The sequence below is a fragment of the Tenggerimyces flavus genome, from assembly GCF_016907715.1.
Classification (GTDB): Bacteria; Actinomycetota; Actinomycetes; order Propionibacteriales; family Actinopolymorphaceae; genus Tenggerimyces; species Tenggerimyces flavus.
Genome location: NZ_JAFBCM010000001.1, coordinates 1128096 through 1243438, shown reverse-complemented (window position 1 = coordinate 1243438; position 115343 = coordinate 1128096). Strand labels below are relative to the sequence as shown.

Here is a 115343-nt window from a genome sequence, read left to right as displayed (position 1 = left end):
ACTCGAGGCCCTCGCGCTGCTTCTCCGCCGCGGACCGTACGCGCCGGCGCAGCTGGGAGAGGTAGCGCATGTAGTCGCGCCGACTCGCGTCGACCTCCTGCTTGCGCTCGTCGCCGCGCCCGCCCATCTGGCTGAAGTACATGCCGAACATGGACAGCGCCATCATGCCGCCGGCGACCAGCCGCATGGTGTCGCGGCCGGAGGTGAACAGGAACGCCATCGACGCGCCGCCGGCGAGCATCGGAAGGATGCCGATCATCTTCTGCATCGACGAGCCGGTGGTGACCTCGGGCAGCTCAGGAGGCGACTCGAAGAGCACCTCGCCCTTCGGCATCGGCGGTGGCGGCCGGCGAGGTGGTCGCCGGTAGAGCGTCGTGCTCACGTCGGACCCCTTTCCCCGTCGGCGTGAGTCTGAGTCGGTCTGGGGTGAACTTTAGTCGGGTAGCTCGACAGACGGTCGCCGGCCGAGGCGTGGACGTCCAGATCTGGGGATAAGTCGGCGATGGGGTCGGCTTGTGGACGAGAACCGGGCCAGTGCCCGGCACGGGCCACGCCCAAACGGCCGGCGTGCGGTGGTGGGTTTGGCCGGGGGCGAGACGTGGACGGTAGTCTCCGGGGTCGGCGGGGGCTTGGCCAGGGTGACAAGAAGGAGCCGTACGTGGTCGACGCGACTAGTGGAGTCGAGCTCTGCCGCGTCACAGTGGTCGCACCCCGGACGCGGATGGACCTCGCGCTGCCCGCCGAGGCGCCGCTCGCGGACCTGCTGCCGACCCTCCTCCGGCACGCCGGCGAGAACCCCGACGACCCCGCGTTCCTGCGCACCGGCTGGGTCCTCCAGCGGCTGGGCGAGACCGCCTTCGACCCGTCGCAGCGCCTGTCCGTCCTCGGCGTACGAGACGGCGACGTCCTCTACCTCAGGCACCGCGAGTCCGCGCTCCCCGAGTTCTCCTTCGACGACGTCGCCGACGCGATCTCCACCGCCACGAGAAGCCACCGCCCCGCCTGGCAGCCGTCCGACACCCGCCGCGTCGGCCTCGTCGCCTCCGGCCTGTTCTTCGTCGTGGGCGCCCTCGTCGCGCTCGGCAGCGGCCCGTCGTGGACCGTCCCGACCGTCGTGATGCTGGTCGCCGGCGTCGGGCTCGTGCTCGGCGGCGTGGCGATGTCCCGCGCGTTCTCCCAGGCCGGCGTCGGCGCGTACCTCGGCGCCTGCGGCGTGGCGTACGGCGCGCTCGGCGGCCTGCTCGCGCTCGGCGGCGACAAGCCGCTCCTCGCGTTCGGCCCACCCCATCTGCTGATGGGCTGCGCCCTCGCGCTCGTTCTCGCGACGCTCGCGGCGTTCGGCATCGTGGCCGGCTGGGACGGGTTCTTCGGCGCCGGCGCGGCCGCGACGATCGGCGCGATCGCGTGTGTCATCAGGCTCGCGTTCAACACCGACGCTGCGGCGGCCGCGGCGATCGCGGTCGCGATCACGTTGGCGATCGCACCGTTCGTGCCCACGTTCGCCGCCCGCCTGGCCAGGCTGCCGATCCCGCAGCTACCCGCCGGCGCGGACGACCTCCGCCGGCAGACCGACGTCCTGCCCGGACCGACCGTGCTGCAGCAGGCGATCACCGCTGACCGGCTCGTCGCCGCGTTGATGGCGGCGACGACCGGGGTCGCGGTCATCGGCAGCATCTTCCTGATCCGCGACGACAGCTGGTTCGGGCCTGCGCTGACCGGCGTCGTCGCCCTCGGGCTGCTGCTCCGAGCGCGGCACTACCTCGGCAGAACCCAACGCCTGTGGCTGATCTGGGGCGGCGTCGCGTGCGCGTTCCTGCTCGTGTTCCGCCTCGTGACCGACCAGCACAACGCGACCGTGCTGCTCATCGTCGGCCTGCCCTGCCTCGTCGTCGCCGCCGCGCTCGGCGCGTGGGCGGTCACGATGCCGGGCCGCCGGGTGTCGCCGTACTGGGCACGCGCGACCGACCTGTTCGAGGTCGTCGTGCTGCTGGCGGTCGTCCCACTGACGCTCGGCGTGGTCGGCGTCTACCAGATGATCCTGGAGTGGCTCGGCTAACAGCTCAGTCGATCGTGTGCCCACCGTTGACGGTGAGCCGCGTCCCGGTGACGAACGAAGCCGCCTCACTCGCGAGATAGACGACTGCCGCCGCGATGTCGTCCGGCACGCCCTGCCGGCTCATCGGCGTCTCCGCGATGTACCCCGCCGTCGACGCGCCCTCGTGCCGTTCGACCGGGATCCAGCCCGGCGCGACGTAGTTGACCGTGATGCCGTGCGGCCCGAGCTCACGCGCCCACGAGCGGGTCAGCCCGAGCTGCGCGCCCTTCGCCGCGACGTACGCCGACGAACGTGGCAGCGCCCGCTCGAACATGTCCGAGCCGATCTGGATCACCCGCCCGCGCCCGCGTTCCTTCATCGCCGGCAGCACCTCGCGCAACAACAGCGTCGGCGACTTCACGAAGAACCGCAGCTGGTCGAGGTGGTCCTCCCACGTCAAATCCTCAACGGGGACAGCAGGTTGGGGACCGGTCGCATTGCACACCAGCACGTCCACCGGCCCGAGCGACGCGGTGACGCGAGCCACCAAGTCGGTCACCGCGGCCTCGTCGGTCACGTCCGCCCCGAACGCCTCGGCCACTCCGCCAGCGGACCGGATCGACGCGACGACCTCGTCAGCGAGCGCGGCACCCGCGTGATAGTTCACCGCGACGGCATGCCCAGCACGAGCGAGGTGAACGGCCATCACCGCACCCAGCCCGCGCGAGGCGCCGGTGACGAGCGCGCTCACGAGCCCAGCAGCCGCTGCTCGGCGTTGCTCACGGTCATCTGCCCGAAGGCCAGCTGACCAGGCGCCGCCACGGCCAGCACCCCGGCCGGCATCTGCGTCAGCCAGGTCGCGCGGTCAGGGGCCAGGCCGAACGCTCGCCGCGCGATCTCCGCGGCCGTCGGCTGCAGCCGCTGGGTGACCAGCAGGTCGTACGTCCGCAAGACGTGCAGGTCGGACGGCGTGATCTCGCGATCCACCGAGGCGAACGTCTGCCACTGCCCCTGCTCCCACCGAGGCAGCGCGCGGTTGTCGCTCGTCGCGTCGATCACCAGCGACGGCCGCGTGATCGTTCCCGTCGCCGTCACCCGCGAGCCCGCCGGCAGCACGGTGAACCACGCCGGACCGCGCGGAACGGACTGCACCAGCCGGCTCCACGCCGACACGGTGTCGGTCACCACGGTCACGTGCGCGCCGAGCGCCATCGCCCGGTACGCGATCAGCTGCGCGAGCTGACCGGCCGAGTGGATGCACAGGCGGACGGGCTGCGCGCGGAAGAGCCGTACGACGAGCACGCCGTCCTGGCCGGAGCCGAGCACGACCCCGCCGGGCGGGAGGCGAACGGCGGCGCCGGTCAGCTCCTCGGCGTGCGTCGCGTGTCCGGGCACGGCAGGCGCCATCCTCATGCCGGTCCACCTCCGAGCGGGATCGTGGCCAGCAGGCCGGGGACCTGTTCGCCGTCGAGCTTGGTCAGCCCGAAGCCGCTGCGGGACAGGCCGCGGTACAGGTGGTCGATGCCGGTCCGGGCGTTCCTCGGACCGTCGGAGGTGATGCGGACGAACGCCGAGCAGCGCACCTCGTTCTCCGGCGGCCACGACAGCGACAGCGACGCGGTCGCCGACAGCGCTGGGAGCCCGGCCATCGCGTTCAGCAGCTGCGCCATCGACGGCAGCCCACGGGTCGGCCACTTGCGTACCCACGCCGTCGCGTGCGCGGACCCGTCGCAGGTCCAGGACAGCCAGGTCTCCTTGCTGCGGCGGACCCGGGCGGCGGGCGGCACCTGCCGGGGGTCGGACGCCGTGGTGAGCTGGAGAACGTCGCGGAGCTCGGCCTCGTCGAGGGACTTGCAGGGCAGCCCGGACGACGACAGCACGCGGGTCGCCGCGGCGGCGGCACGACGCAGGCCGCGCCGGATGCCGTCCTCGTCGTCGCTCTCCAGCGCGAACGACGTCCCCGACCACGACGGCTCCAGCCGCAGCGCGATCCACCACGACACCTGAGCCGGCGCGGCCGCCGCCTGGTTGACCTCGTGGTACGACTCGGCGAGCTGGGCGCCGTACGGGCCGAGCGTCGGCGCGGGCGCCGGAACGGTGCGGACCACGAGCTGCGCGGACGCCAGCCGTACGCCCTCCGCCTGGCCGATGTCGGCGAGCGCGCGCAACGGCACGTTGACGGGCTCGGCGGACGAGATCAGGTCCTCGCCGTCCGGGCCGAGGACGACGACGTACGCCGATCCGTCGTAACAGACGCCGATCTGCGGCCCGCCGCGCTTGCCCACGATCGAGGTGAGCTCGAGGTCCGGCAGCCACTCGCGCAGCGGCGCCAGCTCCGGATCGTGCGGCGGCGCGATCTGGGCGCGGGACGACCGGGAGTTGAACCTCAGCCACACACCGATCGCGCGCCACAGCGGCCGCGCGTTGACCGGCACGAGCGTGAAGACCGCGACCACGATGACGGCCAGGGCGCCGAGCAGGATCAGCAGGCCGCCGCGGCCGAAGCCGACCGCGAGCAGCCCGAGCGCGAGCTGCCAGCAGATCAGCGGGCCGAGCGGGACCGGGCCGAGGTGGCGGCCGAGGTACGAGCGGGCCAGCCGGTGCCGCGAGTTCGCCGGCCTCCGGGTGCCCTTGCGCTGCGCTCGGCGCTGCGCGGGGCGAGGCCGGGCAGGAGCGGACCTGGGTTGCTGTCGTACGGCAGACACCCTCCGCGCCCTTCCCTTCCGTCACTGGTCGAGACCGGGGCCTATCCTAGGCCCCGACATGCAGACGCGACGCGACCAACTACAGGCCTACCGGTTCCTCATCAAGCGGATCCTGGCATCCCTGCTCGGCAACCACCCCGAGTCGCCCGAGCAGCCGATGCGTCGCGTGATGGTGTCCACGTTCTCCGGGATCATGGTCGGCATCCTCGCCTGCGCGGGCGTCGGGCTGTACGGCTGGCTCACCGGCAACAGCGCCCGCGCGTGGCAGAACGGCGGCGCGCTGATCGTCGAGAAGGAGACCGGGACCAGGTACATCTATCGCGCGGACGAGAAGATCCTGAACCCGATCGTCAACTTCACCTCCGCGCGGCTGCTGCTCGGCGACGAGGTGAAGATCCAGCGGGTGTCGCGGGAGTCGCTCGCGGACACCCCGCGCGGACCTGCTCTCGGCATCCTCGGCGCGCCGGATTCCCTTCCTGACAAGGACAACATCGTCTCCAAGCCGTGGACGATCTGCAGCAAGGAAGTCGCCGCGGACCAGGGGACGAAGCCCGAGGTCGACGTGCTCGTCGGCCGTACGGACCTCGGCACGACCGACGTCGGCGACCAGGCGCTGGTGGTCTCCTCGGGCGGCAACACGCTCTGGTACGTCGGACGGGGAACGCGCCACGAGACCGACAAGCCGTCGATGCGCAGCCTGCTGCTCCCCGACCTCGCGAACACCACGGTCGGCCTCGCCTGGCTGAACGCCGTCGCCCCCGGCGAGGCGCTCAAGCCGCTGGTGATCAGCGCGCGGGGTAATCCAGGGCTCGAGGTGGCCGGCAACCCGACGACGATCGGCCAGGTGTTCACGACGCGGGCGATCAACAACGAGGTCGCCTGGTACGTGATGCAGGCGGACGGGTTGTCCCAGATCACCGAGACCCAGGCAGCGTTGCTGTACGGGGCCGAGGTGAACTTCCAGCCCGCGGGCTCCACCGGCGCGACCGAGGTCTCGATCAGCGCGATCAACCAGGCACCGCAGTCTTCCAAGCAGCTCGACACTCAAGGCCTGCCGCGCGAGATCCCGAAGAGCTTGGGCCTGGTGAGCGGGGCGGGCGCGACCGTCTGCGCGTGGCTCGACGAGCCCGGCAAGCCGCTGCGGATCACGACGGGCGGCGAGCTGCCCGAGGCGGCGGCCGGCACCGAGTCGGACGCGGGCGTGGGGACGGGGCTCACCGCCGACCACGTGACCGTTCCCTCCGGCCAGGCGGCGATCGTGGCGGCTCGGCCGTCGGCCGACTCGCCGCCGAGCGCGTTCTACCTGGTGACGGACGCGGGGGTGAAGTTCCCGGTGCCGAACGAGGACACGCTCGCCAAGCTGGGCTACGGCGGCGTGAAGCCGGTCGAGGTCCCGTCCGCGATCCTGCGCCTCGTACCCCAGGGTCCGGCGCTGAACGTGGAGGACGCCGGCCGCCCCGCGCCTGTCGCTCCGCCTGTCGCCGCACCGGCCAAATAGAAGATTCTCGGCGAGTTATCCACAGCTTGACGTAGCCGACTTGTCGCCGACCGGGCGTTTCGGGCTAGCGTTGTGCTCGCGTTGGAGTGCCAAGCAGGTTCTCGACCTTCGTATCGTCGCCGAAGCAGACGGGGGACGAGGTCAACGGAACCGGCACGCACCCCTACTACGTCAGGTATGGCGCGAGACATGACGCCGGGGAACAACGGCACCGGGAGACGCCCGGACCGACCGAGGAGGTAAGTGTGGGAAACGTCAGCCAAGACCGAGCTGCGATGGGTCAGGCTGCCGACCGGTGCGAGCAGGCGCTCAACACCATCGACAGCATCCGCGACCGCATCATCCAGAGCAAGGACGAGCTGCGGGCGACGTGGCAGGGCAACACCTCGCTCACGTTCGAGAGGGTCATCGGCACCTACGAGGAGAAGCTGAAGAGCATCCTGGACACGCTCAACGGCCTGATCGAGAAGCTCGGCAAGACCAAGATCAACTACGAGGCGATCGAGCAGGGCAGCCAGGAGTCGATCAGCAAGTTCGACGCTCTTCTCAACAACAAGACCTGACCCGCGACGTACTTGCTTGACGGACTAGACGGAGGATCTGATCGACTATGAGCGACGGCAGCTTCACTCAATGGAACGCCGGCGCGATGACGCAGGCGGTCGCCGACCTGCGTAGCGCCTACCGGATGACCAAGGACGAGCTGGACGACCTGGAGACAGTCGTCGAGTCTCGCCTCGCCGAGTGGACCGGTGACGCCCGCGGCGCGTACACCACGGCGAAGAAGCAGTGGGACAAGGACGCGAACGAGCTGAACGACGTGCTCGAGCGGCTCGGTGCGGGCGTCGAGGACGTCCACGGCAACTACAACCAGGCCGAGCGCGACGGCGTCGGCATCTTCGAGGGCTGAGCGGCTCTCGGGCACCAGACGTGAGATCTCGGCCATCGCTTCGGCGGTGGCCGGGATCTTGTCGTCTCGGCCGTCACGAGTGATTCTGGAGAGGGCCGAAGGGAGGGACACCATGGAGCCGTTCATCGCCCGCCAGGGTGACGTTCTCATCGTCCGCGTACCCACGATGCCGACCGGCACCCGCCCGGTCCCGCGCGACGACGCCGGCCGCGTCGTGCTCGCGCTCGGCGAGGTCACCGGGCACGCCCACGCGATCCGGGACCCGGACGCCACGTTGTACGAGCTCGCCGACGTGGACCAGCGGTTCCTCGAGATCACCCGCGAGGTGACGCTCACGCACGAGGAGCACGGCGCGATCACGCTCGCGCCGGGGACGTACGAGGTACGCCGGCAGCGCGAGTACGTCTCGCCCAAGCGCCCGCCGCGACTCATCGCGGACTGATGGCGCAGCCCCCCGAGCGGCTCACCAAGCAGCAGCTCGGGCAGGCGGCCGCGACAACGGCGCGCTGGAGCCGCGTCGCGATCTGCACCGACGAGGCCGACTTCCCGGAGTTCGAACGCGGCGCCCAGGCTCTCTACGCGGCGAACGACCTGCCCTGGCCGGACCGAGTCGTCCGCGTCTCCTCACCGATCGTCGGCGCGCTCGCCGCGCCGATCGCCGACTGGCTGCTCACCCGCCGCCGCGGCGCCCTCCGGCGACGCGGCGCTCCCCTGGTCGACCGGCTGGTCCGCCGTACGCTGCGCCGGTCGCGCGTCGACGACAACGCACGGCAGGCGGTCACCGACGCCGTCATGCGCGCCGTCGGGCTGCCCGTTCCGTCGCGCGAGCCCAAGGCCGCGCCGGTCCGGGTCGACCCGGTCGTCAACGAGTTCCAGGACGCGCTGTCGTTGGCCGCCGGGACCTCGCTCGGGATCGGCGCGCTGGTCGGCTGCGTGGGCGCGTTCGTCCTGGCCCGGTTCCAGTTCGACCTGTCGACAGGCTGGGCGGTCGTCCTCGGGCTGGTCGCCGGCACGGTGATCGGCGGGCTCGCGGCCCTGGTCCTGTCCGGGTTGGTGAACGGCATCATCGCCGCGTACCGGGGCGAGCCCACGTTCGAGACCTCGACCCTGCGCGGGGCGCGTCCGTGGACGGCCGGCGATCAGGTGGACGCGACGATCGTCCGTCCCCTCGAGGCGCTCGGGGAGGCGATCAACGGCGCGGTGTCAGAGGCGGTCGACGCAGCGGTCGCGGGCGCCGTCCGGTTCGGGTGGATCGATCGGGCGTTCCCCGCTCCCCGTCCGATGGTCGGCCAGTGGGACGTCGCCCAGCTGGCGAGGGCGGAGTTCGTCGGCACGCTCGGCGCCGCGGAGGCCTTGACGAGCACGGTCGGCTGGTGGTGGCCGCACCGCTCGTTCGTCCTGGTCACCGACCGCCCGGGGCTGCTCCACCTCGACCCCGACGACAGCCTCCGCCCGCACTGCGAGGACGACCCCGCGATCGTCTGGCGGGACGGCTGGTCGCTGTGGTTCGTACACGGCGTCCGCGTGACCCAGCAGATCGTCGAGGCGCCCGGGACGCTCCGGGTCGACCGGATCACGTACGAGGAGAACGCCGAGGTCAGGCGCGTGATGATCGACCGGTACGGCACCGAGAAGTACCTGCGCGCGGCCGAGGGGAAGCTCGTTCAGCAGGACGACTTCGGCGAGCTCTGGCAGCTGCGGCACGGCGCGGAGCCGCTGCAGTTCGTCAAGGTCGTGAACTCGACTCCGGAGCCGGACGGCACGTTCCGGGACTACTGGCTGCGCGTGCCGCCCGAGGTGACGACCGCGCACGAGGCGGTCGCGTGGACGTTCGGCTTCACGCCGGAGGAGTACCGCCCGCAGCGTCAGACCTGAGGTCCAGCTTCCAGGTCTGCTCGACCAGGTCGGCGCCCCAGCTGTGGTGCTTGCCCTCCTCGACCAGCTGGAAGCCGGCGCGCTGGTAGATGCGGCGGGCGTCGTGGAGAACGTCGTTCGTCCACAGCACCAGCTGCTCGTACCTGGCGCGCCGCGCGAACCGGACGCACTCCTCGACCAGGCGCTTACCGATGCCCATGCCGCGCGCGCCGGGCTCGACGAGCAGTAGCCGGAGCCGCGCGGTCCTGTCGTCGTCGCGTACGCAGAACACGCAGCCCATCGGCTCGCCGTCGACCTCGGCGATCCAGGCGGACTCGCGCCTCGGGTCGTGGTCGTCCACGTAGTCGGCGACGATGCGCGCGACCAACGCCTCGAACGTGGTGTCCCAGCCGTACGTCTGGCCGTAGATCGCGCCGTGCCGGTGCACGACCCAGCCGAAGTCGCCGGCGCCGAGCGGGCGGAGCACGAACGCGGGCGGGCGTGGCGCGTCCTCGAGGATGCCCTGGATCGTCGCCATCGAGCCGACGAGCTTGCGCTGGTCCTCCTCGGGGAGGCGTTCGAGCAGGTCGGCGACCTCCTGGGTCTGCCGCTTGTCGAGCTCGCCGAACGTGCTCCAGCCCTTGTCGGTGAGCACGATGACCTGCTTGCGGGCGTCGACCTCCGAGCGGGCCTTGAGCACGAGGCCGTCGGACTCGAACCGGGTGAGGATCCGGCTGAGGTAGCTCGCGTCCAGGCCGAGCGCGCGGCGCAGCTCGACGGCGTCGGTGGCGCCGCGGTTGGCGAGCTCGTACATGACGCGGACCTCGGTAAGCGAGTACGGCGACTTGAGCAGGCCTTCGCTGAGCGCGCCGATGATCGCGGTGTAGAAGCGGGTGAACGCGCGGAAGACGCGCACTCGTTCGGCGGGAACCTCTGGCACCGTGCGCCTCCGGTTTGTTGGACTCGGTCCAACAAATACTATCTCGGAGTCACAGGTCCTCTCGGATTGAACGGGGGCAGGATCGGCGGACCGATCGGGATCCGTTCCTGTTCCTTGGTCTTGCCGGCGCGTACGGCGAGGGCCATGCCCCAGATCGCGGCGGCGGCGACCGCGAGGGCGCCCGCGCCGAGGATGAGGTAGCCGACCGCGATCGTGGCGGGCGCCGGGCTGGTGTGGACGGCGAGCGCGGCGACGATCACGACGATCCCGCCGCCGGCGACGGCCCACCAGCCGATCGGGAGCGGGCTGCGGCGCAGGATCCTGGTCGCCCGCACCATCCAGATCACGAGCAGCGTGGCGGCGACGACGAGGACCAGGCCGGCGACGAGGAACAGGACGAGGTTGAACTGGTCGCTGCTCTCCGCGTCCTGCGACGTGACCGCGGCGGGGTTGGTGGCGAGCTCGACGAAGATGGCCCGGCGGGCGAACATGGCGAACCCGGCGTACGCGAGCGCCACCACGGCGAGGACGGCGAGGGCGCCGATCAGGCTCTTGGTGAGTCCGCCGCTGATCTTGCCGGGCGGCGGGGGAGGCGCGGGCGGTTCCTGTCCGGGCTGACTGGGTGCGCTCGGCCAGACGCTGGGGCGGGTCACCTGCGGCGGCGTCTGCCAGGGCGCGGCGTCCTGGGCACCAGACCACGGCGGCGACGCGACCGGCTGCTGGTTGGTCCACGCGGGCGGGACCTGGCGGGACTGCTGGGGGAGCGCGAACCCGCAGCGCGAGCAGGTCTGCGCACCATCGGGTGCGTCGAAACCGCAGCGGGGACAGCGCATGGAGGCGAGCTTATCCAGTCAGTCGCAGAGCTCGGCGGCGGCGCGGAGGCAACGTTCGGCCTCGGTGGCGAGCACGTCGACGATCTCCTTTGCGGACTGCTGTCTTGTGACGAAGGCGGCGGCTTGCCCGGCGTAGACGACCGCGCGGTCGTAGTCCTCGTTCTGCTGGGCTTCCCGTACCCGCTGCCTGATCTCGTCGTCGAGGTCGTCCTCGCGGCCGTGCCACTGGTCGGAGGTGTCGTTGGCGAGGGCTCTTCCGGGGTATCGGTGCGGCCAGTCGAGGCCGAGGGCGCGGTCGAAGACGCGGGTGAGAACGGTGTCCTGCCCAGTGGCGTCGAGGACGCGCTTCCTCGCGGCGGGCGTGTTGGCGGCCTCGATCGCGCCGAGGAACCTGGTGCCGATCCACGCGGCCTGCGCCCCCGCGGCGAGCACCGCCGCTACGCCCTTGCCCGTACCGATGCCACCAGCGGCGACGACGGGTTTGGTGGTGTGCTCGAGAACGGCCTGGAGGAGCGGGAGCGTGCCTTGGTACCCAGTGTGCCCACCGGCATCCGTGCCCTGCGCGACGATGATGTCGACGCCCTCGTCCTCGGCCTGCTTGACGTCCTCGATCGTGTTGACCTGCTTGGCGATCGTCGTGCTGTGGAAGATCTCTCGGTACTTGGCGGCGCTGCCGAACGAGAGCGAGACAACGTGCGGCTTTGCCTCCGCGACCGCCTCGACCACGCCGGGCTGGTTGTCGACGGCCCAGAGCTGCAGCCCGATCCCGAACGCGCGGTTGCCGTGATCGGAGGCGATCGCGGCCTCGCGCCGTACGAACGCCTCGTCCGCCTTGTTGCCGACCCCGACCAAACCGAGCCCACCCGCGCGAGAGATGGCCCCCGCCAACTCCCCATGCATAGCCCCCGCCATCGGCGCCCCAAAGATCGGCACCGTCATCCCCAACCTGCGACTCAGCTCCGTGGTCAGCATGCAGCCGACACTAGCCTCGCCCCATGGCCGTCACCCAGCAGCTGGCGCGCTGCTCACCCGAGCTGCTGGCCACCTGCCAGTCGAACGTCGCGACGCCTACCTGACCGAGCACTGGTCCGCCCTCACCACCGTCTACTCCGCCGCCTCGGTCGCAGGTCGATGCGTCGTCCTCTGGTGGGACTGGCTCACGTTCGTTGCGACCGCAAGAAGTCGCCGAAGTGGGGGACGGTGAAGGCGACTGTTCCTCGCTCGGCGGAGAAGACCAGGCCCTTCTTGATCAACCCGTCCCGCGCCGGCGAGAGGCTCTGCGGCTTGCGGCCGAGGCTCAGGGCCACGTCGGCTGTTGGCACCTGGTGGTCGCCCAGGTCGGCGCCGAGGTCGGCCATGGCGCGCATGTACTCGCGCTCGGCGGGCGTTGCTCGTTCGTATCGGGACCCGAAGAAGCCCACGGCCAGCTCGCTCTCCGCCTCCGGGGCCGCAACGCGCACGTCGTCCGCCGAGATGGGCGAGCCCGGTGCCACGTCCCAGGTCGCCTTTCCAAAGGCCTGCACGAAGTACGGGTACCCGTCCGTCACCTCGTGCAGCGCCTCCAGAGCCGACGGCGAGTACGTCACCGCCTCCGTCTCAGCCGGCACCGTCAACGCCCGGTCCGCCGCCTCCCGGGACAGCCGGTCCACAGAGACGTACCGAAACAAACGCTCGGCGTACGACTTGCTCGCCGACAACAACGTCGGCAAATGCGGCAACCCCGCTCCCACGACGACGAACGGCACCGCCTGCTGGCTGATCTCATGGCACGCCCCACACAGCGCCGCCAGCTCGGGCGGCGCGATGTCCTGCATCTCGTCGATGAAGATCGCCACGCCCACGTTCAGGTCCCGCGCCAGCTCCGCAGCGTCCATGAACAGCTCGGCCAGGTCCAGCTCGAGGTCTCCCGAGTCGGCCCGCCCCCGCGCGGCCGGGGTGTCGTACGGCGGCCGCCATCGCAGCCCCTTCCGTTCCTCCACCGTCGTACGCAGCGCGAACGCCTTCAGCACGCCGAGGAACTCCTCGACCCGCTCCTCGTCGCGATGCCGCGAAGCCAGCTCTCGCGTAGCCGCGTGCAGGGCCTGCGCCACCGGCAGCCGGATCGGCCGCTCGGGCCGCGCCTCCACCTTGCCCGTGCCCCACAGCCGCGCCAACGCCAGCGACCGCAGCGCGTTCAGCAACACGGTCTTGCCCACGCCACGCAGCCCGGACAACACCAGCGACCGCTCCGGCCGCCCAGCCGCGACACGTTCGAGAACGACCTCGAACTGCCGCACCTCTCGATCCCGGCCGGCCAACTCGGGCGGCCGCTGCCCAGCGCCAGGCGCATACGGGTTCCGAACGGGGTCCACGATCGGACTGTATGCGGTTGTCTAGCGTCAACCGTAGATTTACGTAGACAGCGCTAGGGCGTGTCGCGGACAGCCACCCGCTCGGGCTCGGCGGATATTCCGGACACCACCGGCTTCTCGCCCAACCAAGGAAGAGCGCCGCCGGCCAGCAGCAGCACCAGCGCGCTCGCGGTCAACGTGACCGTGAACAGGTTGTTCGCCATGCCCTGCAGCAGGAACGCGACCAACGCGACAGCGATCCCCAACGGCTCCGCCCGCTTCTCGCCATCCGCCCGAGCGCGCCACACCACCGCGATCGCGATCGCCGCCATCGCGAGGTTGAGCAGCAGCGCGCCCAACAGCCCGAGCACCCCGTTCTCCGCCGCGGCCAACAGCACCGTGTTGTGCGCGTTGTTGCCGGCCACGCCGTGCGACGTCGCCCGGTACCGCTCCGGATCCGCCGCGGTGAACGTCGCCTGCTCCCCAGGCCCCACGCCGGCGAGCGGATGGTCGCGGAACACCGTCCAAGCCGACGAGTACAGAGCCATCCGGTCGGTCTGGTCGTGCAGGATCCGTTGGAACGCGGGCGTCAGCGCCACCAACCCGATCACGACCACCACGCCCGCGATCAGCCACCGCAGCCGCGCACGCAGAGCCAGCACCACGGCACAGGCGAGCGCAGCCACCGCCAAAGAGCTCCGCGTGTACGTCAGGACCAACGCCAACAGCTGCACCACGACAGCGAGCGCCCAGACCGCACCGAGCCGGCGAGATCGACGAGCCGCGTCCAGCGCGATCCCCAACGTCAGCGGAATCGACAACACCAGCAGGGCGCCGAGGAAGTTCGGCGAGAGCGCCAACGTCCCGTTGACACGACCCGGGATCTCACCCAGCAGCGACGTGTTGCCACGCGTCTCCTCGAGACCGAAGCCGCCCGGGAACCCAATGAAATAAGCCCAAACAGACACGACCGACTCGAAGATGCCCACGCCGGCGAGCGCCCGCGACACCACCCAGCGCGTCTCGACAAGAGGCCGCTGAACGATGACCGCGAGCACGACCAGCACGTACAGCAGCACCCGACCCGGCCCACGGATCAGCAGCGCCAACGTTCCCATGAACGATTCCGCGTTGACGAACGCGGACACGGTCATGCCCGCGACCAGGATCGCGGCGCCGAGCAGCAGCCACTTCCCGATCGGGACCGAGCCCAGCCGCCAACCGTTCCGGAACGCCGACGGCAGCAGCAGCGCGAGCCCGACCACCAACAGCAGGTCGTCCGCGCCGACGCCCAGCGCGATGGTCTCGTGCGGCGGCACCACGGTGAACACGGCGACAAGCAGGCCCAACGAAGGCGGCCACGCCCGCAACCGGGGCACGAACCACCACAGCGCGACGGCAACGGCAATCGCGGCGACAGCGAACGCGATCGAGATCACTCGACGCTCTCCACACCCATGTCCTCGTCCAACACGTTCTGCCGATGGATGTGCCGCACCTGGATGTCGACGGCACCCGGCTCGACCCGGATCGCGTGGACGGCGCCGGCGAACATCAGGTCCTGGATCCGCACGTGCCGCGACTCGCCCGTCAGGCAGAGACCGTCGCCGTCCTTCACGTACACGGGGTGCTTGTTCGGATCGACGTTCTCTATCCGTACGTACAGCTTGTTGCCCGCCCACCACGCGGCGCGGCCCACGGACTCGGGCGGCTCCTTCGCGTAGCCGGTCAGCGAAACCACGCCCAGCTTGACGAAACCGGCGTCAGGGTCGGTCGACAGGCGGATCGGGCTCGGCCAGTTCGCCGCCCACACCTGCTGCGAGCCCTCCGTCGACACGACCGTCCACTTGCGCCATTTCACCAGCCGCGTCGAGGTGATCTTGGCCGGATACAACGTGTTCGTGTAGATGTTCCGGCGGATCGTGATCGGCTTGTCGGCCGTCCCTTTCAGCGTGACGCACTTCGTTCCGGTCCCGTCGTACGACAGGCGCGAGCCGTAGCCGGTCAGCACGATGTCGGCGCCGGGGCGCGCGAGCTTCAGCGCGGCGGCGAACGAGAACAGGGCGTTCTCCGGCGTCAACCCGTCGTTGCGGTCGGCGCCGATGCGGCGGTCGACGTACAACGTCAGCGGCGAGCTCGCGGTCGCGGGCGGCACAAGGACGTCGGCCAGCAGCGCGATGCCGAGCACACCGGCGACGGCTACGGCGCCGATGAGCAGCCGACGCTTCAACGGCGTCACGAGGCCTCCACCAGCCGCCGGAACGCGGTCAAGGTGCGCGCGGTCACCGCGTCCACGTCGTGCGGCCGCGCCTCGGCGTCCGCCGCGACGTGCAACGCCGCCCGCTGCGCCGGATCGCGTACGGCGGCCCGCGCCCGCAACAACGCGACGGCGAGGTCAGCCGGATCCTCCGGCCGGCACGAGAAGCCCTGAACGCCATCCTTCACCGACTCGGCCAGCCCGCCGATCGCCGACACCACCGGGACACAGCCGGCGGCCATCGCCTCGAGCGCCGCGAGGCCGAGTGCCTCCTCGCGGGACGGAACGGCGACCACCTCGGCGGCGGCCATCTCGCGAACAACGCCCTCCTGCGGCAGCGCGCCGAGGAAGTCGACCTCGACGGCAGCCGAACGCGCCTGAGCGACCAGCCGTTCGCGCTCCTCACCGTCGCCGACGACCCGGAGCCGAGGAACGTCCGCACCCTGCCGCTTCAGCTCGGCGAGCGCGTCGATGAGCACATCGAGGCCCTTGCGGCGGATGAGGTTGGCGACGAACAACAGCTCGTTCCGCGGCTGGCCGGAGCCGTCGGCATCCCGGCGCGCCGCGGAGAAGTCGCCGTACCGGATGCCCGGGGGAACGAGCGCGATCCGTTCCTCGTCGACGTTCAGCCGGCTGCGGACCTCGCCGGCGAGGTAGCTCGAGTTCGCGACGACCAGGCCGGCACGGTCGAACACCGCGCGGCACAGCGTCTGGTCGACGGGCGTCCGGTCGGGCAGCCGCAGCACGTCGCTGCCGTGCGCGAACAGCACCAGCGGAGCCCTGAGGACGCGGGCGAGCGGGAGCGCGAAGACGCCGGTCGGGTACGCGATGTGCGCCTCGACGACCGTACGCGGGCGCCGCCCACCGGTCGCGGCCTGCGCGACGCGGCCGAGCAGGCTGGCGTACCTGGCCACACCTGACGGGTGGTCGTGCACGGCGACGACGCGGACGTCCTGCCCGAGCCGGCGGAGCGCGTCGACCCGGTTGGCCACGAACGATCCCCAGGCCGGCCGCCGTGCGCTCGGCCACAGGTTGGTCACGACGACGATGCGAAGCGGCTCGACGCTTTCTTCGGACACGGTCGGCGGTGACCTTCTCTTCCGCTGCGGCATGATGACGGGCGGTGCCGAACGATACCCCGCCAACCCGACAGCCCTCGGAACAGCCACCGAGCATGGCCAGCCGCGTCCTCACTGGCACGCTCTGGTCGATGCTCGGCATCGCCGCGCTCGGGCTGACCCGCCTCGTCTACACGGCGGTGATCGGGCAGACCGGCCCGCCAGCACGGCTGGCGGACGTGAACTCGGCGATCTCGCTGGCGTTCGTGGCGACGTTCGTGAGCGCGGCGGCGACCGGTGCGGCCGCGTCGAAGTTCCTGCCGCTGACGACCGCTCGGCATGGCGCTGGGGCAGCCGCGGCTGTTCAGCGCGTCCTGACCCGATGGACGATCGTGGCGACGGTCTCGGTGGTCGCCGCGCTCGCGATCGCCGGGCGGTGGTTGCTGCCGGACGCCTCAGCCGCGCAGGTCGCGTGGGTGTGCGCGCTGGCGGCGGCGTACTCGGCGTACACGTTCTCCAAGTCCGTGCTGTACGGGCACCAGCTGCCCGGCCGGTACGCGGTGCTCGAGGTGGCCGCGGACGTGGCGATCCTCGTTCTCACCGTCGTGGCGGTGCTCTGGCTGCCCGGGATGCTGCTGGCTCCGCTGGTCGTGGGGTACGCGGCGTTCGCGGTCGGCGCGGCGCTGTCCACACCGCGCGTCCCCGTGGGGGAGCGGCCCGACCTGGGCCGTGAGCTGTCCGGCTTCGTCGCGTTCACCGCGCTGGGGATCGCGGCGAGCCAGGGCTTCTTCCAGATCTCGATGGTGGTCGCGCAGCACCTGACGAACGACACCGAGGCGGGGCGGTACGCGGCCGCGATGAGCCTGGTCAGCCCCGCGTTCTTCGCGCCGCGGGCGATGGCGCTGGCGTTCTTCCCCGCCGCCGCGGAGTCGGTCGGGCGTGGGGACGACGCGGAGCTGGCGCGGCAGACCGAGAGCCTGACCAAGCTGCTCGCGGTCACGATGGTGCCCGCGTTCGCGCTCGCCGCCATGCTCGGCGGGCCGGCCCTCGGCCTGGTGTACGGGCCGGAATACCGCGGCGGCGGTGCGGTGTTCGCCCTGCTCGTGCTCGCCGTGCTGTTCTACGTGGTCGCGGTGCCGTCGGTGAACGTGCTGTCGGCGTACGACCTGCGCCTCGCCCGGATCCCGCCGCTCGCCTCGGCCGCAGGCGTGGTGGTCGGTACGGGGGCGTGGCTGCTGATCGGCGATCGGTTCGGCGCAACGGGCGTCGCGGCCGGCTATATGTGGGGCATGGTCGTCCAGGCGGGGGTCCCGCTGGTGCTCGCGCTGCAACGCCTGGGCATCTCGCCGATCCGGTTGCTGGGGCGCCTCGGGATCACCACGGCCGTCGGGATCGCGCTCGCCGCGGTCGCCGTTTCGATGCCCCGCGTTCTGGTCGTCACTGCTTGCATGGTTGGATTCGCCCTGATGTTTTCCGTCTCGCACCGCCGCGATTTGATGGACATCTGGGGTCGGGTACGCCGAATTCGGGGCGGTAGGCGCGTTCCATGACGAAATGGATATCCACAAACGCGGCACACCTGGTCGACTCGATGGGGGCGGGACTGGCATGCTGGGGCGTCAACTTAGGGGCGGCAGCGGAGGGATTGGGTGAGGACACCGGAGCGCATCCGTGCCGACCTCAGTGACGACGCCGTGAACGGCCCGTCGGTGCGGCGGATGCGGATTTGCGACATTCCCGTCGACATCTTGACGATGGAAGAGTCGATCGAGGTCGCGCACCAGCTGATTCGTACGCGGCGGCCGCACCAACACGTCGCGATCAACGCGGCCAAGGTCGTCGCCGCACGCCGCGATCCAGCACTCCGAGAGATCATCGAGTCCTGCGCGATCGCGAACGCTGATGGCCAGTCGATCGTCTGGGCCAGCCGGCTGCTGGGCACGGCGCTGCCGGAGCGGGTGACCGGCATCGACTTCATGCTCCGCATGTGGGAAGCCGCGGGCAAGCAGGGCTACAAGGTCTACCTGCTCGGCTCGAAGCCGGAGACCGTACGCCGCGCCGCCGAGGTCGCCGAGAAGCAGGGCGTCAAGATCGTCGGCTCGCGCAGCGGGTACTGGTCGGAGGAAGAAGAGCCCGACGTCGTCGCCGAGATCGCGGCGACGAACGCCGATCTGCTGTTCGTCGGCCTGCCCACCCCGCGCAAGGAGGAGTTCCTGCACCGGCACCTGGACAAGCTGCAGGTGCCGCTCGCGGTGGGCGTCGGCGGCTCGTTCGACGTGGTGGCCGGCGAGGTCACGCGGGCGCCGTTGTGGATGCAGAAGTACGGCCTGGAGTGGCTGCACCGCATGCGCCAGGAGCCGTCGCGGATGCTGCGCCGGTACTTCCTCGGCAACGTCGAGTTCGTCGGCCTGGTCATCCGGGAGTACCTCACCTCGCGGAGACGGGCCAAGCCTTCGCCTTCTGAATGACCACTACGGCGTCGGTCACTTCTTCCCAGGCGCGGCCGAGCTCGTCCTCGTTCCAGCCGTGGATCGCCTGGAGCCGGATCCTGGCGATCGTCGCGGTGGTCGCCATCCACGTCTTCTCCCACTTCGCGCTCTCCTGGGGCGAGGTGGCGCCGCGGCTATGGCATGCGGGCAACCTCGTGTACGCGGTCACGCGCTTCTGCGTTCCGCTGTTCGTCCTCGTCTCGGGCGCGGTCCTGTTGGGCCGGACCGAACCCGTGCGCACGTTCTACGCGCGTCGCGCCGCTCGGATCGCGATCCCGCTCGTCGTGTGGACGGTGTTCTTCCTCTGGTTCGACGCGTGGAGCCACGGTCGACCGGTCACGGGCTACACGTTCGTCCAGGGCTTCCTGTGGGGGACGCCGTACTACCACCTCTACTTCCTGTACGTGATCGCTGGCCTCTATCTGGTCACACCGTTCCTGCGTCGCTTCGTGGCCGCCTCGTCCCGCCGGTTGGTCGTGGCGGCCGCCGTGGTGTGCATTGTGCTGGCGACCGCCGACAAGTTGCAGCACCAGCTGATGGGCGGGGGCGGGTTCAACGCGTTCTCGTACTTCGTCCCCTGGCTCGGCTACTACCTGCTCGGGTACGTGGTCGCGACGACGACGTTCCGCCCGTCGCGCCTGCTCCTCGCCGGCGTCTTCGGCGCCTGCGTGCTGCTGACGGCGGGCGGCAGTTGGTGGCTGTTCGGGCTGGTCGGCCCGCAGGACGGGCGGGTGCTGTACGACTACTTCTCGCCGCAGAACGTCGTCGCCACGCTGACTCTGGCGCTGCTGCTCCGATCACTGACGCGGTCGCCGGGGCGGTTCGACCGGCCGCTGGGGTGGCTGGCGGGGCTGACGTTCGGCGTCTACCTGATCCATCCGATCCCGCTCGAGCTGGTCCGCCGGCTGGACCTGACGTTCGCGAACCCGAACGTGGACTTCGCGTTCCACGTCAGCCTGGTCGTGGCGTTGCTGGTGGTTTGTGGGTTGGTGGTGGCTGGCGTGCGGAAGATCCCCCTGCTACGTCGGTTGATTTAGCCAGATAGCGAACATTTCACTTGTCCACAGGTCCTGAACGACGGGTTTCAGTGGCAGCAGATCGTCGCGTACGGTAGTCGCGACAACACCACCTCGGGGGTCGACGATGGACAACCGGAACGTACGACTCACCGCAGTGCTCGCCGCTGTGGTCGCCGTGCTTGCCGTCGTCGCGCTGGTGGTCACCACGTATCTCAACAGCACGAACAGCGCCAACGTCAGCGCCGGCGTCGAGACGCCCACGGCGGAGGCTGTGGACGGCGAGCCCGCGCCCGCCGGACCGGTCGAGCCGTCGGTCTCGCCGACCGAGGAGCTCGAGGGCGACGACGACCACGCGGACTTCAAGCCCGACCCGGGCACGGTCCGGGCGATCAACGATGTGACCGTACGGTTCCTGAAGGCCTGGTCGACGCCGGGCAAGGCCGCCGCGCGGCGCGCGCTGATCGCGCCGTACGCGGCGCCCGGACTCACCGAGCAGCTGACCTTGAGCGACGACCAGGTCGTGATCACCGGGAAGCCCGTGGGTGCGCCCACGATCGTGGCGGCGACCCCGTACTCCGCCGGCAACCACACCAAGTGGAGCGACGGGCAGTTGCTGCGCTGCAACCTCCTGCTCGACACCGACGGCTGGAAGGTGACGGAGATCTTCCCGGTCGAGCCGACGACCGCCTCGCCGACGCCGTTGCCGGGGGCGACCGGCAGCCGGAGCCCGACGCCGATCGCCGGGGCGCCCTGATGGCGGCGCCCGTCGTCGGGGTAGCGATCAAGACCCTCGGGAAGAGGTTCCTCAAAGGATTCGCGAAGCAGCAGGTCAGACGGCGGATTCAGGGCAGCGGCGGAGGGTCGAAGCGGACCTGGCTGATCGTGCTGGTCGCGGCGGTGACCGCGTTCCTGCCGATCGCGCTCGTGGTCGGCATCGGCGCGACCACGATGGCGCTGTTCGCCCCGTTCGGTGGCGGCGAGGACGACCAGGCGCTCGCGTCGGACTGCTTCGGGCAGCCGCAGCAGGTGCTGCAGGCGGCGAACGGTCCGAGCGCGGTCGGCATGAGCAGCCTGGACGAGGACCAGAAGAAGAACGCGCAGACGATCATCGCGACCGGTAAAGAGCTGAAAGTTCCGGCGTACGGCTGGGTGGTCGCGATCGCGACGGCGCTGCAGGAGTCGGTGCTGCGCAACATCGGGTACGGCGACCGCGACTCGGTCGGGCTGTTCCAGCAGCGCGCGCCGTGGGGGACGTTCGACGAGCGGATGGACCCGATCATCAGCTCGACGAAGTTCTACACGGGGAGCGGGCACGGCCACCGCGGGCTGCTGGACGTGCCGGGCTGGCAGTCGATGTCGGTGACCGACGCCGCCCAGGAGGTGCAGGTCTCGGGGTTCCCGTACGCGTACGCCGACGACGAGCCGCTGGCCCGCCGCCTGGTGGAGCTGTACGGCGACGGCGCGCAGCTTCCGGGCGACTGCGGCCTGCCGCCGGCCCTGCAGTGCCCGGAGACCGACCTGGCCGCCGAGAACGGCCTGACGCAGGACGCGTTGATCGTGATCCGCTGCTTCCACAAGTCGTTCCCCGAGGTCGAGACGTACTACGGCGTGGGCGAGCGGCAGCGGCCGGACGGTGACCACATCAACGGCCGGGCGGTCGACGCGATGATCCCCGACTACAAGTCGGCCGCGGGCAACGCGCTGGGCTGGCGGATGGCGAACTTCGCGAAGGCGAACGCGTCCCGGATGGGTGTCGAGTACGTGATCTTCGACGCGCAGATCTGGTCGGTCAATCGCAACGACCAGGGCTGGCGGCCGTACGAGAGCAACATCCCGGGCTGTACGACCGACAACTGCATGCACCTCAACCACGTGCACGTCTCGGTTTTCGGTAACGCCGCGGTACTTCCGGACACCGGCGAGTGGGTGCTGCCCGTTCCGCCCGACTCGTACCGCCTGACGGCGCGGTTCGGCGCCTGCGGCGACCGGTGGAGCAACTGCCACACCGGCCTGGACTTCGCCGCGCCGGGGGGAACGCCGGCGCGGGCAGCGGCGGCGGGCACGGTGATCTACGCGCAGGCGAGCGGCGGGGCGTACGGCAACATGGTCAAGATCCAGCACGCCAACGGTGTGGAGACGCGGTACTGCCACCTGCGGAGCATCTCGCCGGGGGCGCTGGGGGCCAGCGTGATCGCGGGGCAGATGATCGGCGAGGTGGGGACGACGGGCAACTCGACCGGTAACCACCTGCATTTCGAGACGCGGGTGGACGGGGTGGCGCAAGATCCGGAGATCTTCCTCCGGTTCCATGGCGTGCAGCCGTGACGCTGCGGGGCCATGATGGGTACTACGCGGAGTTTGCGACCGCTCACAGCCGGGTGTGACAGACAGGGACGGAGGGCACGTGAGCACGAACGTGGATGGTTCCGAGCCCTCTTCAGCGTCGGTCTCGGGTGGCGCCGAGACGCTGGACGAGCTGCCGTACGTTCCGGCGGTCGCGTTCGGCGTGGAGGGTTACGACCCCGAGGATCCGTGGAATGCGGTCCTGTGTGTGGAAAGTGACGAGGCGGTGACCGTTCTGCCGTTGACGCCCAGGACGCTCGAGGGGCTGCTGGGGGCCTTGGACGAGGTGCGGGCGGGTCAGCGCGTGGCGTTGCGGTTGTCGCCGGACGAAGAGGAGGAAACCTACGATTCGGAGCCACCCTCGGAGGAGCGACAGGGGATCTTCCGGCGAGTCGCGTCGGTGGCCAGGCTCGCGACCGGAAGTACGTCGGTGAGCCGGGCCTGGAACGAGTCCTTGCGTGGGCGGCTGACGATCATCGCAGGCGCGGTGTTGTTCGTGCTTCTCGGTGTGATCTTGTCGATCGTGACCAGGTAGCGTGAGCCTCCGCGTGGAGTCCGTCAGGAGCAGTTTGTGAGCGACCAGCAAAACGGCGAGACCTCGACCGGCGAGCGGGAGCCCGAGCGGTCGGGCACTCCTTACGGTCCAGGTGCCGAGGGCGGCACGACGTCGTCCGCCGAGATCGGGGAGTCGATCGGGGTGGGTCGGCCGTACGACCACGCTTCGGGTAACCACGCGGCCCCTGCCTCGACGCCGACACCGGCTCCGGCCGCCTCAGCCGAGAACGGGCCGGCGGAGCCCGAGCCGGCCGCGCAGGGTTTCACGCAGCCGCCCGCACCCGGCCCGGCCACGCCGACCAGTCCGGCGCCGTGGCAGCCGCACCACCAGGCGAACCAGACGCCACCGCCCGCCCAGCCCCAGCAGCGCTCCCAGCCACAGCCCGGCGGGGGACCCGTACCTCCCGCGGCGCAGGCGCCCGCGTACTGGCAACCGCGCCCGAACGGCCCCGCAGAGCCGCCGCCGTCCCCGATGGCCCGTCGCCGCGGGATCGAGGCCGCTGCCGCCTCCGCCGCGTCGGCTTCGGCCTCCGAACGGCCGGCGCAGGGCCGGCAGCCCGTCGGTCCGCCGGTGAGCACGCCCGGCACCGCCCTCGCCGCCGCCGGGTCCTCCCGGCACGCGCGGACGCCGGAGCGGAGCGGTGCGCCGGACGACGACGACACGCTGTTCGAGAGTCTCGAGCAGCGCAAGCCCATCCCGCGTTCGGGATTCCAGGGGTTCGTCTACAAGGTGTCGAAGATCAACCTCGGGCCGAGCAAGAAGGACATCGAGGAACTCGGCATCCGCGAGCGCCTCAACCGCCAGCTGCGCCGGACCCGCGGCTACTGCGGCTACGTCGGCATCGCGTCCGAGAAGGGCGGCGTGGGCAAGACCACACTGGCCGCCCTGCTGGCGACCGAGATCGCCGAGGGCCGGCGCGAGTCCGTGGGAGTCGCGGACCTGAACCCCGACCTCGGCACGCTGCCCGACCGCTTCGGCGTCCGCCCGCACCACTCCATCCGCGATCTCCTCGCCCACGTCGACGAGATCCCGTGGCGCTATCACGTGCACGATTTCATGGAGAAAGTGCCGGAGATGAACGTCCGCGTCCTCGCGGCGTCGACGGACCGCAAGATCCGTCACCAGCTGTCCGTCGCCGACGTGGAGCTCTTGGCCGAGCTCTTCGCGCCGTTCTTTTCCTTTGCGATCTTGGACAACGGAACGCACATCACCCACGAAGCGATGCTGGGCACGTTGAAGGTCGCGCACGGCATGGTGCTGGTGACCGACAACACCAAGGACGGCGCCAACCTGGCGCGGAAGACGTTGCAGTTCCTCACCGACAACGGCTACCCCGAGATGCGCCGACGGGTCGTTTTGGCCGTGATAGCTAAGGAAACGGCGAGCCCGGTCAAGGTCCGAGCCATCGACCGCGCGTTCCGCGACCACGTCCGCGACCTCATCATCGTCCCGTACGACCCAGCCCTCGACGGCGGCGGCAAGATCCCGTTCCGCGACCCCAACGCCATCAACAAGATGCTCCGCCCCCAAACCCGCGAAGCCGTCCGCAAACTCGCCGCCATCGTCATCGACGACCTCGTCGCCTGATCTAACCGAGGCTGCTGATCAGCCACCGGCCGTCGTCGAACTCGAGCTCCATCGAACTCGACGACGTGCCGACCTCGTCCTCGTCGTGCATGGTGACGTCATTGTCGTCGACTGTCGCCTTCGTGCCTGACTCCGAGATCGTGACACGTTCGACGATGGCCGTCCTCAACGCAAGGACCTCCCGCTCGTCGAGCCGCTTGTGCAGTTTGCGCATCTGAGCTGGGCAGTCGCCCGTTTGACCAGTCAGCCAAGGCGTTTTGTCCTGCATCTCCGGGGTGAGCGCGTCGCAGGTCGCCGTTCCGTCGCCAAAGCTGAGGTTGCGCCAGAACGACTCCGCGACCTTGGCTGCCGCCTTGTCCGGAGGGAGTTCGACTTCCTCCTCGAGGGGCTCGCCTTCCACGGGCATGATGCCTTCCGTACCCGTACCCGTGCCCGCGCTCTGTGGCGAGGGATTGTCACCACAAGCGAAGGCGACGCTGCCAAGAAGCGCTATGGCGGCGGCTACGCGAGCCGCCCTCGCCAGTCCAGGTGTGCTCACTGTTTCTCCCCGTGTGGTTGTACTAATCCATCGTGCGGATCCATTCGGCGAGATGGTCACCTTTGACGAGATAGGTCACCGGAAGGGCCCGTCTCCGTGCGGCTCGCCGCTCGCTTGCGCGCATTTCGACAACGTGCTCGCCGAGTTCCACATCGTCCCACAACGCCACAACCGCGACAATGTCACCGCCGTTCAAACCGAACTGCCGGGCAAGCGCCAAGGCGGCTCGGACGACGGGCTCGGTCCGCGCGGCGAGCTCGTTCACATCGGAGTCCAGGCCGAAAGCCTCGACAGCGGTTTTCCCCTTGCTGGCAAGCCGAACTCGCTCGACCTTGCCGGACCATTGCCTGGTCTCGACCACGAACGTCCGATCGCCAGTGAGCACGACGTGTTCGATCTCGAGGTCGTTGAGCCGCACCGGTCCGACGACGCGGTCGTCGAGTTCGGCGAGGGCTTCTCGCGTCCGTTCGGCGCCGCGGAGGATCGCGTTCCTCGACAACGGGTCGAGCGTCAGTGCGTCGAGACCCTTTCGCGTACGGCGGCGGCTCCACCAGGCGCGCCAGCTGACGATGGCGATGGCGACGATGAAGGCGAGGACGGGGACGACGGCGGTTTGGATGTAGGCGGCGAAGCTGGCGAGGACGAGGACCGCGTGTGCGAGAACGATCGTCAGCGCCGAGGGTCGTCCGGTGCCTTGAGCGAACCAGGTGGCGGCGACGACGACGAACGCGAAGATCCAGAAGACCAGTCCCACTTGGGCTGGGCCGACGGAGCCGAGCTGCGCGCCGATCCAGTGCGTGATCTCGCTGATGGCCACGCACGCGAGGACGAGCGAGACGACGGCGGCGGCGACGTACGGCCGGCGAAGGCCCAGCCAGAGCAGTGCGGCGATCGCGAGCCCGGAGACGGCGAGCACGGTCGACGCGAGGTCTTGCTGGGCGACGATGAGGATGGCGACGACGAGTGCCGCGCCCAACCCGAGCCGCCACAACCTGCCTCGTAACGTACGCACCTGACTACAGTACGGTCTCATGGAGATGCGCCGAGCCGTCCGTGGTGGCGGGCTCGCGGTGGGCATCGACCTCGGGACGACGTTCTCCGCGGTGGCGAGGGTGAACGCGCTTGGCAAGCCGGAGCTCATTCCCAATCGGGAGTGCGAGAAGCTCACTCCGTCGGTGGTCTATTTCGCAGGTGAGACGCCGGTCGTGGGGACGATGGCCAAGCGTTCGGTGCAGGCGTCGCCGCTCGATGTGGTGGAGTTCGTCAAGCGTTCGATGGGCGATCCGTCGTGGCGGTTCGAGACCGAGGCGGGGACGCAGTATCGGCCGGAAGAGATCTCGGCGCTGATCCTGAAGCGGCTGAAGGTCGACGCCGAGCGGGTGCTGGGCGACGAGGTGACGGACGCGGTGATCACCGTTCCGGCGTACTTCGACGATGCGCCCCGGCGGGCGACGATCGACGCGGGAACGATCGCCGGCCTCAACGTGCGGCGGATCCTGAACGAGCCCACCGCCGCCGCGCTGGCGTACGGCCTGGACGGCTCGGTGTCCGGGAACGTGGTGGTCTATGACCTCGGCGGCGGCACGTTCGACGTGACGGTCCTGACCATCGCCGGGGGCGACTTCCGCGTCCTGGCGACGCACGGGGACCGGAACCTCGGCGGCTTCGACTTCGACAACGAGCTCATGCGCCTCCTCAACGCCCGCTTCATGGCTGCCGGCGGTCCGGATCTGCTGGACGACCCGGCCTGGGAGGCTGCGCTGCGCGAGAAGGCCGAGCTCGCCAAGCGAACGCTGTCCTCCTCGCCGTCGACCCAAGTCACCGTCGCGGCGGGAACGTTCACGACCACGCTGCCGGTGACCCGAGCCGAGTTCGAAGATCTCTGCTCCGCGCTGGTCAGCAGGACTCGCGACAGTGTCGAGCAAGTCGTGGAAGAAGCCGGCCTCCCCTGGCGCCAAGTCGACCGCATCCTCCTCGCCGGCGGCTCGACCAGGATGCCCATGGTCCGCCAGATGCTCGAACAGTTGGCCGGCCACCCACCCGACTGGTCCCAGAACCCCGACGACCTCATAGCCCAAGGCGCGGCCATCCAGGCCCACCTGCTCGACCAAGAAGCCAACCCCGCCGCAGGAATCCGCATCTCGAACCCCCGCCCCAAGATCCGCGACGTCACCTCCCACGGCCTCGGCCAACTCGTCCGGGACGGGAGGACGAAAGAGTTGATCAACTCTGTGATCGTTCCACGCAACACCGCGCTCCCCGCGGCCGGGGACGATGTCACGGGCACGCTGCGGGACTTTCAGGAGACCGTGCGCGTGCGAATCACGCAGGGCGACTCGACGGTGCCGGAAGAGGTGAGGATCATCGCCGACCGTCGTTTCCCGATCAGACGGCGGCCAGAGAACTCACCACTCAAGGTGACTCTTCGCTATGACGTCGACCAGGTGATCTACACCACCGTCACCGATCTCACCTCCGAGACGGAGATCGGCACGTTCGAGATTCACAGCGCCGACGCAATGGACCTCAGCCAACGAGAAGAGCTCTCCGCCAAGATGCGCGCGATCGACCCCTAGCCGCACGACAGGACCCGGTCAGGGATCCTGCCGTTTGTTGTTGTCGTTCCGGCCGCCGCCCTGACCATTCTCGTCTTGCTCGCGTTTCTCGCGCTTCTCGCGTTCGCGATCGAGGCGTGCGTATCGGATGTCGCGCTGCGTCCTTGATACCGCCTGGTTCTCCGCTTGCTGCCGTATGCGGCCCAACGAGGTCGCCGAGCGACCGCCCTGGACACGCCCACGTTGCCTGGCCGTCGCCACTTCTTGCCTGTACTCCGCCGATCTGCTGTCGTGAGGGGACTCGGTCCTCGCCGTGGCCGCCGCCTCCCTGCCGCCGGCCCAACTGCCGTACACCCGGCGCCCGGCTGTGCGAGCTGTAGACGCAGCGAGCCCAGCTGCCCCGGCGCGTGCGCGTCGGAAGGTCCGGTCGATTCCCTCGTCGGAGGGGAGTACACCCATCTGGGCGGCTTCTTGGGCGATCCGAGGGCTCAGCTGACCGCTGCGTAGAGCACTCAGGAGCTTCCAGATCGCGAACCCCGCGATGATCATGAGAATGATCTTGAGCGCGGTAGATCCCTGGCTGACCTGGATCGCGTTCATGACCGAGAGAAGCACCACGAGGACGAGCCCGAAGACACACCGGAGGAAGACGGCCTGCACCATGATGCCGACGACCGCACGTAAATATCGTCGCGCCGGCGGGAAGATCGCCACAGCGGCCACGATCGGTAGCAAGATCCAGGCTATGAACAGGACGCCATGCCAGAAGATGGTGAGGATCGCGATAAGACCGACCGCGACGAGGACGATCAGATTCATCACCGCGGCGCCAATTGCTGTCGCCATTCGCCCTGTCGGCTCAACGCCCTTCCATGTCGCATAGTGCTGCGAATAATGTTCGGCGACACCGTACTGTACGGCTTTCCACAACTGGAGACGGTTCGGCTCTGATTCGGGCGGATAGCGCTTCTTCGCGTCGACAGGAAGGCTGAGCGTCTCGTTCCGTGTATACGCCTGGGCGATGACCTGCTGTACACCAAGATTGATCTTGCCGCCGTCCGGGCGCGTTCCCGACTTGCACCGGTAGGGCGACTCGACGCAGTAACCGTTTGGATCCCTTATCTGGTCGCCGTTGTAGTGAAGATCGTTCACCAACAATGCATCATCAGAGCCGTACTGACCATTCGCCCACGAGTTGTACAGCAAGAGTTTGTAGAGCATGCAGGTCGAAACCCGCGTGCCGCGATTGTAAGTCTGCGCATTACCTCCACCGGGGTCGTCGTCCTTGTCCGACGAGGGAGCGGTAAAGCCCGACCCGACAGTCACGACAGAGAGGTAACACGGGCTCTCCGGCTCCTCACTCTCATCCATGTCGACAAGGAGGTTCAGAGCCCCATTATTGAACGTCGAGGTATAGCTGTCGACCACGGTGGTCAGGTCGCGGTAGTTGTTGCCAAACAGGACGACAGACAGCAGAACGACGATGGCGGCTGCCCCGATGACACCTGCATACGTCTCGCGGGAGTCGGCGCGCCGGTGCACACGGGACAGAACCCACAGTCCGGTGATCAAGACCCCTAGAGCGAGCGAAGGAATGAATATTCCGTCTCGCAGCCCGTTGACGAGCCGACTCTGCTCATCATAGAAAGGCTTGAATGGCGCCTCGGCGGTCGCGATCTGTTTGAGGCCAATGGTAAGTCCCGCGAGGAAGCGGCTGAATTCCCAGATCATCTGCGCGATAGCAACGCCGGAGACGTCCACGAGGGAGCACTTGTCCTCGAAGTTGCTTTCCGGATTATCCCGACTGAATTCCTTCTTCGACGATTCCTTGAGCCCCTGAGGCGAGTAGGACCACTTCAAGCCTCTGGGTCCAACGACCTCCCACAAGGTGTGATCGCTCGGCTGGAACTGCGCCCCCTTCTTCGTATACTCGTCAGACTTCTCCACGACTTGAACGTCTTCGGTGGCGATGAGAGGCACCCAGGCCGTCGTGCCAGCGTTGAACTTCTCGGGTCCGAGGTTGGTGGGCTGGTCAGCTGCGCCCACAGAGCATTGGAGGTCTGCGGCGCGGGCTGGCTGCACAGCCAAGGTGACGCCCAGCAGTGTCCCGCTGAGGACAGCGATTGCCGTGACAACGCGAGCCACCATCAGGGCGCCGGCGCGCAGACGTCGACGCTGGCGTGACGTCTTCGGCGACGGGACGAACAGCAGCGGAGAGCCCGCCCTACGTAGTCGCCCCCAGCCCGACCTCACGCTGAGACCCCCTGACTTACGCCTCCCGGCGACTCGACCTCCGACTCAGCGTCCACGTCTTCGTCCGCGCTACCTCGTTCGGCGCCGAGCATTTCTGCGCTCTCCTCGACCGTCCGCCAGTCGTTGACATCAGGGGAGGGATCGAACGCCTTGAACCGGGCCTCGAGGTTGGGGTTGCTCTGGATCGCGGCCGCGAACTCGAAGAACGCGCGGTCCACTTCGACGCTCGCGAGCTCGCCGTCGACATCGCGCATGACGCACTCGCCGTCGCGCATCGCCTTCAGGGTCTCGATCATCGCGCGCTCGTCCGGCATGCGGTTCAGCAGCGGCAGCGTCTGGGCAGCATCGGCGTCGGAGTGGTGGCGGAACGCGAACACTGTGTGGATCTGGTTCGTCCCCGCTGCCTTCGCGTCCACGTCGTCGGACTCGATCCGCGCCAGGTCACCTGCCTGCTGGGTGATCAGCACGACGCCGATGTTGAACGCGCGGCCCTGCTTCAGCACGTAGCTGATGAGGTCACGCCCTTCGCCGGTGCTCGCGACGCTGTACGCCTCGTCGACGAACAGCATCTGCGGGCGCCAGCCCTTGTACGGATCGCGCTCGGTCGTCTCCTCCAGCATCTGGAAGCCGAGCCGCGTCACCAGGTAGATGATGCCGCGAGCGATGTTGGCCGACGAGCTGTTTCCCTGCGCCCTGGGCAGACCGCGCAGGGTGATGATCGTCCGCCGCTTACCCTCGAAGTCGACCGCGGACGCAGCATCACGCGCGAACGCGACGCGGGCGTACGGGTTCTTCCGCAGGTCCTCGAGGATGGCCGCGGCGAACCGCAGGTCTCGGACCTCGGTGTCCGCGACGCCAGCGGTCTTGATCCGCTCGTACTCGTCGACGACCAGCTGCAGAACCTGCCACGACGTCGGCCGCGGCACCTGCTCCTCGATCTGGTTGCGCGTCGCACCCAGGTGGGCGGAACGGTACGCGGCGACCGCATGGTCGTACTCGTTGACGATGCGAGAGAACGCCTCCACGACGTACCCGCTTACGCGGCCCCACGCGACCTCGCCGAGGAAGATCTCGAGCATCGCCTGCGCGTGCATGCGGCCCTCGGTGACCGTCTGCGCCGTGAGCAACGGGTCGAGGTTGCCGGACCGGCCGCGGAGCGGGTCGATGATCTCGGTCTCGCGCCAGTACTCCTCGTTGATCGGCTGGAACGGGCAGTCCGGCTGGGCGAGACAGCCCTCCGCGGCGTGCCGCATGAAGTCGGCGTCGAGGACCTGCGAGCCGAACGCGAGGTAGTACGCCTGCCGCGCGGCATCGATCTTCGGGTCGATGAAGACGCAACGTGCGCCGGCCTCGGACTCGTAGTGGAAGATCTTGAGCGCCAGCGTCGTCTTGCCGCCGCCGGACGCGCCGACGATGACCATGCCCGCACCGTTCTCGCGCGCGATCGAGGAGTGCGCCGAGTAGTGGACGGGCGCGTGGCCGTCACGCGTACGGCCGATGAGGATGCCCTCCCAGCCCTTGGTGATGCCGTCGCGCCCGGCGACCGCGCGGTCGCCGACCTGAGTGGCGGTCGTCAGCAGTGCGATGCCGAGCTGGTCGAGCTCCTGCAGGCGCCGGAACGGAGCGATCCGGCCGACCGGCGAACGGTCGCCGTCGCCAGGAAGAACGTTGTACAGAAGGCGATACTGCAGTCGCTTGGGCCGGAGCACGGTGGCGTCGAGGGACTTCGCGAACAGTCGCTCGATCCGGCGACGCCTGTTCTCCAGTTCCTCGGCGCTCGGCGCCGAGATCGTGATGAGCAGCTGGGACTCCATGCCCGGGAACGGACGGCTGTCCTGCTCGTCGACGAGATGGTTGGCTCGTTCGACCTGCTCGACCAACAGCGAGTCGACGCGCGCGTGGGCACGTTCCATGTCGCGCGCCTCGTCCTCGAGGTTGGCGCGGATCTTCTTGCCACGATCGCGGAACTCCTCCGGCGGGAGGAGCAGGCCACGCCAGGAGACGACGACCGGGAAGTCGAGGCGCTTGAGGATGCGACCCCAGGCGCGTGACTTCGCGAACCGGATCGCGTCCGGCCAGCCAGTCGCGACGAGCGTCGAGAGGTAGGTCGTACGGTCCTCGCCGGTCTCGTCGTCGATGACGGTGACCTCGAGCCGGCTCTTGTGGTTGGGCGCGCGGAAGTCGGCGGCGAGCTCGAACTCGTGCGGTCCCCAGGGCCGCCGGTCGAGAGCATCGTCCTCGGGAACGGGCAGGTGGCCGAAGAGGCAGGTACGGATGATGCGAACGAGATCGCGCCGCAGCATCGGCTGGACACCGACGCCGGAGTCGATCGCCACGGCGTAGACCTCGTCGGCGCTCTCGTGCCACTCGGCGACGAGATTGGGGTCGAGGTACTCGTCGTGGACGCCCGTCGCCTGGTCGGCGATCGCCGCGACCGCGGCGCTGCCACCGGTTCGGCTCTCCGAGAGCTGGCCGACACGCATGAGGAAGAAGACGTCGTACTGGGCGCTCAGCCGGCCGAAGGTGATCGCGCGGTCTGCTTCACGCCTGATCAACTTCCGGAAGTTTTCGGTCGGGTTCCAGACGCGTTCGAGCAGGTCGAACGTCCAGCCGCTGAGGTCGGGGCGCCGAGGAATGAGCATGACCTGGAACTGAGGCCGGTGGAACTCTCGGGCGAGTTGGTGAAGCATCCGCGGGAGCTTGAGGGCCTCCGGCACGAGGTCGTCGCTCGCGATGTGCTCGTCCGTCGTCGTCGTGACGAAGAAGCCAGTCCAGACGGACTTGCCCCAGATGAAGATGACGTCGTCGCCGTACCGGTACGGCAGCCGCTCACGCTCGGTCCGCGGCTCGCTGGCGCGCTTGCGTTCCTCCTTGGCCTTCTCGTCGTTCCCACCGACGTTGAGGACGAAGATCGCGAACGCGCCGATGGCCACCACGACAACGGCGCCGATGGGAAGCAGTACGAAGATGTTCATCGGTTCCTCGATCCCTTCCCTGCCGGTGACTCGGAGAGGAGGAGGTCGTCTGGATGCCAGCGAATCAGTTGTCGCTTCGCGCGCGAGTTAGCGAGCCCTAGCCGCCACCTACGCCCGCCTGGCTGCCAGAGGATGACCTGCCAGTGCACGACGTCCGGCTCCACGTCGGCCGCCAGGCCGTGGATCCGGCGCGGTTGGAGGAAAAGGAAGTCGGCGGCGACGAGTAGGTTCTGTTCGGTGGTGAGGCCATTCCGCCACCGGCGTGGCCAGAGGAGATAGATCCCTACCGCGAGCGCGACGCAGAACAGAATCGTCCATAAACCGAACTCGATGAGCGGCAGAGGACTAAGCAGGATCAGCAAGCCGAGCAGCGCCAACAGCGAAACCGCAGCCACGACCAATGCACGCAGATCGATACCGCCCACGATCGTCAGCGGAACGCCCTCGGCAAGGTTCCACAGCTTCTTCCGACGACGCTCGAGGTCAGTGTGGTCGAAAGCGGTGAACTGTTGGACCGGATCGGCCATGTCTCGCTATGCCTCCCTTACACCCCGGTGTCGGACTCAGCCTCTGGCGATCTGCTGACCGATCGTTTGCAGCAGACTCGCGATGCCCGCCGCCCCACCGATCAGGAGGGCCGCGAAGGCGACCACGCCCATGTTCTGGATCGCGGACCGCACGTTGTCGCCGTTCCTGATCGCGAACATGATCTTGAATCCGATGATGATCACTGCGATGGTGATCGCGACGCCGGCAACACCGTTGAGCAGGTCCTTGATATTCGTAAAGAAGCCCTGGAGATTCAGGCTCAAGTAGATTTGCTCTTTCACTTCATCCCTCCGATACAGACGACGTACGTTGCTGGGGCGATTCGTGGATCAATCCGTGGTGAGATCAGGCACACCCCCTCTGATGTCCCTGACCGCCCACTCTTGAGCTGGGCTTGCCGCCTGGGTCGTCTTGACCAACTGGAGTCGGTACGCCCGTCGCTCGGTCGCGGTCTTGCCGGCGGCCGTGTTGCTCCACACCACCCAGACCCAGGCTTCGGTCACCATTCCCGTTCGCCACTCGAACTCGGTGTCGTTCAGGTCGACGCCTGCCGGGAGGAACACCAGAGCCTTGTCGATCTTGGGGGAGGACAACGTGTTCCCGAGGCCGGATCGCGCCTCAGGAAGGGCATCGGGAGTCACGAAGCGCTGCAAGGCGGCGCTGGTCGACGATCCCCAGGCGTCGAAGAACTGCCGGAAGAACTCGCCTTGGACGAGGGCCTCTCCGAGGGCGCTGTCCGCTGCGGCAGGCGCGGAGGCCTCGGGCGGATTCGCCAGCCGCGGCTGCGGCATCTCTCCGATGTCGCCGACGATTCGCATTCCGTCAGCCCTGGCAAGGTCCGCAACGTAGACGGGCACCGACACGATGCGGCTACCGGCACTGGTCAGAACTCTCACCAGCATCATTCGGGCATGGCCCTCATAGCCGGACAGATCGATCGGCTCCGAGGATCCCGTCCAACTGGCGTCAGCGACGGTTTGAACCCCAGTCCCGTTCCAACCGCAACTTGCATCTGTGCCCGCCGAGACAAACCGCGCGAGCCTGTTCTGCCGCTGCTCGACAGCACCCGGAGTCGACGAGTGCGTCAGGCAAAGTCGCGCGTAGTCCGCGGCGAATCTTCCTGCCTGCTCGAGCGGGAAGTCGGTCAGGTTGTAGCGCGCGACATCGGCATCGGAAAGCCGGTACTGGTTCTCCCGCATCGTGGCGACGCCGAACGAGAAGGCGATGTAGGCGACAACGCCCAGGGCGAGCAGGCACGTCGTGAGGATCAGCGCGATGCGGAGGCCGACGTGCGCGCTGCGCCCCCCAGAGAACCGACCGCCCGGCGGCGGGACTGAGAACTTTTCCTTGCTACCCCTGGCCTTCTGCCGATCCTTGGACTCACTACGGTTCTGGGCTGTCTTCGCTGGTCGCCCTGGTCGCTCCGATCGCCCGGGAGGCGTGCGCGCCTCGACTGAGCGGCGGGCTGCCGGGTCGTACTTCGGACCCGGAGCGGGTGGCTCGTCCAGTGGCGGCGGAGGGGGTGCGCCGTGCGGACCGTCGGGAAGGTCTTGGTCCGGGACGGGATCCGCGGTGACGGTCGAGCGACCGTTGGAGAACTCCGAGGTCGTTTCGGGCAACTCGTCATGGGTCCAGGTATCCGGCTCAGCGAGCTCGTCGTCCTGGTCCTGCCGATCGGACCCCGGTTGCGCAGGAGACGGCGCCCAGGCGTCCTCGTCCCCGAGGTCGCGGTCGTCGACCTCCTCGGGCGCGGTGGGAGAACCAGGACGACCCGACCCCCGTTGCCACGAGAAGCGCATCCGGGAGAGAGGCGTGGTGGCTTCGTTTGGCTCCGTCATGACCTTACTGTTCTCGGTTGCTTGCCGGCTGTAGTCACGATAAGCGTCTCGGCGCCTCTCGCGCTGCCCCCGGGTCCCCCTGTTGTGGGTAACCCGGTCGGCCTCGTCTCAGCTTCGAGCAGTGGTTCGGCGCGAGAAGACATGATCAAAACGGGCGTAACCAGACTATTCGCCTCCGATGGCGGCCTTGGATCGGGGCGACCGCAGTCTACGAGCAGGCGCTGACAGCTCAACTCGACGACCTTGGCGCCTACGACACCAGCGTCGGCACAACAACGGTGTCGGACCCGACTGGTTGTCCACAGGCTCATACGTAGGGCCGCCCACGACCTCTCTGTTTCGACTTACGATGTCTGCCCACGTATGCCGTCTTCGGGGGTTTGATCCGAGATGAACGCTGTCCGACACCGATCCATCGCAGTCGTCCTGCTGGCTGCCGCGCTACTCGCCACGAGTTGCAGCGGTGGGTCGGTGCGAGTCATGGGCGAACAGGTCAAGGATCCTGACCAGTTCCTCGAGAAGGTCGAGGAGTCTTGGCGCGCCGACCTGGCCGAGGAACGGGTGACCGTTCACAAGGAGGCCCGGTGCTACTTCAGCAAGGGTGAGGAGTCGAAGGACATCGACCAGCTGGCGTTCTGCGGGCCGGCTCGGCACTTCACCGAGGAGCCGGAGTCCGACTCCGCCGGGCAGACGGGCACGGACTCGCCGGACGCGGTGGGGAGTGGCGTCTGGGACACGTACAAGTTCGAGAGCGCGGCCATCGAAGGCGGCTACCAACTGATCGACCCGTCCGCCAACGCGAAGGGGTCCAACATCCCGGCAGGAGCCGTCCTCTTCCGCCCCGACGGCAAGACCTCGCCGGACGACGCTGACAAGGTCGCTGCTCCGCCGCCTCCGTCGGCGGGTGCGGGTTTCATCGGGCTGACGACCGCGGGAGAGGGAGACTCTCAGGTCTCTCTCGTCGACACGGTCAAGATCGAGAAGCCCTTCAAGCTCGACAGCTCACCGGTGGAGACGCCGAATCGCAAGTACCAACTCGGAGCCGCAGGGACAACGGGGCGGGTCAAGACTCGCGAAGGAACGCGGGTTGCGGCCCCGAACGAGGTGTTCCTGGTGGGCGAGTTCAGCGTGTCTGACGGTATGTGGTCCGAGGTCTACATCGGAGGCGAGGACTACAACACCAGTGACGATCCCTTTCCCAAGGAGAAGATCGTTCAGGTCTCGGGCGCACTCACTCTGGTGACGTCGACGGGGCGGGTCGCCTTGCCGTTCGACGGTCAGGGCACCCTGGTCGTCTCCGTTCCTAAGGACCGAGTCTCCGCGACGCTGGAAATCGCTGCTGGTGGTCGGGTCCAGACCATCTCGTTTACGACGGGAAAGGTCACCGATGCGGTTCCTGAGGCGTTGTCAGCGGGGCTGAACGTTCAGTACCCAACGGGAAAAGTCCACCTCGATAGCGTCAACCCCGGCTTTCCCACCTTCGTGTTCGACGGCAGTCACACCATCCGATTCGTCAATGCTTTGCTGACTCCGTTCCATCCCATGAAGGGCTGGGCAGCCAAGAACAAGATGTGGCTCGTCCTGGAAACTGCCGACGCCCAAGATGAGTACGACAACTTTAGCTTCAGCATCGAGCGAGACTTCACGAACTCGTCGTCAGCGAAGGCTAAGGGCGTCACGTACCGGAATGTCGGCGAAGCCTCGGGCGATTGGGACGGAGACAACCAGACTCTGTGGCCGATCTTCGAGGTCGATCAGGCAGTGAAGACCTTCCGGGTGAGCTACCACCCGGTCTGGCGGGTCACTGGCCAGCCGAAGGGATATCAGCCTTCTGGGACGGTGAGGTTCAAGCCGATGTCGTTCGACGTCACGTTCGGATAGCTACCCTGCTACGCCTGCTGGCGGAGGTGGGACGCGACGGCTTGGGTGGGGGTTTGGGTGGCGGATTTGAGGGTCTCGAGGGTCTCGACGTAACTCTGGTCGGGGCCCTCGAGGGCTTTGCGGGTGAGGGTGATGAGGGTGTCGGGGGTGGGGGGTTCGGGGAGCGTTGCTGCTAGGGGTTGGGCTGTCAGCTGCGCGAAGGCTGTCACTTTGGGGTCGTAGGCGATGGCTACGAAGGGGCGGGTGGCGGCCGCGGCTGTGATGAGGGCGTGGAGGCGCATGCCCAGGGTGGCTTTGGACGTGGCTACGGCTTCCAGGGTTTTGCCGTAGTCGCCTGGCTCCACCACCTCGGCGCCTAGCGGGGTGGCTAGGGAGTGGGCCAGGTCGACGTCTTGGCCTCCGTGGAACGGCACGAAGACCAGTTCTGTGTCCTTGGCCAGGTCCGTCAACGCTGCTTTCACCGCGGGGAGCCAGGTGCCTGGCCAGGGGCGGAGGGCTATGGCCAGGCGGTCTTGGGGGTGGGTGGCGAACGTCGTTCCCAGGACGGGGTCGGGGACCAGCGTTGCATTGCGAGCGCCTAGGGAGGTGGCGAGGGCTATCGAGGATTCGTCCCTGAGGGAGACGTAGGTCGCTGAGCGGAGCGCCCAGCCGGCTAGGCGGCGGTTCAAGCCGCGAGTGATGGGGCCCAGGCCTTGGGCGTACACGAAGACTGGTTTGCCGAGGGTTCGGGCGATCAGCATGGTCCCCGCGTAGAACGCCACCGGGCGGGCGCTGGTCACGTCTTGGAGGAGGCTGCCCCCTCCGGCTATCAGCGCGTCGGCTCCTCGGAGGGTCGTGATCAATGCGCGGAAGTCCGTGCGCGAGACCGCCTCGATGCCGTGGGTCGCTCGGGTTTCCGCTGGGTCGCCTGATACCGCGATGAAGGTGGTCTCGGCGCCGAGGGCAGTGCGGAGGGCTGTGAGCTCCGCGGCCAGGATGGCTTCGTCCCCTGCGTTTCCGAAGCCGAAGTAGCCGAGCATCACTAGCTTCATGCGCGCACTCTCTTCACGATCGCCTTCACCACAAGGGATATCACGAACCCGAGCACCAGCCCGATCACGATCGTGTAGCCCGTACGAAGCAGCGCCGCCAGGACTGGGGTGTGGAAGTGCGCGAACGAGTCCACCGCGCTCGCCGTCCCTACTGTCGCCACGATTGCCCACAGCCAGCGGGCGTCGCCCTTCCACTGGGCGGCCACGAACAGGGCCGGGAAGCCCAGCAGCGCCTCCTTGAAGCGCGGCCGGATGTACATCAGCTCGTCCAACCGGTCCCGCAACACCAGCTCGAAGTCCGGCACGAGCCCGTAGTTGCCCGACCGCAGCAGGTAGTACGCCGCACCCAACACCAGCACGACGCCCACGAGCGCGTGCCACGGGCGGAGTGGCCACACCAGCGAACGGAGCTTGCGCGGCCCCACGTCGATGGCCGCCAACACCGCCACGATCACCGGCGGCCCGAGCAAGAGCGCCTTGACGCCAAGGAACGAGGTCGTCCCGTTCATGAACGTGCTCTGCGCACCCAGCGCCGCCACCACGAGGCCCGTCGTCACCGCGACCAGGCAGCCCAGCAGGTACCGCCGCGTCAGTACGGCCAGAGCCGCGCCGCCGACCGCGGTGGCGAACGTGAAGAGCTGCCACATGAAGAGCTGGTTGGCCACGGCCGCGACCACACCCACCAGACCGAACGCGCCGACCAACCCCAGCACCAGCCTGGGCGAACGTGGCAACGCCAGCATCGCCAACGTGGCAAGGGCAACGGCCGCGAGGACTGTCGCCAACCGCACCAGCAACGACGGCGCCACCAGGGGCTGCGGCGTCGGCGTGCCCGCGCTCAGGCCCGCGGGGAGCTCGCGCTGGATCGAGTCCGCCAGCGCCACCGTCTGGTCGAGCGCCGGCCCCGCGCCCGGGAAGTCCGGCGGAGTCTGGAGCACGATCAGCCGTACGCCGCGCTCCTTCTCCGCCCGCCGCGCGCGCACCGTCAGCGTCGACAGGGAGTCGCTGCGCTTGAGCTCGATCAGGTGCGCGCGAACGAGCGCCCCACCGAACTGCTGCCCGTACGACGACACCAGCCCGTCACCCGGCACGAAGTCCGACACCACAAGAGAGAAGCCGCGCGACGAGAGGTACGAGGCGAGCGAAGCGGCCGGAGGCGACGACCCCGCGAGCAGCACCGACTGCGCCTTGGTCGCCGTGATCTCGCGCTGCAACCAGTCCAGGTCCGGCTCCCGCGACGGCAACGCGAGCACCAGGTCCAGCCCCGCCGCGCGCAGCTCCGCGACCCGCGCCGGCAGATACCCGAGCGGCTTGTCCAACGCACCAGCAACGCCGGCGACGCTGACGACCTCGTCCTTCACCGTCACCGCCGACCCGAACCGGGACCGCACCGCCGCGACGAAGTCTTCCGACCCCTTCATCAGCAACGGGTCGCCGCTCTCCAGGATCTGCGCCTCGCCGTCCACCAGGTACGAGCGAATCGACGGCATCCCCAACACCGCCGTACGAATCCCCGCCGACTCCAGTGCGCCGTTCACCTCGGAGTCCGGCACCCCGGTCTCCCGCCAGTGGTTCAACACCGACTCGGCGACCGCGACGCCGACCGACCCCGGGCGCACCTCCGCCGACACCCGCAGCACCAACGCGGGCGCGGCGAACGCCAAAGCGACCAAGCAGGCAAGCAGAATCCGCGAAGCCCTCACCGGCGCCCCACGCGAGATCGCACCATCCGTACGACATCCATCACGTCCGACGGACGCGGCAACAACAGCAAGACCCGACCACCGCTCACCCGGCGATACTGTACGACAAGGATCACCGCGGACACTGTGTACGCCAGCACCGACGCGACCGCGGCACCGCGAATCCCCCACAGGGGAATGAGAATCACGTCCGCGACCACCGTGACGACCGCGCCGATCCCCGTCCCGATCGACACCAGCCCCGGACGCCCGCGCCCCTTGAGGTCGGCCGCCAGCACCCGCGACAACGCGAGCGGCAGCATGCCGACGAGCAGGATCAGCAACGTCGAGGTGCCGGCCACATAGATCGGTCCGAAGAACAAGCCGAGGATGAACGACCCCAGCGCCGCCAACACCGCGCCGGACAGCAGCGTCGCGAGCAGTGTCAGCCGGCTCGCGCGCTCCGTCGTCGAGGTGTCCGACCGGTCGGTCTGCGCGGCAACGTGCGGGAACAGCATCGACGAGGCCGCCGTCGACGCCTGCCCGATGACCTCCGCCACCCGCGTGGTCACGAAGTAGATGCCCGCCTGGTCCAGGGCTACGAACGCCGGCACCAGCAGCAGGTCGAAGCGCAGGTTGAGGAACGTCAGCACGTTGCCGACCTGCCCCGCCATCCCCAGCTTCATCGTGCGCTTGAAGTGCGCGGACTCGAACCGCGGCCGCAGCGACCCCGTCGCCCGCCGCAGCATGAAGACGGCGAACGCCGCCGGCACGATCACCCCGAGCCCCGTCGCCAACACGTAACCCGAAGACGACCGGCTCAGCCAGACCAGCACCAGCGCGGTCAGCCCGAGCGTCGCGCCGCTGCGGAGCAGGTCGGCGATGACGTACGACCGGCGCTGCTCCAGCCCGAGCAGCAGCGCCCCGGTCAGCTCGTAGCCGATCGTCGCACCGCCGAGCACCGCCGCCGCGAAGAACAGCCAGGGCGCCTGCCGTTCCAGGACCAGCGCGCCCACCAACGGCGCGACCGCGGCGGTGAGCGCCAAAGCCACCGCCAGCGAGCCGATCAGGTAGCCGATGAACCGCGCGACGATCGTCTCCCGCGGCTCGGCGCGCTCGCCGAGGTGGATGACGGCCGCGATGTTCAGCCCGCCGTTCGCGGCGATCGCGACCGCCCAGCCGACCGTCAGCCCCACGCCGGCGACACCGACCTCGGCAGGCGTCAGCAGCCGCGCGGCGACGACGCCGGCGAGGAACGTGGCCGCGACGGACGCCAACCGGGCAACGGTCAGCGCCACCATGGCAGAACCGAGGGAGGAGGCGGAACGCACCGCCGAAGGCTACTTGAGCAGCTTGGACAGCCTGCGGTCGGCGAGGGGTTTTCCACCGGTTTGACACGTGGCGCAGTACTGCAGGCTCTTGTCCGCGAACGAGACCTCACGCACCGTGTCGCCGCAGACCGGGCAGGCCTGGCCGGTCCGGCCGTGCACCGCCATGTTGGTCTTCTTGTCCGACTTCAGCTCCTTGGCCGCGAGCCCCGCCGAGCGCTTCGCCGCCTCGGTCAGCTCGTCGCGGATCGCGGCGTACAGGCGGCCGACCTCGTCGTCGCTCAGGCCGCTCGCGGGCTTGAACGGCGACAGCTTCGCGGCGTGCAGGATCTCGTCGGAGTACGCGTTGCCGATGCCGGCGATCCGGTCCTGCTCGGTCAGCACGCCCTTGAGCTGGGCGCGCTTGGCCGCGGTGAGGATCTGCCGGAACCGGTCCGGCGTGAAGTCGTCGCCGAGCGGGTCCGGGCCGAGCCGCGCGACGCCGGGCACGTCGGACGGCTGGTGGACGACGTACGCGGCGAGCCGCTTCTGGGTGCCGGCCTCGGTGAGGTTGAAGCCGATGCCGTCGCCGAGGTGGACACGCAGCGCGAGCGGGCCCTTGCCCGGCCGCGGCGGCGTGTCGGCCATGTTCTCCACCCAGCGCAGCCAGCCGGCGCGGGCCAGGTGGAGGACGAAGTGCACGTCAGGCTCGCCCTCGGCGGTGCAGGTGATGTCGAGGAACTTGCCGTGCCGGGCGACGGCGCCGAACGTCCGGCCGTAGAGCGCGGTGATCGGCGGCTGGAACGTCTTGAGCGCGCTGATCGCGACCACGTCGACACGCGTGAACGTACGGCCGACCGCCTTGTCGCGCAGGAACGTGGCCAGCGCCTCGACCTCGGGTAGCTCGGGCATGGCTCCATTGTCCGCCTACCGACCGACAGTTCGCGTCCACCGCCGAGATTGATGCGTAACGGATCCGGCTGCGGCATTATCGGCTCATGTCGGAGTCGACCGCGACGACCCTGCCAGTCCATGGCGAGGTCTTCATCGACGCGCGCGGAGGCGATCGTTCGCTGCGGGTGTCCTGGCATCCCGATGCCGGGGTGGCGGTGCTGTCCATCTGGCGCGACAGCGTCTGCGTGGCGTCGCTACGGATGCGAGCCCGGGACGTCCCGGTGCTGATCGACGTGTTGTCCGCTGGGTTGGGCGCGGACCGGCTGGCGATGCCGGAGGACGAGGACCAGCCGCGCGGCCGGCACGCCGGCTGAGAGCTAGCTCCGCCCCGCGAAGGCGGCCGGCAGAGGCAGCGTGAGCGCCTTGCCGAGCAGATCGAGGTACTCCGTACGTTCGACCGCGGTCGCGCCCAGCGAGGCCAGGTGCGGGGTCTTCCACTGCAGGTCGAGCAGCCGGTTCGTCTCGCCGTCCTCGAGCAGCAGGTCCACGAGTCCGACCAGCGCCACCTTGGACGCGTCCCGCTCGCGGAAGAACATCGACTCGCCCGCGAACAACCCACCGACCGCGAGCCCGTACAGCCCGCCGCCGAGCCGCCCGTCGGGCGTCCACGCCTCGACCGAGTGCGCCCAGCCGAGCTCGTGCAGGCGTTCGTACGCGGCCAGGATCTCGGGGCTGATCCAGCCGCCCTCGCGCCCCGGCGCCGCGCAGGACCGGATCACCTCGCCGAACATCGTGTCCACCCGGATCTCGAACTTCCGGCACGACTGGCGCAGCGATCGCGACACCTTGAGCTCGGTCAGCGGGAGCACGCCGCGTTGCGCCGGCGACCACCAGAGCATCGGCTGGCGGCGGCGTACGGGCATCGGGAAGATGCCGTGCCGGTACGCCGCGAGCAACGTCGCCGGCTCCAGGTCAGCACCCTGTCCGACCAGGTCGTCGGAGCCCGCGCGTTCGACCGGCGGGAACTCCCACCGGGACGGCGGCGGTTCTATGGGCACGGGGTCAAACGTAGCTGCCCGGCAGACCAGCCCCGGACGACGTAAGGTGCAGGGGCACGTCCATTTATGGCGGCGAGGGGCCGGGTGAACACCTCATGGAGGTCGGCAAGATGGTGACGCGGGACATCCTTCCGAGGGCCCGCGCGCTGGCGCCGCAGGCCGCATCCGGGTTCTTTCGTACGGTCGTGTCGACCGCCATGGAGGGCAAGAGTCGGTTCCTCGGGGCACGCGCGTATGCCGAACGCGAGCTGGCGAAGGCCAACGGTGACGCCGCGGTGGCGATCGGCACCGTCATCGAGCAGCACACGGCGATGGCGGGCGGTCAGGGCTTCCTGACCAGCCTCGGCGGCCTGTTGCTGTTGCCGATCTCGATGCCCGCCAACCTCACCGGCCTCGCCGTGCTGCAGGTCCGCATGGTCGGGGCGATCGCGCACCTGCGCGGGTACGACGTGGACGACTCGCGCGTCCGTACGGCCGTGACCGCCGTGCTGCTCGGCGAGGACACCGTCGACGACATGGTGAAGAAGGGCAAGCTCCCCTCCACCCCGTTCGCGATCGCGACCGCACCGGTGCACGACCCGGAGCTGGACAAGAAGCTCGCGACCGAGATCTCGGCCGCGCTCGGCCTGAAGGTCGGCGGCAAGCGGCTCGGACTCGTCGCGGCCCGGCGCATCCCGCTGCTCGGCGGCGGCGTCGGCGCGGTGGTGGACGGCGTCGAGACGTACCGGGTGGGCAAGTACGCCGAGAAGGCACTGCCCCGGCGCCACAAGGCCCTGCCCGCCGACCAGACGTAATCTACCTAGGTAGGTTTGGCGTCGCTCCAGCTCGCGCGGGTAATCGATCTCTCCGCGCATCGCACTGACGTCTCTCTCGGCGCAGCCTCAGGACATGGGATGTCCAGTCCTGGCCGATCACTTCCCCGCGCCGTCACTCGGCCGTACCCTGCGCTAGCGAAGCGCTTCGACAGGACTGATCGGGTGCAGTCCGTCCCTCGAACAGCGAGGTGGGCCGAATGGCATTGACACGACGACAGCTTCTCGCGGGGACGGCATCGGGGCTCCTGGGCTCCGCGTTACTCGGCACGGCCGGGTGCGGACGCGGCGCCTACCTCGCGCCGGAAGACACGATCTCCATGTGGTACTGGAACCGCTCGATCAGCGACACGCTGCTCGCGAAGACGCCCAAGGACACCGGCGTCAAACTGGCGGCGCAGAAGATCGGCGGCGACTTCCGCGCGAAGCTGCTCACCAGCTTGGCCGGCAAGGCGTACGTTCCGGACGTCACCGGTCTGAACGAGGACATCGCGACCTACTTCCCGGACGAGGACCAGTTCTTCGACCTCAACGAGCTCGGCGCCGAGGAGGTGAAGTCGCAGTACCTGGAGTGGAAGTGGCTGCGCGGCCAGGCACCGAGCGGACGGTTCATCGGCTTCCCGATGGACACCGGGCCGACGGCGCTCTACTACCGCGAGGACCTGTTCGAGGCCGCCGGCCTCCCGACCGAGCCCGACGAGGTGGCCCAGCGCGTTGCCACTTGGGACGGCTTCTTCGAGCTCGGCACGCAGCTCGTCGAGGCGAATCCCGACGTCAAGCTGCTGCCGCGAGGCAACGACGTGTTCGACCGCGTCGTCGGCCAGAGCGGCGAGCGCTACATGGACGAGCAGAACCGCTTCATCGGCGACGGCGAGCACCTGCGGCGCGCGTGGGACCTGGCCATCGAGTCGAACGAGCGCAAGCTGACCGCTCGGATCGACGCCAACTTCTCACCGGAGTGGAACGCCGCGGTCTCCACCGGAGCGGTCGCGAGCCTGGTCGGCGCGGTCTGGGTCGCCCAGATCATGGCCGACGGCGCGAAGGACACCTCCGGCAAGTGGCGGCTGTGCCGCGCGCCGGACGGTCCGGGCAACTGGGGCGGCTCGTTCCTCGGCATCACGAAGTACTGCCGCGACCCCGAGGCCGCCTGGGAGGTCGTCAAGTACGTGCAGTCGCCGGAGAACCAGCTCGTCTACGGGCTGAACGAGTACAAGCTCTACCCGGCGGCCGCCTCCGCGCTCGACGACCCGCGAGCGCAGGTCGAGGACCCGTTCTTCGGCGGGCAGGTCACCAACGCCGTGTTCGCCGAGTCGGCGAAGGAAGTCAAGCCCGTCTACCTCAGCCCGTACGACAACGTGATCGGCCCCTGCTTCACCGACCAGCTCACGCTGACGTGGAGCGCCGGCAAGGATCCCGATCGGGCCTGGCAGGACGCGCTGCGCGAGGTTGACCGGCAGCTCTCCCACCTGGGGTTGATCTGATGACGACGACACCCATCGCGGCACCCGAGAAGGCGACACCGCCGCCGGCCACGCCCACGAAGATCAGCCGGCGGCGCGAGCTTCTCTCGCTGTACTTGGCGATCTCGCCGTTCTACATCCTGTTCGCGATCTTCGGCGTGTTCCCGATCGTCTTCTCGATCTACCTGTCGTTCCAGAACTGGGACGGCATCGGCGACATGCAGTTCGTCGGGTTCGCGCAGTATCAGTTCCTGCTGAGCGACCCGCAGTTCTGGAAGGTTCTGCTGAACACGTTCCAGATCTGGATCATCTCCACGATCCCGATGCTGGCGATCGCGCTCGTGGTCGCGTTCCTGCTCAACCAGCAGATCCGCGCCAAGGGCTCGTACCGGATCGCGTACTTCATTCCGAACGTCACCTCGATCGTCGCGATCACGCTGATCTTCGGCTCGATCTTCAGCAACCAGTTCGGCCTCGTCAACGCGTTCCTCGAGTGGATCGGCGTCGAGCCCGTCCAGTGGCTGACCGAGCCGTGGCCGATCAAGATCGCGGTCGCCGCGATCGTGATCTGGCGCTGGATGGGCTACAACGCGCTGATCTATCTCGCCGGCCTGCAAGCGATTCCGAACGATCTCTACGACGCCGCGCGGGTCGACGGCGCGAGCTGGGTGCAGGTGTTCTTCCGCATCACGGTCCCGATGCTCCGGCCGATCATCTTGTTCACGGTGATCACGTCGACGATCGGTGGTCTGCAGCTGTTCACCGAGCCGCAGCTGCTGCTCGGCAACGCCGGCGGCCCTGGCAGTGAGGGTCAGACGATCTCGCTCTACCTGTACCAGCAGGCGTTCACGTTGAACGACTTCGGCTACGGCGCCGCACTCAGCTGGGCGATGTTCATCGTGATCATCCTGTTCTCGATCATCAACTGGCGCCTCGTGCAGGGGACGGGAACCAGAGGGCTTCGGATCCGGAGAGGAGCGCGGTCATGACCACGGGCGAACGCGTCAAGAGCACAGTCACCCACCTGCTCCTCATCTTCGGGGTGCTGCTCTCGATCTTCCCGTTCTACTGGATGTTTCTCATGGCGACCCGCACCACGCCGGAGATCTTCCGCTACCCGCCGGCGCTGGTGCCGGGGTCGCATCTGCTGGAGAACATCCGCAACGTCTTCGCCAGCATCGACTTCTGGGGCTCGACCTGGAACAGCTTCCTGGTCGCTGGTATCACGACGGTGCTGGTGCTGTTCTTCTCCTCGTTGGCTGCGTTTGCCTTTGCGAAGTTCGACTTCCCGGGGAAGAACGTGCTGTTCATCTTCCTGCTGGCGACGTTCATGGTGCCGGGGCAGCTGTCGATCGTGCCTCAGTTCGCGATCATGGCGCAGCTCGGCTGGGTCGGAACCCTGCAGGCGTTGATCATTCCCGGTGCGGTGAGCGCGTTCGGCATCTTCTTGTTGCGGCAGTACGCGGAGGGTGCGATCAGCTCGGAGCTGCTCGATGCTGCGCGGATCGACGGGTGCGGTTTCCTTCGCCAGTACTGGAATGTGGCGGTCCCGTTGCTGCGTCCGGCGCTGGCGTTCCTCGGGATCTTCACGTTCATCGGCCAGTGGAACGACTACCTCTGGCCGTTGATCATCATGATCAACCCGGAGCAGCTGACCCTGCAGGTCGCGCTGTCGCAATTGTTCGGGGTGTACGCGACGGACTTCTCGATGGTGATGGCGGGCACTTTGCTCGCGGTCATCCCACTGCTCATCGTGTTCTTCATCGGTGCGCGGCAGTTCCTGGCCGACCTCGCGGCGGGGGCGCTCAAGCAGTGACCTCCAGGCGAGCGTTTGTCGGAGCCGTGTCCGCGGCGGCGGCCCTCGGGCCGTCCGTCGCGCACGCGGCCGAGCTTCCCGAACCGACGTTGCGGCTGCCGGAGATGCCGCTGCACGATCCGTTCATCGTGGCGGATCGCTCGACGCGGACCTACTTCCTGTACACGTCGAACGTTCGCTCGATGACCGGCGTCCCTGGGGTGGGGACGATGGTCTACCGGAGCCGCAACCTGCGTGACTGGGTGGCGCCCTCGGTCGTGTTCACCCTTCCCGAGGGCGAGATCTGGGCCCGGCAGGGCGGCTGGGCGCCAGAGGTGCACCGGTGGCGTGACCGTTGGCACCTGTTCGTGACGCTGCACAACTCGTCGCGTCCGTTGCCAGTTCCGCCGCCGAACCAGTACGGGATCCCGGCGCAGCTCCCCAACTACATGCGCGGAACGATCGTCGCGTCGTCGTCCTCGCTGCTCGGGCCGTTCGTGCCGTTGGATCCCTCGCGGCCGACGCCACCGGAGTCGTTCATGACACTGGACGGCACGTTGCACGTGGACCGGAGCGGGCAACCGTGGATGGTGTACGCGCACGAGTGGCTACAGAAGATCGACGGGACGATCGAGGCGATCCGGCTGTCTCCGGATCTGACTTCTACCGAGGGCGATCCGGTGCACCTGTTCAAGGGCTCGGACGCATCGTGGATCGGCGAGGAGGTGCCGGCGCCGTCGACGCACCAACTGCTGCCGTACGTGACAGACGGGCCGCAGCTCTATCGCGCGCCCGGCGGCGCGCTGCTCATGCTGTGGTCGACATGGGCGAAGAACGCGTTGAACTCCGACGGCACGGTGGGAGGCGACTACGTGCAGACGTACGCGGTCTCGCGCTCGGGCCGGCTGACCGGGCCGTGGTCGCAGGGCCGTCCGCTGGTTCGGGAGGGGAGCGGGCACGGGATGCTGTTCCGGTCGTTCTCCGGGGAGCTGATGCTGGTGCTGCACCGGCCGTTCGAGAACGCGCGGGGCAAGCTGTACGAGGTGGCGTTCAAGCACGACGGTGGCCTGCGGATCCTCCGCCAGCGGACCGACCTGGACGGCGGCGGGTAGAACCTTCCGCGCCGCCCGTGCGTCTTCGAGGCATGAGAGCCGCGCTGGCAATGGCGGGCCTGCTCGTCATGGCGGCCTGCTCGGGTCCGTCCACGGTGGCGGAGTACGCCGCCGAGGAGAAGCTGGAGTGGACGAAGGGCGGGCGGCCCGTGCCCGGGCCGGGGATGGTGAGCCATCTCGGGCCGGAGCACTGCGAGTGGCAGTCGTCGACGTTCCTCTACGTCGGGACGCACACCTACCTCCGCGACCCGGAGAACGTGGTCGGCAACGGCTTCCGCGCGGGGCTGCGCCAGGGGATCGAGCTGCCGGCGGACGCAAGGGACACGGGGCTGCGAGCCGGCGCTCTCGAGGTGTGGCTGTCGCCCAGCGACCAGGGCGCGTTCCTGCGGGTCGGTGCCGATGTGGAGCGGTGGCCGCGGGTCGATGGGCAGGTCGGCTGTGGTTAGCCGAGCCAGCCGGGGCGGACGAGGCCGGCTTCGTAGGCGAAGACGACGAGCTGGGCGCGGTCTCTCGCTCCCAGCTTGATCATGGCGCGGCTCACGTGAGTCTTGGCCGTGGCGGGGCTGACGAACAGCTGCTCGGCGATCTCGTCGTTGTTCAGACCCGTACCGACGAGGGCGACGATCTCGCGTTCGCGGTCCGTCAGCATGGTGAGGTCCGGCAGGTTGACCGGGTCCTTCGAACGGGACGCGAACTCCGCGATCAGCCGCCTCGTCACGCTGGGCGAGAGGAGGGCGTCGCCGGACGCGACGGCGCGGACGCCGCGGATGAGGTCGACGGGTTCGGTGTCCTTGACGAGGAAGCCGCTCGCGCCCGTACGCAGTGCCGCGAAGACGTAGTCGTCGAGCTCGAACGTCGTCAGGATCACGACGTGGACGTCCTTCAGCGCCGACTCGTTCGCGATCAGCCGCGTCGCCTCGAGCCCGTCCGTCCCCGGCATGCGGATGTCCATCAGCACGACGTCGGGCACCGTCTGGCGAACCACCTCGAAGGCCTCGGCGCCGTCGCTCGCCTCGCCGACCACGGAGATGTCCGGCTCGTTGTCGATCAACGCGCGGAACCCAGCACGCACGAGCGCCTGGTCGTCGGCGAGCACTACTCGGATCATTCCGCGCCTTCCGTGGGCAAGGTTGCCTTGACACTGAAGCCGCCCTGCGGCGACGGGCCGATGCGAAGCTCCCCGCCGAGTGCCTCGGCCCGTTCGCGCATGCCGACGATCCCGCTTCCGCCGGTCACGGTCGACGCCGCACCGCGACCGTTGTCGTCGACGCTGACGACCAGCTTGCCGGGCTGGTGGTCGAGCTTGACCTTCGCGTGGGTGGCGTGGGCGTGGCGTACGACGTTCGTCAACGCCTCTTGAACGATCCGGTACGCGGCGACGTCGACGCCCAGGGGGAGGGCACCGTTCTCTCCGTCGCTGTCGACCGAGACGTCGAGCCCGGCTTGGCGAGTACGGGCGACGAGCTGGTCGAGCCGCTGCAGGCTGGGCGCCGGCTGGGTGGGCTCGGGCTCGTCGACCTGACGGAGTACGCCGAGCACGGAACGGAGCTCGACCAGGGCTTCCTTGCTGGCTTGCTTGATCGCGGTCAGGGCGGTGCGGGCCTGCTGCGGTTGGGTGTCGATGAGGTGCAGCGCGACGCCGGCCTGGACGTTGATCAGCGAGATGTTGTGCGCGACCACGTCGTGGAGCTCGCGCGCGATGCGAAGACGTTCGTCGGAGACCTTCGTGTCGGCCTCGGCCTGGCGGGCGCGCAGGTGTGCGGTGACCCATTTGGTCCGCAGCTGCAGCAGCTCGGCGGCCCCGAGGATGGCCGCCATCCAGCCGGCCGTGAGCATGGCGGTGGGGAACAGCGACGGCCCGCCGGGCGTGTGCAGGAGGCGGCTGCCCGCGAAGTGCAGGATGAGCAGGCCGAACGCCGAGCCCCAGGCGGCGAGCCGCCGACCGTTCGCGATCGCGAAGAAGGCGGCGACGATCGGGCTCAGGATGATCGGGCCGTACGGGTAGCCGATCAGCATGTAGATGAGCGTGACCTTCGCGGCGCCGATGACGACGAGGGCGGGGAACCGGTGGCGCCACCAGAGCATCGCCGGGCCGGCGGCGAGCAGCACGTACGCGAACCAGTCGGGCTCGACCCGTTGCGGCTGGCCGCGATGGGCGAAGGTGGAGACCAGGACTTGGACCAGGGCGATGCCGCCGACGAGCAGCGCGGACGTGAGGGTGGGATGGGCCTCGCGCCATCGCCGCCACGATTCGGTCCGCATGGCATCGAACGCTAAGCCACGGCGCCCGTCTCTGACATCGACCGGCGGTCGATCACGCGGGTACGCCCGGTGGAGTAGCGACCGAGTGGGTGTCCGGATGGTGAGACGTGGTCTTGGGATGTGAGATATCTCGACGGCGATGGGATGGCTGCCCTTATCGTCGTGAGTGGTCATGAGTGCCAGCGCATAGCCCCGGCTTGCTGGCCGGCAACCCTCCTCCGCGGTGGGGTGCCCCGGGTGAAGACCAGGTCGTACCGAACCCGTTACGGCAAGCGCGGGACCTTCCGGGTCCCCGATCCGAAAGGTCCACTCGAGAGATGACTGCCCTGGACACCCGGCCCGAGACCTGTCCGGCCACCGCGACCAGCGCCGCCACCACTGCCCAGCCGCTGTTGCCCGTCGTCGGCGGCGACCTCAGCGTTCCGCTCGTCACCGGCGAGTGGCGCCGGTACGTCAACCTCGACTACGCCGCCAGCGCGCCGAGCCTCAAGTCCGTGGCCGAGCACCTGAACGAGGTCCTCCCCTACTACGCGTCAGTCCACCGCGGCGCCGGCTACGCGAGCCAGGTCAGCACCCGGCTGTACGAGAGCGCGCGCACCACGGTCGCCGAGTTCCTGAACGCCCGCGAGGACGATGTCGTCGTCTTCACCCGCAACACCACCGACGCGCTCAACCTGCTCGCGACCTGCCTGCCGAACGACGACGGCGTGGTCTTCCTCGACATCGAGCACCACGCGAACCTGCTGCCCTGGCAGCGCGTCAACCACCGCTGCGTCCTCGCCGGCACCACCCAGAACGCCACGCTGATCGCGCTGCGAGCCGAGTTGCACGCCCGCAAGGCCAGCCTGGTCGCGGTCACCGGAGCCTCGAACGTCACCGGCGAGCTCCTCCCGCTCCAGCAGATCGTCGAGATCGCCCACGCCGCCGGCGCCCGCGTCGTCCTCGACGCCGCCCAGCTGGCCCCGCACCGCCGCATCGACCTCGAGGAGACCGGCGTCGACTACGTCGCGTTCTCCGGGCACAAGCTGTACGCCCCGCACGGAGCCGGCGTGCTCGTCGGCCGCCGCGACTGGCTGGACGAGGCGCCCGCGTACCTCGCCGGCGGCGGCGCCGTCCGCGAGGTCACCGTCGCAAGCACCCAGTGGGCCGACGCACCGCAGCGGCACGAGGGCGGGACGCCGAACGTGCTCGGCGCCGTCGCGCTCGCCCGCGCCTGCACGGCCATCGCGGACCTGGAAGAGGGGGCGCTCGAAGAACACGAGTCCGCATTGCGGGATCGACTGCTCGACAGGCTTGCGCTGCTGGACCATATAAAGGTGCACCAGATCTGGCGGGACAGCCCGGACTCGATCGGTGTGGTGGCGTTCTCCGTGGACGGCTACCACCCCGGGTTCGTCGCCGCCTATCTGTCGGCCGAGCACGGCATCGGCGTACGCGACGGCAAGTTCTGCGCACACCCGCTGCTGAGCCGCCTCGGCGCGAACGACGGCGCCGTGCGCGCCAGCTTCGGCGCCGGCAGCACGACCGCGGACGTCGACCGGCTCGCGGACGCGCTCGACGCGCTGCTCACCCGTGGCCCGCGCTGGACGTACGACACCGTCGAGGGCCGCTGGGCCCCGAGCCCCGACCCGCGCCCGACGCCGGAGTGGCTCGACGACGACGCGCCCGTGGCCACCGGCACGGCGCCATGCGAGAGCGAGCCCGCATGGTGAGTCGCTTCCTGCTTGACGTGTTCTGGAACGGTCGCCGCGGCGACCACTTCGATGAGCGGTGTCGCCTCGCGCGCACCGCTGGCTGACTCACACCCCTGAGAGCTCCCCAGCGGTACCCCTCGAACGTTCTAATTCCTAGCAGTTCGATCGGATTCGTTGGAGACCAGGATGACCACCACGGAGCTCTCGTTCAGCCACCACAACGGCTACACCCCACCGGTCGGTCCGACCGTCGCCGCCGCGGCCGCGCTCGTGCGCCGGATCGGCGCCGACGCCGACCTCTGGGAGGAACTGGTGCGGTACGGGGAAGGCGACGAACGCTGGTTCGAGCGCCTGTTCCTCGATCCCGAGCACGACATCTGGCTGATCGCCTGGCTGCCCGGCCAGAGCACCGGCCTGCACGACCACGGCGAGGCGCTCGGCGCGTTCACCGTCGTGCGCGGCACGCTCACCGAGACCACCGTGCACCCGCGCAGGCCGCGCGACCTCAACAGCGGCCTGGAGCCGGTCGATGTCGTTCGCCGGCAGATCCACGAGGGCCGGGTGCGCGGGTTCGGGTACGAGCACATCCACGACGTCGGCAACTTCGGCACCGAGCCCGCGGTCAGCATCCACGCGTATGCGCCGGAGCTCACCGCGATGACGCAGTACGTCCTGGAGGACGACCGCTTGCGGGTGGTGGCGTCGGAGCGGGCGGGGGTGAACTGGTGACCATCGACGCGGTGCTCGAGCGGACGCGGCAGCGGCTCGACCGAGTCGACGCCGAGCAGGCCTGGGCGGCCTGGCGTACGGGTGGCGCGCTGCTCGTCGACATCCGGCCGGTCGCGCAACGGGCCGCGGAGGGGTCGATCCCGGGCGCGCTGGTCATCGAGCGGAACGTGCTGGAGTGGCGGCTCGACCCCACCAGCGAGGCCCGGCTGCCGCAGGCGACCGGGTGGGACCTGCGGGTGATCGTGTTCTGCTCGGAGGGGTACGCGTCCAGCCTGGCGGCCGCGACCCTGCAGGACATCGGGCTCCGGCACGCCACCGACCTCGCGGGCGGCTTCGCGGCCTGGCTGGCGGCCGGACTGCCGTGGACAAGGGAGGACCTGGAGCCGGCGACAGCCGAACCCGAGGCGCTCTTCCTGCTCTAGGGTCGCCCTCATGAAGTTCACCGTCTCGATCCAGGTAGCCCTCCCACGTGAGCGGGTGGTCCAGCTGGTCGCCGACCCCGCCCACTTCCCGAAATGGCTGCGTGGCTTGGTCGAGCACGAGCCGATCAGCGGGGCGCATGGGGAGGTCGGCACCAAGTCGCGGGTGGTCATCCAGACGGGCCAACAGAAGGTGGAGGCAGTCGAGACCATCACCCGACGAGAGCCGGCGGACCTCAGCCAGCTCCCGACGGAGACCGTCGTTCAGTACGACCGCGAGCTCACCGTGCAGGGCATGTGTAGCGTCGTGCGCGACCGCTTCACCGAAGCGGGTCCGGACCAGACGCTCTGGGAGAGCGAGAGCGAGTATCGGTTCAGCGGCCTCATGATGCGGTTGGTGGGGCTCGTGATGCCGGGAGCGTTCCGCAAGCAGACCGAACAGTACATGCAGGACTTCAAGGCGTTCGCCGAGCAGGGAACGGACGTACGCGACACCGCGTGACCCAGCGGCGGCTGAACAGCACAAGAAAGATGGCCGGACTCGCGAGAAGCGAGCCCGGCCATCCGGGGTCTTACAGCCGAACCAAACCGAGTTACAGCTTGGCCGGTCCAGCGGCGTCGGCCTCGGCCTTGGCGGCCGCGCGGCGCTCGGCGGCCTTGGCGCCGAGCTCGTCCGCGTGGTCGACGGGGGCCAGGCGGGCGCCGGACGGAGCCGGCGGCAGCAGGTCGACGAACTGGCCCGTCGTGGTGCCACGGACGCGGTTGTTCGCACCGGTCGGCGCCGGGTCGTTCCCGTCACCGGACAGGTTGCCGCGGATGATCACGTTGGACAGCTCGACCGACGCGGTGTTGGTGGAGATGTCGACGTTCTTGTTGAAGAACGACGCGCCGGTGCACTCGACCGTGGGGCCGTCGGCGCCGAGCTGCAGGTGACCGCTGTTGCCGCTCCAGCTGCTGTCGCCGTACACCTCGCTCTCGCAGAGCACACTGCCCTCGGCGTTGCCGGAGACCGTCAGCGTCTTCTCGAGCACCGAGTTGTACACGTCGGTGTAGCGCGTGCCCTGGCCCTTGACGAGCCCGAGGACGTGCGAACCGTCGAGCAGCAGCTCGCCCTTCGCCTGCGCGTCGACCTGCTTGTTGATGGTCGAGCTGACGGCGTAGGTGAAGTTCTCGTTCGCGTTGGCCGCGTCGCCACGGGCGAGGACCGCGCCGGTCACCTCGGACGAGTCGAGGTAGCTGCCGTACGCGTTCTTGCCGCTGACGTTGCCGGTGATCGTGGTCTCGGTGGCGTCGAAGTAGGCGCCCTCAGCCAGCGTCACGGTGCCCTCGAACCGTCCGCCGACGACGATCAGGTCGGCGCCAGCGCGCACCGTCACGTTGCCCTGGACGACCGTACGGTCCAGCGTGCACGCCTTGCCGGCAGCCACGACGAGGTCGTTCGGCACGGTGACCGGACCACCCTCGCCATCGCAGAAGGTGACCAGGCCGGCCTGCGCCGATCCGGCGATTCCCACCACGGTGCCTGACACAGCCAGGGCTGTGGCGGTGAGCGCAATGCGCAATCTCATGTGGAAAGCCCTCCCCAGAGTTTTGGTCGCTGTACCTCCCGGCCGCGACCAAGTTTGACCCCATGGCTGCACGGAACCGGGCGGGTGCGGATCGATTCTTCGTCAGGACGGGTGTCCCTGTGAAGGAGTTTCAGGCTCTTTCTGCCGCTCCCGGCCATGATCCTGCCATCTACGGCGTTCCACGCCAGGCCGAAACCGGACGCGGTGGAAAGCCTTCACCCGTTGGTCATCCCGGAGTTGGCCAGACGAGTCCTTGCGGCTGGGACGACGAGCGGCGTTCCCGTCTCCGGATCGTCGATCACCCGGCAGCGCAGATCGAAGACGCGCTCGACGAGCTCGGCGGTCATCACCTCACTCGGAGCACCGGTCGCCACGACCTCGCCGTCACGCATCACGATCAGGTGCGTCGCGTACCTCGCCGCGTGGTTGAGGTCGTGCAGAACGGCGACCAGGGTGCGGCCCTGCTGCTCGTGCAGGTCCGCGCACAGGTCGAGCACCTCGACCTGGTGGGCGACGTCGAGGAACGTGGTCGGCTCGTCGAGCAGCAGCAGCGAGGTCTGCTGCGCCAACGCCATCGCGAGCCAGACGCGCTGTCGCTGTCCGCCGGACAGCTCGTCCACATACCGCTCGGCGAGGTCCGTCACACCCGTCTGCGCCATCGCCTCGGCGACCACGGCCTCGTCGTCGCGGGACCACTGCCGAAGCAGCCGCTGGTGGGGATACCGTCCGCGCGCGACGAGGTCGGCCACCGTGATCCCGTCCGGCGCGATCGAGGTCTGCGGCAGCAGCCCGAGCCGGCGGGCGACCTCCTTGGACGGGTACGAGGAGATCAGCTGCCCGTCCAGGAACACCGAGCCGTGCAAAGGCTTCAGCATCCGCGCGAGCGCACGCAACAAGGTGGACTTGCCGCACGCGTTCGGACCGATCACCACCGTGAACGACTGGTCCGGGATGGTGACATCCAGCTGCTCGGCGACGACGCGCTTGTCGTACGCCAGCCGCACCTGGTCAGCGTGCAACCGACTCGACGCGTGTCCGTTCGTGGCGTTCATGACCGCCCCGACCTCCATTCCCGGGCCAACAACCAAGCGAGGTAGCAGCCGCCGACCGCTCCGGTCATCACGCCGACCGGCAGCTGCGTCGGCGCGAGCAGGCGTTGCGCGGCGAGGTCGCTCACCGCCAACAAGAACGCGCCCATCAACAACGAGGAGAACAAGCCGACACCGGGCCGCTTGGTGAGCCGGCGCGCGAGCTGCGGCGCCGCGAGCGCGATGAAACCGACCGGACCGGCGGACGCCGTCGCCACCGCGGTCATCGCGACCGCCAGCACGATCAGCCCGAGGCGGGAACGTTCCGCGTTCACGCCGAGCGCGCGGGCCGCGTCGTCGCCCATCTCGAGCATCGACATGATCCGACCGAAGAACAACGCGGCAGGAACGAGGAGCAGCAACGCGATGCTCACCGGCTGGACGTGTTCCCAGCCTCGCCCGTTCAGGCTGCCCGTCAGCCAGACCGCCGCGCTCTGCGCGTCGTGGACCTCGGCGCGGGTGAGCAAGTACGAGTTGACGGATGTCAACACAGCACTGACACCGATGCCGACGAGCACGAGCCGGTAGCCCTGCACGCCGCGCTTCCACGCGAACAGGTAGACGAGCAGCGCGGTGACGATGCCGGCGGCGACGGCGAATCCCGCGACCGCCATCGTGCCGAGGTTCAGGATCAGCAACGCGATCAGCGCACCAGTCGCCGAGCCGGTGGTGAAGCCGATGATGTCCGGACTGCCGAGCGGGTTGCGCGACAGGCTCTGGAACATCGCGCCGGAGATGCCGAGGGCACCGCCGACGAGGAGGGCGGTGAGTACGCGCGGCAGCCGCAGCGTGAGCACGACGAACTCGGTCGCCCGCGTTCCCTCACCCAGCAGCGTGCGGACCACGTCCGGGATCGGGATCGGGAAGTCGCCGGTGCCGATGCTGACGACCGCGACGGCGAGCGAGGCCGCCACGAGGATGACGCAGACGATCGTCGCGCGGAGGTCGATGCGGAACGAGAACCTGCCGGAGCGGGTCCGTACGACCCGGCCGGGAAGCTGGCGTGTGGGCTGCTCGAGAGTGGTGGTCATAGCTGCGCGATCCGGCGTCGGCGGACGAGGTAGATGAAGAACGGTGCTCCGACGGCGGCCGTGACGATGCCGACCTCGAGCTCGCTCGGCGGGACCACGATCCGGCCGATGATGTCGGAGCCGAGCAGGAGGATCGGGGCGAGTACGACGGAGTACGGGAGCACCCAGCGTTGGTCGGGACCGGTGATTGCCCTTGCTACGTGGGGGATTGTCAGCCCGATGAAGCCGATCGGCCCGACGGCGGCGGTGGCGGCGCCGCAGAGCAGCGTGATGGCGACGGCGCCGAGGATCCGCGTCCGGCCGATGTGCGCGCCGAGCGCCTTGCCGGTGTCCTCGCCGAGCGCGAGGGCGTTCAGCGGTCGGGCGAGGGACAGGCCGACGAGGAGTCCGGCGACGAGGAACGGCAGCACCTGCATGACCACGTCCGACTCGCGGCCGGCGAGTGAGCCGACGGCCCAGAAGCGGAAGCGGTCGAAGACCTCTGTATTGGTAAGGGTGATGGCGGAGATGTACGCGGTGAGCGCCGCGCCGATCGCCGTCCCCGCGAGCGCGAGCCGTACCGGCGTGGCGCCACTCCGGCCGGTCGCACCGAGGACGTAGACGGCGAGGGAGATCGCGGCGGCGCCGGCGAACGCGAACCACACGTACCCGGTGAGGCTGGTGACGCCGAAGAAGCCGATCGCGGTGACCACGGCGGCGCTGGCTCCGGCGTTGACGCCGAGCAGGCCGGGGTCGGCGAGCGGGTTCCTGGTGAGCGCCTGCATGAGTGCGCCGGCGAGGCCGAGCGCCGCGCCGACCGCGACGCCGAGCAGCGTGCGCGGGAGGCGGAGGTCGCGGATGACGATGTGGTCGGTCGAGCCGTTGAAGTCGAACAGAGCCTGCAGAACGGTGGGCAGCGGGATCTGCTTCGAACCGACGGCGATGCTCAGCAGGACGACGAGAACGAGGGCACCGATGCCGATGAGCAGGCCCAAGCTCCGGAGCGCGTTGGTCGTCGTCCTGGTCCGCTTGGGTTCGTCGGTGTCCGCCGTACCGCTCGAGACGCGCGGCATCTCCGCGGAACGTGGCATGGAGTCCCTCCGACCGACTGCGCTTCCCAGGTCGTGCCGGCGTCATCGCTGGCCACAACCAAGATAAGGCTAACCTCATCACCCCGGACCGGCCCAGCGTATGCCGCATCCGGACCGTCTGGTCACGGTCAGCGAGCCGCCAGTTACACAGAGACCGACACCTGGGCGCGTTCTCCGTTCGGGGCGACCATCGCCAGCGTCGCCGTCATGGGGGTCAGCACCCGGATCAGCACCTGGTACTCGTGCGGCTGGTCCTCGGTCAGCCGGACCGCCTGGATCGGCCGCACCGGCGGGAACGGGCCGATCTGCCGTGGGATGTCGTCGAGTTCGAAGCTGGCACGGACGAACGCGCCGGGGAACAGCCCCGCGCGTCGCGCGGAGACGGCGAGAACGTACGGCGGCTGCGCGTCGATCGGCGCGTCGGAGCGCACCTGCACGATGACCCCGCGGCCGGCGATCGCGAACGCGTCGAGCAGCACCAGGGTCGGCGGCTGCACGGTCACCGGCGGAACCGTGACCGTGCCCGCGGTCAGCCGGCCGATCGGATCGGCGACCCGGACGGTCACGTCGAGGGGCTGTGCGGCGTCGGCCCGCGTGAGCCAGACGGCCAACGGCGTTCGACCGGCCGCACGTTCGCCGCGCACCAGCACCGCGCCCGGCGCGGCTCCCGTTGGAGCGGGGCCGGCGACGACAGACCCGACGGTCACGTCCTGCAGCGGGACCGGGTCGACGTCGTTCACGCCGGTCGCGCCTGGGCCAGTGACGCCGACCGACACCCGATGCGACCCCTGCGGTACCTCGCGCATGGGTGCGGAGGTCGAGGTGGTGACGAGCACCAGCTCGCCCGACCCGATCGGCACCGCGACCAGTGGCGCGAGGTCGGGGGCCAGCGGCGGCAGGACGCGGACGAGGACGGCGTCGCCCGCGGGAGACGGCAGGCCGCGGACGGCCTCGACCGGCACGGAGTCGACCGCCACCGCGACGGCGCGCACGAACCAGTCGTCCCAGGAGGCGGGGAACGCACCCGACCATTCGGCGCCGTACGTCAGCTCGCCGGTCACCGGATCAGGTGGCGCGGCCGACAGCACCGCGGGCACGGTGGCGAACGCCGGCCCCATCGTCTCGAACGAACGGGCGGCGACCTCCGAGCGCGTCCGGAACACGCGGAACTCCCGCACCGGCACCTTGCTCATCGCACCGAGCGACAACGTCACAGCACCGCTCGCCCCGAGGACCGAGGACACCACCGGCGCCGAAGGACGCCGCAGCCGAGGCGCGGCCACCGCCTGCAGATCCTCGTGCCCCGCCGTCGGCCAGGGCGACTCGATGCCGGACCGGGAGAGCGTGGTCACCACGAACAGATGGATGTCCGTCGACCCCTTGGGCAGCGCGACGTCGGTCTCGCGCGCGGAGCCCGGGAGGACGAGAAGTCGGCGGAACACGGCCCGGCGCTTGTCGGCGGGCATGGCGTCGTACGCGTTCCACAGCTGTTGCAACCGTACGCCCGGGAGCGTGCCCTCCGGCGCGCGGTCCGGTAGGCCGACCGACTGGCGCAGCGCGGTCTCGGCGATCTCCCAGACGATGATTCCCTTGTCTGGTTGAAGATCCGCACCGGCAGGGATCGACCAGTGGACGCGTACGTGCGAACGCCCTTGCGCGTCGGGCGCGCTTCCCATCGGCACGCCGGGCGGCGGAGGAGGGGGGATCGGCAGCACGGGAACGGGACTGGCGGCGCTCGTCAGCGCGGGCGAGGGTCCTGGCGCGAGGCCGGAGGTGGTACCGATGAGCAGGTCGCTCCGCGTCCACAGCGCGACGCCCCAGCGCGAGGTCGCGCCGAAGTCGAGCGTGGGTACGGAGATCCGGACGCGGTACCGCCGGCTCTCCTCGCCCTGCGCGGGGCCAGGTACGACGACGTCCTCGCCAGCGGAGTCCAGGTGCTCGACGGTGACGCCGCCACTGCCCTGCAGCTCCGCGCCTGCGAACGGCAGCGAGACGTCGCGCCGGAAGCAGCCCGCCGGGGCCGGTCCGAACGGCGTCACTCCCGCTGGTGGCGGCGTGGTCGACAGTGCCATCGGGAACAGCACCGCGAACACGTCGACGGCGGTCGGGGTCCGGTCGAACCAGTCGAGCGCGAGCTCGACCTCGAGCGTCGCCGGGCACTGCGTCGAGCCCGCGTACTGGGTGCCGAGCGTCATCGCGATGATCCGCGGCCGCGGCGGGGCCGGCTCGTCGCCGGCGTACAGCGCGTCCTCCCAGCGGGACCAGACGCCGAACACGTCCTGCCACGCCACCGGGTAACCGGGCTGCCGACCGCCGCTGCCGAGCGGGATCTCGGCCGCGGCGTCGACCATGCCCGTACGCCCGAAGCCGGGCGTGCCGAGCGGACCGTCCGGCACCGGGAGCAGGGGGCGGAAGTCGCCCGCCGACCGCAACGGCAGCAGGCATTCGGCCGACGGGTCCGCGGGAGAGTCGAAGCGCGCGAGCGCGGCACCGGTCCCGAGGCCAAGCGCGGCAGACGCCTGGCGACGGTCCCACGAGACGCGGATCGTCTCGCGCCACGGCGCGTCGGGGACCTCGGGCGCGACGAGCCCGTCGCGTACGGCCGTGACGTTCGTCGGTGTCGCCGTGGCGGCGTGCTCGCCGGGCGCCGGAACGTACGCCGCGAGCTGCGCCGAGCCGGACCGGTCCGGCAGGTCCTCGTACTCGCCGGTGACCATCAGGTCGTCGTTGCCGACGAACGGCCCGTCGTGCCCGCCCTCCCACGCGTACGCGGTGCCGAAACCCAACGCCAGCGAGAGGAACGGGTCGGCGCTCGCCGGCAACGCCAACAAGGAAAGAGGAGAGAGCTTCGCCTCGGCAGGATGCGCCGCACTCGGCCCGTCGACCGCGAACGTGTCCTCGAGCAGCTGCTGGTCGTACGGCCGCGGCTTCAGCGCGGACCCGTAGACGCTCTCGATCCGCGGCAGCGTCTCGTCGCGCACCTCCTTCAGCAAGGTGAGGTGGTCCGGTGGCGACCAGGGCGGGGCGGTCCTTCCCGTGCTCGTCGCTGGGAACCAGCCGACCTGCGGGCCACCGCGCGCGAGCCGCTGCAGCGCGGCCTCGAGTGGGCTGACCGGCGCGTCGAGCAGGCCTTGCGCGCTGGTGTCGTACGACGTGCCTGGCCACGGATCGTCGACCGGGAGCCCGACGCGTTCGAACGGCTTCCAGTCCCCGTCGTTCACGACCTGGTCGAGCGTCTCGATCCGGACGGACGGGTTGCCACCGTTGATCAGCAGCGCGCGGGTGCCGCCCGAGCACCGCACGACCAGCCGCACCCGCGCGCCGGGGACGGGGAACGCCGCGGCCGAACCGACGGCGTTGTTCAGGCTGAGGCCGCCGCGCGTGACGAGCAGTCCCACGGCGCGGCTGGGGTCGATCGGGTCACACTCGACCTCGACGTACGCCACCACCTTCGTGAACGTGAGTACAGCGCCACCGTCGACGGGACGCGGCTCGACCTCGATGCGATCCGGGCGGTCCTTCTGCGACCGGCGCCAGACGAGGAACGGCTCGAACGGCACGCCGAGCTCCTTGGCACACGACCAGCGCAGCTGCACGTCGAACGGCCGCAGCCTGCGCGGCCCGGCGAACCTGCGGCCGGCGAACCTGGCCTGCTGCTCGGCGATCTGTCCCCACGGGATCCTGGCTCCTTCGGCGCGGAACCAGTACGGAAAGGCGACTCGGCGGGCCATCAGTCGTCAACCTCCCAGGGCGCGCGGTCCAGGATCACGCGTACGGCCTCTGCGCGCTTCTCCGCGGTCCCGGCGAGCGCGTCACCTGCGACGACGAGGTCGAGCCGCAGCTCGCTGCCGCGCGATCCGGCGGCGAGCAGGACCACGGCTCGCGTTCCGCCTGGTCCCTGCACGACTCGGGTCACGGTGGCTGGTGGCGTGTCGCCCGCGACGGGCGGAGTCGTCCGCGGTCGCAGCGACAGCCAGTCCTGCTCGACGGCTGCCCACCACTTGTGTCCCGGACCAGCCGAGGGATCGGGCGGACCGGCGACCTGCGTCGGCATCGGGCGCGAACGCCACATCGCCTCGCTGCACTCGACCACGACCGCGACCGGCTGCGGGACCGCGTCGCCGGACCACAGCACCTGGACCGCCGGGTAGCGCGGCACGTGCGGAACGGCGAGTCCGGCTGCCTGGTAGGCCGCGTCGAGGATGTCGCCCGCCGGCTCGACCGGCAACGCGCCGAGCGCGGTGGCGTTCGGTACGTGCCGATTCTCCAACACCGCAAGGCGAATCAGCTTGGCCAGATCGTCGACGGTCTTGAAGCGGGAGGTGGTGAAGCCGATCCGGTGCACCAACAGGCCGGCCGCGTTCGGCGCCGCGCCCTTGGCGACGGCCTCGACGTCGACGAGGTAGTCGGTCAGCGGCTGTAGGTCGTACGGCAACGTCAGCGTCGTGCCGTACGTACTGCTCCCGCTTCCGTCGGTGCAGGGCAGCTCGTCGAGCAGCTCGGTGACGGCCTGGTTCCACGGCGGCATCACGCTGCCGAGCGTCGGGCTGAGCGGTCCCGCGACACCGGTCGGATCGATCGCCCCGCCGAGGAGCGGCTCCAGCACGAGGAAGTCGCCGCCGCCGGGCGGCTCGGGGTGGAAGCCGGAGGATGCCTGCACGCGGACGCGCAGCTCCTTGCCGTACGCGTCGTACAGCGCGGCGACGTTCTGCGTGGCCAGCGCGATCCGGATCGGCTCGGCGCAGAGCACGCCGGTCTCGTTCGTCGACGGCGCGCTCGCGAGCAGCCACGGACGCAGATCGGTCGGCAGCTCTTCCGGCCCGTCCGCGGCGAAGCGGAACTCCTGCGTCCGCTCCGGTCCCCACGTCTCGGGAGCGGTCGCCGACGGCTTGGCCTCCTGCTCCAGGAACTGCGCCCGCCAGCTGACTCGCACGGTGTAGGTGAGGGACGGCTTCAGCAGCGCGACGTCGTTCGGATCTTGACTGAGCGTCGACTCGAGCAGGTCGCGGTCCTTCGTCACGACCTCGGTGTCGTAGTCGAATCGCCAACGCTCGTTGGTGGAAACGCCGGTGGCGGCGATCAGCCAGAACGGCGTTCCGACGAGGTTCGGCTCGTCGCGGACCGCACCGATCACGACGTGGTGCGTGCCGCGCGGTACGTCGACGACCACGCGGACCAACAGCAAGAGGCGCTGCTTGGTCGCCACGCGAGCGGCGAGCCGGCCGGCCCGTTCGATCGGGTCCGCCCAGGGTCCGGCGGGATCCGTCCACTCCGGTGGGAGCGGGTTGCCGGGCACGACCATGTCCTCGGGGCGCACCGGCTGCTGGGCGAGAACGGCGCCGTTCGCGTCGACACAGTTGACGATCAGCCGCTCGTTCAGCATTTGCTCGTTCACCAGCATCAACAGCTCGAACGCCTCGAGGCCACCGTCGAGGTCCAGGCGTACGGCGTTGCCGAGCTCGGCGGGCTTGAAGCCGGTCTTGTCCCAGACCTGCTTGACGATCTCGCGTTCTTCCTCGGGAGCGTCGGGTGCGGGCTCGGGCAGATCGCCCGTCGGGGAACGCAGGATCCGGCCCTGACAGCTCAGCGGCAGGTTGGACAGGTCGGGATCCCACGCCGTGTCGACCCACTCCGACGCGACGTCGGCGAGCGAGGTCCCGGTGGCCAGCAGGTCGACCACATCCTGCAAAGCGCCACCGCTGGTCGGCATCGCGGCGTTGCTGAACGAGGTGGGGTTGCCGTTCGCCCACTCCTGCAACGAGTCGACGTGGGTGATCTCGCCGTCCGGGCAACGCACCGCGTCGCCGACCACGATGGCGGGATCGGTCCCCTGCAAGGCGTCGGCGAGCGCGTTGCCGGTCCGCCAGGGTTCAGTGACGACGAGCTTCGCGTCGACCGGCGTACTCCGGAAGTCTCCGGGGCCGTCTGGCCAGGGCACGCCGGCGAGGGTCCAGCCGATCCGGCTCGGTCCGGTGGGCTTGTCGTCGAACGTCCACAGCACGTACGCGGCAGGCGCGACCGGTCCGCAGATGTGTCCCCACTGCTCGTGCACGGTGGTGGTGAGGCTCTCTCCGTACGGGACCGCGCGCGGCGTCGGTGTCGGGAGCCAGGACAGCAACGCGAGCGCGGGACCGAGCTGGGACTGGCCCGGCGCGTTCCGCGGCCACCAGGTCGCGGGCGTCTTCCCGGTGGGCGGTGGCGGCTGCAGGTCGCCGACGAGCTCGACCTTGGTGACCTGATACCGCCACCACTTGTCGCCCTGCCGTACCCACGGGTCGGCGCCGACGCCGGACGTGCCTCGGGCCTCGCCACCGAGCACGATGTTGCCCGCCTGGACCATCGGCGGCACCTCGAACATGACGACGGGCACCGCGTCCAGCGGAACGGTCGGCGGGGCCTCGCTCGATCCCTGCGCGACGGCGTCGGCGAGCGTGCCGTCCACGGCACGGTCGGTCGCGCTGCCCTCGACCAGCGCGGGCGAACGGCTCACCAGCTTCACCCCGGCGACCAGGTCCGGCGCGACGGGATCGGGCGGCTCGCTCTCCCCGATCGTCAGCTCGATGCAGCCCTCGATCTCGAAGAAGAACAGGTCGACGCTGCCGCACACCTCGCCGTGGATGTACGTCTTGTCCACGACCGTGCCGTCCGGCTCGAGCTGCCGGCCGACCAGGACGGTGAGCTCCGCGCTCGCCGAGACGCTGACCACCCAGAGCCGCAGCTCGCCTCGGGCGTAGATCCGCCCGCCGATCGCGTACGGGTCGAACGACACCAGCGCGTCGAACCCGGCCGCGACCTCGAAGTACAGGCCGATGGACTTGCTGCCCATCAGCACGGCCTGCAGGTGGAAGCCGACGGCGATCGCGAGCCCGTTCGTCGCGATCGGCAGCCCGGGGATCGAGAGCGTCGTGCCGTCGCCGTGGATCATCAGGTAGCCGGTGCCGCGGAAGACGTCCAGCACCGAGACCGTGACGGGCTCGGTGTACGTGCCGAGGTCGATGAACCAGTTCCGCGACTGGTTCAGGTCGAAGAACGCGGTCACCGGCACGCGGATCTTCAGCAAGTCCACGACGTTGTACTCGGCGACGATGCCGATCGTGATCGTGCCGCGGCCGAAGTCGAGGTCGAGCACGGCGAGGAACGTCGCGCTGCTCTGCGACTCGAGCACCGGCGGCAGCTTCAGCACGTCGGCCTTCATCATCAGCATCAGCCGAGGTCCGGGCAGCTCGACGAGCACGATCCCCTTCAGGTGCAGGAGGAACCCGCCCTCGGCGGTGCCGAGCAGCAGGCCGGCGGCGATCGCGAAGCTGCCGGGCTCGAGCTGCCAGCCGGCGGGGTGCATGACGTTGAACCCGCGCTCGGGCGTCATCTGCGACTCGAGCCACTTCAGCGCGGGCGCCTGCACGCCAGTCGGCTCGTTCCTTCTGTAGTTGGTGCCGACGCCGCCGAGGAAGCCGAAGATGCCGAGCCCGGAGTTGCCGAGCGGCAGCGGAACGGGGAACTCGACACCGGCACCGACGAGCAGTCCGGTCGTCCCGTTCTGCTGTTCCAGCGCGAGCGTCGCGTACGCGCGGATGCCGACCGACGGGAGCGTGATGTCGAACGCGCCCTTGAAACCGAGGTCGGTGATCTCCAGGTAGCCGGTGCCGTGGATCGCGCCGGGGATGTCGAGGGTGGCGCTGAGCTTGGTGAGCTCGAGGCTGTTCGGCGGCGGGTCGAGGCGGAACCGTACCCGCGCGGTGTCGACGGTGACGACGCCGAGGTCGACGCCGAGACCGACCTCGACCTCCAGGAACGCGGGGTTGAGCCGGCTCGCCTTGATGCCGAGCACGCGCAGGAACGAGTCGAGCGGCGGCGCGGCGAGCAGCGACCCGGCGGGGATGTCGAGCGTGTACCCGCGGCTGGGGTCGAAGACCGGCAGCGGGATGTACTCCAGCTCACCGCCCGGATCGGGCTCGGCGTCCCAGGTGCTCCGGATGCCTACGGCCTTGTAGCGCGTGAGGATCGGGTGTGCGGGGTCGACCTTGATGATGCCGAGGTCGAACGAGAACGCGGTCTCCAGATCGAGCAGGATGCTGACCCGCGTCGTCGTCGGTCCGCTGCCGGTGACCGGGTCGACGATGCCGTCGCTGACGACCAGCTCGCCGCCGCGCAGGATGACGTGCTTGGTCGTGAACTTGTCACTGGCACCGAGCGCGATCGCGCTGGCGCCGACGAGCGCGAGCGGGACGAGCTCGCCGGCGGTCGGGCTCGGTGGCGCGGAGGCGGCGAGCAGCGGTGCGAGCGCGGTGACCGCGCCGAGGATGTCGAGCGCGGTGCTGCCGGTCGACGACTCGACCTTGGCGAGGCCGTCCAGGTCGCCTTCGATCGCGCGGAACTCCGCCGAGGTCAGCCAGGACGAGCGGTCCTCGGCGATGCGGAAGCGGACGAGGAACGTGCAGATGCCGTCGCTGGGGTTCGTCCGCGCGGGGAGCTCGTCGTTGGTGAGCTTGTCCAGGCGTGCCTCGGCGGCCGTACGTACGTCGAACTCGCCGTACACCTCGGCGCGGACGAACGTGCCGCGGATCAGCTCGACTCTTACGCCGAGCTTGCGGAAGCAGTCCGGGACGAGCGGGCGGGTGGGCTCCGGGTCGACCTCGGTCGAGGTCGCGGGCGGTCTCGTCAGCTCGGCGGTGATCGTCTCGGTGATCGGGTTCGCGAGTCCGGGGGTGGCGGTCGCGCGCCACCACTTCGGCGAGGTGGCTGCTGGCACGCCGGTGCCGCCGGCACGGGCGGGCCCATGTCCGTGCGCGGTGCCGGGGGTGACGTTCGTGAAGCCGAACGTCTCCTTCAACAGGTAGACGAGGACGTCGCGGCGGCGCTCACTGAGGGCGAGGTTGTACGCGATCGTCCCTTCGTCGTTCTTGTTCTCGTACGACGCGAAGCCCTCGACGGTGAGCGGCGTGGCCGCGGGGAGCTGGGCGAGCCGGGCCTTCGACTCGTCGCTGAGGAACCGTTCGGCGCTGCCCCAGCCGGTCTTCGACGACGCCTGCACTGTCGCGTGGTTCGTCAGGTTGTCCGCCCAGGCGGTAGGTCCGCCGGGCTGGAACTCCGAGGCCTTGGGACGTTCGAACAGCGTGTAGAGGCTGAACGGCTCGACCGCCGCGGGCGTGACCGTCCGCGTGGCTGTCACCTGCACGGTCGCGCCGGCGGCGACCGGGATCTGCGCGGTCTTGCCGGTGGCCGAGCCGCCCGGCCAGGACCAGGCGAGGTCGCCGCCGTCGTCCGGGGTGAGCGACACCGTGACGGTGAGGCCGACCGGTGCCGAGACGACGACCCGGTGGCCGGTGGTGCTCGTGGTCCGCGGCTTGACCTCGTTCTCGCCGGGCGGGGTGGGCGTACCTCCGGTGCTGGCGCGCTTCTTGACCTTGATGCCGCGCGGCTGGGTGTGCAGGCCGGCGTCGGTGACCTCGATGCTCAGCGTCAGCTCGCCGGTATCGGGGACGAGGATCGTGCGCCGGTCGAGCGTCGTCGGGTCGGCGTTGTTCACCAGTACGCGGTACGTGTACGGCGCGAGGCCACCGCCTGCCGTGATGTAGAGCGTCGCGCTGTCCGGGAGCTCGACGACGGCGTTCGTGTTGGCGTTGTCCGCGACCGGGTACCACTCGCCGGCGGGTCCCTGGAACGCGAGCCGCACCGTCGGGTTCGTGCCGCGGTTGACGACCTCGGCCTCGAAGAGTCCGGTGACGCCCTCGTGCTGGCCGATGCCGACCCACAGGTCTCTTACCCCGGCGCTGGCGGCGAGTCCTTCGAGGCCTTCGGGTGCGACGAACAGCCGGACCTCGGGCAGGTAGAAGCCCTGCCAGGCGTCGGGTTGGGTCCGTGCGTTCGCCGGAACCCCGGCGGGTCCGGCGTCGCCGGTCAGGTCGAGCGTGGCGCTGCGGAACGCGAAGCCGACGACGTTCCCGGGACCGATGATCGCGTGCGGCGGCTCCATCCGGATGAAGTCGAAGATCTGGTCCTGCGGCGGATGGTTGTCGAGCGTGCTGCTGAGCAGTTTGGGCTCGAACCCGCCTGCCGCCGGTCGCAGCAGCTGGAGCTTGATCGCGGGGAGATGGAACCGGACGTTCACGTTGTTCGGATCTGGTCTGAGCTGCCCCTGCGCGTCGAGCTTCGCGCCGCGCAGGAAGGGGAGCCGGACGATCGCGTTAGGGGTGTCGAGGACCAGCCGTACGGTGCCGTCCGGATCGCCGCCCGGACCGGTGAGCCGCAGACCGAGCTCGATGTCTATGTCCGGTTGGGGAAACACCAACGGCGTGCCGGTGTTGAGGCTGTCCGAGCGGCTGGTCTTGCCGCTGCCGAGGTCGACGCTGAGCGGTTTGTCCCCACCTGCTCGGGTCTTCCAGACACGCCAGGTGAATCCGTCGTCTTCTGTCCGCGTCTCCTCGGTGGGGGTGTCGACGCTGTCGAGCACGGGCTCGAGGTTGTCGAGAGTTCCACCCTGCTTGAGCGACGAAGGCAGATCGTCCCAAAGACTCATGCGATCCCCCTCTGCCGAACAGGAATAGCAGATCGGCGCGCGCGTGGTCGGGGGTTCGCGCGAAGTGGTTGGGGTCAGATTCCGGCGAGGCCCAACAGCGTTTCGGCGGCTGGGGTTCGCTCGTAGAAGATCTGCTTACCCACACGTCGGCGACGTACCAGGCCAGCGCGGTGGAGGAGGCCGAGGTGGTACGAGACGGTGGGTGGCGCGAGGAGCTGTCTCGCGGCGAGATGGCTTGCGGCGCGGGGCACGTCGAGATCCTCGAGGAGCTGGGTGCGCCTGCCGCCGATCAGGCTCGTTTTCGGTTGTTCTGTTGGCGTTTCGGCGTTCCAGACCTTCGCGCTGCCACGGGCGCGGTAGCCGAGCATCACCCGGTCCAGCGACTCGATCAGGCAGAACGGTCGCGCCTCGGTGAACACGCAGGGCGCGAGCACGAGGCCGTTCGCGTTCGCGGTGAGGTCGACCTCGTGCGGCGACTCGAGTGTGAGCACCTCGCCGTCCCAGCGCAGCGCTTGGTGGAGGTCGGCGAAGAGCTTGGCCGCTCCCTCGGTGGCGAGGCTGCGGCCGCGGACGAGCAGGTCCTCTTCGAGCACGGTCTTGATCAGTTGCCAGTCCGGCGCGAGCGCGATCGTCCAGTACTGCTCGAGCACCGCGGCAAGCCGCTCGGCGAACGCGGCCTCGCCGTCGCGCAGTGCCTTCGCGATCGGCTCGGGCATCGGGCGGCGCAGCTTGTCGACGGCTTCGGTGGCGATGGCCCTCGTCCGTACCGGGTCGCCGTCGAACGCGAGGTTGAGCTCGAACGCGATCCGTTCGGGGCAGGCCGTGGCGACGGTGGCGAGTTCCTCGTCGATGGTCGGGGCGGCGGTCGCGGGGATCGGGTACAGGAAGTCCGGGATGTACCAGGACTTCCGGTCGACCAGCTCCCGCAGGAGGGTGAAGTCGTCGCCGAGGTCGACCTTGGCGAGCCGTTGCCGCGCCGTACGGACCCACGGTCCCGCGTCCGGGAGGCGCGAAGGGACGACGACCGCCATCAGGCTCGACATCGCGTGCACCAGCGGGGACACGGCGAACCGCGTCCTCGTCAGCTGTTCGGCGTCGAGCCGGATCCGGAACACGCTTCGAAATCCTTCGCATCGTTTGCCGCCGTACGCGGCGCGAACCAAGGGTGAGGCTCATGATGCGACGAACCCTGGCCGCTGTCGCCTGCGCGGCATTGACCGTGACCATGCTGCAATCCCCGGTCGCGGCCGCCGCGGCCGCCGACCATGGGCCGCGGCTCTCCGACGCCAAGCCCTGCGACGGGCAGCCCGGGTTCACCTGCGCCACGTTGACGGTGCCGCTGGATCACCGTGGCCGGACGCCTGGGCGGTTGGAGCTGCGGGTCGCGTACGCGGACAACGCGAACGCCAAGCGCGGCGTGCTGCTCGCGCTCGCCGGCGGGCCGGGGCAGGCGGGGCTGCGGTTCGACACGTTCAAGCGCGCGCTCGCGCCTGTGCTCGACGACCACCAACTGGTGATGATCGACCAGCGCGGGACCGGCGTCGAGGGGGCGCTGGACTGTCCACAGCTGCAGGCTGAGCGGGGCATCCTCGACTACGACGTTCCCACGCCCGCCGCCGTCCGGGAGTGCGCTCGGTCGGTCGGCTCGAAGCGGCAGTTCTTCGCGACCGCCGACACGGTCGATGACCTCGAGCTGCTTCGCCGCGCTCTGGGCGCGAAGAAGTGGACGATCGACGGCATTTCGTACGGAACGTACGTCGCCTCGCGGTACGCGATCAAGCACCCGTCCCGGGTGAAGAAGCTGGTGCTCGACTCGGTCGTCCCGCACACCAACCTCGACGCGTTCGTGCCGGAGATGCTGCACGCGAACGCCCGCGTGCTGCGCGAAGCCTGCGCGGCGACGGGCTGCACGACCGACCCGGCAGCGGACCTCGCGGCGGTCGTCCGCGCGACCGATCTCGGACCGCAGCTGCTGAACACGATCAGCGTGTACGGGATCGTCGACCCGAACTACTCAGGCTTGCCGCAGATGCTCGCGGCGGCCCGGGCCGGGAACCTGGCGCCGATCCAGGGGTTGATCGACGGCGTCTTCCAGGCGACGCGGGGGCCGGCCGACGACCACAGCCAGGGCCTGATGCTGAGCACTTTGTGCGCCGAGGAGCGCTTCCCGTGGGGCAACTCCGCGACACCGGAGTTCCTGCGGCAGCCGCTGCTGGACGCCGCGTCACGGCGGCTCGCGCCGGAGAAGCTGTGGCCGTTCGACCAAGAGACGGCAAAGAATCACGGGATCATGCACCTCTGCCTGCCGTACCCGCGGACCGCGGTGCGGCCGGTCGCGCAGCCGTACAAGCTGCCGCCGGTCCCGGCGTTGCTGCTGGCGGGGACGCGGGACCTGTCCACCCCGGTGGAATGGGCACGCTGGCAGCTGTCGCGGACGCCGCGTGGAGAGCTGGTCGTGCTCGAGGGATTCGGGCACTCGGTGCAGTCGCGGACGACCGACGACCGCGGGCGGAAGGCAGTGGAGGCGTTCCTGGATCGTGGCTGACGCTTCCTGACCGGCGCGGATGTTCCGTAGGCTGGCCGCGCCAGTCAGCCACGTCAGGAACGAGGGGCCGCGCATGCCGGAGCCGGGGAACGACCCGTTGGCGGACATCGCCCCGGTGGTTGTTCGGAGTGCCGCCGCCCAGGTGGCCGACGGCCTGGTGCTGTTGGTGCGCGAGGAGAAGCTGAAGCCGGACGACAAGCTGCCGTCGGAACGGGACCTCGCGACGCGGTTCAAGGTGAGTCGGCCGACGGTGCGCGAGGCCCTGGCTGCGCTGGAGCTCGCGGGCGTGGTGCGCTCGTACCGGGGCCGCGGGACGATCGTCGTCGGCACGCCGTCGCAGGTGGCGACCTGGGGTGTGGAGATCTTCCCGCCGCAGGTCTTCGAGGCGCGGCTGGCGATCGAGCCCCAGCTGGCGGCGCTGGCGGCGCGGAAGCACTATCCGGTGGACCTGGCGTACTTGCAGCAAGCGCTTGCCGACCACGAGAAGGTGTTCCAGACGACCGGCGAGTACCCGTCCGACCTGCCGATTCACCGCGCGATCGCGCGGGCGGCGCGCAACCCGATCCTGGAACGGGCGCTGGAAGACGCACTGCTGCACACCCAGAGCCCCCTGTGGATGGCGCTGCGAGCCCGCGCGTTCGCGACCCAGGAGGCGCGGGCCTCGCACTCGCAGGACCTGCACGAGGTGGTCAAGTTCATCGGACAGGGCAAGCCCGCCGAAGCCGCCCACGTCTGGCGCCACCACCTGTTCTACTTCCGCGCCGACATGCTCGGCCGGACGCACGGATCCGCGGACTAGCCTCGGGACTTCAGGTGTTGGTGGGCGGTATTGGCCTTTGAAGGACGGACGTGCCTGTCCTGCTGGGGAACCTTGGGATGGCGACGTCTCGAGTGATCCGAGCGGGAAGGCACTCCATAGGTGAAGCGCGTCGTGGTCGCCTTACCCGGCCAGTGACCGCTCTACCTGGCGTCCACCCCACGTAAAGCGGCCAATGATCATGCAAACATGATCATTGGCCCCAGGGCGGGCGGGGACGGGCCGGTCGAACCCACCGCCGGACGAAAGATCGAGGCTAGGCCGAGGGAGGACGACATGACCTACACGGTTCGCCCGCTCGACGCGTCGACGTGGGACGCGTTCGCCGAGTTGGTCGAGCGCAACGGCGGCATCTTCGGTGGCTGCTGGTGCATGAGCGGCCATCCGGAGGCCTGGGTCCCCGGACTGGACAAGCGTGCCGCGAAAGAGGCGCGGGTCCGTTCGGGTCGCGCCCATGCCGCGCTCGTCTTCGATTCCGACGGGGTCGCGCAGGGGTGGGCTCGGTACGGGAACCTGGAGGAACAGGCGTCCGTCGGTCACCGCCGGGCGTACGAAGAGGACCCGCCGCCGGTGCCGGACTGGCGGATCGGGTGCTTCTACGTCGACAAGCGCCACCGTAAGCAGGGCATCGCCCGGGCCGCCCTCGAGGGAGCTCTGGACCAGATCGCGGAAGCGGGCGGAGGCCTGGTCGAGTCCATCCCCGAGGTGACCGCCGGCCGCTCGGCGCAGGGCCGGTTCCTCTTCTCGGCGACGGTCGAGCTGTTCGAGGACTTCGGCTTCGAACGGGTCCGCCAGGTCGGCAAGCACGCCTGGATCGTCAGCCGTGTCGTGGATCCGTACAGCTAGGAGCGCTCTTTCGCGACCTGGTCGCGGACGGCGGGGATGATCTCGTCGACGAAGCGTTGGGGTTGGCCTTCGCCGTCGGCCCAGAGCAGGAACGTGTCGAAGCCGAGGCCGACCGCGAGGTCGGTCAGCTCGTCGACCCACTGGCTCACCGGGCCGTGCAGCAGGCCGTCGGACTTGCCCGAGGTGATCTGGCCGTTCACGTTCAACACCCGGCGGATGTCGCGGGGCGAACGGCCGGCCTCCACCGCCGACTCGTCGAGGATCGTGGCGAGGCCCGCCAGCTTCTCGGCGTTCCGCTGCAGCGAGGGCACCCAGCCGTCGGCAACGCGGCCGGCCAACCGGACCGCTCGTGGCCCGTACACGCCGAGCCAGATGCCGATCGGACGGGTCGGAACGGGGCCGGACATCGCGCCGGCCAGCGAGTAGTGCTTGCCGGCGAAGCGGAGGTTGCGCTCGCCGCTCCAGATCAGCCGGATGACCTTGATCGCTTCCTCGAGCGCCTCGTACGACTCCCGCGGCGACCGGGCCGGACCGCCGTACGCCTGGACGGCCTCGTTGAAACCGCCTGCACCCAGGCCGAGGTCGAACCGGCCGCCGCTGAGCAGGTCGAGGCTGGCCGCGGCCTTGGCGAGCACGGCTGGCGGCCGCAGCGCGAGGTTGCTGACGTCGGGGAACAGCCGGATCCGCGACGTCGCGCCCGCGAGGTAGCTGAGCAGCGTCCAGGTGTCGACGTACCTGCGTTGGTACGGGTGGTCCTGGATGCCGAGGTACTCGAACCCCAACGCCTCCAACGATCGCGCCGTGTCGAGCAGCGGGTCGTCGGCGTTGGGGATCAGGAAGTAGCCGAACGAGAGGTCGCGGCCGTAGTCAGCCACGGTGATCGCCTTCTTACTGTGGACCTACTGGGGGAGGGTCGCCTCGATGGCGGCGACCAGGGTGGGGTCTTCCGGAACGGTCTGCGGCCGGTAGCGCCCGACCACCTTGCCGCTCGGGTCGATCAGGAACTTCTCGAAGTTCCAGGCGACGTCACCGGCCTTGCCCTCGGTGTCCGCGACCTGGGTGAGCTCCTGGTAGACCGCGTTGGCCTCCGGCCCGTTGACGTCGGTCTTCTCGATCATCGGGAACGAGACGCCGTACGTCGTCGAGCAGAACTCCTGGATCTCCTCCGCCGACCCGGGCTCCTGCCCGCCGAACTGGTTGCTCGGGAACCCGATCACGGAGAACCCGCGCGTGGCGTACTGCTCCTGCAGCCGCTCGAGGCCTTCGTACTGAGGCGTCAGGCCACACTTCGAGGCGACGTTGACGACGAGCAGGGTCTTGCCCTGGTAGTCGCCGAGGGAGGTGGGTTCGCCGGTCAGGGTCTTCAACGGGACGTCGTAGATGCTCATGGTGAGTCAACCTCTCCTGACCGCTCGCGAATTCCGGCTGGGGCCGTGAGGTACATCTCGGCCAGGTCGCTCACCGTACGCGCCAGGCGTTCGCGCAGCTCAGCGGGCTCGAGCACCTCGACCTCGGCACCGAGCTTGAGGAACTCCGTCTGCGCGTGGACGAGCGACTCGATCGGTACGGTCGCGCGCACCCAGCCGTCGCCGTCCGCGCGGCCGGCCGCGACCGCGTCGACGACCTGCTGGGACATCAGGTGCGGGATCCGTTCCACCGCGGTCGGGGACAGCCGGACGAGCGCCTCGCCCTTGATGAGCTGGGACCTGAAGTCGGTGAGATGGGTACGCCAGAACGTCGCCAGGTCGAAGGACTCGCGTGCGAAGCGCTCGTCGAGCTGCTCCAGCGACAGGATCTGGTTGACGCGGTACGTACGGAAGTCGCCGTCGGTGCGGCCGATCACGTACCACTTGCCGGCCTTGAGCACGACGCCGTACGGCTCGATCCGGCGCGTGACCTCGGTCGGTTCGCGCCACCGGCGGTAGCGCAGCTGCAGCGCCCGGGTGTTCCAGACCGCGTCCGCGACGGCGGCGAGATGCGGGACGTCGTCGCCGTCGTGGTACCAGCCGGGCGCGTCGAGCAGGAACCGTTCCTGGATCCTCCCGGACCGGTCGCGCAGCTCGGGCGACAGCGCTGCCTGCAGCTTGAGCTGGGCCGCCGCGACGACGGTGCCGAGGCCGAGCTCGGCGGCGGGACCGGGCAGTCCGGTGAGGAACAGCGCCTCGGCCTCGTCGGCGGTGAGCCCGGTGAGCCTGGTCCGGTAGCCGTCGAGCAGCTGGTAGCCGCCCTCGTGCCCGGCGTCGCCGTACAGCGGGACGCCCGCGCCGTGCAGCGACTCCACGTCGCGGTAGATCGTGCGCACGCTGACCTCGAGCTCGTCGGCGAGCTGGCGCGCGGTCATCCGGCCCCTGCTCTGCAGGAGCAGCAGGATCGAGACCAACCGGCTGGCGCGCACGTTCCCAGTCTGCCGCTTTCCGCTGACAGAAGGTGTCAGTGGAACGGTCCTAACGTCCCGGACATGGCGAAAGACTTCGACCTTCTGGTCGGCACCTGGGACTCGGTGCAACGGCGACTCAAGGACTACCTCAACGGCGACGAGTGGGAGGAGTTCGAGGGCGTCTCGAACTTCCGGCTGCTCAAGGACGGGTGGGCGCACTTCGACGAGGTGGAGTTCCCCGCGGTCGGCACGGCCGGCCTGACCATCCGGCTCTTCGACCCGGCCCGCGAGGAGTGGTCGATCTACTGGGCGAGCAGCCGGAACGGGCAGCTCGGCCTGCCGCCGGTGGTCGGCAAGTTCGGCCCGGACGGCGTCGGCAACTTCTACAGCGAGGAACAGTGGGAGGGCCACGACATCATCTGCCGCTACCAGTGGTCGGGCATCACCGAGACGACCGCCCGGTGGGAGCAGGCGTTCTCGTTGGACGGCGGCAAGACGTGGAAGCCGAACTGGGTGGCGGACTTCACCAAGCGTTCCTAGTCGCCAAAGTGTCGGTGGCGGCGTTGCTATCTCGACCCCGCTTTGCATCGACGGCACCGGTTGGCGAGTGGCATCGTCATGCGGATCTCGCGCCGTCGATGCCATCCGTCGAGATGGCGACGCCTAAGGCCACCGACCGAGGCGACCATGGGTGGAGAAGGGGTTGCCCCGATCTGAGCAAGTACTGCCGACGGGCAGCACTTCCTCTTACTCGGGAGCATGCATGCAGCGGGGCATTCTCGGCGTCGGCGCGGTCACGGTGGCCGCGCTGCTCGCCACGACGATCGGCAGTCCGGCGCAGTCGGCGCCACCACCTTCCACTCCCTCGGCCGGGCAGGCGATCACGCTGGTCACCGGCGACGTCGTCCGGGTACGAACCGACCGCGAGGGTCGCCGGACGGCGACCGTCGAGCCGGGCGAGGGTCGCGAACGGGTTCCGTTCATCCACCGCTCCCGCGGCGACCAGCTGTCGATCCTGCCCGCCGACGCGGCGCCGCTCGTGGCGTCCGGCAAGCTGGACGCGCGGCTGTTCGACATCACCGGGCTGCTGCGGGACGGGTACGGCGACGCCACGCGGACGACGTTGCCGCTGATCGTGCGGTACCGCGGCCAACGAGCCACCACGCTCGACGGAACGACGGTCTCCCGGCCGCTGACCTCGATCGGCGGCGCCGCGCTGACCGCGCGCAAGGACCGGGCCGACGACTTCTGGGCGGACCGTGCCGACGCCGACAAGATCTGGCTCGACGGCAAGGTCAAGGCGCACCTCGACCAGAGCGTGCAGCAGATCGGCGCACCCGCGATGTGGGCGAAAGGCCTTACGGGCAGGGGCATCTCAGTCGGCGTACTGGACACCGGCATCGACGAGACCCACCCCGACCTCGCTGGCTCGGTCGTCGCGTCGAAGGACTTCTCCAGCAGTGAGAGCGGCGTGGTCGACAAGGCCGGGCACGGTACGCACGTCGCGTCGATCATCACCGGCGACGGCACCGCGTCCGACGGCAAGTACAAGGGAGTGGCGCCGGACGCGAAGCTCGTCATCGGCAAGGTCCTCGACGACTCCGGCCAGGGTCAGTTCTCCTGGCTGATCGCCGGCATGGAGTGGGTGTCGCAGCACGCCAAGGTCGTCAATATGAGCGTCGGCGGCGGGATCCCGAGCGACGGCACCGACCCGGTCTCGCTGGCGTTGGACGAGATCTCCGAGCGGACCGGCACGCTGTTCGTCGTCGCGGCCGGCAACAACGGCTTCGACGAGTTCGGCGCGCACGACGAGTCGGTGACGATCCCCGGCGTGGCCGAGGCCGCCCTCACCGTCGGCGCGATCGACCGCGAGGGTGCGGTCGCCGACTTCTCCAGCAAGGGTCCGCGGGTCGGCGACGGTGCGATCAAGCCCGACCTCACCGCGCCCGGCGTGGACATCGCGGCGGCGCGCGCGGCGGACACGCAGATCGGCGAGCTCGTGGGCGAGCACTACGTACGCGCCTCGGGTACGTCGATGGCCTCGCCGCACGTCGCCGGCGCGGCCGCGATCCTCGCGCAGCAGCACCCGGCGTGGTCCGGGCCGCGGCTCAAGGCCGCGCTCGTCAATACTGCGGTGCCGAACGCGAACGACCCCGTCTTCCACCAGGGCGCGGGGTTGGTGAACGTTCCCCAGGCAGGCGACACGACGATCTCGGCCTCGCCGGGCAGCGTGTCCGCACTGCTGAGCGACGCGGCGACGACGCGTACGGTGACGTTCCGCAACGACGGATCCGCTGCTGTCAACCTCGCCTTGACGCTGACGACCGCGGCGCCGACTGGCGCGTTCGGTCTCGACAAGTCGTCCGTCGCGGTGCCGGCGAACGGCACGGCGGAGGTGGCCGTACGGCTCGACCCGACCAAGACCGAGCTCGGCCGGTTCGGCGCCAGGCTCGAGGCGCGTACGGCCGACGGCGTCGGTGTCGGCGTACCGATCGGCCTGGTCCGCGAGCCGAAGCTGCACACGATCTCCGTCGCCGGCATCGACCGGGCGGGCAAGCCGACCGGCACGTCGATCGAGAACCTGCACTGGGTCGACGTGATCGACCTGGAGACCGGCGAGTACGTCCCGATCCACGTCAGCCAGGGCAAGATCAAGGCGCGCGTGCCGGCCGGCCGCTACACCGTGCAGGTGTACGTGGACACGCTGCAGGCCGACGGAACCTACGCCGACGCGACGTACCTCTCGTACCCGACCGTCAGCGTGAACGGCGACGTCTCGCTCGTCGCCGACGCCCGGCGTGCCGAGCGGGTGAGCGCGACGACGGTCGACAGCCCGAAGGCGGAGAAGTTCGGCTTCGACCTCATCGGGACGACCGAGAAGATCGGGGAGCACCAGGTCATCTCCGGGACGGGCTCGGACGACCCGAGCGTCGGGCTGTACGCGCTGCCGACCGAGCGCGTGCGTGGTCGCTCGTACGCGTTCTACTACCGGACGATCCGCGCCGAACCACTCGGCGCCCGCGCGGCGCCGAAGGCGTATCACCTTGCTCTGTTGACGAACGGGCGCATCCCCGAGCAACCGACGTACCGCGTGTACGACCGGCGGCTGGCCGCGCTCGAGACCAGCTACCACTACAACTCCGGCGACGTGGAGGGAAGCCGGTTCACCGTCGTCGGCCTGGCCGGCGAAGGCTTCCCCAGCGGCGGTGGCTCGTACCCGATCGCGCTGCCGGGCAAGAGGCTGGAGCTCTACTCGGTGGTCGGTAAGCCGGGCGAGCAGCCGATGATGCGGTGGATGGACGCTCCGGACTTCACCGAGAACGCCATGGATCCGCCGCTGCGCGCGGGACGGCGGTCGAGCTTCGCGTTCAACGCCGGGGCGATCGGGCCCGTCGTGGACGCCTTCGGGCCGAAGTGCGGGGTCGGGTCGGGACACATGTTCCTCGTCACGTACCCGATGGCGCCGGCGAACGCGCTCTGGCAGCTGCCCGGGGACACGACGCGGGTGACGTTGCACCAGAACGGCGAGCTGATCGGCGAGGCCGACGACGTCGCCAGCTGCTTCCCGATGCCGGCGACGGAGGAGCGGTACGCGTTCCACGCCGTCACCACGCGGGAGCCGGGGACGCGGCACGGGCTCCGCGAGGAGGCGACGTGGACGTTCCCGTACGCGCTGGCCGACGACACGGCGCCGCCGCTGGTGACGATGCGGGTGTCCGGCGCGTTCGACCTGCGGAACACGGCGCCTGCGGGCAAGCCGTTCCGACTCGAGCTCGTCGCTGACGACGCGCGGATCATCAAGACGGGCGGGCTGCCGTGGCTGTCGACGGTGACGCTGCAGTTGTCGTACGACGACGGCGCGACCTGGACGTCGGCGAAGGTGCGGAGCGCCGGGAAGAACCGGTGGACCGCGGATGTCAGGCACCCGTCGAGCGGCGGCTTCGTGTCGGTGCGGGTGAAGGCGCACGACCGTTCCGGGACGGGCGTGGACCAGACCGTGATCCGCGCGTACGCCCTGCGTTAGGCCGTGTCTGGCAAAGATCGCCTGGCGCGCGACACGACCTCGAAGAAGATCTCCTCGCCGACCTGCTCGATGCCGGCGATGGCTCCCAGCTTCTCTGGGTTGACCACGAAGTGCAGGGCGGCGATCTGATCGCCGTCGATGTCGAAGGAGACCACGGCGAACGGCGCGCCCGCCGAAGTGACCACCAAGGCGGGCTCGCCGTTCACGTGCGCGAGGTAGGCATGCGCGTCGGCGGGCGCGTTCTTGTGCACACCGACCATGAACCGGCCGACCTTGTCCGCACCCTCGATCGGGCGCAGCGCCGCGCGGACGATGCCGCCGCCGTCGGAGTTGAGCACCACGTCGGGGGCGAGCAGCTTCATGAGCGCGGCGAGGTCGCCGTTCATCGTGGCGGTGAGGAAGCCGTCGGTGACGCGGCGCTGGGTGGCCTTGTCGGTCTCGTACCGCGGGCGGCGTGCCCGGACGTGCTCGCGGGCGCGTTTGGCCAACTGGCGTACGGCATCCTCGTTGCGGTCGAGCGTCTCGGCGATCTCGGCGTAGGAGAACGCGAACGCCTCGCGGAGGACGAACACCGCCCGCTCCAGCGGCGACAGCGTCTCGAGCACGACGAGCATCGCGAACTTCACCGAGTCCGCGAGCGCGATGTCGTCGGCGACGTCGGGCGTGGTGAGGATCGGCTCGGGCAGCCAGGGACCGACGTACGCCTCGCGCCTCGCCTGCGCGCTCTTCAGCCGGTCGAGCGCGAGCCTGGTCGTGACGCGGACCAGGAACGCGCGGGCGTCCTGCACCTCGTCGTGGTCGACCGTGCTCCACCGCAGCCAGGCGTCCTGGACGACGTCCTCGGCGTCGGACCATCGGCCGAGGACGCGATAGGCGACGCCGAGCAGCAGGTCACGCTGCTGCTCGAACGCGGCGGTGGCGGGTTCGGTCATCGCTGCCATCGTCTCCCGGATCGGCCTTCGGCCGTACGACGGGGTAGCGCGGCGTGGCGTGACATCTCCCGGGTGGCCTTCCCTCGCCTCGCGCTGTCCCTACTCGACCCGTGGGGGCAGTGCGTCGGCGAGGGTGGCCTCGCCCGGTCATTCAGACGAGGATGCCGGATCCGCGGCTCGGTCGCCACCGGAACGGGGGGTCGCTGTGGAGAAACCGCTCACGGCTCGTCGCGCCGTTGGCACGGTGCGTACGGTCTGCTGCTCAGCCCGGCGATGGGTTGAGGGCGAGATCGGCGGCGACCGACGGCGCAGAAGTACCGCGGCAAGTAGGCTCCGTGCGCCGAGTGTGACCGTTCAGAAGGGTAACGATGAGCCAGGCCGACGAGTTCGAACGCATGTCCGAGGAGGGCGGCGACCTCCAGGTCGTGACGTACCTGTTCGACAAGGTGGCGCCGAAGGAGATCTCCGCGATCCGGCTCGGCTTCACCGGCGGCGAGTGGCTGATCCGGGTCAACGAGGACGACTCGACGCTCGAGATCGGGCCGGTCTCGGCCGTGGTCGAGACCTACGAGTCGGCGAACGTGTCCACGCACTTCCCGTGGGCCGCGGCACTGGGCAAGCACGCCCGGTGGGTCTGGCTGCTGGAGAACCAGGACGGCTACGAGGACGCGATTCAGTTCGAGTTCGCCGACACCGACCGCGGCGGCTCCGTGCGGATCCAGCTGGTGGCCATGAACGTGGCGATCCAGGTCAACCACGTGACGCCGCTCGAGACGCCCTACCTGTCGAGCTGAGCTCGCACCTCGTGACGAGCAGGGCGCTGATGCGCTCCGGCGCGTGGGAGTGCAAGATGTCTGCCACGGTCGGTCCTTTCACCGGAAGGTCCGGTCGAGGGTCCGTTGGGAGCTTCCACCTCCTGGCGGACCCGCCTTGTCTACCCGCGATGTCCCGGGCTAATTGACGAGGATCGCGCCGTAGTGGCCGGGGACTGTCACGGTCACGTTGCCGGCTGAGACTGGGTAGGTGGTGCCGGTGATGGCGTCCTTCATGGTGGCGCCGTCGGGCACGGACAGCTGATAGGCCGGGACGGTGTACGTCCTGGTCGCCGAGTCGTTGTTCAGCACCACGGCGATGCGGTTCGCCGCGTCGGCTCGGCCGAAGGCGTAGAGCTTGGTCGCGTCGTCGACCGCGAGGGTTTGGAACGAGCCCGTTCGCAACGCCGAGTACTGCTTACGGATCGACGCCAGCTTCTGGACCAGCGCGACCGAGGTGTTCGCGGTGGTTGCCTGGGACCAGTCGAACGTACGCCGGTTGTCCGGGTCCGCTCCACCCTGCATCCCGTACTCGTCGCCGTAGTAGACCGTGGGCATCCCCACGTACGTGAACTGGAAGAAGTGCGCGAGGTACGTCTTCCAGATGTCCCCGCCCGCTCGGGTGCCGAAGCGGGTGATGTCGTGGTTCGACAGGTGGTTGCTCATCGTGCGCAGCGCGGGCGTCGGGTAGTTGGCCCGAGTCCCGCGCAGCCACGCGTCGAACGCCGAGGTGCTCAGTGAGGCAGCATTGTTGGAGTAGTCGCGCCCGGTGATCCACTGCGACACCGGCTGGGTGAAGCCGTCGAAGTTGCTCGCCCCGTCCCACTCGCCGCCCGTCACCCACGGCTGCGCGTTGCCCCAGTACTCGCCGAAGATCAGTGCGTTCGGGTTGGCGCCCTTCACTGCCGTACGGAACTCGCGCCAGATCCCGTGGTTCGTCGCGTTCGACCCGTTGCCACCGCCGGCGTCCGCGTACTGCGGCGCGTCCAACCGCCAGCCGTCAACTCCGGATTGACGCAGCCACTTCTGCGCGACCGAGGTCGTCGACCCATACAGGGCAGAGCGAACGGCGGACGAGGCGAAGTCGTACTTCGGCATGCTGGGAGTGGAGTTGAAGAAGCTCGAGTACTGGTCGGGCCAGCTCTGGAACGTGTAGAAGCCGGAGTACGGACTCGCCTGCGACTCGTACGCTCCGGTCACCGACGGCCAGACGTTGCCGCGGTCGAACCACTTCGCCCAACTGCCGCTGTGGTTGAAGACGCCGTCGAGAACGATCCGCGCCGTGGGGCCGTTCGACGACGAGTGCAGGTCGGACACCAGGCCGGAGAAGGCCGCGTTGCCGCCGAGGTGCGGGTCGACGTTGTCGTAGTCCTGCGTGTCGTACTTGTGGTTCGACGGCGAGGTGAAGATCGGGTTCAGGTAGACGGTGTTGATGCCGAGCGTGTTCTTCAGGTAGCCGACGCGCTGCCGTACGCCCTGCAGGTCGCCGCCGAAGAACACCGAGGAGTTCACCGCCGGAGCCGTCGCGAACACCGACTCGCCCCACGCCTTCTGCTGCGTCGGCGCGCCGAAGAACGTGTACTCGCCCGTCGTCACGTCGTTTGCCGTGTCCCCGTTGGAGAAACGCTCCGGAAAGACCTGGTAGATCATCGCGGCCTTGGCCCACGCCGGCGTGCTGAACCCAGGCAGAACGTAGAAGTCCTGCTGCGAGGGCTCGTTGTCCGAGACACCCGCCGCGTTGTACCAGTCGGTGTCCGAGCCGTCGTTGACCTGCAGCCGGTAGTACTTCGCCGAGCAGCTCGCCGGGATCGTTCCGGCCCACCGGTCGAAGCGCCCGGTCGCGTCGTTCGCCACCCACGCCATCGGCACCCAGTGGAACGAGGAGTCCGCGCTGTCGTAGTACTTCACGTTCGCGCTGGTGACGTCGGTACGGAACGTCCGCACCGTCACCGTCACCGCCGTCGAGCAGGTCGGCTCCGACGTGCTCGCGTACAACGGCCCCTGGTCGTGGAACAACCCGTTCCACTCCACGTTGTTGTCGGCAGCCGCCGCCCAGGCAGGCGCGCTGGGCACGACGAATGAGAACAAGGAGAGCGCGAGCACAACCAAGCCCAGCAGCAGCCGTCTCATCCGAGCACTATGACCGCCGCCGAGCCCCCGAGACAAGACTGCCCGGCGAACCTGGCCCCTGCCACCACGCTCGGCGTCGTCGGCTTCCGGGGTCCGAGGACGATCCCTTCGGCCGAAGGCCCCATCTGGTCGCCGCAGGGCCACCCGACGCCGCCGAGCACCGCGACCCGATGCCGCTAGGCCGCCCGCGGCCGACGCGTGCGAGCGGTCGCCATAAGCACAGCGTGATGTCACAAGCTGCCAGAGGGCGTCGTCCTGGTACGACACCAACAAGGGAGCGGACATGGAATCCATCACCGTCGTCGGCGGCGGACTCGGCGGCCTCACCGCGGCGATCGCCGCGGCCGAGCAGGGCGCGTCCGTCGACCTGTACGAGGGACACCAGACGCTCGGCGGCCGCGCCCGGTCGAGCGAGGGACCGTACACAGCGAACGACGGGCCGCACGTCTTCTACGACAACGGCCCGCACTGGAGCTGGCTGGCGAGTCGCGGCCTCGTCACACCGGCGGCACGCGCACCCCTCGGCGCGCTCGCGAAGCTGCGGTTCCGGCACCAGGGCAGGCTCGTGGCGCTTCCGCCCAGTGACCTGGCGAAACTCCTGGTCAAGCGCAAGGTCGTCGCGCCCGTCGACCGGTCGCTGCGCGACTGGGCGGGCGAGCAGTTCGGGGCCGAGTCGGCACGGCTGATGGCGGGCCTCCTCGGCGCGGTCACGTTCGACCACGACGCCGGAAGGTTGTCCGCCGCGTTCGGCTGGGAGCGCTTCCTGCGGACGACCGCGCTCAAGTACCCGAGCGCGCGGTACGTCCTCGGCGGCTGGCAGGCGACCGTCGGCAAGTTCGCCGCGCACGCGCGCCAGCTCGGCGTCCGGATCCACACCGGGCACCGCGTCGACACCATCCCCGACGGCCCGACAATCGTGGCCACCTCGCTCGACGCGGCCCGGCAGCTGCTCGGCGACGACACGTTGCGCTGGGAGAGCGGCCGGACCGCGCTGCTGGATCTCGCCGTACGCCAGGACAAGCGCGACCTGTTCCTCGTCTTCGACCTCGACCAGGCGGCGTTCTACGAACGGTTCAGCGCCGCGGACCCGTCCGTCGTGCCCGCCGGCGAGTCGCTCGTCCAGGCCCAGCAGCCGTTGCGGCCGGGCGAGTCGAAGGCGGACGGGATCGCCCGGCTGGAGGGGCTGATCGATCTCGCGATGCCGGGCTGGCGGGACCGCGTCACCTGGCGGCGCGAGGCGATCGCGCACTGCCGTACGGGCGCGCTCGACCTGCCCGGGACGACCTGGCGCGACCGCCCCGCGATCGACCGTGGCGACGGCGTCTACCTGGTCGGCGACCAGGTCGCGGCACCCGGGCTGCTGTCCGAGGTGGCGATCGCGAGTGCCCGCGAGGCGGCGAAACTCGCCGTCGATCGGCTGGGTGACAATCTGGAGAAATCGCATACACGCAGGTCAGCCGCCGGCTAGCTTAGGTCGGGCGTCGCCCGGGAGGGGGCGCGCCCACCTGGGGGAGCACATGAACTGCCCGCACTGCGGTCACCCGCTGCCGCCTGCCGTCTGCGAGACCTGCGAGGAGCCGATCCACGCGCCCGCACCCTCCCCGCAGCGCACGGTCGCGACGATGGCACCACCGCCGGCACCGGTTCCCCTTCCCGAGCGGATCGTCGTCCCGATCGGCATCCCGGCGTACCACCTGTACCAGCCGCCGCCGGAGTGGCGGCAGGTCCGCCCGATCGCCGGGCTGCGCAGCGCGGTGATCGCGTTCACGCTGCTGTACCTCGCGACCATCGTGGTGACGTTCCTGATGGCGCGCGAGCGGATGCCCGAGCTCCAGGCCACGATCGAGCCATTGATCGCGGACCCGAAGCTGATGGAGACGTTCGACTCCGAGGCGTTCGTCGCCGCCAACCGCTCGCTGTTCACCGCCGCTCTGGCCACCATGCTGCTCAGCACCGTCCTCACCGTCATCAGCTGGCTGTGGACGTTCCGGGCGCGGTCGAACGCTGAGGCGCTCGCGCCGTACGACCACCGCCGGCACAAGCTGTGGATCATCCTCGGCTGGATCGTGCCGCCGGTGTTTCTGTGGTTCCCGAAGCAGATCGTCGACGACATCTGGCAGACCAGCGACCCGAAGAGCACCAGCCGGGACCCGATGGTGCGCACGCGTTCGAAGGTGATCGTCAACGTCTGGTGGCTGGTCGTGCTGTCGAGCTACACGCTCATCGGTCTGGTGGCCGGGATGGCGTCGAGCCCGGAGCTGACCGTGCCGTTGCAGGACGGGCTCGTCGGGCTGTTCGTTCTCGGCGCGATCGTGTGGGTCGTGATCGTCTGGCGGATCACCGCGCTGCAGGAGCGGCAGCGGCAGGAGGTGCCGGTCGAATGACGTCGTGCTCACGCTGGACGCCCTCGTGGCCGCCGGTCTCGCGATCGCGACTGGGTGGCGGATCGCGTCGATGCAGGAGGAGCTCAGGCGGGGTCGAGCACCCGGCTGAGGATCCAGGAGTGCTTGCCGACCTGGCGTACGCGCTCGAACCCGTTCTGCTCGAACACCTCCACCGTCGCGGAGAACAGGAACGGCGCCCTGCCTCGCCCGGCCGTCGCCTGCGAGATCGCCTCGATCCTGCCGCCACCTGCCGCGGCGATCAGCTCCACCGCCCCTTCGACCGCGGCACGCGCGATGCCCTGCCTGCGGTGCTTCTTGTCCACGAAGACACAGATGATGCGCCAGTCCGCTCGAGGCGGCGGGTCCTGCTCGTACGCGTGCCGGTGGGTCATCCCGGGGAGCTCCTCGGGGCTGCCGTACTGCGCCCAGCCCTGCGCGAGGCCGTCCGCGTCGAAGACCAGCGCGGCGTGGGCGCGGTCGGTGCGGACCCGTTCCTGCTTGGCCGCGCGCTTGGCCTCGGGTGAGTCGAGGCCGGGTTGGCGGTGGTTGTTCTGGCACCAACAGCCACCCATGACGCCGCCGTTGCGCTCGACCAGCTCCGCGAAGGCGTCCCAGGTCGACGCGTCGAGCGCGCGGACGGTGTACGGCTCAGTCATGGCAGCCCTAGTCGATCGCGGCGGCGAGGCGGTCGACGGCGGGCTCGATGGCGCTGTCCGGGAGGTTGCCGTACCCGAGCACGAGGCCGGGCGACTCGGGGTCGGGCTCCAGGCGGTACGCGTCCAGGTCGACGACGTGGACGCCTGCGTGAGCGGCGCGACGGACGACCTTGGCCGCGACGGTGCGGGCGGGGTCGAGGCGCAGAACGAGATGCAGACCCGCGGCGACGCCGGACAGCTCGCAGTCGGGCAGCTTGGCGGCGAGAGCCTCGACCAGCACGTCGCGCCGCTTGCGGTACCGCGTCCGGGACGCGCGGAGGAAGCGGTCGTACCCGCCGGACTCGACGAACGCCGCGAACGCCAGCTGGTCCAGCGCCGAGGGCGACGGCCCGCCGAGTTCCGGTGAGCGCATCGCCTCGGACCAGCGCGCCGGCGTCACCATCCAGCCGAGGCCGAGCGCGGGCGACAGCGTCTTCGACAGCGAGCCGAACAGCGCGACCCGCGACGGCTCGGCACCCTGCAGCGCGCCGACCGGCCGGCGGTCGTACCGGAACTCAGCGTCGTAGTCGTCCTCGAGCACGATCCCGTCGACCCTGCGGGCCCACTCGAGCAGCGCGGCGCGGCGGGCCGGAGCGAGGACGACCCCGGTGGGGAACTGGTGCGCGGGCGTGAGCAGCGCGGCGCGTACGGACGGCTGCGAGGCGAGGTCCTCGACGCGGAAGCCGAGGTCGTCGACCCGGATCCCGACAGTGGTGAGCCCGACCCGTTCGACGGTCTGCCGCAGCCGGGTCCAGCCGGGGTCCTCGACCGCGAGGTGGGTGTGCCCCGCGGCGAGCAGCGCGCGGCACAGCCGGGCGACGCCGTCGGTGACGCTCGTACAGATCGTGATGTCGGACGCGGCGAGGACGGCGCCGCGCACGCGCTGGAGGTACTCGGTGAGCATCTCGCGCAGCCGCTGCGAGCCGCCCGGCTCGGGATAGCCGAGGTCGGCGTACGGGACCGTGGTGAGCTGGGTGCGTACGGCCTCCGCCCAGCGCTGGCGGGGGAACTCGCGCAGATCGGGCAGACCGGGCGCGAGATCGTACTGCGTCGAGGCGGGGACGCGCGGCTGCCGCTGGATCGGCGACCGGTCGTCCGGCGCCGCGCCGACCTCGGCGACGCGGGTGGCGCTGCCGGTGCGGGCGGTGAGGTAGCCCTCGGCGACGAGTTGCTCGTACGCCTGGGTCACGACCCAGCGGGAGCAACCGAGGCTGGTGGCGAGCGTGCGGCTCGGGGGCAGCGCGCTGCCGGGCGCGATCCGACCCGACCGGATGGCCGAGCGGAGTGCCCGGGTCAGCCGGTCGTGCAGTGGCCCGGTACGCGCGTCGCCGAGATCGAGCAGCGTGTCCCAGGCCAGGTTGGTCCGAGCGGTCGCCACAGTTGCTGATCGTACGGTGGTCACGCCCGCCCGAGGCGCTGGCTCTCCTGCAGCTTGCTGAGCCGGGCGATCACCACGACGGCGAGGATCGCGCCCGCCCAGCTGACCGGGGCGAGGACCACCTCGGCACCCGCCGCCACCTGGATGTCCTCGAGCGTCTCCGCGCCGACGATCGACCGCATGACCGCGTTGCCGACCCACGTGCCCAGCAAGAAGACCAGCCACCAGACGAGCACGATCTTCGGCCCACCACCGCCGGCCTTGGGATTGCGCTGGGTCATGGCGGGGTCGCTGGTCTTCCAGATGTCGTCGACGATGTTCTTGGGGAACCACCAGGCGATGATCGGCACGATCCAGCCGAACACCAGCCACGGCTTGGCGAGCCGGTGCTGGAACGGGAGGATCGCCTCCGCGTTGGCGCGGGCACGGAACAGCCACACGATGAACAGCACCCCGGCGACCACGTAACCGGCGAGCTCGAGGACGCCGGTGAGCTGGTACGCCGCGTCGCTCGCCTCGAGGTCGGCGATCGGCACCGCGTTCTGGTCCACGATGAACTGCTCGATCAGGAAGTAGCGCAGCACGCTCACGACGACCGCGGCGAGGTTGGTGAGGAACCACACCACGAGCCCGGCTACGGCCAGGACCGCGAGACCGTTGATCGGGCGGATTGGCTTCGGCGGCACGGGTGGTGCGAGAGGCGCGGCCGGGCTCGCCCACGGGGTGGGCTGCGGCTGCGGATGGACGTACGGCGGTGGCTGGTCGGACATGGCATCCCCCTGCTGAAACGGTGTCCGCCAAGGTAGACCGCTGCCGTTCCGGACGGGGCCGGTTTGACCAAAGTGCCCCGGCCCCTGGGTGACGCCCTGCTACCTTCGAATGATGAGGACGTCGTGAGCGAGACACCCGAGGCTGCGCCGACTGAGCAGTTCCAGACGGTCTTCTGGTCGACCAAGCGCGCCATGTGGGAAGCCTCCGACGCCGCCAATCGCAAGCATGGGGTGCGCGAGGGGCAGCAGTTCATCCTCAAGTTGTTGTGGGAAGAGGACGGCCTCACGCCCGGGGATCTGGCCCGCCGGCTCGGGCTCGCGACCCCGACGGTCACGAAGGCGGCGACCCGCATGGAGGCCGCCGGCATCCTCACCCGCAAGCCCGATGCCCGCGACCGCCGCCTGGTCCGGCTCTTTCTCACCACGCACGGCAAGTCGCTGGAGAAGATCCTCGACGCCGAGATGGCCGTGCTGTCCGAACGAGCGCTCGCGGGACTCTCCGACGAGCAACGCGGCGAGCTGATCAAGACGCTCACCCAGATCCGCGAGAACCTGCTCAAAGACTCCGACTGAGCTCAGCCGCCCACGCGACGAGCTGCTCGTCGTGGTGCGGCCTCGCGACGAACTGCAGCCCGAGTGGCAGGCCGTCCAGCTTCCCCGCCGGCAGCCCGACGACCGGCAGCCGTGCCTGCGTCCAGGGCAGGTTCATCGTGGCGTTCCCGGTCGTGGCCAGGCTGTCCGGCGCGGGGCCGGGTGCCGACGGCGCGACCCAGACGTCGAACGCGTCCATGCCCGCGACCAGTTCCTCGGCGTAGCGCTCGCGATCGCGCAGCGCCGCCTCGTACTCGTCCGTCGCGATCTTCCGCCCCTCGCGGACGCCGGTGGCCGTGCGTGCCTCGTACAGGGACGCGAACGAGTCGAACCAGCGCTCGTGCACGCGGGCCAGCTCGTACAGGTTGATCGTCCGGTTGCGCGCGGCGACCACCTCGATGTCGTCCAGCGCTGGCACCTCGCGGACCTCGAATCCCTTGTCCCGCAGGGCGTTCACCTGCTCGAAGAACGCCACGCGGGCCTCGGGCTCGGTCTGGTCGAGGTACGCACCGATCGGTACGGCGAGCACGGGACGGCCCTCAGCAGCAGCAGGCGTCCAACCAGCACAGGCGATCGCCGCGACCCGCTCCACCCAGCCGACGGAGGCGGCGAGCACGCCGACGGTGTCGAACGAGGGCGCGTTCGCGATCACGCCCTCGGTGCTGATCCGCCCGTACGTCGGCTTGAACCCGACGATGCCGCAGAACGCTGCCGGCCGGATCACCGAGCCGACGGTCTGGGTACCGAGCGCGGCGGGGACGAGACCAGCGGCGACGGCCGCCGCGGACCCGCTGCTCGAGCCGCCCGGCGTGTGGTTTCGGTTGTGGGGGTTGCGGGTTTCGCCCGGCGCCTGGAACGCGAACTCGGCGGTAACGGTCTTCCCGACCACCAGCGCGCCGTGCTCCTTGAGCCGGGTGACGACGGGCGCCTCGTCGCCGGTGAGCACGTCGGGCGGAAGGTTCGAGCCGGCAGCGGTGGGGAGGCCCGCGACGTGGATGACGTCCTTGACCCCGATCGGCAGTGGATGCTCACCCATCTCCCGAAGCAGCCGATCCCGCCGGCCCGGCTCGGCGACGAACGCGTGCAGATCCGCGTCGACCGTATCGATCCGGGAACATAGCTCGTCGATGTCCATCAGCCCACCACCAAGGCGATCGTGAGCAGGGCGGCGGTGGTGCCCAGCTCGATGAGGGCGCCGAACACGTCGCCGGTGATCCCGCCGATCCGGCGTACGGCGTGACGGCGGAACAGGTCGGTGACGAGCAGCCCCGCGACGACGGCGCCGGTGAGCCCGAGCGCGAGCTCGTTGCGCCCGTCGAGCGCGGGAAGGACCCAGATCACCACGGCGGCGAGGAGGTAGCCGGTCTGCAGTCGCGGGCCGAGGCTGCCGGCGACGAGCGCGCCGAAGCCGTCCGGCCTTGCGGGCTTGACGTCTCGGCCCGCGGCGAGGACGACGGCGAGTCGTCCGGTGAACGCGGCGCAGACGAGCGCGACACCACCGAGGAGCGGGCTGGCGTGCAGCAGCGCGGCGAGCGCGGTGGTCTGCAGCAGCAGGGTGAACGCGATCGCGGCGACGCCGAACGCGCCGATGTCGGGTTGGCGCATGATCGTGAGCGCACGTTCGGGTTCGGCGTGGCTGCCGAGGCCGTCCGCGGTGTCGGCGAGCCCGTCCAGGTGCAGGCCGCGGGTCGCGAGCGCGAGAACGGTGACCGCGACCGCCGCGCCGAGGAGGGAGCCGAGCGCGTTGTCGACCGCCGTCGCGATTCCCCAAGCGGGCAAGGCGGCAACCGCTCCGAGCGCGGCGCCAACGAGCGGCAGCCAGAGGACAGCGCGCCGGGCGGTCGTGCGGTCGACGACGTACGACTCCGCGCCGGGCACGGGGAACACCGTGAACATCGCGAGCGCGAGCCTCATCGCAACCTCTGCGGGATGCCGGCGGTGACGAACCACACCTCGTCCGCCGCCGCGGCGAGCCGGGCGTTGAGCGCGCCGAGCTCGTCGCGGAACCGCCGCCCCGACGGGGTGGCCGGGACGATGCCGGAGCCGACCTCGTTGCTGACCGCGACGACGTACCGGGTTGTCCCGGTCCAGGCGGAGATCGCGCTGTCGACGCGGGCTTGCAATGCGTCGTCGTCGGGGTGGTCGGTCCAGCTGCCGGCCGCGTCCAGCTCGCCGGCGAGCCAGGTCGTGAAGCAGTCGATCAGCAGCGGTTCGGCGGCCGGCTGGGTCAGCAGCGCCGCGACGTCGCGGGTCTCGTGCGTCTGCCAGGTCGTTGGTCGGCGGGCGCGGTGAACGGCGACGCGTTCGGCCCACTCCGGGTCGTCCAGGTCGGGGACAGCGCCCGTGGCGACGTAGGTGACGGACGGCTCGTCCTCTAAGAAGCGCTCGGCGGTGACGGACTTGCCCGAGCGCGCGCCGCCCAGGATGAGCACGCGTCTGCCTTGTGGCGTGGGGTTGGCGAGCTCGTCCAGCGTGGCGACCTCGTGCAAGACGCGGGCGGCGGACTGCACGATCGGCAGCGCGAGCGACGCTCCCGTTCCCTCGCCGAGCCGCATCCGCAGGTCGAGCAACGGGCGGAGCGCCAGCTTGTCCAGCGCGAGCTGGGCGGCCGGCTCCTGCGAGAGATGGCCGGCGATGAACGCGCCCGTGGCGTCCGGCGCGAGCGCGGCGGCGACGATCGCTGCGGCCGCGGCGGCAACGCCGTCGAGGATGACGGGCGTACGGAGAGCGGCGGCCCCGAGCAGGTAGCCGACGGTCGCGGCGTGCTCGAGCCCGCCGAGGGCTGCGAGCACGCCAAGAGGATCGGCGAGATCGAGTCGATGAAGGTCGAGGGCCTGGCGTACGACCGCGACCTTCGTGGTCCAGGTCGGGTCGTCGATGCCCGTCCCGCGGCCGGTCGCGTCTTCAGGACTGGCGCCGGTGAAGGCGGCGACGAGCGCGGCGGCCGGCGTGGTGTTGGCGATGCCCATGTCGCCGGTGAGCAGGCAGCTGTGGCCGGCAGCGACGAGCTCGGACGCCGTTCGGATGCCGACCTCGACGGCCTGGACCGCCTCGGCTCGCGTCATCGCGGGCGCCGTGGCCAGGTCGTCCGTGCCCGGCCGGACCCGTTCCTTGCGGAGTCGCGGATGGTCGGGCAGGTCGGTGGCGACACCCACGTCGACGACGCGAACTGTGGCGCCGGTCTGCTTCGCGATCGCGTTGATGACCGCGCGCCCGTTCAGGAACGTGCCGACCATCGCCGCGGTGATCTCCTGCGGCCACGGGCTCACGCCGTGCCGGTGCACGCCGTGGTCGCCGGCGAAGATCACGACGGCCGCTCGTTCCGGGATCGGCGGCGGAGACGTACGCGCGAGGCCGGCAAGCTGCTCGGCGAGGTCCTCGAGCTGCCCCAACGACCCCCGCGGCTTGACCAGCTGGTCGTGCCGTTCCCGCGCCTGCCGCATCGCGTCGCGGTCGAGCGGCTCGATCGCCGCAAGAGTGTCGTCGAGCAGGCCCATGGGGTCCGACGCTACTCGGCGTCGACTACCTCGTACTCGACCGCCATCCGAGCCAGTTCCTCTGCCCACGCCCACCCCAAGCTGGGATTGCGGCGGTAGTAGCGCTTGCCGCCCATTCGCGGAGCGCGGCTTACCAGTCCGGCTGCCTGCAAGTCACGAAGTGGATCCTGAATGCTGCTCTGCGCCCGCAGGCCTAACTCCCACGCGATGTCACCCGGGTTGACCAAGCCGTCGCTCCGAGCGATGACAAGCATGACGGCCAACCGGAGCTCCTGACCGAACACCACCTTGCTCAACGGGCGCAGACGATCTCGGTACTCGGGCGTCACACTTGAGGATAACGCGAAACGCGGTACGCGTAACGCATACAATGGATGAAGCCAAGCGCAGGAGGTGCGAAATGTCTGCTGGTACGACCCTTGCTGAGGCCGTACTCGACGCCCGAGACGTCGTCGAGACGTACCGTGACTCGGCTGTGCTCTTGAGCGACTGGCAATCGCTCCTGCTTCAGGCCGCAGAGGTACTCACCCGGCAATCGTCGGACATCGACACGCCACCCGAGGCGGAAACGGCCACAGAGCTGCGCATGCTTGCCGCTGGAGAGATCGAAACGAGTCCGGAGCTGGTCGAGCGGACCGCCCTTCGACTTCGTCACCTGGTCGTGGTTACCCGACCGTCAGGCGTACCTCACCCTGAGGACGATGACTGGGCGTTCTGACTATCGACAGGACCTAACGTCGGAGAGTCCGCGCAGCCACCAACCCCAGCACCTTTGAGGCGCCCGCCGCGCGGGCAGCTCGCGTCATCTCCGTCAAAGTCGCTCCAGTGTGGATGACGTCATCGACCACGAGGACGGTTCGGTTGCGAAGGTCCACGTCGACGGTGAACTCGTTCCGGAGAGCGGCCATTCGTCGCTCCTGTGGCAGTGCCTTCGCAGCGGTTCGGAACTCCCTCTTGGCCCGGGCCTGAACACCCTGCCTGGCAGCTGCTTGCGCGAGACTGTCCGCCACGCGCTGGCCAAAGCTCACCCGAAGTTGATCGTGACCGGGAACTCCAACTACTACCGTTGCGGCGGTGTAAGCGGGATGTCTCTCGACGACCGTGAGCATTGCTCCGACAAGCATCTGACCTGGGTGACGCATGGCCTCGGGATCGCTCCTTGACGCGTACTTGCCGTCGTAGACGAGTTGGCCAGCACCGGTGTAGGGCCATTGGTCTGCAGGGAGCCCATCGAGCGGCTCCTTGTAGAAGTCGAGAGCGAGGACCGCGGACATTCCCTTGGGCGGAGCCATGACGAGCACGTCTTGGAAGAGTTCGAGCAGGGCCAAGGTGTCAGGTCTGACCTCTCCCGGGCCGGCCAGTCGGAGGTTCCACCTGCCTTGGTCTTCCGAACGGACGGACTTCCCGCGGTACGCGGCGACGCAGGCACACAGCTGACCGGCCACCTCTCGCGGGCCTCGGAGCAGGAGCTCGTGGCCACCCGCGTCGTGGCGAACGTCGTACGCCTCGAGGCGGTTGCCTCGAGGATCATGAGCAAAGGGAATCATGGGCAGCCGAAAGAGGAGGAGTGGGGCCCGCACCATCGTCTCTGCCGACGACCTCACGGGCGTGGCGACACGCCGAAAGGTCAGCTCCTTGACCGTAGGGTGTTGACCGTGCCATTATCCTTCGAACGTATGTTCGATGGTAATGGTCGCTCCATTGTGCGGATCGAGGGCGTAACGCCCCGCACCGCGACCGAGTTAGGGAAGCCATGACTGGCGTGCTTGAGGACCTTCGTTGCGCGATCGTCGCGACGGGGCCGGGACTGAGTCCTCGGCGGATGGCCGCCCTCCTCAGGCGTCACGGGCGTGACGGGCTGACCGCGCATCAAGATCACAGCAATGTTCCACTCCGCGTAATGACCGAGGAAGCCGAGCGCCTACTCACCATGGACGTGAAGGCCGTCCTTCTCGGCGATCCGGGCTACCCAGCACTGCTCGCTGAGTCGCCAACCGCGCCTCCAGCCTTGTTCTACCGCGGCCCACGAACTCTTCTCGGACAACCGGGGATTGGAGTCTGTGGATCACGGCAGGCCAGCTCGCACGGTCTGGCTGCCGCGGGCGCTTGCGCGCAAGTAGCAGTGGCCCGGGGTCTGACCGTGGTATCGGGCTATGCGCGCGGCGTTGACACCGCAGCCCACCTCGGCGCGCTGGAGCGCGGTGGAAACACGGTGATCGTCCTCGCGGAGGGCATTCAGTGTTTCAAGCACAAGGCTGCCCTTTCGCGAAGCTGGGATCACGATCGGGCTGTGGTCGTGTCGCAGTTCGCTCCTTCCCAGGCCTGGCGCGCGGATGCGGCGATGATCCGTAACGACACCATCGTCGGGCTAAGCCGAGCGATGGTCGTGGTTGAGGCGCGCGAGCGCGGGGGCACGTTCAACGCTGGCCTGCGGGGGCTAGCTCTGGGACGCGATGTCTTCGCCCTGGACTTGGGGGTAGGGGGCGACTCTCTCGGCAGCGCGCTGTTGACCCAGCGTGGCGCCAAGGTCATCGGTTCCAGGTCCGAGCTCGCTGCCGTTCTCACCAGCCTGTCCACGCCGGCGACAAGCGCGCAGCTACGACTGATCTGACTCGTACCCTTCATGCAACGGCATGCGAGGCATGATGGGTTCGTGGATGACAAGGAGATCCTCGGCCAGGTTCGGCAACTGGTCGACGAGGAACACGGACTTCGGGCTCGCGTCGTCGCTGGCGAGATCAGCGTCGAGGAGGAGAACGCGCGCCTGCGCGAGCTGGAGACGACGCTGGACCAGTGCTGGGACCTGCTCCGCCAACGCCGCGCTCTGCGCGAGACGAAGGGCGATCCCGACCAGGCCAAGGTCCGCCCCACCGGCGAGGTCGAGGGCTACCTGCAGTAGGTCTCCTGGCGTTTGCCCAGCGGCTTCCCAGCGCGAAGGCCCACCATGTCGGGCGACAGGGGTTCGGTCCGATGAGCTGGGGGGCTCATGTTGTGCCAAGGTCACGCATTGCAGGTCATGGGGAGCTTCGAGCTTCTCATCGGGGGAAAGCCGGTCGCACTGGCGCCGAACGGGCAACGGTTGGTGGGATATCTCGCCGTCCACGGTCCGCAGCGGCGGTACGCGTTGGCCGGCAGGTTGTGGGGATGGACGTCCGACGCGCAGGCGCGGGCGACGTTGCGTACGGCGTTGTGGCGGATCCGTACGGTTGCGCCGGGACTGCTCCGCGTCGACCGCGACGAGGTGTCGATCGGGCCGCTCGTCCGGGTGGACTTCGTCGAGTCGACGTCGTTGGCGCTGTCGGTGCTCGCTCGGGTGCCGGTTGGCGGTGAGACGTACTCGCCGGACCTGTTCACCTCCGACCTGTTGCCGGGGTGGAGCGAGGACTGGCTGCAGCTCGAACGCGAGCGCCATCACCAGCTGCGGATCCATGCGCTGGAGGCGCTGAGCGACCAGCTGCGTTCCACCGGGGCGTACGCGGCGGCCATCGACGTCGCGTACCGCGCGATCGCCGCCGAGCCGCTCCGCGAGTCAGCGCATGCCGCGCTCATCCGCGCGCATCTGGCGGAGGGGAACCGGGTCGAGGCCGTACGCCAGCTCGCCCAGTTCCGTCGCCTGCTCGCCGAGGAGCTCGGTCTCGCGCCATCGGAACGGCTCGAGTCACTGCTCCTCGAGGCCGCCTGACCCGGTGATCATGTACGTGATCATGAAGCCGGAGCAGTCATATACACCGGTTTCGCTTCATGATCACGTACATGATCACGGCGCCTCGTCGGAGCCACCGCACTCGTACTCGTCGAGCTCGGTCTCGAACGGCATCTCGCCGGGATCGACCTCGTGGGCCTGCGCCGCCGTCGGTCGGCTGGCGTTCGGTACGTCGGCCGCGGGATCGGCGAGCATCCGCCAGCCGTACTGCCGCGCAATCTGCCAGTGCCCGAGGCTGCTCGCCTCGACCCGGTACCGGTTGAGCACGGACTCGGGTGCGCCCCGCAGGCCGGCCGCGAGCGCCTTGTGCAGCTGCAGGCTGTAGCCCTTGGTGCTGCGACCGTAGAAGACGCGCATCGCTCCGGTCGGCTCGCCGGCCTCCCGGTCCGCCTGGAGGTGCCGCCGCGCCCAGGTCGCCAGCGCGCTCACGTCCTGGTAGAGCCCGTCGAAGACGTGCACCTCCTGCGGATCGTGGTGGCGGAGGATCTGCATCAGCGGCGCGCCGCCGCCGGAGTGCGCGGTCACGATCAGCCGGCCCATGGTCGGGGCAATGCCGCCGACCCGTTCGGCGAACCGTTGCAGCGCTTCCCGTACGAGCGTCGTCAGCCCGTCCTTGGTGACCAGCGCGGGGAACGTGTAGCGGTAGATCTTCCCGACCTGGACGCCGGTGAAGTGCCCGCGCGGGAGGACCGTCAGCGTGGGCCGCGTCCGTCCCGTACCGCTGGCGCCGTCGACCGGGGCGAGGTCGAGGCCGGCCCAGACCTCCATGTTCTTGGGCAGGGTCATGCGCGCGAACGAGTAGCCGTGCAGGTGCACGACCACATCGAGCTCAGCCGGCATGCTGGACATCGCGTTCCAACCGAGGACCAGGTCGGGCGCCTGCCCGCGATGGCTCCGAAGCAAAGGGATGCTGGCGACCTCGAGCCGGCCCGCTTCGATGGGCGTCGCCGTCTCGGCCTCCCACGCTTCGGACGCGCCAGCGGGCGGACGATACGTCCAGTGCCAGGCCTCCTTCTTATAGGGCTGGAAGTGGAAGCGGCCCGCGTTCTCCGTCAGCCAGGTGTGGAACCAGGCCTTCGTGCCGAGCTTGCCGAGGTGGCCCTTCACCGGGCCGGTGCCGAGGTCGAGCGCGAGCCCGTCCTGGTGGTTGCTGTAGCCGGGCGCGGCGACGTACTGGGCCAGGTAGCTCGCGAGGTACGCGGCCGCCTGCTCACCGTGCTCGCCGCCGCTCATGCCCTGCCGGGCGCGCCTCGTCTGCTGGTAGTAGTGCGGGAACCCGCCCTTGCCCTTGAGGAACTGCCCCTGCCAGATGCCCCATTGCTGGTCGGCCGAGCGGTACGCGCTGGTGATGCCGATCCTGATCTTGCCGGCGTGGGCCGTGGTCGCGAGCGCGGCTCGCGCGGCGGCCAGCAGCTCGATCGCCTTCGCGGCGGCGTCGGCGCGTGCCTTGTGCCCGCCTTCGATCGTGCCCAGGCTCTGCTCCGGCAGGGTGTCGACGAAGCTGTCCCCGCGCGAGATGTGCCAACGGACGTGGCGTTCGTAGACGTTGCGCAGGAACGCCATGAGCTCCGGCGTCTCCTCACTCGCGGGGCCGAACCAGCGCAGGTTGGCCGCGGGCATCGACGTACGCCCGCCGCCCGGTGCTGGGATCGGGGTCGGCGTCTGGCCGGCGAGGGCCGGGCGCACGATCTGGTCGCGGATCCGCAGCCACTCGCTGGTCAGGTCCCGTTGGTCGGCGCGGAGCTTCTGCCCGATCAGCGACGGGTGGCGGAACCAGAAGACCAGGTTCGTCAGCTTGTTGACGTCCCGTACGCCGGCGCCGATCGCCATCGCGATCGCGGTGGTCCAGCCGCCCTTGGCCATGGCGTCGAAGGCGAGGCGGGGGAGGTCGAACACCGCGGCCAGCGGATGCTCGTCCTCCAACGCCACCTCGAGCAGGTGGTCCTCGGGGAGCTCGTCCTCCTCTTCGAACGCACCGTACGTCCCGAACTCCTCAAGGTCCGCGTACTCCTCGTCGTCCAGTTCCAGCTCGTCGGCTTCGGCTTCGGAGAACGGGCTGAGGATCTCAGCTGTGGCCATTGGCGCTCACCGTTTCGAGAGCCGGCGCCGCTGCGCTGGGCGTCGGCAGGCGCAGCGGCTGAGCGCTCAACGCGCCGGCCACGTTGCCGACCGGACGGTCCTTCACCCGGTCGCCGGTGGCCGACTGCCAGAGGTCGATGATGCGGTTCATGTCGCGGATCAGCTGCGCGTTCGTGCCGTTCGCGAGCGGGATGTAGAGCGTTTCGGCTTCCTCACCGGTGTCGAACGTGCCGAGCTCGATCGCCCGCAGCAACGCCGACATCAGCTCGGCGAGCTCGAACAACTCGCGCGCACGGGCCGCAGGCTGCATTCCGACGCGCTGCGCGATCCGGGCCAGCCGGTCGGCGGCGCTCGTCGCCTCGGCCTTGAGGTCGCGCACGATCGGGGTGTCGCTCTCCAGCGTGAGGTGGAACCAAGCCATCGTCGAGACGTGCACGAACTCCTCGCGCGCGAGCTGTCCGCCGCGGCGCCGGTTGTTCAACATGTCCTTGATCGCGGTGGCGAGGAACGCGACGTACTCGCGGTCGGTGGCGTTCGGGCCGGTCTCGTTGCGCGCGTTCTCGATGCCGAGCCAGACCTGGCGGAGCAGCTCGGTCCACTTCGTGCGGAAGTCGGCGTTGACGCCGCTGCCGATGTCGGTCTTCCACGCGCTCTCCGCGGCGCCAGCCGTCCCGGCCCAGCGAGCGGGGATGGGGTGCGGCAGGTCCATGCCGAACATCCGCCAGCTGCAGTTCCGCCGGTTGACGCGGTCGTCCGGACGTACGTCGCTGACCACGCCGCCGATCGAGAACAGCGGCGGGTCGCGGAAGAACAGCTCCTCGGTCGCGCGTACCCACCGCAGCCCGTCCTTGGACAGCGTGTCGAGTGTCTCGCCGATGACGAGCCGGCGGATGACCTCGGCGAAGACCTCGAACGCGCCGGTCGACTCGATCACGTACGCGTAGGAGAGGTGGTCCCAGATCAGGCCGGGCGCGGTGATCGCGAACACCTGGTTGTTGAACACGTCCGGGTTGGTGGCGACGATGCCGGACGGGGCGATCTCCTGGCCGTTCTGCGCTGCCGGCTTGGGCAGGTCGAACGTGGTGATGATGTCGACGTTGCCGAGGAACGGGTCCAACTGGGTGGGCTGACCGAGTGCCGGAACGGTCGCGGCGCTGGTCCAGGCCTCGTCGAGCCAGCGGCTCAGCTGCAGCGGATGGACGAGGAAGACGTCGTTGCGATCCCGACCCGCGTTGGCCAGGAGCTGGGCAAGGTTTCTGAACATCGAGCACTCCTGTGGATGGCCTAGACGGGGACGGCGGAGTCGAAGGTGAGCCGGGGGCCGAGCCGGATCGGGACGCCGAGGACGTTCTGGATCTCGATGCGGCTGAGGGTCTTGCGGGCCGACGCGTTGAGCACGACCGTCTGCTCGGTGACCGGCGTCGAGCCGCCTCCGGGAGCGACGTCGACGACCGGGCCGTCGTCGAACTCGATCACCTCCGGCGCACCGACGCCGTCGACGTGGACGGCGACCTTGTCCGCCTCGGGCGGGAGGTCGAACACCTTGAGCAGAACGTCGTTGCCCCTGAGCTGGAGCTGCGCGCGGACCGTGAAGCCGGTGAAGCCACGCCGGCCCATCAGCTGGCTGAGGACCTGGTAGTCGAGCGTCGTCCTGGCCTGCTCGATCGAGGCGCTCCGGTCGCCGGGTCCGCCGCCAGGGATGCCCGCGTTCGTGCTCGACCGCTGGACGGACTGGAGCTGTTCGGTGTTCCGGGCGAGGGCCGTGGCGATGTCGTTCAGCGCGGAGACGAACTGCTTCATCGTCGCGTCCGTCGGCTGGCTCGACCGGTTGGTTTCGGTGGTGGGCATGGGACTTTCCTCCTCGGGCATGGGTGTCAAGCCACCTTGGGAACTCGCTCAGGCGACAGGCTGGCCAGCCAGCCTTGGAGCGCCTGTCGGTGAGCGGCGGCCTGCGCTGGTTCGAACGTCGGGCGCGAGGTGAGCCACGCGAGGATCGCGAGCGGCTCGCGGCGGGCGAGGTACTGCGAGGTGAGCAACGAGCCGCCCGCACGTCTCGCGAGCGCATCGAGCGCTGTGGGGGAGACGCGGTTCGGGTCGGCCAGTGCTGCGAGCGGTCGGCCGCGGAACGCCGCCATGGGTTGGCGGGTGCAGAGGTCGACGATGTCGCTCATCGCTTGTGCACTTCGGTGCGCGAGGGCGCCGGCGTCGGTGCGTACGTCGACGGGGTGGCGGTGCTGCCACGCTTCCGCGATCGCGTCCCACGGGCCGGGGCCGTACCAGCTGCGGCAGAGCGCGACGTTGAACATCACCCGGATCCAGGGTGGCGGGTGCGGGTCGCCGGGGACGAGTCGGAAGACCGCGGAGGTCGCGCCGTCGACGACGTTCGCCAACGCTGGCAGAGGTGCGAAGCCGGCTTGGGCGAACGCGTGCACGTCGGCCGCGACCTCGCTCGCCCAGTCGCGCCACATCGCGGCGAGCTCGGTCGAGTGCTTCTTCAGTCCCTGTCCCAGTGCGTCCTTGAGCTCCGGGGTCCAGCCGGTGAGGTGGGCGACCTGGTGGCCGGTCTCGTGCAACAGCGCGGTCGGATGGCTGAGGTTGTGCCGGGTGATCTTGACTGCTGCGACGGGTGAGGGGCTCGTTCCGTCCCAGAGACGTACGTCGGCGCGCAGGATCGCGGCGCCGAGTCCCTTGTCGAGGTAGACGACCGCTGGCGGTGTGGCGATGCCGAGGCCGCGCAGGATCAGGTCGAGGCTGTCGCCGGCGATGACGTCGAGGCCTCTGAGGACGGCTGCGAGGGCGGGGTTGGTCCGCGAGGCGACGGCGTCGCCGTAGAAGTCGAGGATGGTCTCGACCTGGAGGTATCTCCTTCTCAGCTTGAGCATTCGTGCGCGGACGTCGTGCTCGTTGGCGCCGGTGGCGAGGGATCGTGCGGCGGCGGCCGCTTCCTGGGTGAGGTCGGCGACGGTGGCGGTGAGGCGTTGCCGTACCCGCAGGCGCAGGTAGTCCTCGAGGCTCGCCCAGGCGGCGGGGGAGGCGATCGCGTCGAGGTCGGCGAGCGCCTCGGCCGCAGCCCGCCAGTGCGCGAGCTCCGCCGCCAGCTGCTCAGTCACTGTGGTGTCCCGGTCGGATCGTCACGGTCGGGGTGCCGGGGGTCGCGGCTTGCAGCGCGGCCTGGTCGGCGAACGGGACGGCGAACGTGATCGTGATGCCGGACGCCGGGTCCTTCGCGGCCTGGGCGAGGGTCGCACCGGCCTGCGGAAGCTCCTTGGCGAGCGCGGCGAGCATCGCCTCGGCCACGGCGTCGGCCATCGCCTTGCGCTGGTCGGGCGTGCTCTGCCTCAGGGCGGTCGGCCGGGCGAGTCGTTCGGCGAGCGACTTGCGGGCGTTCGGGCCGAGGAGCTGCCGTACGGTCGCGACCACCTGGGCGTGCGCGTTCTGCTCGAGCTGGCCGGCGATGGCGTGCGCGGCTCGTTCGCCGATCCGCAGGTGGACGCGCAGGACGGGCTGTGCCGCGTCGAGGACGAGCCTCAGGCCGATCCGGCGGCGGCGCCTGCGCGGGCGGTGCCAGGGGCCGGCGAGCCGGAACAGCCTTCTGCCGACCCCGCCGGGGCCGGGGAGCCGGCCGAGGCGTGGGTTGTTCAGCAGCAGGCCGGCTGTGGTGGGCGTGAGCTCGCCGAACTCGTACGTCGACAGCGTCTCCTCGCTCTCGGCGGCGAGGTGGCCCAGCTGGGTGCCGGGGATGGTCTCGTACACGCGGATCTCGGCCTCGGTGGGCCAGCTCGTCGTGCCCTCGTCGAGCAGCCTGTCCTCGAGCGTCTCGCCGTCGGCGAACACGATCAGCCTCGCTGTGGGGCGGCTGACCCTGACGACGAGCGGGTGGCTGTAGGTGCGGTAGCGGTACCGGGGCCGGGCCTTGCGCGGCATCAGCACCCAGCGGCCGGCTTCCGCTTCCTCGTCGGCTGACTCGAGGTCTGTGCGGAGGAGGTTCGCGGGGAGGTTTCGGGCGGCGGCTTCGGCGAACGCCTCCTGCACCTCGGCGGCGACGCGCAGGTCGTCCGCGAGCGCCTCAGCGGGGAGGGTGAGGACGTCTCGTACGGTCTCCTCGATCGTCGTCACCAGCGCTTCGGCGCCGACGAGCGGGCGGTCGTCGTACTCCAGGCCCAGCAGCTTGAGGCCCTGCGCGGCGATGTGTGGCGCGAGGGCCTTGGCCTTCTCCTGGCCGACGAACCGGGCGACGAACGTGGCGACCGGGCCGGCGACGAGTCGTCTGATGCGGTCTTGCCCGATCAGCTTGGCGGCGGTCTTGATCAGCGGCATCGCGGCCATGACGGCGGGGATGAACTGCTCGATCTGGACCGTGGGCGGCTCGTTCGGTGGGGCGGACAGGAACTCGTCGGCGAGCTTCGCCCGGGCGTCGTCGAGCTCACTCTCGGTTCCCTGCGCGGCCGCGGCGTCGGCGTCGGCGAGGGCCGTGTCGAGGGCGGCGTCGTTCGTCGCGGTCAGGGCGCCGGCGGCGCGCTGGTCGAAGTCGGCGGCGAGGTCCTTGGCGGTGGTGGCGACCTTTCCGGTGAGCTTCCGCGCGAGCTCGGTCGCGGGGCCTTTGAGGCTGGCGGGGAGGCGGTTGACCACGAGGTTGACGACGCGCTTGACGAGGGGTTCGGCCAGCTTGCCGAGGATGCCGGTGAGCTTGGCGATCCCGGTGAACTTGGCGACGACGGCGAGGCCCTTCTTGGCGAGGCTGGTGACGCCGCTCTTGAGCTTCTTGAGGATGCCGCCGAAGAGCTGCTCGACGGCGGGGCTGAACGGGGCGGTGGCGAAGTTCGCGGCGGCTCGGTCGATCTCTTCCTCGGTGATGGACTCGAGCGTTCTGTCCTGGAACGTGTGCTCGAGGTGCTCGAGGAAGTGGTTCGTGTCCGCGGTGACTCTTGCTGCCCAGGCGTTCAGGTGGGTGGGGCCTTGCTCGTTCCAGGGCGAGACGAGATCGAGGGCTGCGGCCTCGTCGACGAGTGCTTCGACGGCTTCGTCGAACGTCTCGTTCTGCAGCTCGTTCAGCAGGCTCTCGTACGCCTGCTCGTTGTCGTCGCGCGTCTCCATGAGGGCTTCGGCGAACGGCGACCGGAGCCCTGGCATCGGGACCTCGCGCTGCAGCGTGGCGGTCGGCGCGCCATCGACATAGCCCATGCCCGCGAACGGCGACTGGCTCATGGGAGACCTCCATTGAACGGTTGTCGCCCGACGGTAGGTCTGCGCCGTGTGCTGTCTCGTGTTCGTGAGCGTCACCGCATCGTCACGAGGTCTCGTAGAGCTCCTGCCACCTCCTGAGCGCCGGTGTCGGCTTCCAGCCTGCTGCGGTTTGGTGTGCTTCCTCTGCGGCTGTGACCGCCTCGTGCCAGGCGGCGTGGCGAGCGGCGGAGTCGCCGCGGTTGACGAACAGGTCCTGGGCCATCGCGGAGATGGCGGCCGTGCCGTGGTTGAAGGCGTTCTGGTGCGGGTTGCTGGACTCGGCGATCCACCTGAGGTTGCGGCCCTGGCAGACGCGGCAGTCGCACTTCCAGGCGTTGTCGTCGGGGTTGTCCTCGATGGCGTTGGCGAGCTTGTCCTGGCGGTAGAAGCCGAGCATGCGGGGGACGAGGATGGACGTGCCGGGGATGTAGCCGCCTCCGCCGCCCTTCTTGGGGAAGAAGTGCCTGAGCGCGGAGCTGTCGCCGACCGCGACCATCGCGGCTCCGTACGCGAGGGCGCCGAGGACGGAGACGTCGCATCTCAGGAGGCCGACTGTTGTTGGGGCTTGGAGGACGTGGGCGAGCCCCTGGACCGCGTTCTTGAGCGCGAGCGGGTCCTTGTCGTGCTCGATCATGAGAGCGACAGGGGTGCCATGGTCCGTGATCGCCTTCTGGAGCTGGTCGGCGTCCAGCGTGAGCCACTCGACCGCGATGGGGAGGGCGGCGACGACGCCCTTGCCGCGTCGGAGCTTGTCGTTGATGTTGGCGGCCTGGTGCAGGATGCGGTGCAGGCTGGCGGTGTCCTGAGCGGGAACGTAACCGGAGTCCGTGAGCGCGTACCGGACCCCGTCGTTGTGCTGGCGCTTGATCCAGCCGTCGTCCACACCGGCGGTGCCGAGCTTCCTCTGTTTGCCCGAGTAGTGACTCGCGTCGAGCATGATCTGTGCCCGCGGCGCCTTGAGGCGTGTCTGGTGCACGACCTCGGTGGCCGTCCTCAGCCGATCCTTGCGGGGGAGAACGTAGACAACCCCGATCCCATCGGCTTTGAGCAGCTCCCTCACGCCCGCCACCCCACCCTGCGGATGCCTGCCATCCGCCCTGTGCACCGTCTGCAAGAACAGCGCCGTCCCAAGCCCCTCCAGCGGCTCAGCCCGCGGCGACGTCAGTTCCGGTGCCATCACTCCAGTGTCGCCCGGACTGCAACGTGCGTACAGGTCAGAGCACGACGGTCAACGCGTTCCTCGCTGGGGACCGAGTTTCTAGGACAAGTGGGTGCTCACTCCGCCTAGAAACTCTCCTGAAACTCTCGATGGAGCGCGGCCACGAGGTCGGCTAGCGGTACGTGGCGACGAGCTCGATGGGGCCGACGAGGTTGTCGTTGAACTCCTCGAGGTCCTCGGCCGGGATCCAGTACTCCAGGATGGTCTGGCCGCCGACCTGGCGGACCTCGTAACGATCCAGGAACGACTTGCGCACCGCGAAGCGGGTCACGTGGCCGACGCCAGAGGCGGGGACGTTCCAGTCGCGGGCGATCTTGGTCGCGTAGTCCTCGTTGAGCACCGGGTAGAAGATCGGCTGATCCGGGAGCCGGGGCGGCCAGCGGCGCCAGGCGGAGGCTTCCACCAGCTGGAGCTCCTCTGGGCCGGTGGGTCGCCACAGCTGGACGGTCTCGATGGCCATCCCCTGATCATCCTCGAAGCCCAACGGGAGAGGTAACCCGGAGGAACCCGGCCCGGCCTGCGTGTTAGCCTCGTATCCGCTCAGGAGCGCGCGCGAGTGGCGGAATGGCAGACGCGCTGGATTCAGGTTCCAGTGCCCGCAAGGGCGTGGGGGTTCAACTCCCCCCTCGCGCACCCGAGAAGGCCCCCGGAGGAAGCAGCCCGGGGGCTTTGGCGTCTGCGAGGTCCCGCGCGACGTGATGAGGGACACCACAACCGGCGTGTCGGAGCTTGCATCTGTATGGGTAAGGAGGCGCGGATGGGATTACGGAACGCATACATGCTGATACCCACCGCGCGAAATCGGCCGTGGGGTGGGTCGGCGGTTACGATCGGTCCCGAACGGCGCGAGAAGAGAAGCTGCGAGCGTGTCCCGGACGAAGACCGCGCCGATGTCCGGCCGCTCGCGGCCGTTGGGGTCGGTGTGCCCTTTCGGCATGGACACGGGGAGGAGGTGCCCGTGGGAGTGTTCCAGCGCTTCGAGAAACGACTCGAAGGCATGGTGACTGGCGCCTTCGCGCGCATCTTCCGCTCGGCCGTGCAGCCGGTGGAGATCGCTGCCGCGCTACAGCGGGAGCTCGACAACTCCGCGCAGATCCTGTCGCGCAACGCGAGCCTGGTGCCGAACGACTTCTCGGTGCAGCTCTCGGCGAGCGACTACGACCGGCTCGCCCCGTACTCGCAGACCCTGAGCAAGGAGCTCTCCGAGGTCGTGAGCCGACACGCCGGCACGCAGAGCTACGCGTTCACCGGCCCGGTCACGGTCTCGTTCGAACGCATCGACAACCTGTCCACCGGCCGGTTCAAGGTCCGCAGCAGCGCCGTCGCGCAGGTCACTCCGGCGCGCCGGATGGGGACGAACGCCGAACGCCGCACCCCGCCGCGGGACCGTCAGCCGATGCCGCAGCCACCCCAGCCACAACAGCAGCCGCAACCCCAGCCGCCACAGCCCCAGCCACAGCAGCCCCCGCAGGGACCGCCGCAAGGACCGCCGCCCCAGGGCCAGCAGCCGTCGCCGTACTCCAGGCCGCCACAGCCGCAGCCGCAGGACGAGGACCGCACCAGGCCCATCCGCCCGCCGGCCCCGCCCGCGGTCCCGCCGTACCTGGACGTGAACGGTCTCCAGCACCAGCTCGAGCCGCCCGGCATCGTGCTCGGCCGCGGCACCGAGGCCGACCTGCGCATCACCGACCCCGGCGTGTCCCGCCGACACGCCGAGATCCGCGTCCAGCTCCGCGAGGGTCAGTACCTGGTGAGCGTCCACGATCTCGGCTCCACCAACGGCATCGTCGTCAACGGCCAGCGCACCGAGCAGGCCATCCTCGAGGACGGCAGTCAGGTCCTGCTCGGCAACACCCTGCTCGTCCTGCGCAAACCAGGCGCGACCGGTGGCCCGGAGGTGCGGCGCTAGGTGTCTGAGCTCACCCTCACCATCATCAAGTTGGGTTTCCTCGCGGTGCTCTGGCTGTTCGTGCTGTCCGCGGTCTCGGTGATCCGTACCGACCTGTTCGGCACGCGCGTCACCCAGGCCAAGGCCGAGCCGAAGTCCAAGGTCAAGCAGCCGAAGGTGCCCAAGCCGCCCAGGCGCCGCCGCGGCGAGCCCGCCTCCGCGATCGTCGTCGAGGGCACCAGCGTCGGCATGTCCGCGCCGCTCGGTGACACACCGATCGTGATCGGTCGCGGAGCCGAGTGTGAGCTCCGCATCGACGACGAGTACGTTTCGACCCGGCATGCCGTCCTGCGACCGCAGGGCGGCCAGTGGTACGTAGAGGACCTCGGTTCGACGAACGGCACGTTCGTCGGGGAGGTACGCGTTCACAAGCCGACCGCGGTGGGGCCGGGGACACCGGTCCGGATAGGTAAGACGATCCTCGAACTGCAGAAGTAGAGCGGATCTACTCAAAGAAGGCAGGATGACGCTCGCGCTCCGTTACGCCGTGCAGACCGACGTCGGACTCGTTCGGACCAAGAACGACGACTCCGCGTACGTCGGTCCACACCTGCTTGCCCTCGCCGACGGCATGGGCGGAGCGGTCGGTGGCGACGTCGCCAGTGCGATCACGATCTCCACGGTCTACTCACTCGACAACGACAAGATCGACGACCTCCTCCCCGCCCTCGGCGAGTCCGTCCTCCAGGCCAACACGAAGATGGCCGAACGGATCGAGGCCACGCCCGAGCTCGAGGGCATGGGCACCACGCTCACCGCGATCCTGTTCGACGGCCAGCGGTTCGGCCTCGCCCACATCGGCGACTCCCGCGCCTACCTGCTCCGCGACGAGACGCTGAGGCAGCTGAGCCACGACCACACGTTCGTCCGCACCCTCGTCGACGAGGGCAGGCTGACCGAGGCCGAGGCCCGCCAGCACCCGCATCGCAACCTGATCATGCGCGTGCTCCAGGGCCACGAGGACGCCGAGCCCGACCTCGCCTACCTCGACCTCCAGCTCGGCGACCGGCTGCTGATCTGCAGCGACGGCCTCACCGACTTCGTCGAGGACAGCGAGATCGCGCACGCGCTGATCAACGCCGGCGAGCCGGACGACGTCGCGAACGAGCTCATCCGGATGACGCTCGAGGTCGGCGCCCCGGACAACGTCACCTGCGTCGTCGCCGACGTCGTCGAGAGCGACGACCCGCAAGCCGCCGGCCAGTCCGGCGCGATCTTCGTCGGCGCAGCCGCGGCCGCCGACCAGCTCGAGGGCCCGGCCGAGATCACCGCCAGCCAGGAACCCACGACGATCCCGCACCCCGACCCCGACGAGGACGAGGAGCTTCGGTACCGCCCTCGTGAGCCTGGCAGGTTTCGCTGGGTCCTCCGAACGATCGTCGCCCTCGTCGTCCTCACCCTGATCGGCTTCGTCGGCTGGAACGCGTACGGCTGGAGCCAGCGGCAGTTCTACGTCGGCGCCTACACCGAGCCCGACTCGACGACCGCGCCGAGCGAGACCCACGTCGCGATCTTCAAGGGCATCGCGCAACACGTTCCCGGCCTGCAGCTGACCAAGGTGTACGAGGTGCAGGAGCTGCAGACCGACGCGCTGCCGCCGTACCACCGGGAGAAAGTCGAGCAGACGATCTCCGTCGACGACCTCGCCGGCGCCCAGGCGATCGTCAAGGAGCTCAACCAGATCGCCCAGCGCTGCGCGCCGACGACCCCGCCCCGCACCACCTCACCCTCCACCACGCCCAGCGCGTCGACCTCCCCGCAAGCCGGCGGGACGACGAGCCCGAGGCCCACGAACACCCTCCGCCCCGCGACGCCGTCCGGCACTGCCCAGCCGAACGCGTCACTCAACGGCGGCCTCCGCAACGGCGCGACCGAGCTTCCTCCGGACTGCGCCGGCGAGGTGACTTCGTCGCCCGACCCGGGGGCGACGCGATGAGCGATCAACGCGCCGCGACCGGCGTGATCGTTCTGCAACGCAAGCGGCGAGGTGCCGAGCTGCTGTTGCTGATCCTCGCGCTCGGCGCGGCGATCGGCGCGTACGCGCTCGTCGGCCTCGCGGTCGAGGGCAAGTTCTCCGACAACCTGTGGACGTACGCCGCCGGCATGACGCTGCTCGTCGGCCTCGCGCACGGCGTCGTCCGCTGGCGTGCGCCGTGGTCCGACCCGATCCTGCTGCCGTGCGTCGTGCTGCTGAACGGGCTCGGGCTCGCGCTGATCCACCGGCTCGACCTCGCGAAGGATCCCGGCAGCGTGGCCGACGCGTCGCGCCAGCTGATGTGGACAGCGGTCGGCGTGGTGCTGTTCGTCCTTACCCTGTTGCTGATTCAGGACCACAGGCGACTGCAGCGCATCACGTACACCGCCGGTCTCGCCGGCATCGCGCTGCTGATCCTGCCGCTCGTCCCCGGCATCGGCCGCGAGGTCCAGGGCGCGCAGATCTGGATCCGCGTCGGCGGGCTGAACTTCCAGCCCGGCGAGGTCGCGAAGTTCTGCATGATCGTGTTCTTCGCCGGCTACCTCGTCGTCAAGCGCGACGCGTTAGCACTCGCCGGACGGCGGTTCCTCGGCATCGACCTGCCGCGCGGACGTGACCTCGGCCCGATCCTGCTGGCCTGGGTGATCAGCCTCGGCATCCTGGTCTTCCAGCGCGACCTCGGCACCGCGCTGCTGTTCTTCGGGACGTTCGTGATCCTGCTGTACGTCTCGACCGAACGACCAGGCTGGGCGGTCATCGGCACCGCCCTGTTCGTCGGTGGCTGCTACTTCGCGTACTTCGCCGCGACCGTGCTCGACATCCGCCAGTTCTCCCACATCGCCAACCGGGTGAACGCCTGGCTCGACCCGTTCGCCCATCCCGACGGGGCGTACCAGATCATCCAGTCGCTCTACGGGCTCGCGTACGGCGGCATCCTCGGCAAGGGCCTCGGCGAGGGCCGGCCGGAGCTCGTCCCGCTGGCGAAGAGCGACTTCATCGCCGCCGCGCTCGGCGAGGAGCTCGGTCTGACCGGCCTGATGGCCGTGATCGTGCTGTACGGCATCCTCGTCGAACGAGGTCTGCGCACCGCGCTGATCTGCCGCGACCACTTCGGCAAGCTGCTCGCCACCGGCTTCGCCGCGATCATCGGCCTGCAGGTGTTCGTCGTCCTCGGCGGCGTCACCAAGCTCATCCCGCTCACCGGTCTGACCACGCCGTTCCTCTCCTACGGTGGCTCTTCCCTCGTGGCGAACTGGGCGCTGGTCGCGTTGCTGATGCGGATCAGCGACTACGCGCGCCGCCCGCCGATGGAGCCGACCGCGATCGTCGAGGACGCGCAGACCCAGGTGGTGGTACGCCGATGAACCGTCCGATCCGGCGCATCGCCATCGCCTTCGTGGTGCTGTTCCTGGTGCTGCTCGTCAACATCAACTACATCCAGGTGATCCAGGCGCCCGACCTCAACGCGCGTTCGGACAACCGCCGCGTGCTGCTCGACGAGTACGCCCGCCAGCGCGGGCCGATCCTCGTCGGCGGCCGCCCGGTCGCGTCGTCCGTCGCGACCGACGACGACCTCGTCTACCTGCGCAAGTACGCGAGCCCCGACCTGTACGGGCACCTCACCGGCTACTACTCGTTCATCTACGGCCGGAGCGGCGTCGAGAAGGTCGAGAACTCCGTGCTCGCGGGCACCGACAACCGGTTCTTCGTCCGCCGGCTCGTCGACATGCTCACCAACCGCCCGGCGCAGTCCGGCGACGTGTCGCTGACGATCAACCCGCGCCTGCAGGAGATCGCGCACCGCGAGCTGGGGGACAAGAAGGGCTCGGTCGTCGCGTACGAGCCGACCACCGGCAAGGTCCTCGCGATGGTGTCCCACCCGACCTGGGACCCGAACAAGCTCTCCTCGCACAGCGCGAAGGAGATCACCGCGAACTGGAAAGAGCTGCTCGCGGACAAGACCAAGCCGATGGAGAACCGCGCGATCCAGCGCCGCTACCCGCCCGGCTCGACGTTCAAGCTCGTCACCGCGGCGGCCGCGCTCACGTCCCGCAAGTACAACCTCGAGACGCAGATCCCCGGCCCGGCCGTGCTGGACCTGCCGCAGACCTCCCGCAACATCACCAACCACGACAACCGCGCCTGCAAGGACGGTCAGGTCACGCTCCAAGAGGCGTTGGAGATCTCCTGCAACACCGCGTTCGCGAACGTCGGCCTCACCCTCGGCGCGGACGCGCTGCGCGAGCAGGCGGAGAAGTTCGGCTTCGGCACCCGGATGTTCCCCGAGCTGGACGGCGCCTCGAGCGCGTTCCCGGCAGCGGGGAAGATCGACAAGCCGCAGACCGCGATGAGCTCGATCGGCCAGTACGACGTCGCCGCGACCCCGCTGCAGATGGCGATGGTGACCGGGGCGATCGCCAACCGCGGCAAGGTGATGAAGCCGTACCTCATCGACCAGGTGCGCGGCCCCGACACGCTGCCGTTGGAGACGACCGAGCCGACCGAGCTCGGACAGGCCGTCACACCAGAGGTCGCCGATCAGCTGAAACAGATGATGGTCAACGTGGTGGACAACGGCACTGGCAAACCCGCGCGGATCGACGGTGTCTCGGTGGGCGGCAAGACGGGTACTGCACAGACGACCCCAGATCGGCCGCCGTTCGCATGGTTCGTATCGTTCGCACCGGCGGACGATCCCAAGGTGGCGGTCGCGGTGGTGATCGAGGAGGCGAACGTGGCACCCGACGACATTTCGGGTGGCAAGCTCGCGGCTCCGATCGCGAAGGCCCTCATGGAAGAAGTGATCGGGCGATGACCCGCTGCACATGGAGAGTGAGCGCATGACTGAGCCGCGATACCTCGGCGGCCGGTACGAGCTGGGCGACGTGATCGGACACGGCGGCATGGCCGAGGTCCGGATCGGCATCGACCGCCGGCTCGGCCGGACGGTCGCGGTCAAGACGCTGCGCGTCGACCTCGCCACCGACCCGACGTTCCAGGCGCGCTTCCGGCGCGAGGCACAGTCCGCAGCGGGCCTCAACCACCCGTCGATCGTCGCCGTGTACGACACCGGCGAGGAGAAGGTCGGCGAGGTCTCCGTCCCGTACATCGTGATGGAGTACGTCCAGGGCCGCACGCTGCGCGACGTGCTGCGCGAGGGCCGGCGAATCCTGCCCGAGCGGGCGATGGAGATCACCGGCGACATCCTCGAGGCGCTGGAGTACAGCCACCGCGCCGGCATCGTGCACCGCGACATCAAGCCGGCGAACGTCATGCTCACGCCGTCCGGCGACGTCAAGGTCATGGACTTCGGCATCGCGCGTGCGGTGGCGGACGCGTCCGCGACGATGACGCAGACCGCCGCCGTGATCGGCACCGCGCAGTACCTCTCCCCGGAGCAGGCGCGCGGCGAGTCGGTGGACGCGCGGTCCGACATCTACTCCACGGGCTGCCTGCTGTACGAGCTGCTGACCTCGCGGCCGCCGTTCGTGGGCGACTCGCCGGTGTCGGTGGCGTACCAGCACGTGCGGGAAGAGCCGCGGCCGCCGTCGATGGTCGACCCGGAGGTGCCGCCGGAGGGCGACGCGATCACGCTGAAGGCGCTGCAGAAGAAGCCGTACGACCGGTACCAGTCGGCGGCGGAGATGCGGGCCGACATCGACCGCGCGCTGGCCGGTCAGCGGGTCGTGGCGCCGGTCGTACCGATCGACGCGACCGCGCGCTTCATGCCGCCGGACGAGGTGCCGTCGCCGTACCCGGCGTCGGACTACACCGGCGAGCAGCCCGGCGCGGACGACATGACCGAGAAGGAGAAGCGCAACCGGCGGTTGGCGTACATCCTGCTCACGATCGCGGTCGTCTTCGTCCTCGGCGTCGCGGCGTTCATCCTGACCGAGATGATGAGTGGGGACGACGAGCCGAAGAACGTGCTCGTTCCGACCATGATCGGGAAGAACGTCGAGCAGGCCACCGCGGACCTGCAGGCGCAGGGACTTCGGGTCGGGGCGATCAAGAACGTCGCAAACGACGAGGTGCCCAAGGGGCAGATCATCAGCACGAACCCGGCCGCCGGTGCGCCCGTCGCGCCGAACACCGAGGTCGAGCTGACGGTGTCGTCCGGGCAGCAGCTGACCGCCGTACCGCCGGTGGTCGGGCTGAAGCTCGACGCGGCGCGGAAGAAGCTCGAGGACGCGGGCTTCCAGGTCTCGGAGAAGGAAGACGAGACGTCGGAAGCGGAGGCGGGCGAGGTCCTCAGCGCCGACCCGGCCGAGGGCACGCAGCAGCCGCCGAACACGGTGATCACGCTGACGTACTCCGCCGGCCTGGTCGAGGTGCCGGACGTCGTCGGCGAGACCGAGCAGCGCGCGACAGCGATGTTGCGGGACGCGGGCTTCAAGGTGACGCCGGAGTACGAGACGTCTACCTCGGAGGAGCCGGGGACGGTCCTCGAGCAGATCCCGGGCGAGGGCGAGCGCCGCAAGGTGAACTCGACCGTGACGATCATCGTCGCGACCGAGCCGGACGTGGAACCGTCGCCGTCGGACTCCCCGGACCCGTCACCGTCGGAGACCGCGTCGGAGAGCCCGAGCCCCGACCCGACGCAGACCGAGGAAGAAGAGGGCGGCGGCTTGGAGCTGCCTGGCCGCTCCGGGTCGAACGAGGGCCAAGGCGTCTTCGCCGGCTGGTCGTCGTTCTGGCGGACAGTCTTCGGCTAGACAGAGAACGGATCGAGGCCGGCCACACCGTGATGGTGTGGCCGGCCTCGTCGTTTCTGGGCGCCGGCTGAGCACGGCATGTGCGGCGGTCGACCACGAAGAGTGAACCCACCCGCCTCAGGCGTGCCCCGCTTCATCCACAGGGCTGCCCACAGGGGGTGGGTTCGGTTGCTCTCAGGGCTGGCAGACGTCCACAGCGATCTTCGGTCCTAGGCGTGGCTCACACCGAGATCCGAGTTATCCACAGGCTTATCCACCAGTGTGGAGAACTACATCGGTGTAATCACACCGCTGACATCACTCAGGGCTACTTCCACTGCGTGGAGACGACGAAGCCCACGGCGATCAGACCCATGCCGATCAGGATGTTCCAGTTGTTCAGGTCGCTCATCACCGGAATCTGCTTCCCGGCGATGTAGAACGTCACGATCCAGATCAGGCCGAGCACGAAACAGGCCACCATGACCGGAGCGACCCAGCGGCCGCCACCGAGGCGGGCCTTCTTCGTGGTCGACTTCTCCGGCGGCGGCGTGAAGACGTCCTTCTTGCGGTTCTTCGACTCAGGCACGTCGCCATCCTCCCGGATTTCGCAGGCTTCCGCCCCGGGCTTGTGGCGGACCGGGGGTACCAACAGCTCTGGACTCGGTTAGCGTAGTCAACGGGGTCTCGGGCGTGCGGACCGGAGGGCGAGTGAAGAGCGAACGGGTGGACTCGCGGACGGCGCTACGCGTCGTGCTCGATGCCGTTCGTTCCCGCTACGGCCACCGCGGCTCCGATGACGGCGGCCCGGACGGCGCCGACAGCGACGGGCCCGAGCTCGATGAGCAGCCTAGCCCGCGCAAGCCGCTGATACCGAAGCTTCTCGCCGGCGCGGCGTTCGCCGTCGCCGGGTTCCTCGCCATCACCAGCGCGGTGAACGCGCAGGGCACGGACCTGCGGGCCGAACGGCAGACCGACCTGATCGACCTCATCCGCGCCGAGTCGCAGCGCAACAAGGCGCTGAACGAGGAACGCCAACTAATCAGAGCCGAGACCGACGCGCTCGGCCGGCAGGTCAACAACACCGAGGTACGGCAGGCGCAGGAGCTCGCCGACGCGTCCGCACCGACCGCCGGGCTCACCTCCGTCACCGGGCCTGGCCTCACGGTCACGCTCGACGACGCGCCCCGCGGGGTGAGCAAGGGCGCGACCGACCTCGACGCGTTCGTCGTCCACCAGCAGGACATCCAGGCGGTGGTCAACGCGCTCTGGGCGGGCGGCGCCGAGGCGATGACGATCCAGGGCCAGCGGGTGATCTCGACCTCGGCGATCCGCTGCGTCGGCAACAACGTGGTGCTGCACGGCGTGCCGTACTCCCCGCCGTACAAGATCTCCGCGATCGGTGACGCCGACGCGATGAGCGACGCGCTGTTCCAGTCGCGGCAGGTCAAGATCTACCTCGAGTACGTCAACAACAAGCGCTTCCAGCTCGGCTGGGACGTCGAGCGCGCGCCGTCGCTGCGGATGCCGGCGTTCGAGGGGTCGATCGACCTCACGTTCGCCCAAGAGGGCAAGCCGGCACAATGAGCGGGTGACCACCCGCATCCTCGTCGTGGACAACTACGACTCGTTCGTGTTCAACCTGGTCCAGTACCTCTACCAGCTCGGCGCCGAGTGCGACGTCCGCCGCAACGACACGCTCGAGCCCAAGGAGGCCGAGGGGTACGCCGGTGTGCTGCTGTCACCGGGCCCGGGGACGCCGGAGAACGCGGGGGTCTGCGTCGAGCTGGTCCAGGAGATGGCCGGAAAGGTCCCTCTGTTCGGCGTGTGTCTCGGCCTGCAGGCGATGGCGGTCGCGTACGGCGGCACGGTCTCGCGCGCGCCGGAGCTGCTGCACGGCAAGACCAGCCTCGTCCACCACGACGGCGCGGGCGTGCTGGCCGGGCTGCCGGACCCGTTCACCGCGACGAGGTACCACTCGCTCGCGGTCGAGCCGGAGACGGTGCCGGACGTGTTCGCCGTGACCGCGCGCACCGAGTCCGACGTGATCATGGCGCTGCGGCACAAGGACGTGGCGGTGGAGGGCGTGCAGTTCCACCCGGAGTCGGTGCTCACCGAGGGCGGGCACCGGATGCTCGCGAACTGGCTGCTGACCTGCGGAATGCCCGACGCG

Annotated in this window: 99 protein-coding genes, 1 tRNA gene and 1 riboswitch (2 of these 101 cut by a window edge); of the genes, 47 read left to right on the top strand and 53 right to left on the bottom strand. The window is 69.5% G+C overall.

Features of this window, described 5'->3' with window-relative positions:
• Positions 1-382 carry the beginning of a type VII secretion protein EccCa gene (eccCa, locus tag JOD67_RS05895; RefSeq protein ID WP_205116046.1) on the bottom strand. 3677 nt of this gene lie to the left of the window's left edge, so the window shows 382 of its 4059 coding nt (coding positions 1-382); its start codon is at positions 380-382; its stop codon lies off the left edge, out of view.
• Positions 383-658: 276 nt separating this feature from the next.
• On the opposite strand from eccCa, the gene eccD reads away from it, so the two are divergent.
• Entirely contained in the window at positions 659-2056 is a 1398-nt protein-coding gene (eccD, locus tag JOD67_RS05890) for a type VII secretion integral membrane protein EccD (protein ID WP_205116043.1), read from the top strand.
• A 4-nt stretch (positions 2057-2060) separates the two neighbouring features.
• Here the strand turns inward: eccD and JOD67_RS05885 are convergent, their stop codons facing one another.
• The 3 genes from JOD67_RS05885 to JOD67_RS41715 are packed head-to-tail and all read right to left on the bottom strand — an operon-like array spanning position 2061 to position 4740.
• Entirely contained in the window at positions 2061-2786 is a 726-nt protein-coding gene (locus JOD67_RS05885) for an SDR family oxidoreductase (protein ID WP_307782291.1), read from the bottom strand.
• Positions 2783-3448, bottom strand: a complete 666-nt coding sequence (locus JOD67_RS05880; protein ID WP_205116036.1) for a hypothetical protein — start codon at positions 3446-3448, stop codon at positions 2783-2785. The genes JOD67_RS05885 and JOD67_RS05880 overlap by 4 nt, the downstream gene beginning before the upstream one ends.
• Positions 3445-4740: a type VII secretion protein EccE gene (locus JOD67_RS41715; RefSeq protein ID WP_205116035.1), complete on the bottom strand. Its 1296-nt coding sequence runs from the start codon at positions 4738-4740 to the stop codon at positions 3445-3447. The genes JOD67_RS05880 and JOD67_RS41715 overlap by 4 nt, the downstream gene beginning before the upstream one ends.
• Positions 4741-4798: 58 nt before the next feature.
• On the opposite strand from JOD67_RS41715, the gene eccB reads away from it, so the two are divergent.
• The 5 genes from eccB to JOD67_RS05850 all read left to right on the top strand — a co-directional run bounded on the left by eccB (position 4799) and on the right by JOD67_RS05850 (position 9023).
• Entirely contained in the window at positions 4799-6238 is a 1440-nt protein-coding gene (eccB, locus tag JOD67_RS05870) for a type VII secretion protein EccB (protein WP_205116034.1), read from the top strand.
• 275 nt (positions 6239-6513) lie between these two features.
• Complete coding sequence (locus JOD67_RS05865) at positions 6514-6801, top strand: WXG100 family type VII secretion target (protein WP_205116032.1); 288 nt, start codon at positions 6514-6516, stop codon at positions 6799-6801.
• Between the two features lie 47 nt (positions 6802-6848).
• Complete coding sequence (locus JOD67_RS05860; RefSeq protein WP_205116031.1) at positions 6849-7148, top strand: WXG100 family type VII secretion target; 300 nt, start codon at positions 6849-6851, stop codon at positions 7146-7148.
• 112 nt (positions 7149-7260) lie between these two features.
• On the top strand, positions 7261-7590 hold the full coding sequence (locus JOD67_RS05855; RefSeq protein ID WP_205116029.1) for a DUF8820 family protein: 330 nt from the start codon (positions 7261-7263) through the stop codon (positions 7588-7590).
• Positions 7590-9023 carry a DUF6745 domain-containing protein gene (locus JOD67_RS05850; protein WP_205116027.1) on the top strand — a complete coding sequence of 478 codons (1434 nt, stop codon included), beginning with the start codon at positions 7590-7592 and terminating at the stop codon, positions 9021-9023. The genes JOD67_RS05855 and JOD67_RS05850 overlap by 1 nt, the downstream gene beginning before the upstream one ends.
• Here JOD67_RS05850 and JOD67_RS05845 read toward each other — a convergent pair.
• The 7 genes from JOD67_RS05845 to JOD67_RS05815 form a co-directional block, all read right to left on the bottom strand.
• Positions 8986-9942: a bifunctional helix-turn-helix transcriptional regulator/GNAT family N-acetyltransferase gene (locus tag JOD67_RS05845; RefSeq protein WP_307782290.1), complete on the bottom strand. Its 957-nt coding sequence runs from the start codon at positions 9940-9942 to the stop codon at positions 8986-8988. The two genes, JOD67_RS05850 and JOD67_RS05845, sit on opposite strands and share 38 nt — an antisense overlap.
• A gap of 38 nt (positions 9943-9980) precedes the next feature.
• Positions 9981-10775: a zinc ribbon domain-containing protein gene (locus JOD67_RS05840; RefSeq protein WP_205116025.1), complete on the bottom strand. Its 795-nt coding sequence runs from the start codon at positions 10773-10775 to the stop codon at positions 9981-9983.
• Between the two features lie 18 nt (positions 10776-10793).
• Positions 10794-11747 (bottom strand): NAD(P)H-dependent flavin oxidoreductase, encoded by a 954-nt coding sequence (locus tag JOD67_RS05835; protein ID WP_205116023.1) that lies wholly within the window; start codon positions 11745-11747, stop codon positions 10794-10796.
• Positions 11748-11932: 185 nt separating this feature from the next.
• Entirely contained in the window at positions 11933-13126 is a 1194-nt protein-coding gene (locus JOD67_RS05830) for an ATP-binding protein (protein WP_205116021.1), read from the bottom strand.
• 53 nt (positions 13127-13179) lie between these two features.
• Positions 13180-14544: an O-antigen ligase family protein gene (locus JOD67_RS05825; RefSeq protein ID WP_205116019.1), complete on the bottom strand. Its 1365-nt coding sequence runs from the start codon at positions 14542-14544 to the stop codon at positions 13180-13182.
• The gene (locus JOD67_RS05820) at positions 14541-15344 is read right to left on the bottom strand and encodes a hypothetical protein (protein ID WP_205116017.1); all 804 of its coding nucleotides are present in this window, start codon (positions 15342-15344) and stop codon (positions 14541-14543) included. The genes JOD67_RS05825 and JOD67_RS05820 overlap by 4 nt, the downstream gene beginning before the upstream one ends.
• Positions 15341-16441 carry a glycosyltransferase family 4 protein gene (locus JOD67_RS05815; RefSeq protein ID WP_205116015.1) on the bottom strand — a complete coding sequence of 367 codons (1101 nt, stop codon included), beginning with the start codon at positions 16439-16441 and terminating at the stop codon, positions 15341-15343. The genes JOD67_RS05820 and JOD67_RS05815 overlap by 4 nt, the downstream gene beginning before the upstream one ends.
• Positions 16442-16536: 95 nt before the next feature.
• Here JOD67_RS05815 and JOD67_RS05810 point away from each other — a divergent pair, with 95 nt between their 5' ends.
• The 7 genes from JOD67_RS05810 to JOD67_RS05780 all read left to right on the top strand — a co-directional run bounded on the left by JOD67_RS05810 (position 16537) and on the right by JOD67_RS05780 (position 24414).
• Positions 16537-17970 (top strand): lipopolysaccharide biosynthesis protein, encoded by a 1434-nt coding sequence (locus JOD67_RS05810; RefSeq protein WP_205116013.1) that lies wholly within the window; start codon positions 16537-16539, stop codon positions 17968-17970.
• 99 nt (positions 17971-18069) lie between these two features.
• Positions 18070-18888: a WecB/TagA/CpsF family glycosyltransferase gene (locus JOD67_RS05805; RefSeq protein WP_205116011.1), complete on the top strand. Its 819-nt coding sequence runs from the start codon at positions 18070-18072 to the stop codon at positions 18886-18888.
• Complete coding sequence (locus JOD67_RS05800) at positions 18885-19946, top strand: acyltransferase (protein WP_205116009.1); 1062 nt, start codon at positions 18885-18887, stop codon at positions 19944-19946. The genes JOD67_RS05805 and JOD67_RS05800 overlap by 4 nt, the downstream gene beginning before the upstream one ends.
• Before the next feature lie 106 nt (positions 19947-20052).
• On the top strand, positions 20053-20682 hold the full coding sequence (locus JOD67_RS05795; RefSeq protein WP_205116006.1) for a hypothetical protein: 630 nt from the start codon (positions 20053-20055) through the stop codon (positions 20680-20682).
• The gene (locus JOD67_RS05790; protein ID WP_205116005.1) at positions 20682-22253 is read left to right on the top strand and encodes a M23 family metallopeptidase; all 1572 of its coding nucleotides are present in this window, start codon (positions 20682-20684) and stop codon (positions 22251-22253) included. Before JOD67_RS05795 ends, JOD67_RS05790 begins: the two co-directional genes overlap by 1 nt.
• Positions 22254-22332: 79 nt before the next feature.
• Complete coding sequence (locus tag JOD67_RS05785; RefSeq protein ID WP_205116003.1) at positions 22333-22806, top strand: hypothetical protein; 474 nt, start codon at positions 22333-22335, stop codon at positions 22804-22806.
• Between the two features lie 36 nt (positions 22807-22842).
• Entirely contained in the window at positions 22843-24414 is a 1572-nt protein-coding gene (locus JOD67_RS05780) for a nucleotide-binding protein (RefSeq protein ID WP_205116001.1), read from the top strand.
• A 1-nt stretch (position 24415) separates the two neighbouring features.
• Here JOD67_RS05780 and JOD67_RS05775 read toward each other — a convergent pair whose 3' ends face one another.
• Both JOD67_RS05775 and JOD67_RS05770 read right to left on the bottom strand, forming a co-directional pair.
• Positions 24416-24820 carry a hypothetical protein gene (locus tag JOD67_RS05775; RefSeq protein ID WP_205115999.1) on the bottom strand — a complete coding sequence of 135 codons (405 nt, stop codon included), beginning with the start codon at positions 24818-24820 and terminating at the stop codon, positions 24416-24418.
• 154 nt (positions 24821-24974) lie between these two features.
• Positions 24975-25964, bottom strand: coding sequence for an NERD domain-containing protein (locus tag JOD67_RS05770; protein WP_205115998.1), 990 nt, complete (start codon positions 25962-25964; stop codon positions 24975-24977).
• Between the two features lie 19 nt (positions 25965-25983).
• Here JOD67_RS05770 and JOD67_RS05765 point away from each other — a divergent pair, with 19 nt between their 5' ends.
• Positions 25984-27528: an Hsp70 family protein gene (locus JOD67_RS05765; RefSeq protein ID WP_239553735.1), complete on the top strand. Its 1545-nt coding sequence runs from the start codon at positions 25984-25986 to the stop codon at positions 27526-27528.
• A gap of 18 nt (positions 27529-27546) precedes the next feature.
• On the opposite strand, the gene JOD67_RS05760 is transcribed toward JOD67_RS05765, so the two are convergent.
• The 5 genes from JOD67_RS05760 to JOD67_RS05740 all read right to left on the bottom strand — a co-directional run bounded on the left by JOD67_RS05760 (position 27547) and on the right by JOD67_RS05740 (position 34483).
• Positions 27547-29454, bottom strand: coding sequence for a hypothetical protein (locus JOD67_RS05760; protein ID WP_205115997.1), 1908 nt, complete (start codon positions 29452-29454; stop codon positions 27547-27549).
• Between the two features lie 302 nt (positions 29455-29756).
• The gene (locus JOD67_RS05755; protein WP_205115996.1) at positions 29757-32735 is read right to left on the bottom strand and encodes an ATP-binding protein; all 2979 of its coding nucleotides are present in this window, start codon (positions 32733-32735) and stop codon (positions 29757-29759) included.
• The gene (locus JOD67_RS05750; protein ID WP_205115994.1) at positions 32732-33262 is read right to left on the bottom strand and encodes a hypothetical protein; all 531 of its coding nucleotides are present in this window, start codon (positions 33260-33262) and stop codon (positions 32732-32734) included. Before JOD67_RS05750 ends, JOD67_RS05755 begins: the two co-directional genes overlap by 4 nt.
• Positions 33263-33298: 36 nt before the next feature.
• Positions 33299-33565, bottom strand: coding sequence for a TrbC/VirB2 family protein (locus JOD67_RS05745; RefSeq protein WP_205115993.1), 267 nt, complete (start codon positions 33563-33565; stop codon positions 33299-33301).
• 48 nt (positions 33566-33613) lie between these two features.
• A complete protein-coding gene (locus JOD67_RS05740) occupies positions 33614-34483 on the bottom strand; it encodes a conjugal transfer protein (protein ID WP_205115986.1) in 870 nt (289 codons plus the stop codon).
• Between the two features lie 1119 nt (positions 34484-35602).
• Between JOD67_RS05740 and JOD67_RS05735 the strand changes: the two genes are divergently transcribed.
• Entirely contained in the window at positions 35603-37003 is a 1401-nt protein-coding gene (locus tag JOD67_RS05735; RefSeq protein WP_205115985.1) for a hypothetical protein, read from the top strand.
• Positions 37004-37011: 8 nt separating this feature from the next.
• Here JOD67_RS05735 and csaB read toward each other — a convergent pair whose 3' ends face one another.
• Genes csaB through JOD67_RS05715 form a run of 4 tightly spaced genes read right to left on the bottom strand, consistent with a single transcriptional unit; the run spans position 37012 to position 41935 of the window.
• Positions 37012-38034: a polysaccharide pyruvyl transferase CsaB gene (gene csaB, locus JOD67_RS05730; protein ID WP_205115984.1), complete on the bottom strand. Its 1023-nt coding sequence runs from the start codon at positions 38032-38034 to the stop codon at positions 37012-37014.
• A complete protein-coding gene (locus tag JOD67_RS05725) occupies positions 38031-39737 on the bottom strand; it encodes a DUF5693 family protein (protein ID WP_205115983.1) in 1707 nt (568 codons plus the stop codon). The genes csaB and JOD67_RS05725 overlap by 4 nt, the downstream gene beginning before the upstream one ends.
• Positions 39734-41047 carry a lipopolysaccharide biosynthesis protein gene (locus JOD67_RS05720; protein WP_205115982.1) on the bottom strand — a complete coding sequence of 438 codons (1314 nt, stop codon included), beginning with the start codon at positions 41045-41047 and terminating at the stop codon, positions 39734-39736. The genes JOD67_RS05725 and JOD67_RS05720 overlap by 4 nt, the downstream gene beginning before the upstream one ends.
• A gap of 9 nt (positions 41048-41056) precedes the next feature.
• Positions 41057-41935: an Fpg/Nei family DNA glycosylase gene (locus JOD67_RS05715; RefSeq protein WP_205115981.1), complete on the bottom strand. Its 879-nt coding sequence runs from the start codon at positions 41933-41935 to the stop codon at positions 41057-41059.
• An 86-nt stretch (positions 41936-42021) separates the two neighbouring features.
• Here JOD67_RS05715 and JOD67_RS05710 point away from each other — a divergent pair, with 86 nt between their 5' ends.
• Positions 42022-42291 carry a hypothetical protein gene (locus JOD67_RS05710; RefSeq protein WP_205115980.1) on the top strand — a complete coding sequence of 90 codons (270 nt, stop codon included), beginning with the start codon at positions 42022-42024 and terminating at the stop codon, positions 42289-42291.
• A gap of 3 nt (positions 42292-42294) precedes the next feature.
• Here JOD67_RS05710 and aat read toward each other — a convergent pair whose 3' ends face one another.
• A complete protein-coding gene (gene aat, locus JOD67_RS05705; protein ID WP_205115978.1) occupies positions 42295-42975 on the bottom strand; it encodes a leucyl/phenylalanyl-tRNA--protein transferase in 681 nt (226 codons plus the stop codon).
• 95 nt (positions 42976-43070) lie between these two features.
• Here aat and JOD67_RS05700 point away from each other — a divergent pair, with 95 nt between their 5' ends.
• The 6 genes from JOD67_RS05700 to JOD67_RS05675 all read left to right on the top strand — a co-directional run bounded on the left by JOD67_RS05700 (position 43071) and on the right by JOD67_RS05675 (position 48600).
• Positions 43071-43769, top strand: coding sequence for an EcsC family protein (locus tag JOD67_RS05700; RefSeq protein ID WP_239553734.1), 699 nt, complete (start codon positions 43071-43073; stop codon positions 43767-43769).
• A 218-nt stretch (positions 43770-43987) separates the two neighbouring features.
• The gene (locus JOD67_RS05695; RefSeq protein WP_205115977.1) at positions 43988-45268 is read left to right on the top strand and encodes an ABC transporter substrate-binding protein; all 1281 of its coding nucleotides are present in this window, start codon (positions 43988-43990) and stop codon (positions 45266-45268) included.
• Positions 45268-46236 (top strand): carbohydrate ABC transporter permease, encoded by a 969-nt coding sequence (locus JOD67_RS05690; RefSeq protein WP_205115975.1) that lies wholly within the window; start codon positions 45268-45270, stop codon positions 46234-46236. The genes JOD67_RS05695 and JOD67_RS05690 overlap by 1 nt, the downstream gene beginning before the upstream one ends.
• Positions 46233-47063, top strand: coding sequence for a carbohydrate ABC transporter permease (locus JOD67_RS05685; protein ID WP_205115974.1), 831 nt, complete (start codon positions 46233-46235; stop codon positions 47061-47063). The genes JOD67_RS05690 and JOD67_RS05685 overlap by 4 nt, the downstream gene beginning before the upstream one ends.
• A gap of 26 nt (positions 47064-47089) precedes the next feature.
• Positions 47090-48154: a glycoside hydrolase family 43 protein gene (locus tag JOD67_RS05680; RefSeq protein ID WP_205115973.1), complete on the top strand. Its 1065-nt coding sequence runs from the start codon at positions 47090-47092 to the stop codon at positions 48152-48154.
• 32 nt (positions 48155-48186) lie between these two features.
• Positions 48187-48600 carry a hypothetical protein gene (locus tag JOD67_RS05675; protein WP_205115968.1) on the top strand — a complete coding sequence of 138 codons (414 nt, stop codon included), beginning with the start codon at positions 48187-48189 and terminating at the stop codon, positions 48598-48600.
• Here the strand turns inward: JOD67_RS05675 and JOD67_RS05670 are convergent.
• Both JOD67_RS05670 and JOD67_RS05665 read right to left on the bottom strand, forming a co-directional pair.
• Positions 48597-49262 (bottom strand): response regulator transcription factor, encoded by a 666-nt coding sequence (locus JOD67_RS05670; RefSeq protein WP_205115967.1) that lies wholly within the window; start codon positions 49260-49262, stop codon positions 48597-48599. The genes JOD67_RS05675 and JOD67_RS05670 overlap by 4 nt on opposite strands.
• The gene (locus JOD67_RS05665) at positions 49259-50416 is read right to left on the bottom strand and encodes a sensor histidine kinase (RefSeq protein WP_205115966.1); all 1158 of its coding nucleotides are present in this window, start codon (positions 50414-50416) and stop codon (positions 49259-49261) included. The genes JOD67_RS05670 and JOD67_RS05665 overlap by 4 nt, the downstream gene beginning before the upstream one ends.
• A gap of 168 nt (positions 50417-50584) precedes the next feature.
• Positions 50585-50697, top strand: a riboswitch (SAM riboswitch).
• A 36-nt stretch (positions 50698-50733) separates the two neighbouring features.
• Here JOD67_RS05665 and JOD67_RS05660 point away from each other — a divergent pair.
• From JOD67_RS05660 to JOD67_RS05645, 4 genes are all read left to right on the top strand, one after another.
• A complete protein-coding gene (locus tag JOD67_RS05660) occupies positions 50734-52128 on the top strand; it encodes an aminotransferase class V-fold PLP-dependent enzyme (protein ID WP_205115965.1) in 1395 nt (464 codons plus the stop codon).
• 168 nt (positions 52129-52296) lie between these two features.
• Complete coding sequence (locus tag JOD67_RS05655; protein ID WP_205115964.1) at positions 52297-52839, top strand: cysteine dioxygenase; 543 nt, start codon at positions 52297-52299, stop codon at positions 52837-52839.
• Positions 52836-53261 (top strand): rhodanese-like domain-containing protein, encoded by a 426-nt coding sequence (locus tag JOD67_RS05650; protein ID WP_307782289.1) that lies wholly within the window; start codon positions 52836-52838, stop codon positions 53259-53261. The genes JOD67_RS05655 and JOD67_RS05650 overlap by 4 nt, the downstream gene beginning before the upstream one ends.
• Before the next feature lie 10 nt (positions 53262-53271).
• Positions 53272-53760, top strand: a complete 489-nt coding sequence (locus JOD67_RS05645; protein ID WP_205115963.1) for an SRPBCC family protein — start codon at positions 53272-53274, stop codon at positions 53758-53760.
• A 91-nt stretch (positions 53761-53851) separates the two neighbouring features.
• Here the strand turns inward: JOD67_RS05645 and JOD67_RS05640 are convergent, their stop codons facing one another.
• The 7 genes from JOD67_RS05640 to JOD67_RS05610 all read right to left on the bottom strand — a co-directional run bounded on the left by JOD67_RS05640 (position 53852) and on the right by JOD67_RS05610 (position 69646).
• A complete protein-coding gene (locus JOD67_RS05640; protein WP_205115961.1) occupies positions 53852-54826 on the bottom strand; it encodes a hypothetical protein in 975 nt (324 codons plus the stop codon).
• A gap of 215 nt (positions 54827-55041) precedes the next feature.
• Entirely contained in the window at positions 55042-55878 is an 837-nt protein-coding gene (locus JOD67_RS05635) for an ABC transporter ATP-binding protein (RefSeq protein WP_205115959.1), read from the bottom strand.
• A complete protein-coding gene (locus JOD67_RS05630; RefSeq protein ID WP_205115957.1) occupies positions 55875-56945 on the bottom strand; it encodes a FecCD family ABC transporter permease in 1071 nt (356 codons plus the stop codon). The genes JOD67_RS05635 and JOD67_RS05630 overlap by 4 nt, the downstream gene beginning before the upstream one ends.
• The gene (locus JOD67_RS05625; RefSeq protein ID WP_239553733.1) at positions 56942-58015 is read right to left on the bottom strand and encodes a FecCD family ABC transporter permease; all 1074 of its coding nucleotides are present in this window, start codon (positions 58013-58015) and stop codon (positions 56942-56944) included. Before JOD67_RS05625 ends, JOD67_RS05630 begins: the two co-directional genes overlap by 4 nt.
• Positions 58016-58158: 143 nt before the next feature.
• Positions 58159-61746 carry a hypothetical protein gene (locus JOD67_RS05620; protein ID WP_205115956.1) on the bottom strand — a complete coding sequence of 1196 codons (3588 nt, stop codon included), beginning with the start codon at positions 61744-61746 and terminating at the stop codon, positions 58159-58161.
• A complete protein-coding gene (locus JOD67_RS05615) occupies positions 61746-68531 on the bottom strand; it encodes a DUF6603 domain-containing protein (RefSeq protein ID WP_205115954.1) in 6786 nt (2261 codons plus the stop codon). Before JOD67_RS05615 ends, JOD67_RS05620 begins: the two co-directional genes overlap by 1 nt.
• Before the next feature lie 74 nt (positions 68532-68605).
• Positions 68606-69646 carry an ArsR/SmtB family transcription factor gene (locus tag JOD67_RS05610; RefSeq protein WP_205115953.1) on the bottom strand — a complete coding sequence of 347 codons (1041 nt, stop codon included), beginning with the start codon at positions 69644-69646 and terminating at the stop codon, positions 68606-68608.
• A 59-nt stretch (positions 69647-69705) separates the two neighbouring features.
• Here JOD67_RS05610 and JOD67_RS05605 point away from each other — a divergent pair, with 59 nt between their 5' ends.
• The 3 genes from JOD67_RS05605 to JOD67_RS05595 all read left to right on the top strand — a co-directional run bounded on the left by JOD67_RS05605 (position 69706) and on the right by JOD67_RS05595 (position 72739).
• Positions 69706-71076, top strand: coding sequence for an alpha/beta fold hydrolase (locus JOD67_RS05605; RefSeq protein ID WP_205115952.1), 1371 nt, complete (start codon positions 69706-69708; stop codon positions 71074-71076).
• Positions 71077-71149: 73 nt separating this feature from the next.
• Entirely contained in the window at positions 71150-71875 is a 726-nt protein-coding gene (locus tag JOD67_RS05600; protein WP_205115951.1) for a FadR/GntR family transcriptional regulator, read from the top strand.
• 294 nt (positions 71876-72169) lie between these two features.
• Entirely contained in the window at positions 72170-72739 is a 570-nt protein-coding gene (locus JOD67_RS05595; RefSeq protein WP_205115950.1) for a GNAT family N-acetyltransferase, read from the top strand.
• Here JOD67_RS05595 and JOD67_RS05590 read toward each other — a convergent pair.
• Genes JOD67_RS05590 through JOD67_RS05580 form a run of 3 tightly spaced genes read right to left on the bottom strand, consistent with a single transcriptional unit; the run spans position 72736 to position 75134 of the window.
• On the bottom strand, positions 72736-73614 hold the full coding sequence (locus tag JOD67_RS05590) for an LLM class flavin-dependent oxidoreductase (RefSeq protein ID WP_205115949.1): 879 nt from the start codon (positions 73612-73614) through the stop codon (positions 72736-72738). The two genes, JOD67_RS05595 and JOD67_RS05590, sit on opposite strands and share 4 nt — an antisense overlap.
• 24 nt (positions 73615-73638) lie before the next feature.
• Positions 73639-74127 carry a glutathione peroxidase gene (locus JOD67_RS05585; protein ID WP_205115945.1) on the bottom strand — a complete coding sequence of 163 codons (489 nt, stop codon included), beginning with the start codon at positions 74125-74127 and terminating at the stop codon, positions 73639-73641.
• Positions 74124-75134: a helix-turn-helix transcriptional regulator gene (locus JOD67_RS05580; protein WP_205115943.1), complete on the bottom strand. Its 1011-nt coding sequence runs from the start codon at positions 75132-75134 to the stop codon at positions 74124-74126. Before JOD67_RS05580 ends, JOD67_RS05585 begins: the two co-directional genes overlap by 4 nt.
• A gap of 63 nt (positions 75135-75197) precedes the next feature.
• Here JOD67_RS05580 and JOD67_RS05575 point away from each other — a divergent pair, with 63 nt between their 5' ends.
• Positions 75198-75656 carry a hypothetical protein gene (locus JOD67_RS05575; protein ID WP_205115941.1) on the top strand — a complete coding sequence of 153 codons (459 nt, stop codon included), beginning with the start codon at positions 75198-75200 and terminating at the stop codon, positions 75654-75656.
• 223 nt (positions 75657-75879) lie between these two features.
• Positions 75880-79140: a S8 family peptidase gene (locus tag JOD67_RS05570; RefSeq protein WP_205115939.1), complete on the top strand. Its 3261-nt coding sequence runs from the start codon at positions 75880-75882 to the stop codon at positions 79138-79140.
• Here the strand turns inward: JOD67_RS05570 and JOD67_RS05565 are convergent.
• A complete protein-coding gene (locus JOD67_RS05565) occupies positions 79137-80072 on the bottom strand; it encodes an RNA polymerase sigma-70 factor (RefSeq protein ID WP_205115937.1) in 936 nt (311 codons plus the stop codon). The two genes, JOD67_RS05570 and JOD67_RS05565, sit on opposite strands and share 4 nt — an antisense overlap.
• A 368-nt stretch (positions 80073-80440) precedes the next feature.
• Here JOD67_RS05565 and JOD67_RS05560 point away from each other — a divergent pair, with 368 nt between their 5' ends.
• Positions 80441-80866, top strand: coding sequence for a DUF6334 family protein (locus JOD67_RS05560; RefSeq protein ID WP_205115935.1), 426 nt, complete (start codon positions 80441-80443; stop codon positions 80864-80866).
• Positions 80867-81025: 159 nt separating this feature from the next.
• Here JOD67_RS05560 and JOD67_RS05555 read toward each other — a convergent pair whose 3' ends face one another.
• Positions 81026-83014 (bottom strand): glycoside hydrolase family 13 protein, encoded by a 1989-nt coding sequence (locus JOD67_RS05555; protein ID WP_205115926.1) that lies wholly within the window; start codon positions 83012-83014, stop codon positions 81026-81028.
• A gap of 283 nt (positions 83015-83297) precedes the next feature.
• Between JOD67_RS05555 and JOD67_RS05550 the strand changes: the two genes are divergently transcribed.
• Positions 83298-84482, top strand: a complete 1185-nt coding sequence (locus JOD67_RS05550) for an NAD(P)-binding protein (protein WP_205115924.1) — start codon at positions 83298-83300, stop codon at positions 84480-84482.
• A gap of 49 nt (positions 84483-84531) precedes the next feature.
• On the top strand, positions 84532-85398 hold the full coding sequence (locus JOD67_RS05545) for a DUF4328 domain-containing protein (RefSeq protein WP_205115921.1): 867 nt from the start codon (positions 84532-84534) through the stop codon (positions 85396-85398).
• An 83-nt stretch (positions 85399-85481) separates the two neighbouring features.
• Here JOD67_RS05545 and JOD67_RS05540 read toward each other — a convergent pair whose 3' ends face one another.
• From JOD67_RS05540 to JOD67_RS05530, 3 genes are read right to left on the bottom strand one after another with little or no spacing between them, the layout of a single operon-like run.
• Complete coding sequence (locus tag JOD67_RS05540) at positions 85482-86054, bottom strand: GNAT family N-acetyltransferase (RefSeq protein ID WP_205115920.1); 573 nt, start codon at positions 86052-86054, stop codon at positions 85482-85484.
• A 7-nt stretch (positions 86055-86061) separates the two neighbouring features.
• Positions 86062-87471 (bottom strand): MocR-like pyridoxine biosynthesis transcription factor PdxR, encoded by a 1410-nt coding sequence (pdxR, locus tag JOD67_RS05535; RefSeq protein ID WP_307782288.1) that lies wholly within the window; start codon positions 87469-87471, stop codon positions 86062-86064.
• Positions 87472-87491: 20 nt separating this feature from the next.
• Positions 87492-88241: a DUF4328 domain-containing protein gene (locus JOD67_RS05530; RefSeq protein ID WP_205115918.1), complete on the bottom strand. Its 750-nt coding sequence runs from the start codon at positions 88239-88241 to the stop codon at positions 87492-87494.
• 123 nt (positions 88242-88364) lie between these two features.
• Here JOD67_RS05530 and JOD67_RS05525 point away from each other — a divergent pair, with 123 nt between their 5' ends.
• Entirely contained in the window at positions 88365-88814 is a 450-nt protein-coding gene (locus JOD67_RS05525) for a MarR family winged helix-turn-helix transcriptional regulator (protein WP_205115916.1), read from the top strand.
• On the opposite strand, the gene JOD67_RS05520 is transcribed toward JOD67_RS05525, so the two are convergent.
• The 5 genes from JOD67_RS05520 to JOD67_RS41710 form a co-directional block, all read right to left on the bottom strand.
• On the bottom strand, positions 88798-89967 hold the full coding sequence (locus JOD67_RS05520; protein ID WP_205115914.1) for an amidase: 1170 nt from the start codon (positions 89965-89967) through the stop codon (positions 88798-88800). The genes JOD67_RS05525 and JOD67_RS05520 overlap by 17 nt on opposite strands.
• Entirely contained in the window at positions 89967-90746 is a 780-nt protein-coding gene (cobS, locus tag JOD67_RS05515) for an adenosylcobinamide-GDP ribazoletransferase (RefSeq protein ID WP_205115912.1), read from the bottom strand. The genes JOD67_RS05520 and cobS overlap by 1 nt, the downstream gene beginning before the upstream one ends.
• Positions 90743-92329, bottom strand: a complete 1587-nt coding sequence (gene cobT / locus JOD67_RS05510; RefSeq protein WP_205115910.1) for a nicotinate-nucleotide--dimethylbenzimidazole phosphoribosyltransferase — start codon at positions 92327-92329, stop codon at positions 90743-90745. Before cobT ends, cobS begins: the two co-directional genes overlap by 4 nt.
• A gap of 11 nt (positions 92330-92340) precedes the next feature.
• Positions 92341-92625, bottom strand: a complete 285-nt coding sequence (locus JOD67_RS05505; protein ID WP_205115907.1) for a helix-turn-helix domain-containing protein — start codon at positions 92623-92625, stop codon at positions 92341-92343.
• 435 nt (positions 92626-93060) lie between these two features.
• Complete coding sequence (locus JOD67_RS41710; protein ID WP_205115904.1) at positions 93061-93774, bottom strand: ComF family protein; 714 nt, start codon at positions 93772-93774, stop codon at positions 93061-93063.
• Between the two features lie 455 nt (positions 93775-94229).
• Between JOD67_RS41710 and JOD67_RS05495 the strand changes: the two genes are divergently transcribed.
• From JOD67_RS05495 to JOD67_RS05485, 3 genes are all read left to right on the top strand, one after another.
• The gene (locus JOD67_RS05495; protein ID WP_239553732.1) at positions 94230-94940 is read left to right on the top strand and encodes a DNA-processing protein DprA; all 711 of its coding nucleotides are present in this window, start codon (positions 94230-94232) and stop codon (positions 94938-94940) included.
• Positions 94941-94982: 42 nt separating this feature from the next.
• Entirely contained in the window at positions 94983-95228 is a 246-nt protein-coding gene (locus JOD67_RS05490; RefSeq protein WP_205115893.1) for a DUF2630 family protein, read from the top strand.
• A gap of 117 nt (positions 95229-95345) precedes the next feature.
• Positions 95346-96011: an AfsR/SARP family transcriptional regulator gene (locus tag JOD67_RS05485; protein ID WP_205115891.1), complete on the top strand. Its 666-nt coding sequence runs from the start codon at positions 95346-95348 to the stop codon at positions 96009-96011.
• 75 nt (positions 96012-96086) lie between these two features.
• On the opposite strand, the gene JOD67_RS05480 is transcribed toward JOD67_RS05485, so the two are convergent.
• The 7 genes from JOD67_RS05480 to JOD67_RS05450 form a co-directional block, all read right to left on the bottom strand.
• Positions 96087-98111, bottom strand: a complete 2025-nt coding sequence (locus JOD67_RS05480; protein WP_205115890.1) for a D-alanyl-D-alanine carboxypeptidase family protein — start codon at positions 98109-98111, stop codon at positions 96087-96089.
• Positions 98098-99375 (bottom strand): hypothetical protein, encoded by a 1278-nt coding sequence (locus JOD67_RS05475; RefSeq protein ID WP_205115889.1) that lies wholly within the window; start codon positions 99373-99375, stop codon positions 98098-98100. The genes JOD67_RS05480 and JOD67_RS05475 overlap by 14 nt, the downstream gene beginning before the upstream one ends.
• A gap of 20 nt (positions 99376-99395) precedes the next feature.
• Positions 99396-99959: a hypothetical protein gene (locus JOD67_RS05470; protein ID WP_205115887.1), complete on the bottom strand. Its 564-nt coding sequence runs from the start codon at positions 99957-99959 to the stop codon at positions 99396-99398.
• A 26-nt stretch (positions 99960-99985) separates the two neighbouring features.
• A complete protein-coding gene (locus JOD67_RS05465; RefSeq protein WP_205115885.1) occupies positions 99986-101221 on the bottom strand; it encodes a hypothetical protein in 1236 nt (411 codons plus the stop codon).
• Entirely contained in the window at positions 101214-103316 is a 2103-nt protein-coding gene (locus tag JOD67_RS05460; protein WP_205115883.1) for a hypothetical protein, read from the bottom strand. The genes JOD67_RS05465 and JOD67_RS05460 overlap by 8 nt, the downstream gene beginning before the upstream one ends.
• A gap of 82 nt (positions 103317-103398) precedes the next feature.
• The gene (locus JOD67_RS05455; protein ID WP_205115881.1) at positions 103399-104511 is read right to left on the bottom strand and encodes a hypothetical protein; all 1113 of its coding nucleotides are present in this window, start codon (positions 104509-104511) and stop codon (positions 103399-103401) included.
• A 154-nt stretch (positions 104512-104665) separates the two neighbouring features.
• Entirely contained in the window at positions 104666-105013 is a 348-nt protein-coding gene (locus JOD67_RS05450; RefSeq protein ID WP_205115879.1) for a hypothetical protein, read from the bottom strand.
• A 90-nt stretch (positions 105014-105103) separates the two neighbouring features.
• On the opposite strand from JOD67_RS05450, the gene JOD67_RS05445 reads away from it, so the two are divergent.
• The 7 genes from JOD67_RS05445 to pknB all read left to right on the top strand — a co-directional run bounded on the left by JOD67_RS05445 (position 105104) and on the right by pknB (position 113191).
• Positions 105104-105186 (top strand) — tRNA-Leu (locus JOD67_RS05445).
• A 325-nt stretch (positions 105187-105511) separates the two neighbouring features.
• Positions 105512-106462 carry an FHA domain-containing protein gene (locus JOD67_RS05440; protein WP_205115878.1) on the top strand — a complete coding sequence of 317 codons (951 nt, stop codon included), beginning with the start codon at positions 105512-105514 and terminating at the stop codon, positions 106460-106462.
• Entirely contained in the window at positions 106463-106939 is a 477-nt protein-coding gene (locus tag JOD67_RS05435) for an FHA domain-containing protein FhaB/FipA (protein ID WP_205115877.1), read from the top strand.
• 25 nt (positions 106940-106964) lie between these two features.
• On the top strand, positions 106965-108437 hold the full coding sequence (locus tag JOD67_RS05430) for a PP2C family protein-serine/threonine phosphatase (RefSeq protein WP_205115872.1): 1473 nt from the start codon (positions 106965-106967) through the stop codon (positions 108435-108437).
• The gene (locus JOD67_RS05425) at positions 108434-109840 is read left to right on the top strand and encodes an FtsW/RodA/SpoVE family cell cycle protein (RefSeq protein WP_205115870.1); all 1407 of its coding nucleotides are present in this window, start codon (positions 108434-108436) and stop codon (positions 109838-109840) included. The genes JOD67_RS05430 and JOD67_RS05425 overlap by 4 nt, the downstream gene beginning before the upstream one ends.
• Complete coding sequence (locus JOD67_RS05420; protein ID WP_205115868.1) at positions 109837-111291, top strand: peptidoglycan D,D-transpeptidase FtsI family protein; 1455 nt, start codon at positions 109837-109839, stop codon at positions 111289-111291. The genes JOD67_RS05425 and JOD67_RS05420 overlap by 4 nt, the downstream gene beginning before the upstream one ends.
• 25 nt (positions 111292-111316) lie before the next feature.
• A complete protein-coding gene (pknB, locus tag JOD67_RS05415; RefSeq protein WP_205115866.1) occupies positions 111317-113191 on the top strand; it encodes a Stk1 family PASTA domain-containing Ser/Thr kinase in 1875 nt (624 codons plus the stop codon).
• A gap of 307 nt (positions 113192-113498) precedes the next feature.
• Here the strand turns inward: pknB and crgA are convergent, their stop codons facing one another.
• Positions 113499-113759, bottom strand: a complete 261-nt coding sequence (crgA, locus tag JOD67_RS05410) for a cell division protein CrgA (RefSeq protein WP_205115864.1) — start codon at positions 113757-113759, stop codon at positions 113499-113501.
• A 122-nt stretch (positions 113760-113881) separates the two neighbouring features.
• Between crgA and JOD67_RS05405 the strand changes: the two genes are divergently transcribed.
• Together JOD67_RS05405 and JOD67_RS05400 are read left to right on the top strand one after the other, a co-directional pair.
• Positions 113882-114757, top strand: coding sequence for a DUF881 domain-containing protein (locus JOD67_RS05405; RefSeq protein ID WP_307782287.1), 876 nt, complete (start codon positions 113882-113884; stop codon positions 114755-114757).
• 4 nt (positions 114758-114761) lie between these two features.
• A protein-coding gene (locus tag JOD67_RS05400; RefSeq protein WP_205115863.1) for an aminodeoxychorismate/anthranilate synthase component II crosses the window boundary here: on the top strand, positions 114762-115343 show its 5' portion. It continues 45 nt past the right edge of the window; 582 of the gene's 627 nt are visible here — the first part of the coding sequence; its start codon is at positions 114762-114764; its stop codon lies beyond the right edge, outside the window.

Coding starts and splice junctions, on each gene's coding strand:
- JOD67_RS05880 (WP_205116036.1), bottom strand. CDS start 3,448: ATGAGGATGGCGCCTGCCGTGCCCGGACACGCGACGCACGCCGAGGAG.
- eccB (WP_205116034.1), top strand. CDS start 4,799: ATGCAGACGCGACGCGACCAACTACAGGCCTACCGGTTCCTCATCAAG.
- JOD67_RS05865 (WP_205116032.1), top strand. CDS start 6,514: ATGGGTCAGGCTGCCGACCGGTGCGAGCAGGCGCTCAACACCATCGAC.
- JOD67_RS05860 (WP_205116031.1), top strand. CDS start 6,849: ATGAGCGACGGCAGCTTCACTCAATGGAACGCCGGCGCGATGACGCAG.
- JOD67_RS05855 (WP_205116029.1), top strand. CDS start 7,261: ATGGAGCCGTTCATCGCCCGCCAGGGTGACGTTCTCATCGTCCGCGTA.
- JOD67_RS05850 (WP_205116027.1), top strand. CDS start 7,590: ATGGCGCAGCCCCCCGAGCGGCTCACCAAGCAGCAGCTCGGGCAGGCG.
- JOD67_RS05840 (WP_205116025.1), bottom strand. CDS start 10,775: ATGCGCTGTCCCCGCTGCGGTTTCGACGCACCCGATGGTGCGCAGACC.
- JOD67_RS05835 (WP_205116023.1), bottom strand. CDS start 11,747: ATGCTGACCACGGAGCTGAGTCGCAGGTTGGGGATGACGGTGCCGATC.
- JOD67_RS05810 (WP_205116013.1), top strand. CDS start 16,537: ATGGCCAGCCGCGTCCTCACTGGCACGCTCTGGTCGATGCTCGGCATC.
- JOD67_RS05800 (WP_205116009.1), top strand. CDS start 18,885: ATGACCACTACGGCGTCGGTCACTTCTTCCCAGGCGCGGCCGAGCTCG.
- JOD67_RS05795 (WP_205116006.1), top strand. CDS start 20,053: ATGGACAACCGGAACGTACGACTCACCGCAGTGCTCGCCGCTGTGGTC.
- JOD67_RS05790 (WP_205116005.1), top strand. CDS start 20,682: ATGGCGGCGCCCGTCGTCGGGGTAGCGATCAAGACCCTCGGGAAGAGG.
- JOD67_RS05775 (WP_205115999.1), bottom strand. CDS start 24,820: ATGCCCGTGGAAGGCGAGCCCCTCGAGGAGGAAGTCGAACTCCCTCCG.
- JOD67_RS05765 (WP_239553735.1), top strand. CDS start 25,984: ATGGAGATGCGCCGAGCCGTCCGTGGTGGCGGGCTCGCGGTGGGCATC.
- JOD67_RS05755 (WP_205115996.1), bottom strand. CDS start 32,735: ATGAACATCTTCGTACTGCTTCCCATCGGCGCCGTTGTCGTGGTGGCC.
- JOD67_RS05750 (WP_205115994.1), bottom strand. CDS start 33,262: ATGGCCGATCCGGTCCAACAGTTCACCGCTTTCGACCACACTGACCTC.
- JOD67_RS05740 (WP_205115986.1), bottom strand. CDS start 34,483: ATGCGGGAGAACCAGTACCGGCTTTCCGATGCCGATGTCGCGCGCTAC.
- JOD67_RS05735 (WP_205115985.1), top strand. CDS start 35,603: ATGGGCGAACAGGTCAAGGATCCTGACCAGTTCCTCGAGAAGGTCGAG.
- csaB (WP_205115984.1), bottom strand. CDS start 38,034: ATGAAGCTAGTGATGCTCGGCTACTTCGGCTTCGGAAACGCAGGGGAC.
- JOD67_RS05715 (WP_205115981.1), bottom strand. CDS start 41,935: ATGCCCGAGCTACCCGAGGTCGAGGCGCTGGCCACGTTCCTGCGCGAC.
- JOD67_RS05710 (WP_205115980.1), top strand. CDS start 42,022: ATGTCGGAGTCGACCGCGACGACCCTGCCAGTCCATGGCGAGGTCTTC.
- JOD67_RS05700 (WP_239553734.1), top strand. CDS start 43,071: ATGGAGGTCGGCAAGATGGTGACGCGGGACATCCTTCCGAGGGCCCGC.
- JOD67_RS05695 (WP_205115977.1), top strand. CDS start 43,988: ATGGCATTGACACGACGACAGCTTCTCGCGGGGACGGCATCGGGGCTC.
- JOD67_RS05690 (WP_205115975.1), top strand. CDS start 45,268: ATGACGACGACACCCATCGCGGCACCCGAGAAGGCGACACCGCCGCCG.
- JOD67_RS05685 (WP_205115974.1), top strand. CDS start 46,233: ATGACCACGGGCGAACGCGTCAAGAGCACAGTCACCCACCTGCTCCTC.
- JOD67_RS05675 (WP_205115968.1), top strand. CDS start 48,187: ATGAGAGCCGCGCTGGCAATGGCGGGCCTGCTCGTCATGGCGGCCTGC.
- JOD67_RS05670 (WP_205115967.1), bottom strand. CDS start 49,262: ATGATCCGAGTAGTGCTCGCCGACGACCAGGCGCTCGTGCGTGCTGGG.
- JOD67_RS05665 (WP_205115966.1), bottom strand. CDS start 50,416: ATGCGGACCGAATCGTGGCGGCGATGGCGCGAGGCCCATCCCACCCTC.
- JOD67_RS05660 (WP_205115965.1), top strand. CDS start 50,734: ATGACTGCCCTGGACACCCGGCCCGAGACCTGTCCGGCCACCGCGACC.
- JOD67_RS05655 (WP_205115964.1), top strand. CDS start 52,297: ATGACCACCACGGAGCTCTCGTTCAGCCACCACAACGGCTACACCCCA.
- JOD67_RS05645 (WP_205115963.1), top strand. CDS start 53,272: ATGAAGTTCACCGTCTCGATCCAGGTAGCCCTCCCACGTGAGCGGGTG.
- JOD67_RS05640 (WP_205115961.1), bottom strand. CDS start 54,826: ATGAGATTGCGCATTGCGCTCACCGCCACAGCCCTGGCTGTGTCAGGC.
- JOD67_RS05635 (WP_205115959.1), bottom strand. CDS start 55,878: ATGAACGCCACGAACGGACACGCGTCGAGTCGGTTGCACGCTGACCAG.
- JOD67_RS05630 (WP_205115957.1), bottom strand. CDS start 56,945: ATGACCACCACTCTCGAGCAGCCCACACGCCAGCTTCCCGGCCGGGTC.
- JOD67_RS05625 (WP_239553733.1), bottom strand. CDS start 58,015: ATGCCACGTTCCGCGGAGATGCCGCGCGTCTCGAGCGGTACGGCGGAC.
- JOD67_RS05620 (WP_205115956.1), bottom strand. CDS start 61,746: ATGGCCCGCCGAGTCGCCTTTCCGTACTGGTTCCGCGCCGAAGGAGCC.
- JOD67_RS05615 (WP_205115954.1), bottom strand. CDS start 68,531: ATGAGTCTTTGGGACGATCTGCCTTCGTCGCTCAAGCAGGGTGGAACT.
- JOD67_RS05605 (WP_205115952.1), top strand. CDS start 69,706: ATGATGCGACGAACCCTGGCCGCTGTCGCCTGCGCGGCATTGACCGTG.
- JOD67_RS05600 (WP_205115951.1), top strand. CDS start 71,150: ATGCCGGAGCCGGGGAACGACCCGTTGGCGGACATCGCCCCGGTGGTT.
- JOD67_RS05595 (WP_205115950.1), top strand. CDS start 72,170: ATGACCTACACGGTTCGCCCGCTCGACGCGTCGACGTGGGACGCGTTC.
- JOD67_RS05585 (WP_205115945.1), bottom strand. CDS start 74,127: ATGAGCATCTACGACGTCCCGTTGAAGACCCTGACCGGCGAACCCACC.
- JOD67_RS05575 (WP_205115941.1), top strand. CDS start 75,198: ATGGCGAAAGACTTCGACCTTCTGGTCGGCACCTGGGACTCGGTGCAA.
- JOD67_RS05570 (WP_205115939.1), top strand. CDS start 75,880: ATGCAGCGGGGCATTCTCGGCGTCGGCGCGGTCACGGTGGCCGCGCTG.
- JOD67_RS05565 (WP_205115937.1), bottom strand. CDS start 80,072: ATGACCGAACCCGCCACCGCCGCGTTCGAGCAGCAGCGTGACCTGCTG.
- JOD67_RS05560 (WP_205115935.1), top strand. CDS start 80,441: ATGAGCCAGGCCGACGAGTTCGAACGCATGTCCGAGGAGGGCGGCGAC.
- JOD67_RS05555 (WP_205115926.1), bottom strand. CDS start 83,014: ATGAGACGGCTGCTGCTGGGCTTGGTTGTGCTCGCGCTCTCCTTGTTC.
- JOD67_RS05550 (WP_205115924.1), top strand. CDS start 83,298: ATGGAATCCATCACCGTCGTCGGCGGCGGACTCGGCGGCCTCACCGCG.
- JOD67_RS05545 (WP_205115921.1), top strand. CDS start 84,532: ATGAACTGCCCGCACTGCGGTCACCCGCTGCCGCCTGCCGTCTGCGAG.
- JOD67_RS05540 (WP_205115920.1), bottom strand. CDS start 86,054: ATGACTGAGCCGTACACCGTCCGCGCGCTCGACGCGTCGACCTGGGAC.
- JOD67_RS05530 (WP_205115918.1), bottom strand. CDS start 88,241: ATGTCCGACCAGCCACCGCCGTACGTCCATCCGCAGCCGCAGCCCACC.
- JOD67_RS05520 (WP_205115914.1), bottom strand. CDS start 89,967: ATGGACATCGACGAGCTATGTTCCCGGATCGATACGGTCGACGCGGAT.
- cobS (WP_205115912.1), bottom strand. CDS start 90,746: ATGAGGCTCGCGCTCGCGATGTTCACGGTGTTCCCCGTGCCCGGCGCG.
- cobT (WP_205115910.1), bottom strand. CDS start 92,329: ATGGGCCTGCTCGACGACACTCTTGCGGCGATCGAGCCGCTCGACCGC.
- JOD67_RS05495 (WP_239553732.1), top strand. CDS start 94,230: ATGACCGAGGAAGCCGAGCGCCTACTCACCATGGACGTGAAGGCCGTC.
- JOD67_RS05485 (WP_205115891.1), top strand. CDS start 95,346: ATGGGGAGCTTCGAGCTTCTCATCGGGGGAAAGCCGGTCGCACTGGCG.
- JOD67_RS05480 (WP_205115890.1), bottom strand. CDS start 98,111: ATGGCCACAGCTGAGATCCTCAGCCCGTTCTCCGAAGCCGAAGCCGAC.
- JOD67_RS05475 (WP_205115889.1), bottom strand. CDS start 99,375: ATGTTCAGAAACCTTGCCCAGCTCCTGGCCAACGCGGGTCGGGATCGC.
- JOD67_RS05470 (WP_205115887.1), bottom strand. CDS start 99,959: ATGCCCACCACCGAAACCAACCGGTCGAGCCAGCCGACGGACGCGACG.
- JOD67_RS05460 (WP_205115883.1), bottom strand. CDS start 103,316: ATGAGCCAGTCGCCGTTCGCGGGCATGGGCTATGTCGATGGCGCGCCG.
- JOD67_RS05455 (WP_205115881.1), bottom strand. CDS start 104,511: ATGGCACCGGAACTGACGTCGCCGCGGGCTGAGCCGCTGGAGGGGCTT.
- JOD67_RS05450 (WP_205115879.1), bottom strand. CDS start 105,013: ATGGCCATCGAGACCGTCCAGCTGTGGCGACCCACCGGCCCAGAGGAG.
- JOD67_RS05430 (WP_205115872.1), top strand. CDS start 106,965: ATGACGCTCGCGCTCCGTTACGCCGTGCAGACCGACGTCGGACTCGTT.
- JOD67_RS05425 (WP_205115870.1), top strand. CDS start 108,434: ATGAGCGATCAACGCGCCGCGACCGGCGTGATCGTTCTGCAACGCAAG.
- JOD67_RS05420 (WP_205115868.1), top strand. CDS start 109,837: ATGAACCGTCCGATCCGGCGCATCGCCATCGCCTTCGTGGTGCTGTTC.
- pknB (WP_205115866.1), top strand. CDS start 111,317: ATGACTGAGCCGCGATACCTCGGCGGCCGGTACGAGCTGGGCGACGTG.